Source organism: Paraburkholderia sp. LEh10, assembly GCF_017814945.1.
Classification (GTDB): domain Bacteria; phylum Pseudomonadota; class Gammaproteobacteria; order Burkholderiales; family Burkholderiaceae; genus Paraburkholderia.
Genome location: NZ_JAGIPX010000018.1, coordinates 1 through 113413, shown reverse-complemented (window position 1 = coordinate 113413; position 113413 = coordinate 1). Strand labels below are relative to the sequence as shown.

Sequence of the window (113413 nt, the reverse complement as noted above, 5' to 3'; positions counted from 1 at the left end):
GGTATCCGCATCACGGATCGCGCGTCGGGCAAGGAGCTGTATAACGTGACGGCGCGCAATACGGACGAGCAGTCCTCGCTGATCGCCGCGATGCCGTATCTGGCGCGCAGCGCAATGTCCGATTTCCCGTTGGGCAACGGCTCCGTGCGCACGGTGAAGCTTCCTATCGGCGCAACGGGCGGCGCGTCGAATGAAATCGCAGCTGGCGGCACCGCGCCGCCCGTACCCGCTTCGGACGCGAAAACGGTTCAGTAGGCGCGCGTGGTCAAAAGCGGCTGCATCGTGAGCGCTGTTGCTTCCATACGGATCCGCATCCGATCACTTGCCGTCTGCCGCCCGAATTCCGGCCCGGGTTCGGCCCATCTACAGCAGATAGCTGAAAAAAGCGGTAAAAACACGATTTTTAACGCAATCGTTGCGTACATCCGACGGGAGCGGGCACGACGCACGAGTCGTGATAAGTTGCGGCCCGCTCGTGGTTGAAAGCGCCGACGAACCAGGTCGCACGGATCGGAAACCTTTCGTCGCGTGCAAGAGTCGGATACAGATGGATACGTTTTTTCTCGCCGACTTCGGCCAAAATAGCCGCTTCGGGCGGCCGAGGTAATAACCAGACGAAAGCCCGGTATTGGCGTCCCGCCCCTAAATAATCATCGCTGCGCCTTGTCGTCCTGGTGCTCCCCGTAACCAGGGTGGCTCACCAACCGGCGTCGCGGCCCGCCCAGAAGTAGCGCGCTTCACGTGCTGACGATGGCAGCCGCGCGCATGGCGCCGCGGCCTACTTCACGCGCGAACACCGATATGCCCGATCTGCACTGGACAATTCCGGTTGCTCGCTGGTCATGCTGGCCTGCCATCGCAGCCGTCGCTCCCGACGTTGGCTTCATCGAGCCGATGGTGCGGCGTCGTCTGAGTACGCTGTCGCGGGTCGCGCTGAAGGTCGCGCACGATTGCGCCGCCGACCTGCCGAGCGTGCGGATTGTGTTCGCGTCGCGCCACGGCGAGTTGCGGCGCACGACGGATATCCTACGCAGCATCAGCGCCGGCGAGCCGGTCTCTCCGACCGCTTTCAGCCTGTCCGTGCTCAATGCGATGACAGGCGTATTCGGCATCGCGCGCGGCGACCGCACAGCCGCGAGCGCGGTGTCCGCGGGCGCGGAGACGCTCGGCTACGCGCTGCTCGAAGCGCATGCGCAATACGCAACCGACACGTCGATACCCGTGCTGCTCGTCTATGCCGACGAGCCGGCCGATCCCGCTTACGGCACGATCGAAGAAGAAGTGCAGGGCGGCGCCCTCGCGGTCCTGCTGGGCGAAGCGGCGGCGGGCAGGCTTGCGTGCTCGCGTACGGCGATCGGCGCAACGGGGGCGCGCCGCGAAGCGTCATGTGAAGAGCCGAACGCAGCCACGGGCGCTGTCTTTGCAACCCAGAGTCAGTCCGTGCATCACTGCCTCGACACCCGCACGGCCGCGCAGTGGCGTGGCGAGCACGCGGTCTGGGAATGGAGCTGGCATGAAGGCGCGGCTTGACTACCACTGGCGTCTCGTCGCGACGGCGCTGGCTTTCACGGCGTTCGGCATCTGCGGACTCGGCTTTTCGCTGATCCTGTTTCCGCTCGCGTGGCTGTGGCCGCATCGCGCGTCGAAGCAGCGCGCGATTGCTGGCATCATTCACGCATTTTTTCGCGCGCTCGTCGCGGTGCTGCAGCGGGCCGGCGTGATGGAACTCGATGTGCGCGGCGCCGATGCGCTGCGCCGCCGGCGCGGCGAGCCCGCCATCGTCGTCGCGAATCACCCGACCTGGCTCGACGTGATGGTGCTGCTGTCGCTGACGCCGCGCGCGTGCTGCGTCGTGAAGAGCGCGCACTGGAGCAACCCGTTTTTCTGGGGCGTCGTGCGCGCCGCGCAATACGTGAGCAACGCCGACCCTGTCGAACTCGTCGACGCGGGCTCGCGGCAACTGGCGTGCGGCGCCACGATGATCATCTTTCCGGAAGGCACGCGCAGCCCGGCGCGCAACCGGATGCACGCGTTTTCGCGCGGTTTCGCGCATATGGCGCTGAAGTCCGGCGCGCCGATCGTGCCTGTCCTGATGGACTGCGATCCGCCGGCGTTCACGAAAGGCATGCGCTGGTACAACGTGCCCGCGCGTGCGTTTCGCATGCGCGTCAACGTGCTGGCCCCCGTCGGCGCGCACGAGCTTGCCGCGCGCGACGCGCCGCCCGCGCTCGCCGCGCGCACCGTGACGAGCGCCATCGAAGCACACATTACACAGCATCTGTTCGACTATGGATTCTTTAAAGCTTGAAATCAAACAGCTTCTGATCGAAGCGCTCGATCTGGAAGACCTGACGCCCGCCGACATCGACGACGATGCGCCGCTCTTCGATACCGACGGCATCGGCCTCGATTCGATCGACGCGCTCGAAATCGGCATCGTGCTGCGCAAGCAGTATCAACTGACGATCGCGGCAAACGACGAGCGCACGCGAGAGCACTTTCGCTCGATCACCACGCTCGCCGCGCTGGTGGCGAGCCAGCGCGAACTCGCGCATGAGTCGGGCGACGCTGAAAAGAAGGGGGAATGACCGTGACCGACAACGAAATCCTCGAACGCATCCGCGCGATCTTCAAGGAAAACTTCGCAATCGAGCCCGAGCGCGTGACGCCTGATGCGCACCTGTTCGAAGAGCTCGACCTTGACAGCATCGACGCCGTCGATCTCGCGATCAAGCTGCAAGAGCTGACGGGCCGCCGCATCAAGCCGGAGGAGTTCAAGTCGGTGCGCACGGTCGGCGACGTGATCGCCGCGGTCGAATCGCTGCTTGCGGCGCAGGGCTGATGCAGCCGCAACGTTCGCACACGCACGGCGCTTCGAACGGCGTGCGTGCTTCTTCCGTCGATGCATCCGCCGCCGCGCGTACGGCACGCGAAGCAACCCAGGCCGCGAACGATCCGCGCAGCTGGCCGGGCTTTGCGCTCGGCGTCGTCGCGAAGCTTGCGTATCCCGCCGTGATCCTTTGCGCGTGGTTCTGGGACGCGCCGCGCCTGACGGGCTGCTTGCTGTTCGCGCTGTTATGGCTGCAACGCTGCGCGGGCACGGGGGCGTTCGGCGCGTCGCTGCGCAGACTCACGCGCGTCGATTGGGCAGTCGCGTGCATGCTGAGCGTCGCGTCGGGCGCCATCGTGTGGACCGACAGCGAACTGTTGCTGCGCATCTATCCGTCGCTGGTGAATCTCGGCCTGCTGATTGCGTTCGGCGCGACGCTCGTGAGCGGGCCGACGATGATCGAAAAATTCGCGCGCATCGGCACGCCCAATCTGAGCGAGCCCGCGATCCGCCACACGCGCCGCGTCACGCAGATCTGGTGCGCGTTCTTTCTGGCAAACGGCGTGTTCTCGCTGTACACCGCGCTGTACTGGCCGCGCGAAGCGTGGTCGCTGTACAACGGCGCGATCGCATATGCACTGGTCGGCCTGCTGCTGATCGGCGAAATCGCATGGCGCTATCTCGTGATCCTGCCGCGTGCGCGGCATTCGGAGGCGGCATGATCGCGCTGCACGATCTGCTGTCGTGTGGCCGCGATGAACACGTGTGCGTCTGCCGCGACGACGACGCGAATCACGCGATCGGCTTCGCGTCGTTCCGCTCGCGCGTGTTCGCCATCGCATTGCAGTTGCGCGAAGCGCACGCGCGTCGTTACGCGTTGTGCATCGACGATCCTTTCGACTTTGCGTGTGCGTTGTTCGCGCTACTGGCATCCGGCAAGACGCCCGTGATTCCGGCGAACGCGACGCCCGGCTATCTCGCCGACCTCGCCGACGCGTACGACGCCGTGCTGACGGATGCCGACGTCCGCGCGCATGCCGAGGCGCGAACGGGCGCCGCGACGCCGCTGAAGATCGATCCGGACGCACCGCTCACGCTCTATACATCGGGCAGCAGCGGCACGCCGAAGCGGATCCGCAAGACGCTCGCGCAATTCAACGCCGAAGTGCACACGCTGGAGCGCGAGTGGGGCGCGCTCGTCGGCGACGCGACGATGGTCGCGAGCGTTCCGCATCATCACATCTACGGATTGCTGTTTCGCGTGCTGTGGCCGCTGGCGGCGGGGCGCGCGTTCGACCGCGCCGTCTGCAGCGGGCCGCAGCATGTGCAATCGCGCATCGGGCAATGCGGCGCGACGGTGGTCGTGTCGTCACCCGCGCAACTGTCGCGCTGGCCCGCGTTGCCGGGCTTCGCGGCATTGACGCCCGCGCCGCGCGCGTTCTTTTCGTCGGGCGGGCCGCTTTCCGCTGAAGCCGCCGCCGAATACGCCGCCGCCTTCGGCAGCGCGCCCGTCGAAATCTACGGCAGCACCGAGACGGGCGGCATCGCGTGGCGCAAGCAGAACGAGACGACGGCGTGGCGGCCGATGAGCGGCGTCGGCGTGCAGCGCGGCGAAGACGGCGCGCTGAACGTGCGCTCGCCGCATCTCGGCCACGATGACTGGCATCGCACCGACGACGCGATCGCGTTCGACGACGACGGGCGGTTCCGTCTGCAGGGACGTCTGGATCGCGTGATCAAGCTCGACGGCAAGCGCGTGTCGCTACCCGAGGTCGAAGCGCGTCTCGCGTTGCATCCGTATGTCGCGCAAGCCGCCGTGGTGCCGCTTGCGGGCGCGTCGCGCGAACGCGTGGGCGCCGTGATCGCGCTCACCGATGCGGGCCGCGACGCGCTGAGCGGCGAAGGGCGCGTCGCGCTCGCGAAGACGCTGCGCCGCCATCTCGCCGCGTATTTCGATGTCGTCGTGCTGCCGCGTCACTGGCGCTTTCGCATCGCGCTGCCGTTCGATGCGCGCGGCAAGCTGGCCGCCGCAGCCGTTGCCGCCGCGTTCGGGGCGCGCGAAGAAGGCTTCGAGCTGCTGTCCGAAGCGCGCGGCGGCGACGACCTCTATTACGAACTGCGCGTGCCGCCGACGCTCGTTCACTTCGAAGGCCACTTCCCTGGCCTGCCGATTTTGCCTGGCGTCGTTCAACTCGACTGGGCAATCCGTCTCGCCGCCGAGCACGTGACGGGCGTGCGCGACATCGAAGCCGTCGAGCGCCTGAAGTTCACCGCGCCCGTGATGCCGGGCGCCGTGCTCCACCTGAAACTGTCGCACGAGGCCGGGCGGCGGCGCGTGCAGTTCGCCTATCGGCTGGGTGAGCGCGACTGCTCGTCGGGTGTGATCGTGTATCGGGAGCGCGCATGAGGGAAGCCGCTTTCGCCGCGTGCATCGTCATTCCGATCTACAACCACAAGGACGCGATCGGCGGCACGGTCGCGCGGCTCGCCGTGCATCGATTGCCCATGTTCGTCGTCGATGATGGCAGCGACGAGGCGACCCAGGCTGTGCTCGCGAAGCTCGCCTGCCAGTATCGCGATGCGATGACGCTGCTGCGTCTGCCCGTCAACGGCGGCAAGGGCGCGGCCGTGATGGCGGGGCTGCGCGCCGCGAAGCGCGCGGGCTATACGCACGCATTGCAGATCGATGCCGACGGCCAGCACGACGCGAACGACGTGCCGCTGTTCGTCGACGCCGCGCGCGCCGAGCGAGGCGCGGTGATTCTCGGGCGGCCCGTCTACGACGAGAGCGTGCCGAAGTCGCGTCTCTATGGCCGCTATCTGACCCATGTGTGGGTCTGGATCGAAACGCTGTCGTTGACGATCCGCGACTCGATGTGCGGCTTTCGCCTGTATCCGCTCGATGCCGCCTGCGCGCTGATCGACAGCGTCGATCTGCCGACGCGCATGGACTTCGACATCGAAATTCTCGTGCGGCTCTACTGGCGGCGTCTCGCGTTCCGCGCGATTCCGACGCGCGTCACCTATGCGACGGACGGCGTGTCGCACTTCGACGTGCTGTGGGACAACGTGCGCATCAGCGCGAGCCATACGCGGCTCGTGTGCGGGATGCTGCTGCGTTTGCCGCTGCTGCTCGCGCACAAGTTCGTGCCGCGCAAGTCCGGCGTCCGCGCGAGCAGCGCCAACGCGAAGTGGTGGCGCATCGCCGAGCGCGGCAGCCGCATCGGCATGACGCTGCTTGCGCTCAGTTGCAAGCTGTTCGGCATGCGCTTCACGGCGCTGTGGCTGCATCCCGTCGTCGCGTATTTTCTGTTGACGGGACACAATTCGCGCGCTGCGTCGCACACGTACTTCGCGCATCTCGAACAGGCCGCGCAGGGCGAGCCCTCGCCGCGTCCCGGCTGGGGCTCCGCGTACCGGCAGATGCTGGCGTTCGCGCAATCGGGCCTCGACAAGCTCGCCGCATGGTCGGGCCGCATTGATTCCAACGATGTCGCGTTCGACGATCCGTCCGCGTTCGAAGCGCTGATCGCGAGCGGCCGCGGCGCGCTCGTGATCGGCGCGCATCTGGGCAACCTCGAAATGACGCGCGCGCTCGCGTCGAGGGGCGGCCATGCGAAGGTCACGGCCATCGTCTACACCGAGCACGCGAAGCGCTTCAACAGCGTGCTGTCGTCGGCGAACAGCGAATTCGCGAAGCGTCTCGTGCAGGTGAGCGATTTCGGCCCCGGGACGTCGATGATGATGCAGGAGCGCATCGATGCGGGCGAGTTGCTCGTGATCGTCGGCGACCGCGTGCCCGCGAGCGAATCGGGCCGCACCACTGACGCGCAGTTCCTCGGCGCGACGGCGCCGTTCGCGCAAGGCCCGTATGTGCTCGCGCATGCGCTCGGCTGCCCCGTGTATCTGTTCTTCTGCCTGAAAGAGCGCGATGAGCGCGATGGCCGAGGCCGCGAATGCTATCGGATGTACTTCGAGCCGTTCGCCGAGCGCATCGCGCTGCCGCGCGGCGAACGCGCGCAGCACATCGCGGCGTGGGCGCAGCGCTACGCGTCGCGCCTCGAACACTACTGCCGCAAGGCGCCTTATCAATGGTTCAATTTTTTCGATTTCTGGGCGCGTCCCGGAAAAGCGCAAACGAGTGGCCTCACCCACGGAGACGCGAATGTCAGAACATGATCTGATCGACGCCACGCGCGCTCACGCAGCGCAAGCTGCGCCGCCGCGCGCGGTGGTGATCGGCGCACGCAAGCTGTCGATCGAAGAGGTCGTCGCGATTGCGAAGGGGCGCGCGCGCGTCGCACTGAGCGGCGATCCTGGATGGCGCTCGCGTATCCAGCGCGGCGCGGATTTTCTGCGCCGGCATCTCGCGGCGGGGGAAACGGTCTACGGCGTGAACACCGGCTATGGCGACGCGTGCGTCGTCGATGTGCCGATCGAACTCGTCGAAGCATTGCCGCTGCAACTGACGCGCTATCACGGCTGCGGCATGGGCGCGTATCTCGACGATGCGCAAACGCTCGCCGTGATCGCCGCGCGCCTGAACTCGCTCGCGTACGGCTTTTCCGGCGTGCGGCCCGTGCTGCTCGAACGGCTCGCCGATCTGATCAATCATCGCGTGCTGCCGCGCATTCCGTCGGAAGGGTCGGTCGGCGCGAGCGGCGATCTGACGCCGCTGTCGTATGTGGCGGCCGCGCTCGTCGGCGAACGGGACGTGATGTTCGACGGCGCGCTGCGCGATGCGGCGGGCGTCTGGGCGCAGCTCGGCCATGCGCCGCTTGCGCTTGCGCCGAAGGAAGGTCTCGCGCTGATGAACGGCACGGCCGTGATGACGGGCCTCGCGTGTCTCGCGTTCGCGCGCGCCGCGCATCTCGCGCGTCTTGCCGCGCGTCTCACGGCGCTATCGACGCTCGCGCTCGATGGCCGTGCCGCGCATTTCGATGCGCTGATTTTCGAAGCGAAGCCACACGCGGGCCAGGCTGAAGCCGCCGCATGGATACGCGCGGACCTCGCGGGGCGCGACGATGCACCGGGCCATCGCCTGCAGGACCGCTATTCGATCCGCTGCGCGCCACATGTGATCGGCGTCGCCGTCGATGCGTTGTCATGGGTGCGCCGCGATGTCGAGAACGAGTTGAACAGCGCGAACGACAATCCGCTGATCGACCCGGACGGCGAGCGCGTGCTGCACGGCGGCAACTTCTACGGCGGCCATATCGCGTTCGCGATGGATGCACTGAAAACCGCCGTCGCGAATCTCGCGGATCTGATGGACCGGCAGCTTGCGCTGCTCGTCGACGACAAGTTCAACAACGGCTTGCCGCGCAACCTGTCGGGTGCGACCTCGGCGCGCGCGCCGATCAATCACGGCTTCAAGGCGGTGCAGATTTCGTCGTCGGCATGGACGGCGGAAGCGCTGAAGCACACGATGCCCGCGAGCGTGTTCTCGCGCTCGACGGAAGCGCACAACCAGGACAAGGTCAGCATGGGCACGATCGCCGCGCGCGACTGCCTGCGCGTGCTCGAACTGACGGAGCAGGTCGCGGCCGCGCATACGCTCGCGACCGTGCAGGCGCTGCAACTGCGCATGCGGATCGATGACGCGACGTTCGTGCCCGCGCCGCTGCGCGCGTTCGCGCAAGAGGTCGCGGCGCTGTCGCCGTTCGTCGACGAAGACCGCGCGCTCGAACGCGATCTGCGCGCGCTGACGGCGCGCATCGCCGATTGCGGGCTGCTCGAAGCCGTGGGAGGTGCGGGTGATGAATGAGCGTCACGAGGGCAAGACGCTAAAGGCGAACGCGATCGTCGAAGTGCCGTTCCACGATGTCGACGCGATGAATGTCTGCTGGCACGGTCACTATCTGAAGTACTTCGAGATCGGCCGCGCCGCGCTGTTGCGCGCGTTCGACTACGACTACCGCGAGATGCAGGCGTCGGGCTATCTGTGGCCGATCGTCGAAGCGCATCTGAAGTACGTGCGGCCCGCGACCTACGGCCAGCGGATCGACGTGCGCACCGAACTGCTCGAATTCGAAAATCGCCTGAAAATAGGCTATGAAATCGTCGATTGCGCAACGGGTACGCGCCTGACAAAGGGCTACACGATCCAGGTCGCCGTCGATGCCGCGACGCAGGAATTGCAGTTCGTGTCGCCGCCCGTCGTGTTCGACAAGCTGGAGCGCGCATGGGCACGCTGACGTTTCGCGTCGCATCGATCGCGGCATGCGTGTCCTTGAGCGTGAGCCCGCTTACGGCCACACATGCCGCAACGCAGACCCAGGATCGACAGACGCACGATCAATCGCAGCGCGCCAACGCCGCGCTCGTCTCGCAGGTCGCGTCGCGACTTGCGCAGACCCAACGCGTGCGCGCGCAGTTCACGCAGACGCAGACGCTCTCCGCGATGAAACAGCCGCTCGTCAGCACGGGCACGCTGGTGTTCTTCCGCGAGCGCGGCGTGATCTGGCGCACCGACACGCCGTACAAGGCGACCTACGTGATCGGCGACGCGGGCGTGAGCGAAGTCGATCCGAACGGCAAGCGCATCGATACGAAGAGCGCCCACGGCGTGCGGGGCGTCGCGCAGGTCTCGAAGATGATGCGCGCGATGCTCGGCGGCGATCTGTCCGCGCTGTATTCGCAGTTCGATGTCGACGCACAGGGCGCCGCGTCGCAATGGAAGCTCGACCTGAAGCCGAACCAGCCGCAACTCGCGCAATCGATCAAGGGCTTGCAGATGACGGGCGGTGAATTCTTGCAGACGCTGCGCATTGCGCTCGCAAACGGCGACGTCACGCAGATCGAATTCACGAAGAGCGAAGCCATCAGCGATCTCGCGCCCGGCGAGCGCGCGCTGCTAGGAGCGCAATGATGCTGATGGCGCGACAGTGGACGACGGCGCAGTTGTGGGGCATGCGGGCCATGTGGCTCGCGGTGGCGCTCGTCGCTTCGCTGTACTGCGCGTATCGCTTCATCGGGCCGTCGCCGCTGGAGACGAACCTGCTCGCGCTGCTGCCCGCTACGGAAGCCGATCCTGTCGCCGAAAAGGCCGTCGATACGCTCGCCAATGCGCTCGGCGATCGCACGGTGTTTCTCGTGACGAGCAAAGACGCCGATCATGCGAAAGCGGCGGCGAGGCAGTTCGGCGCGACGCTCGCGAAAAGCGGCGCGTTCGAATCGGCGACGGCGGAGCTGCCGCCGTTCGACATGTCGCAGATCGGCGCGCTCTACATGCCGTACCGCTTCGGCCTGTTGACGCGCGACGATCGCGACGCCATCGCGAACACCACCACGCCGCTGCATGACACGCTGATGCAGCGCATCTACAACCCGTTGCGCGGGCCGCTCGCGACGCAGCTCGCGGACGATCCGTTCGGCTGGCTCGAACACTGGCTGAGCGGCTTGCCGCTCGCGACGTCGAGTCTCGATCTCGAAGACAACATGCTCGTCTCGCATCGCGGCGACACGACGAGCGTGCTCGTCGTCACGACGCTGCCAGGCTCCGCGTATGAAACGCGGATACAACGCGCGGTGTCGTCGGCGGCCGCGCAAGCCGAGGCGTCGCTGAAGGCGGCTTATCCCGATGCGAGCGTCGCGCGCACGGGCGCGGTGTTCTACGCGGAGTCGGCGCGCAGCGCATCGGAGCGCGAAGTGCATCTGATCGGCGTCGCGTCCGCTTGCGGCATTGCGCTGCTGATGCTGTGGGTGTTCCGCTCGCCGCGTCTGCTGCTGCTCGGCTTCCTGTCGACGGCGCTCGGCATCGTCTGCGCGCTGGCCGTCACGATGCTCGTGTTCGGCAAGCTCCATCTGCTGACGCTCGTGTTCGGCGCGAGCCTGATCGGCGAGGCCGTCGATTACTCGATTCAGTATTTCGTCGTTTATCTCGGCGCAGGGTCGGGAAGAGGCGGCTGGAACGCGCGGCTCGGCGCGCGCTCGGTGCGGCCCGCGCTCGGCGTCGCGCTCGCGACCAGCCTGCTCGGCTACGCGATCCTCGCATGGGTGCCGTTCCCGGCGCTCAAGCAGATCGCGTGCTTCGCGATCGCGGGCATCGGCACGGCGTTCGCCTCCGTGCTGTGGCTGCTGCCCGTGCTGCTCGTGAAGGGGCCCAGGCGCACGCAACGGCGCCTGTTCATGCGCGCTGCCGTGCTGCTCGCGCGCTGGCATGCCGTGATCGGCGGGCAGCGCGCGTGGATCGTCGCGGGCGTGCTCGTGCTCGCGTCGATTCCTGGCTGGCTGCGTCTGACGAGCGACGACGACATCCATCTGCTGATCCAGCGTGATCCCGCACTGGTCGCGCAGGAAGACCAGGTGCGCGATGCGATCGGCGTCGATAACACCGCGCAGTTCTTCGTCGTGCGCGGTTCGACGCAGGACATCGTCCTGCAACGCGCGGAGCTGCTCGGCACGAAGCTCGATGCGTTGAGCGGCGCGCAATCGGTGAACGGCTGGCAATCGGTGACGCAGTTCGTGCCGTCCGCGCAACGCCAGGCCGACGCTCGCGCCGTGCTCGCGCAGCATGTGTTCGACGACCCCGCCGCACTGCGTTCGATGTTGCTGCAAGCGGGCTTTCGCGATGAAGTCGCCGACGCGTGGCTCGCTTCGTACGCGAAGTCGAACGCCGCGCCTTTGACGGTCGAGCGCTGGCTCGCCGCATCGTGGTCGCAGCCTTATCGTCACCTTTGGCTCGGCGCGGTGGAGGCGCGCGGCGAACACGGTTACGCGGCCGTCGTGATCCCGCAGCGCGTGACGCCGGAAAACACCGCGACGCTGATCGCGACCGCGCGTTCCGTCGAAGGCGTCGTGTTCGTCGACAAGGCCGCGAGCGTGTCGAAGCTTTTCGGCGCATATCGCGTCGACAGCGGCATCTGGCTCGCGGGTGCGCTGCTGCTCGTGATGCTGCTGCTGATCGCGCGCTACCAGCCGCGCGGCGGCGTGGCCACGACGCTGCCCGTGCTGCTCGCGATTGGCGTGACGCTGGCCGCGTTCGGCTACGCACGCGTGCCGCTCAATCTGTTCAACTGCCTCGCGCTGATGCTGGTGCTCGGCGTCGGCGCAAACTATGCGGTGTTCCTGCGCGAAGGCTGCCTGCGCGAGCACGCCGATCTCGGCGCCGTCTGGACAGGCGTGCTGCAGTCGGCCGCGACGACGCTGCTGTCATTCGGCATGCTGGCGTTGAGCGCAATGCCCGCATTGAAGAGTTTCGGCGCCACGCTGGCGCTCGGCATCCTTGTTTCGGTGCTGCTAGCGCCGATCGGCATGCCGTCCATGAAAAGGAGAGTCGCATGACGCTGCCCCCTGTTTATCTGCACGCGCTCGGCATGGTCAATGCGCTCGGCGGCGACGTCGCCGCGATCGTGCCCGCGCTGGCGGCCGCGCAGTCGCCCGGCATGGGCCTGACGCACACGGGCATCGGCGATGCGTTCGTCGGGCGCGTCTCGACGCCGCTCGACATCGGGCCGCCCGATGGGCTCGAGCGCTTCGATTGCCGCAACAACCGCATGCTGCTCGCGGCGCTCGGCCAGATCCGCCCCGCGATCGAAGCGGCGCGCGAACGCTATGGCTCGCAGCGCATCGGCGTCGTGCTCGGCACGAGCACATCGGGCATCGATGCAGCCGAAGTCGCGTTCGTGCATCAGGCGCAAGCAGGCCAGTTGCCCGAGAGCTTCAATTACCGGCAGATGGAAATCGGCACGGCCGCGCCGTTCGCGGCCGCGGCGCTCGACGTGCAAGGTCCGGCGTTCACGATCTCGACGGCATGCACGTCGAGCGCCAAGGCGTTCGTATCGGCGCGCCGTCTGCTGCAACTGGGCCTGTGCGACGCGATGATCGTCGGCGGCGTCGATACGCTGTGCGAGCTGACGGTGCAGGGCTTCGCGTCGCTCGAATCGACGAGCGTCACGCGCACCAATCCGATGAGCCGTAACCGCAACGGCATCAATGTCGGCGAAGGCGCAGCCGTGTTCCTGATGACGCGCGACGAAGGCGAAGTGCGTCTTGCGGGCGCGGGTGAATCGAGCGACGCGCATCATGTGTCCGCGCCGGACCCGCGGGGCGTCGGCGGCGAGCTTGCGTTGCGCGCGGCGTTGAAGGACGCGGGCATCGAAGCGTCCGCAATCGCGTATGTGAATCTGCATGCGACGGCCACGCGCAAGAACGACGAGATGGAAGCGCATCTGATGTCGCGCGTGTTCGCGCACGGCGTGCCCGCGAGCGGCACGAAGCCGTTGACGGGCCATCAGCTCGGCGCGGCGGGCGCGACGGAACTGGGCTTCGCGTGGCTGACGCTCGCACGCGACGACATCGCGATGCCGCGCCACCGATGGGATGGCGAAGCGGACCCGGCCTTGCCGACGCTCGATCTCGTGCAGGAAGAGCGGCACGTTCCGCGCGGCGGCACGCAGCACGTAATGAGCAACTCGTTCGCATTCGGCGGCAGCAATGTCAGCCTGATCCTCGCGCGGTAAAGCGCATCGAATGCGATCAAGCAGCAAACGTAACGACATGATGGCCATACCCAGGACCAACGAGATATTTCCGCCCATCAGCAGCATCCTGCCGCATTGCGGCACGATGCTGTTGATCGACGGCGTGAGCGCGATCAGCGACGAAGCACTGACGGCCCATGCGGCCGTGCGCGGCGACGCATGGTATGCGGATGAAAGCGGCGCGATGCCCGCCTGGATCGGCGTCGAGCTGATGGCGCAGGGCGTGGCCGCGCATATCGCGCTGCTCGCGATGCGCGCGGGCGGCCGTGCGCGGCCCGGCGTGCTGCTCGGCACGCGCAGCTACGAGGCGCACGTCGCCGCGTTCGCGCGCGATGCGCAGTTGACGATCAACGTGCAGGAAGTGCTGCGCAGCGAAGCGGGCCACAGCGCGTACGAGTGCACGATCGACCATCGCGGCGCGCGCTGCGCGGATGCCGTCATCAAGGTCTATCAACCGGGCGATTTTCAGACGTTTATCGAGGGGAGTGTCAGTTCATGAGCCGGCGAGTTCTCGTAACGGGCGCGAGCCGTGGCATTGGCCGCGCGATTGCATATCAGCTGGCTGCGGACGGCTTTGCTGTTTCCGTGAATTGCCGCGCGAGCCGCGCGGAAGCCGAGGCCGTCACGGCGGGCATCGCCGCGCAAGGCGGCTCGGCGCGCGTGCTGCAGTTCGACGTGCGCGAGCGCGCCGCGTGCCGCGCAGTGCTCGAAGCGGATGTCGCCGCGCATGGCCCGTACTACGGCATCGTGTGCAGCGCGGGCGTGACGCGCGACGCCGCCTTTCCCGCGCTGACCGACGAAGACTGGGACGTCGTGATCGAAACAGGGCTCGATGCGTTTTACAACGTGGTCCATCCGCTGACGATGCCGATGGTCCGCGCGAAAAACGGCGGACGCATCGTGACGATCGCGTCGGTGTCGGGCGTGATCGGCAATCGCGGCCAGGTGAACTACAGCGCGGCGAAAGCGGGACTGATCGGCGCAACCAAGGCGCTTGCCGTCGAGCTCGCGTCGCGCAACATCACGGTCAACTGCGTGGCGCCCGGACTGATCGAAACGGGCATGCTCGACGAGATGCCGCTCGACCATGCATTGAAGACCGTGCCCATGAACCGTGTCGGTCAACCGGCCGAGGTGGCCGCGGTGGTCGGCTTCCTGATGTCGGACGCGGCCTCGTATGTGACGCGCCAGGTGATCGGCGTCAATGGCGGGATGATCTGATGAAGCGCGTCGTCATTACGGGCATGGGCGGCGTCACGGCGCTCGGCAGCCGCTGGGACGAGATCGAAGCGGCATTGAAGGCGGGCCGCAATGCCGTGCGCCGCATGCCGGAATGGGACTGCTTCGAGTCGCTGCATACGCGGCTCGCGTGTCCGCTGCCCGCGTTCACGCAGCCCGCTGGCTGGCCGCGCAAGAAGACGCGCTCGATGGGCGCGGTGTCGATGTACGCGGTGCGCGCGAGCGAGCTCGCGCTCGCGGACGCGGGTCTCGACAGCGCTGCATCGATCAGGGACGGCCGCATGGGTGTCGCATATGGATCGTCGTCGGGTTCCGTCGAGCCGATACGCGCGTTCGGCGCGATGCTCGAAACGGGCGTGATGACCAACGTCACGTCGAACAGCTACGTGCAGATGATGCCGCACACCACAGCCGTCAACGTGAGCCTGTTCTGGGATCTGAAAGGCCGCATCGTGCCGACGTCGTCGGCGTGCGCGTCGGGCAGCCAGGCCATCGGCTACGCGTATGAAGCGATCGCGACGGGCAAGCAGGCGCTGATGCTCGCGGGCGGCGCGGAGGAACTGTCGGGCCCCGCCGTCGCCGTGTTCGACACGCTCTATGCGACCAGCACGCGCAACGACGAGCCGCATCTGACGCCGCGTCCGTTCGACGCGAAGCGCGACGGCCTCGTGGTCGGCGAAGGCGCGGCGACGCTCGTGCTCGAAGAGTACGAGCATGCGAAGGCGCGCGGCGCGACGATCCATGCGGAGATCGTCGGCTTCGGCTGCAATTCGGACGGCGCGCACATGACGCAGCCGACAGCGGACACGATGGCGCGCGCGATGCAGCTCGCGCTCGAAGACGCGACGCTCGACGCAAACGCGATTGCGTATGTGAACGCGCACGGCACGTCGACGGATCGCGGCGACATCGCGGAGAGCCAGGCGACGGCGCTGACCTTCGGCGAGCGCATGCCGATTTCATCGCTGAAGAGCTATGTCGGCCATACGCTCGGCGCGTGCGGCGCGCTCGAAGCATGGTGGACGATCGAGATGATGAAGCGCAGCTGGTATGCGCCGACGTTGAACCTCACGGAAATCGATCCCGCGTGCGCGCCGCTCGACTACATCCGTGGCGAAGCGCGCAACATCGACGCCGAATACGTGATGAGCAACAACTTCGCGTTCGGCGGCATCAATACATCACTGATTTTCAGGCGCGTTCGATGAGCGGGCGGCAAGGCCTGCAGCGTGTCGTCGTCACGGGCATGGGCATCGTGTCCTGTCTGGGCAATACGCTCGACGCAGTGAGCGCCGCGCTGCGCGAAGGGCGCAGCGGCATCACGCGCATCGACGCGTGGCGCGAGCGCGGCTTCGGCTCGCAGGTCGCGGGCGTGGCGTCGGTGGCGGGCGAGATGCCGTTCGAGCGCAAGCGTGAACGCTTCATGGGCGATACCGCGCGTTTTGCCTGTCACGCGGCGCGCAAGGCGATCGCCGACGCCGGCCTCGACGCTCGCGCGCTGCGCTCGCCGGAAGTGGGCGCCGTGATCGGCTCGGGTGTCGGCACGATATCGGCATACGACGACGCGCTCGCCATCGCGAACGCGCGCGGCATCGAGAAGACGCCGCCGTACGCGGTGCCGCAGACGATGAGCAGCACGGCGTCGGCGAATGTCGCGCAGGTGTTCGGCATCGAGGGTGTCACGTATTCGCCGTCGTCGGCGTGCACGACGTCGGCGCTCGCGATCGGACAGGCGATGCAGCTGATCCAGACGGGCCGTCAGCGGATCGTGCTGGCGGGCGGCAGCGAAGGCCTGCACGACAACACGACGCTGATGTTCGACGCGATGCATGCGCTGTCGCGCCGTTTCAACGACACGCCCGCGCGCGCGTCGCGTCCTTACGATGCCGCGCGCGACGGCTTCGTGATCGCATCGGGCGGCGGCGTGCTGGTGCTCGAAGCACTCGATCATGCGCTCGCGCGCGGCGCGCGCATCTATGCGGAGATGACGGGCTTCGGCCACGCGACGGATGCTGCCGGCATGGTGACGCCGCATGCGGCCGGGATCGCGCGCGCCATGCAGGCGGCGCTCGACGAAGCGGGCGCGCGGCCCGGCTACGTGAATGCGCACGCGCCCTCGACGCCGCAGGGCGACGTCGAAGAATTGCGCGCGCTGCAAGCGGTATTCGGTGACGACGTGCCGCCGTTTTCGTCGACGAAGGGGCTCACCGGACATCCCCTCGGCGCATGCGGCGCGCACGAAGCGATCTACATGCTACTGATGATGCGCGACGGCTTTATTGCGGGGACGACGGGTATCGAAGAGATCGAGCCCATCGCGCGCCATATGCCGCTCGTGCAGACGACACGCGAAGCGCGCATCGATCACGCGATGTCGGTGTCGTTCGGCTTTGGCGGCAGTTGCGCGAGTCTGATGTTCGCGAGGACGTGACGGCTGCCAGCCGGAATGAATCGCGGGCGTGTGATCGCACGTGCTGCGTGGTGAGCGCGGGTGCGAACTGAAAACGTCGCGCGCGACAGGCAGTGAAGGGTTATTCGAAGGGAGATCAATAAATATGAATTCATCGATGAACGCCGACGTGGATGTGGCCATCATCGGAGCGGGGCCGTCGGGTGCCGTCGCCGCGGCGCTGTTGAAGAAGGCGGGGCGCTCGGTGCTCGTGCTCGAGCGCCAGCATTTTCCGCGCTTCTCGATTGGCGAGAGCCTGTTGCCGCAGAGCATGGCGTACCTCGAAGAGGCGGGCATGCTGCAGGCGGTTGTCGAAGCGGGCTTTCAGTATAAGAACGGCGCGCATTTCGTGTATCGGGACAAGGTGTCGGCGTACGACTTCCGCGACAAGCATTCGGTCGGTTGGGGCACGACGTATCAGGTCGAGCGCGCGGTGTTCGACGATCTGCTGATCCGCTGCGCGGCGCAGCAGGGCGCGGACGTGCGCTTCGGCCATACGGTGCTCGCGATGAAGACGGGCGACGCGCCCGTGCTCGACGTCGCCGACGAAGCGGGCGACGCGTACGAGGTGCGCGCGCGCTTCGTGCTCGATGCGAGCGGCTTTGGGCGGGTGCTGCCGCGCCTGTTGAATCTCGAAGCGCCGACGCGCATGCCGACGCGCGCCGCGATCTTCACGCATGTGCGCGACGGCATTCCCGTCGACGCGCACGATCGCAACAAGATCACGGTGGCTGTGCATCCGGAGCATCGCGACGTGTGGTACTGGATGATTCCGCTCGCCAACGGACGTTCGTCGGTCGGGTGTGTGGCTGAAATGGCATTTCTCGACGTGCCGGAAGCGGAGCGCGAAGCCAGGCTGCGTGCGTTGATCCAGAGCGAGCCGACGCTGAACCGGCTGATTGGCGAAGCGCCGTTCCTGATGCCTGTGCGGCATATCGGCGGATACTCGGCGAACGTCGAGCGGCTTCACGGGCCCGGCTTCGCGCTGCTTGGTAATGCGGGCGAGTTCCTGGACCCGGTGTTTTCATCGGGTGTGACGATTGCGTTGCGCTCCGCGCATCTGGCCGTGAAGACGCTGGAGCGTCAGTTGAACGGCGAGGCCGTCGACTGGCAGACGGCGTATGACGTTCCGTTGCGCAAGGGCATCGATACGTTTCGTGCGTTCGTCGAGCGCTGGTACACGGGACAGTTACAGGACATCATTTTTTTCCCGGCGCAAGCGCCGGGGGTTCGGCGCATGATCAGCGCCGTGCTTGCGGGCTATGCATGGGATGAGACGAATCCTTATGTTGAGGAGCCTGGGCGCAGGTTGAAGGCGCTTTCTGAGTTTTGTAGAGGGTAGTTTTTTGTCTGCGACACGGTTTGTTTTGCCGCTGTCGCTCGGTGTTTCGCCGCTGTCGCTCGGTGTTTCGCCGCTGTCGCTGGCATCCGCGATAGCGCCTCGCGGCGCGGGCGTTGCCCCTGTGCGGGGCGGCACTTACTTTCTTTGCCGCGGCAAAGAAAGTAAGCAAAGAAAGCCGCTCACACCGCCAACCCTTGACCATTACCCACGGGCTCTCGACGTCCCCGCACTTCGCTTGACAGCGTGCTGGCGATGCCCGTTGCCCACGCGGTGATTAAGCGCCTCACCCGCTTCGCGCGCCCGCGTTGCAAGCCACAACATCGATTATCCAGCGCCCTGTGCGGCAAACCTATGTAGGCCTTTGCGCCATCAACACCTTCGCGGCGCGACGCGCCTGCATAGTGCGAGCGCTGACTTGTGAGAAGCGACACCCGACATATGTTTGCCGGAAAAGGACAACGAAACATCAGGCACGTGTAGCCGCTGTGCGAGCGCATGAAGTGGATGAGGCGTTCAATCAGTGCATTGGCAACGGGCAAGGCCAGCGCGCTGCCAATCGAAGTGCGGGGACGTCGAGAGCCCGTGGGTAACGGTCAAGGGTTGGCGGTGTGAGCGGCTTTCTTTGCCTACTTTCTTTGCCGCGGCAAAGAAAGTAGGTGCCGCCCCGCACAGGGGCAACGCCCGCGCTGCGAGGCGCAATCGCGGATGCCGGCGATTCGGCAAAACAAACCGCATCGCGACAACGGCAAAAATCGCACGGCAGTCGCCCATTCAGGGCCTATCAGCCACCAACAACCCCTTCCTCTCGATAAACTCAATCACCCGATCCAGCCCCTCGCGGGCCTTCAAATTACACATCACGAAAGGCCGCGCGCCGCGCATCTTTTCCGTATCGGACGCCATCACGTCGAGATTCGCCCCAACCATCGGCGCAAGATCCGTCTTGTTGATCACAAGCAAGTCCGACTTCGTGATACCCGGCCCGCCTTTGCGCGGGATCTTCTCGCCGCCGGCCACGTCGATCACATAGATCGTCAGATCGGATAACTCGGGGCTGAACGTTGCGGCAAGATTGTCGCCGCCCGATTCGATGAACACGATGTCGGCATCGGGAAACCGCGTGAGCATCCGGTCGACGGCTTCGAGGTTGATCGACGCATCTTCGCGGATCGCCGTGTGCGGACAGCCGCCCGTTTCCACGCCCATGATGCGCTCGGCAGGCAGCGCGCCCGCCACCGTCAGCAGGCGTTGGTCTTCCTTCGTGTAGATGTCGTTGGTGATCGCGACGAGATCGTACTTGTCACGCATCGCCTTGCAGAGCATTTCGAGCAGCGTCGTCTTGCCCGAACCGACCGGGCCGCCGACGCCGACGCGCAGCGGCGGCAGTTTCTTCTTGCGTTGCAGCGGATGAGGAGCGTTCATGTCTGAAGTCACGAAAAGCAAAAGCTATGAGCGAAAGAGCCGCGAATACTGCGACTCGTGACGCGCCGACAAGATGCCAAGCTGCGGCGCGAAGGTATTGACGTCGTCGGGCGACGTGCCGAGCGCGTGCCTGACGGCGGCGTCGATCGGCTCGCGCAGCGCGACGATGATGCGCTGTCCCGCAAGCTGTCCCAGCGGCACGGCCTTCAGCGCGGCCATTGCCTGGTTCTCGACCCAGCTGAACGCGTAGGCGGCGAGGGCCGCGTCGCTGGCTGCGTCGTGTGCGAAGGCGGCAAACGCGAACGCGGTCGGCTGCGCAATCGGCGCAATCGATGCGAGCGTGGCGCGCCGTTCGGCATCGCCCCATTCGAGCGACGCGCACAACTGCCGCAACGACCAGCCCATCTGTTCCGTCTCGCGACGTAGCTCCGCCGATTCGCGGCTCGCGAGAAATTCGTGATTGGCGTCGATCAATGCTGCCGTGTCGTGCGCGCGCCAGCGCTCGATCTGATGCGCGATAAACGGCAGTTCGCCGCGCGCAAGCACGTTCGAGAGGCCGCTTTTGATCCACGCGCAGGCACTGTCGGCATCGGTGATCAGTTGTGCTTCGATCGCTGCTTCGAGCCCTTGCGAATAGCTGAACGCGCCAATCGGCAACGCCGGCGACGCGAGATGCAGCAGCGCGGTCAGCTCAGCGATGCGCATGATGATGACCGTGCCCGTGATCGTGCGCACATGAGGACGAGCCGCAATCGGCGTGATCGTGCGCATGGCCATGCTCGTGCGAGTGCGCGTGACCATGATGCTCGCCATACACCTGCTGCGCGAGCGCATAGTCCTCGGCGAATGTCTCGTCGTGACCATGCCGGTGACCGCCGCCATACGCACCCGTTTCCGGCTGGAACGGCATCTGCACCTGATCGACGGATGCGCCCAGCCGCTTCAGCATATCGGCGAGCACGGGATCGTATTCGAGCTTCAGGTAATCTGCGCCGATCTCGACGGGCGTATGCCGGTTGCCGAGATGATAGGCGGCGCGCGTCAACGTCAGCACATCGGGCGCGCGCACATGGAGCACGGATTCGGCGGCGGCCACGATGCGCACGAGACCGCCGTCGTCGGCGACGAGCACATCGCCGTCGCGCAATACCGTGCCGCGCGGCAGCACCAACGCGACTTCTTCGCCGTTGTCGAGCGTCGCGGCAAGACGGCTCTTGCAGCGGGCGTCGAATGCGAGCGTGAGCGTCGGCGCGCGTTTGACGAGAACGGGCGCAAGCTTGATGTGCGCGCCCAGCAGTTTGTCGATCGTTCGCATGTCAGAACAGAAAATAGCGTTGCGCCATCGGCAGGACCTTTGCCGGCTCGCAGGTCAGCAACTGTCCGTCGGCGATCACCTGATAGGTTTCAGGATCGACGCTGATCGACGGCTGCCACGCGTTGTGGATCATGTGCGCCTTCGTGACGCTGCGGCAGTTCTTCACTGCAACGATACGCTTGCTCAGCCCATAACGCCCGGTGATGCCGGCATCGAGCGCCATCTGCGACACGAACGTCAACGACGTGCGGCCCAACGCGCCGCCGCGCGTGCCGAACATCTCGCGATAGTGGACGGGCTGCGGCGTCGGGATCGACGCGTTCGGATCGCCCATCTGCGCCATCGCGATCATGCCGCCCTTGAGGATCAGCGCGGGCTTGATGCCGAAGAACGCAGGCTCCCAGAACACGATGTCGGCCCATTTGCCGGGCTCGACGGAACCGACTTCATGCGCGATGCCATGCGTGAGCGCGGGATTGATCGTGTACTTCGCGACATAGCGCTTCGCGCGGAAGTTGTCGTTGCGCGCGTTGTCCTCGGGCAGCGCGCCGCGCTGCACCTTCATCTTGTGCGCTGTCTGCCAGGTGCGGATGATCACTTCGCCCACACGCCCCATTGCCTGCGAATCGGATGAGATCATCGACAGCGCGCCGAGATCGTGAAGAATGTCCTCCGCTGCAATCGTCTCGCGGCGAATGCGCGATTCGGCAAAGGCGATATCTTCCGCAATCGACGGATCGAGGTGATGGCAGACCATCAGCATGTCGAGGTGTTCATCGAGCGTGTTGATGGTGTACGGGCGCGTCGGATTCGTCGACGACGGCAGCACGTTCGCCTCGCCGCAGACCTTGATGATGTCGGGCGCGTGGCCGCCGCCCGCGCCCTCGGTGTGATACGTATGGATCGTGCGGCCCTTGAACGCGGCCACCGTCGCTTCGACGAAGCCGGCTTCGTTCAACGTATCGGTGTGGATCGCGACCTGCGTGTCGGTGTCGTCGGCGACGGACAGGCAGTTGTCGATTGCTGCCGGCGTCGTGCCCCAGTCCTCGTGCAGCTTGAGTCCGATCGCGCCCGCCGCGATCTGTTCGAGCGCGGGCTGCGGCTGGCTCACGTTGCCCTTGCCGAGAAAGCCGAGATTCATCGGATAGCCGTCGGCGGCCTGCAACATGCGCTCCATGTGCCATGGCCCCGGCGTGCAGGTGGTCGCGTTGGTGCCCGTCGCGGGGCCCGTGCCGCCGCCGAGCATCGTCGTCACGCCGCTCGCGAGCGCTTCGTCGATCTGCTGCGGGCTGATGAAGTGAATGTGCGTGTCGATGCCGCCCGCCGTGACGATCATCCCTTCGCCCGCGATCACTTCCGTTGCCGCGCCAATCGCGATCGTCACGCCCGGTTGAATGTCGGGATTGCCCGCCTTGCCGATCGCCGCGATGCGGCCGTGCTTGATGCCGATGTCGGCCTTCACGATGCCCCAGTGATCGAGAATCAGCGCGTTCGTGACGACGGTATCGACGACGTCCGCCGCGACGCGCTGCGACTGGCCCATGCCGTCGCGTATCACCTTGCCGCCGCCGAACTTCACTTCTTCACCGTAGATCGTGTAGTCGCGCTCGACCTCGATCAGCAGGTCCGTGTCGGCGAGCCGCACGCGGTCGCCTGTCGTGGGGCCGAACATTTCCGCGTATGCGCGGCGGCCAATGCGTAATGTCATGTTATGAGGTTCCCGAATGTGTTCGCCGCTTGGCTTCGGATCGCGGGCGGCGAATCAGAGCTTGCCCATCACCTTGCCGTTGAAGCCATAGACGACGCGATCGCCCGCCAGCGCGACGAGCTCGACGGTGCGTTCCTGGCCCGGCTCGAAGCGCACGGCAGTGCCCGCCGCGATGTTCAGGCGAAAGCCGCGCGCCGTTTCGCGATCGAACGACAGGGCCGCGTTCACCTCGTAGAAGTGATAGTGCGAGCCGACCTGCACGGGACGGTCGCCCGTGTTCGACACCGTGACCGTGACGGTCGCGCGGCCCGCGTTGAGTTCGTGCTCGCCGTCGTCGGTAATCAGTTCACCTGGGATCATGCGCGCCTCTTCACGGAATCGGGTGATGGACGGTCACGAGCTTCGTGCCGTCGGGGAAGGTGGCTTCGACCTGCATGTCGGGAATCATCTCGGGCACGCCTTCCATCACATCGTCGCGCGTGAGGAGCGTGGTGCCGTAATGCATCACTTCGGCGACGGACTTGCCGTCGCGCGCCGCTTCCATTAGCGCGGCCGTGATGAACGCGACGGCTTCCGGGTAGTTCAGCTTGAGGCCGCGCGCGCGGCGCCGTTCCGCGAGCAGCGCGGCCGTGAAGATCAGGAGTTTGTCTCTTTCGCGTGGAGTCAGCTTCATCGCATTCGTTGTGTGGTGTCCGCGTGATCGCGGGTCGCGGATTGATTGTCCAGCGCCGACTTGCCGTGCGCGGTACTTTGCCGCCGGGTCGCACGTGTAACGGCCGCTGGCTGTTGCCGGTATCGCGCGGCCGTCTCACGATACCAGCTTCAACCGACTCCGCGCTTACAGATCGGCGGGCAGCGCGATGCCGAACCACTTCTTCGACATCGCATCGAGCGTGCCGTCGTGCTTCGCCTGCGCGATGGCGGCATCGACTTTCTGCTGCAGACGCGGCTCGTTCCTGTTCATGCCGACAAAGCAGGGCGAGTTCTTGATGACGAACTTCGGTTCCGGCCGGCGCGGCGGATTCTTCGCGAGTATCGCCGCGGCGACGATGTTGCCCGCCGCGATCAGCTGCACCTGGCCCGACAGGAACGCGGCAATCGTCGCGTTGTTGTCCTCGAAGCGCTTGATCGTCGCATTGGGCGCCATTTGCGTGAGCGCGATTTCTTCGAGCGCGCCGCGCGTCGCGCCGACCGTCTTGCCCGTGAGATCGGCGGGGCCGCCGACCCGGATGTCGGCGGGACCGAACACGCCCTGATAGTACGGCGCATAGGCCGTCGAGAAGTCGATCACCTTTTCGCGCTCGGGCGTCTTGCCGAGTGACGAGATCACGAGATCGACCTTGTTCGTTTGCAGATACGGAATGCGGTTCGCGCTGTTGACGGGCACGAGTTCGAGCTTCACGTTCATCGACTTCGCGAGCAGCGCGGCCGTGTCGATGTCGTAGCCTTGCGGCTTCAGATCAGGGCCGACTGAGCCGAACGGCGGATAGTCTTCGGGCACGGCGACTTTCAGGACGCCCGCTTTCGTGATGTTGTCGAGCGCGTCGGCATGGGCGGCGGGTGCGGCAAGCGAGAAGAGCGGCGCGAGCAGCAGCGCGGCGATCCACGCGCGGCGTGGACGATGAGCGGTCGTTTGAGTCATGGCGGCGATGTTCTTCGGGCGTGTGAGTTTGGAGAACTGGGTTGGTTTGCCGCTGACTGCGGCGTTGTGAGGCGCGTTTAGCAGCAAGGGCCATGCCATGCAGGCCGATCGGGGCCTGGCGGTGTTTCGCGCGCGCGTCTGCACCACGGCGGCGCGCAGCGATGCCCGAAGATGGGGCGTGACCGCGATCCGCTCAGGTCGTCCAGAGACGCAGCGGCGCGGCATTCACGCGATGCACGATGGGGCGCAGATGCAACCAGCAATCTGTGAGCGCATGCTGGAGCGTTTCCATCGATCGCGCGACGGCGCGCACGATCAGCACGCCCGGACAAACGCACGAAGCGGCGGCGCGCACGGCATCGTCGAAGGGCAGTTGGGCGCTGAGCGTTTCCGCGAGCGCGTCGTCGCATTGCGGGCTCACGGCCCAGAGTGTGCCGAACGCGGGGAAGCCTGCCAGACCTTGCGGCGCGTTGCGCAACGGGTCGTGAGCGGCGAGCGCCGCGCGTTCGAACCACAGCGGCCGGCCATCGGCGCCGACGATGCGCGACACCGCGCGCAGCTGGCCTTTCGACCAGCGTTCGCCCGCTGCCTGCCGGCCGAGTTGCGTCGCGTCCCAACCGAGCGCTGTCGCGCCTTCATCGAGCGTGAGCGAGAAGTCGAGGGAAGCGTTCGCGTGATCGAAGACGATGTTGTTTTGCGGCAGCCAGTCGAGTTTCGCATTCGCGCCGGCGCGTATCGCGATGCGCTGTTGCGCCGCGCGCCCGTTGGACTTGTACCACTTCGTCGCGCCGGGCGTGGTGAGCACGGCATGGGTATCCGCGCCGAGGCGCACATCGATATCGAGGCGGTCGCCACCCGCGATACCGCCGGGCGGATGCACGATGACGGCATGGCAGATGGACGGCCCTTCAGGGTAGAGCGGACGTTGCAGACGCAGCGGGCCTTCATGCAGACGATGTGCGAGGGTCGTGCGGCCGCCGTGTCGTGCGAAGCCGAGTTCGAGCCGCGCGCGCCACAGGGTGTGTGTGGCGTCGTCGATGGCGGCGAGCGTGGCGTGATCTTCGTGAAGCGACATGCGGGAAGGATAGCAGTTAAAGCGTCCGAGGATGGCTTGCCGTCATACGGCGATCAGGGTGCGCACGCCGTCGCGGTCCATGTTGGCGCCTTCGCCGCCCGCGATGATTTCACCGCGGCTCATGACCCAGTAGCCGTCGGCGATCGCTTTCGCGAAGTCGTAGTATTGCTCGACGAGCAGCACCGTCAGGCCCATTTCCTCGACGAGTTGACGCAACGTCCTGCCGATGTCCTGGATGATCGACGGTTGAATGCCTTCCGTGGGTTCATCGAGGATCAGCAGTTGCGGTTCGCTCATCAGCGCGCGGCCGATGGCCAGTTGTTGCTGCTGGCCGCCCGACAGGTCGCCGCCGCGGCGTGCTTTCATGTCCTTGAGGACGGGGAACAGACTGTAGATGCGGTCGGGGATTTTCTTTGGGGCTTTTTTGCTGGCCGCGCCGACCAGCAGGTTTTCTTCGACCGTCAGTCTTGGAAAGATGTCCCGGCCTTGCGGGACGTAGGCCAGTCCTTGCGCTACGCGCGCATGGGGGGCGAGTTTCGATATCTGCGTGCCGCGCCATTTGATCTCGCCGGTTCTGGATGGGACTACGCCCATCAGACACTTGAGAAGCGTCGTTTTGCCGACGCCGTTGCGGCCCAGGAGGACGGTTAGCTTGCCGTCCGGCACGGTTAGCTTCACATCTCGGAGGATGTGGCTGCCGCCGTAGTATTGGTTCAGGTTTTGGATTTCTAGCATTTTTCCAGTTCCAGATTTGGGTTTGGTTTGTTTTGGATTGGTTTGTCTGCGACGCTGTTGGGTTGCTTTGCCACTGTTGCTGTCGCTGGCATCCGCGATGCGGTTTGTTATGCCGCCGTCGCTGGCATCCGCGATGCGGGTTGTGTTTTGCCGCTGTCGCTGGCATCCGCGATGCGCCTCGCGGCGCGGGCGTTGCCCCTGTGCGGGGCGGCACCTACTTTCTTTGCCGCGGCAAAGAAAGTAGGCAAAGAAAGCCGCTCACACCGCCAAACCTTGACCGTTACCCACGGGCCCTTAACGTCCCCGCACTTCGCACGGCAACGCGCTGACCCATGTCCGTGCCAGCGCACTGATTGAACGCCTCAACCGCTTCATGCCCCTGCGTTGCAGAATACGACTTCGACTATCCACCGCCCCTGTGCGGCAAACGTATGTAGGCCATCGCGCCTTAGAACACCTTCGCTGCGCGACGTCTCTGCATGGTTCGAGCGCCGCCCTATGAGGCGCGACACCCTACATATGTTTGCCGCACAGGGCGCTAAACCATCAGCGATGGAAGGCCATTGTGCGAGCGCATGACGCGGGTGAGGCAATTGCCGGGCACGTTGGCAACGAACATCGGTCAGCACGCTACTATGCGAAGTGCGGGGACGTTAAGAGCCCGTGGACAAGCGTCAAGCATTGGCGGTGTGAGCGGCTTTCTTTGCCTACTTTCTTTGCCGCGGCAAAGAAAGTAGGTGCCGCCCCGCACAGGGGCGACGCCCACGCCGCGAGGCGCTATCGCGGATGCCAGCGACAGCGGCAAAACAATCCGCCAGCGACAGCGGCAAAACAGTTGCAAACAAAAAACCCCTACCGCCCAAGATAACTCTCAACAACCGCCGCATCCCGCTTGACCTCATCAAGCGTCCCCTGTGCCAGCACACGACCCTCGGCCATCACCGTCACCTTTCCGGACTCGCCCGCCAGCGCGGCCACAAACTCCATATCGTGCTCAACGACCATCATCGAGCACGTACCACGCAAGTGGTTAAGCAGCCCGGCGAGTTCCATGGTCTCATCGTCAGTCATCCCAGCCGCGGGTTCGTCGAGCAACAACAACGCAGGCTGCTGCATCAACAACATCCCGATCTCCAGCCGCTGCTTCTGACCATGCGAGAGCTCGCCCGCAGGCCGCAGCGCCTCGCCTTCGAGACGTATCAGCGACAAGGTTTCCTCGATGCGAGACTGCGCTTCCCGATCCAGACGAGCTCGCAGCGAAGCGAGCCAGCCCTTGTCGGTCTTCATCGCCAGTTCGAGGTTTTCCCACACGGGATGCTGCTCGAACACCGTCGGCTTCTGGAACTTCCGCCCGATGCCCGCGCGCGCGATCGACGGCTCGTTCATCCGCGTCAGGTCGATCGTCTGCCCCAGAAACACCTTGCCCGAATCGGGCGAAGTCTTGCCCGTGATGACGTCCATCATCGTCGTCTTGCCCGCGCCGTTCGGGCCGATGATGCAGCGCAGTTCGCCCGCGTCGATCGATAGCGACAGCGCATTCAACGCGCGAAAGCCATCGAATGAAACCGTCACGTCCTCGAGATAAAGAATCGCCCCATGCGACAGGTCGATTTCGCCAGGCTTGACGGCGTGGCCCATCGTCGCCACGCCGGACAGCGCGCGGCCATCGTGCCCTTCCGGCAATGACGGATCGGGGACCATCGGGTGCGCGTTCATCAGCGGTTCCTCCTGCGCGTCACGAGTTCGATCAGCCCCATGATCCCGTTCGGCAGCAGCAACGGCACCAGCACGAAAATCAGGCCCAGAAAGAACAGCCAGTACTCCGCGAAATAAGCGGTAAAGAAGCTCTTCGCGCCATTCACCGCAAACGCGCCGATGATCGGCCCGATCAACGTGCCGCGCCCGCCGACGGCCACCCAGATCGCCATCTCGATCGAGTTGCCCGGCGACATCTCGCCCGGATTGATGATGCCGACCTGCGGCACATACAGCGCGCCCGCGATGCCGCACAGCACGGCCGATACCGTCCATACGAACAGCTTGTACGCAAGCGGGCTGTAGCCGAGGAACATCAGGCGCGTCTCGCCATCGCGCACGGCCGTCACGACGCGACCGAGCTTCGATGTGACAATGGCCCGCGCGCCGATGAACGCGAGCACCAGCACGGCAAACGTCATCAGAAAAAGGGCCGTGCGCGTGCCAGGATGCGTGATCGGGAAACCCGCGATCCGCTTGAAATCGGTGAAGCCGTTGTTGCCGCCGAAGCCCGTCTCGTTACGGTAGAACAGCAGCATCGCGGCAAACGTCATCGCCTGCGTGATGATTGACAGATACACGCCCTTCACGCGCGAGCGGAACGTGAAAAAGCCGAACACCCATGCGAGCACGGCAGGCGCCAGCACGACGAGCAGCAGCGCATACGCGAGATGCTGCGTGCCCTCCCAGTACCACGGTAACTGATGCCAGTCGAGAAACACCATGAAGTCGGGCAGGTCACTGCCGTACTTGCCGTCGTGGCCGATCGCGCGCATCAGGTACATGCCGATCGCGTAGCCGCCGAGCGCGAAGAAGAGACCGTGCCCGAGGCTCAGAATGCCGCAGTAGCCCCAAACGAGATCGAGCGCGAGTGCGGCAATCGCGTAGCACATCAGCTTGCCGACGAGCGTCAGCGCATACGCGGACAAATGGAATGCGCTCGTCTGCGGCAGCACCAGCGCCGTGAACGGCACGCCGAGTCCGACCGCGATGATCAGCGCGACCAGCAATTGCCATGCCCGCCGCGACAGGAGGGCGGGGCGCGGCGGCAAGCCGAGCGCGAAGCCTTCGAGTTGTTCCCGTCCGCTCGCGTGAGGCGCGCCCCGCGTCTGGACGGAAGTGGAAGCGGAAGAAGTCGCGTATGTCATGTCATGCCTCCGCGCTGCGGCCCTTCAGGGCGAACATGCCCTGCGGACGCTTCTGGATGAACAGCACGATCAGCACGAGCACCGCGATCTTCGCGAGCACCGCGCCCCAGAACGGCTCGATGGCCTTGCTCACGAGCCCGAGCCCGAAGCCGCCGATCACCGTGCCCGCCAGCTGGCCGACGCCGCCGAGCACGACGGCCATGAACGAATCGATGATGTAGCTCTGTCCGAGGTCCGGCCCGACATTGCCGATCTGCGACAGCGCGCAGCCGCCGAGTCCCGCGATGCCCGCGCCGAACGCGAACGCGTACGAATCGACATACGCGGTCTTCACGCCGACGCACGCGGCCATGCGGCGGTTCTGCGTCACCGCGCGCACGAAAAGGCCGAGGCGCGTCTTCGTCAGCACCGCCCACGCGATCGCGACGACGAGCAGCGAGAACGCGAGAATCGCGAGCCGGTTGTACGGCAGAATCAGGTTCTGCATCACCGTGACGCCGCCGCTCATCCACGAAGGATTCACGACCTGCACGTTTTGCGCACCGAACAGCATGCGCGTCGCCTGGATCAGGATCAGGCTAATGCCGAACGTGGTCAGCAGCGTTTCGAGCGGACGTCCATACAGATGCTTCAGCACGAGCCGCTCGAGCGCGATGCCGACGAGCGCCGCGACCACGAACGAAGCGGGCACGGCGATGAGGGGATACCAGTCGAACGCGCCGGGCACGTAGCGCTGCACGAGGTTCTGCACGACATACGTCGCATAAGCGCCGATCATCAGAAACTCGCCATGCGCCATGTTGATCACGCCGATCAGCCCGTACGTGATCGCAAGGCCGAGCGCCGCGAGCAGCAGCACGCTGCCAAGCGACAACCCGGCGAACAGCGTCCCTGCGATCTCGCTGCGGCGCTGGATCGAATCGAGTGCGGCGATGCCTTGCTGCGCGGCCTCGCGCACGCGCGCGTCGGTTTCGCCGAAGCTGCCGTCCGGCTTCTTCTCGACGAGCGGGCGCAGCAGTTCGTACATCTCCAGGTCGCGCCGCGCGGCGACGAGCGTCACCGCTTCGAGCCGTTTCGCGGCGTCGCTGTCGTGCAGCGCCGTCATCGCCCAAAGCGTATCGAGGCGCTTTTTCAGCGCCGGATCCGTTTCCTTCGCGCGCGCCGCATCGATCTGCGGCTTCATCGACGGATCGGGCGTCTTCAGCAGCGCCGCGATCGCTTGCGCGCGCTTCGCGGGATCGGCGGAGTCGAGTTGCAGGCCCGACAGCGCGCCCGCTACCTTCGAGCGCAGCAGATTGTTCAGCGTGATCGGCTGCGCGTCGCCCGCGGCGACGGTCTTGCCCGTGACGGCATCGCGCGCGCTGTCGTTGTCCTGTATCAGCACTTCGCCGGAATCGGTGGCGAGCGCGCCGTCTTCGGACAACGCCTTGAGCAGCGCGACGGAAGGCGCGTCGTGATTCGCGATCAGCTTGTCGATGGCGGCGGACTTCGCATCGAAGTCGTCGCCCGTGAGCGGCGCGACATCGGCGGCTGTCAACGCATGAGCGCTGACGGGTGCAAGCGCGGCGAGCGCCGCGCCCAGCGCCCACGATGCGGCGGCGCGGCGTGCTCGCCCGCGCAGGCCGCGCAGCGTGTCAGCGCTGCGGGCCGCGAGCGAAGCGAGCGTGGAAAGTGAGTACGCCATGATGATCTTGAGGATGAAGCGAGCTAGCAGGCGCGATGCCATCAGAAAGCATGGCATCGCGCGATTGCGTCGTACCACGCGCTGCGGGAAGCGGGCGCGTTGCGCGAACGGGGGCGTGCCGGTGCGTGTATCGGGCGCAACGCACCGGCATCGCGCGTCAGGCCACGCGTGAGCGGCGGCGCAGGAACGCCGGGATCGAGCTGACGATATCCGGCTTGCCCTGGTTGCCCGCGATATACGGGCTCCACGGCTGCGCGCGAATCGCCGTCTTTGTCTTCCAGACGATGTTGAACTGGCCGTCCCCACGCACTTCGCCGATCATCACGGGCTTGTGCAGATGATGGTTGCCATCCATTTCGAGCGTGAAGCCCGACGGCGCCGAGAATTTCTGGCCGATCATCGCGACGCGCACCTTGTCGACATCGGTGCTCTTCGCTTTTTCGACGGCCTGCTTCCACATGTGGATGCCGACATACGTCGCTTCCATCGGGTCATTGGTCACGCGCTTCGTACCGCCCGGCAGGTTTTGCGATTTCACCCATTCGGCCCATTGCTCCTTGAACTTCGTGTTGGACGGGCCCTTCACCGACATGAAGTAATTCCACGCCGCGAGGTTGCCGACCAGCGGCTTCGTGTCGATGCCGCGCAGTTCCTCTTCGCCGACGGAGAACGCGACGACGGGCACATCGGTCGCCTTCAGCCCCTGGTTGCCGAGCTCCTTGTAGAACGGCACGTTCGAGTCGCCGTTGACGGTCGAGATCACGCAGGTCTTGCCGCCCTGCGCGAATGTCTTGATGTTCGCGACGATCGTCTGATAGTCGCTGTGGCCGAACGGCGTGTAGACCTCTTGGATGTCGGTCTCCTGCACGCCCTTCGACTTGAGGAACGCGCGCAGGATCTTGTTGGTCGTGCGGGGATACACATAGTCGGTGCCGAGCAGGAAGAAGCGCTTCGCGCCGCCGCCTTCCGCGCTCATCAGGTATTCGGTCGCGGGGATGGCTTGCTGGTTGGGCGCGGCGCCCGTATAGAAGACGTTGCGCGACATCTCTTCGCCTTCATACTGCACCGGGTAGAAGAGCAGGCCGTTCAGTTCCTCGAACACGGGCAGCACCGACTTGCGCGACACCGACGTCCAGCAGCCGAACACGCAGGCGACCTTATCCTGCGTCAATAGCTGGCGGGCCTTCTCGGCGAAGAGCGGCCAGTTCGAAGCGGGATCGACGACGACGGGCTCGATCTTGCGGCCCATCACGCCGCCGCTTGCGTTGATTTCGGCGATCGTCATCAACGCGGTGTCTTTCAGCGAGGTCTCGGAGATCGCCATCGTGCCCGACAGCGAGTGCAGGATGCCGACCTTGATCGGGCCGTTGCCCGACTGGGCATGCGCGAAAGGAACCTTGCCCGCCAGCGCGAGCGCGCCCGACATGGAGCCGAGCTTCAGCAGACTGCGACGTTTCATGTGCTTCCCCTTGCCATAGGAGGGTGGTGAGTGGCGAACGCGTGCCGCGTTCGTAGCTTGTTTGGTTATGGGTGCAGGCTCTAGCCGGGCGGGATTACTGCAAGGCACATGCCAGGCTTGCGCCACTGTGTTCAATGGACGCTGCGCGTGCTGCAATGCGGCTCGCTGGCGTCGAGGCATCGTGTGACGTTATGCGCGTTGGGCGCGAAAGCGGTGCAGCGCAACGCGCTGCGCCTCGTAAAGGTGCGCGCCGCGCTGCAACGAAGGGCGGCGCGCGATGCCCCGGTTTCGCGCGCGCGCCGCCGGTGCATGGCGGCTGCCCCGTTGTGCATGCACGCCCGCCTGCCTACACTGGAACTCCAACCGACCTCAATAGAGAGGAGACAGAACATGAACGAACGCGCTGCATCCCCGGCGACGGCTGCCTCGACCCCCGACATGGCGGCGTTCTGGATGCCGTTCACCGCGAACCGGCAGTTCAAGAGCGCGCCGCGCCTGCTGTCGAGTGCGAAGGGGATGTACTACATGTCGCACGACGGACGGCGCATCCTCGATGGCACGGCCGGGCTGTGGTGCGTGAACGCCGGGCATTGCCGCGACGAGATCGTCGCCGCCGTGCAGGCGCAGGCCGCGGAGATGGACTTCGCGCCGACGTTCCAGATGGGCCACCCGAAGGCATTCGAGGCCGCGACGAAGATCGCGAAGCACACGCCCGGCGATCTCAAGCACATCTTCTTCACGAATTCGGGCTCGGAGGCCGTCGACACGGCGCTCAAGATCGCGCTTGCGTATCATCGCGCGCGCGGCGAAGGACAGCGTACGCGGTTGATCGGACGCGAGCGCGGCTATCACGGCGTCGGCTTCGGCGGGGTTTCCGTCGGCGGGATTGCGCCGAACCGCAAGGCATATTCAGGCGCGATGCTTCCCGCGGTCGACCATCTGCCGCATACGCTCAATATCAGCGAGGCGGCGTTCTCGAAAGGGCAGCCCGCGTGGGGCGCGCATCTCGCCGATGAGCTGGAGCGGCTCGTCACGCTGCACGATGCGTCGACGATCGCGGCTGTGATCGTCGAGCCGGTGGCGGGCTCGACGGGCGTGCTGATTCCGCCGCAAGGCTATTTGCAGCGCTTGCGCGAGATCTGCGACAAGTACGGCATCCTGCTGATCTTCGACGAAGTGATTACGGGCTGGGGGCGCCTTGGTGCGCCGTTCGCCGCGCAGTACTTCAACGTGATGCCCGATCTGCTGACGATGGCCAAAGGCACGAACAATGCCGCTGCGCCGATGGGCGCCGTCGCGGCGAGCGCGCGCATACACGATGCGATCGTCAACGGCGCGCCGGCCGGAATCGAGCTGTTTCACGGCTACACGTATTCGGGGCATCCGATCGCGGCGGCCGCTGCGTGCGCAACGATCGACCTGTACGAGCGCGAGGGGCTGTTCGAGCGCGCCGCGCAGATGGCGCCCGTGTTCGAAACGGCGATTCACAAGCTCAAGGGCGAGCGGCATGTGATCGACGTGCGCAATCTGGGGCTCGTCGGCGGTGTGGAGCTTCAGCCGCGCGACGGCGCGCCGGGCGCGCGCGCTTATGACGTGTTCGTGCGCTGCTTCGAGAAAGGCGTGCTGACGCGCTATACGGGCGATATCCTGGCGTTCTCGCCGCCTCTCATCATCGATGAGGCGCAAATCGACGAGTTGTTCCGCACCGTGGCCCAGGTGTTGAAGGAAGCGGATTGAAGTGGTCGGCCCGGAAGAAAAACGGCGGACGGGCATGCAGCCGTCCGCCGTTTTTTTGCCGTCCGCCGGATCATGCCGGCAATGGACGGGCGATCAGAATGCCACGTAAGGTCCTTTCTGCGTGGCGGCCTGCACGCCGCTCAACGCGGTATAGACGCTGCGGCCGTAGAAAAACGGCAAGCCCCATATGAAATACGACGAACTGGCGCCGCCGAGATTGCCATACGCGGCATAACCCAGAGCGAACAGGCTCGACGCGTCGGCGATCGAGAATGGCACGCTCGACTGTGCGTTGCCCGTTTTGGAGATCATGATTGCGCTCAGGCTCTGCGTGGTGGCGGGCGCAAACCAGGTGTTACCCGTCATGAGGGGCAGCGTCGAATCCTGGAAGAACAGACCGTTCGAGCCGCTATCGACGAAGCTGGACACTGTCCGGCCGCGATAGTTCGTCGTGAACCCGCCGCGATCGTCCGTGACGACGACGAGAGTCGGCGTGGCCGGCAACGCGTTGTTCTCGCGCGTGCCGATGCCGAACACCAGTTCTCCTGTCACGCTCGCGAGGCCCGTCGGCGGCACCGCGGGCAGACGGATGATCGTGCCGTTGTTGTCGGTGGCGAAGGCGGCAACAGGGTTGGCCGTCTGCTTGTTGAGCGGCACGCTCGCGGCGGTGCAGGACCAGGGTGTCGGGCAGTAGTAGTAGTTGGCCGCAAGCGGGGCATTCGCTGCTCCAGGATAGTCGCGCGCCAGATTCCCGATGCCGACGATCCCGTTCGCGCCAAGGTGAGCGACGTCGTTCATGCCCGGACCGCCGCGCGAGCTGCAATCGGAAGGCGTCCACGTGAACCCGCTGTCGCCGATCAACTGGATCGGGATGCCGCTCGCGGTTTTTTCGCCGATCGTGACGTCGGCGCGCCGTGTCGAACCCCACGTGTAGCCGGATGCGAAGAGCGCACATTGGGCGATCGCCGCCGTGCCCGTCGGGTCGTTGCTGGCGCCCGTCTGCGCGGGCAATTTCGCGCCGAGCGCCGCGCCGAGCGCAGCCGATATCACGCGCACGCCCACCGAGCCCGTGTCGAGCAGCATGTGATCGACGCTCGCGCATTGCGACGCGCCCTGCTTGCCCGGCACGCAAAACGTCACGCTGACGTAGGGCATGTTCACGAGCTGGTTGACGTTGGAAAGCGTGCCGTCGATGACGATGGGCGCGGTGTTGCTGGCGACGGTCGGGGTCGATGGCGTGTCGGTGGAATTCGCGCTGCCGGCGTTGCCGCTGCCGGATGTGCCTGTTTCACTCGCGGGCGTGGAGGCCGAGGGCGAACTCGCGGCCGACGGTGCACTCGCCGCCGCAGGCGCGCTTGCCGCAGAAGGCGTGTTCACCGACGAAGGCGCGCCGTTCGACGCAGGCGTGCTCGCCGGTGAAGGGGCGCTCGCCGCAGCAGGTGCGCTCGCCGCCGACGGCGTGCTGGCGGGCGTGCCCGACGCAGCCGTGGGCTTGTCGGGCGCAACGTTGCTGACGGGCTGGTTCGAGCCGTTGTCGTCGCCGCCTCCGCCGCCGCATGCAGCGAGCGTTACGCTCGCCGCCAGCAGCGCCACGAAAAGCGGATTATTGGAAGCTCGACGGGAAAAAAGATCGGCAAGAAGGCGCTTCATTGCAGGTCATCCACATTGACGTTGGCGGGCACGAGCCGCGGCACGTAGGCCTTGCCCGCGAATGCACCCTGATGTCCGACGGACTCGATTCGCAGCTCGCCTTCGCGAACGATCAGCGGGCCCGTTCCGCGCGCGGCGCGCTGTCCCGCCGCGACCAGGTTCGGAAAGTAGCTGCCGAGCAGCGCCTGCATATCCGGCCGCGTGGGCCCTTGCCACGTCACCGCAAACACGACGTTCGCTGCCGACACGTACTCGCGGATCGTGACGCCGTCAGCCGTTTGAGATTCGTGGACGGAGTAGGGCGTAGCGGGCGCGGAAGGTATCGCCGCCGTCAGTGCGGCGCGCGAAGCAGGTGACGCCCCCCGGGCGCCCGTCGATGGCGACGGCGCAGCACCGAGGGTCGCATGGCAGACGACGGGCGACAGCAACGCCAGCGCCGCGACAATTCGGATCGATTTCATACCCTCATGCTCTTGAAAGGAAACACGGTATGTTGATCGATCGAATGATCAGGACGACATAGTAGATTTCGGAATCTTCGTATGAAACCTCCGAAATTCCCGGCAGGTATCGCCGATGCGGCCAGGATGGACGCACAAACAAAAACGCGCCGGTGAAAACACCGGCGCGCTCAATGGTTCAAGCAAGGCAATACGTTGGGAGAATCAGTAAGTCGGCACGGAAGGATCGACCTGCTTCGACCACGCGTCGATGCCGCCATACAGATTGAACACGTCCTTATGTCCGCGCGATTCGAGAAACATCGCGACCTGCGCGCTGCGCGCGCCATGATGGCAGATGCAGACGATCTGCACATCGTCGTCGAGTTCTTCGCTGCGCGCGGGAATCTCGCGCATCGGAATCGACACGCAACCTGCGATCTTCGCCGTTTCGATTTCCCACGGCTCGCGCACGTCGAGCAGCACGGGCGCCGGGCGCGACTTGTCAGCGAGCCATTCGGCGAGTGCGGGAGCGGTCAGGTTTTGCATGGTCAGTCTCGTCGTGTTGCCTGAACGTCAGAACTTGAAGCGTGACGGATGCACGGCGTTCTGCAGCGGTTCGACAAAGGTTTCGAACACGTCGGCGATGCGGAATTGCTTTTCGTCGACACGCGTGATGATCTGCGCCTTCATGACAGGCGCGGTGCCGACGAACGCAGCGAGTCGCCCGCCGACCTTCAGATGCTCGAGCATTTCCTGCGGCAGCACGGGCAGGCCGCCCGACACGCAGATCACGTCGTACGGGGCCGCGGCGCCCCAGCCGCGCGCGGCGTCGCCCGTCACGACTTCGGCGTTCAGCACGCCGTTCGCGGCGAGATTCGCCTTCGCCAGCTCGGCCAGCTCCGGCTCGATATCGACCGTCAGCACATGCTGCGAACGGTGCGCGAGCAGCGCCGCCATGTAGCCCGAACCCGCGCCGATCTCCAGCACGGTTTCATGCTTCTTCACCGCCAATTCCTGCAGCACGCGTGCCTCGATGCGCGGCGCGAGCATATGCTGGCCGGCGGGCAGCGGAATTTCGAAATCGACGAACGCCAGCTCGCGATACACGGCGGGGACGAAATTCTCACGCTTGACGATCGACAGCAGATTCAGCACGTCCTGGTCGAGCACTTCCCACGGACGGATTTGCTGTTCAATCATGTTGAAACGCGCTTGTTCGATGTTCATGATGATTCGGCGGTGTGGTTGGGGTGCGGACAGCGGGATGTGTATTGAGGGACCACGGCTCCCACTGTCTCGGGTCTTGCTTCGGGTCTTCGGGTCTTGCTTCGTTAACTGCGAAATTGTACCAAACCGCGCGCCGATGCCGCCCGGCAACGGGCACCTCCCACGCCGGCGCGGGCTTGCCGTTGCGCCGCCTGCCTCGGTGTAAATCCCTACGCGATTGGACTTGCGGTTCGCGCGTATCTCGACCAAGAATGTAATCGATTACATTTTCGGAGCATCGTCCGGTGGATCAACCGTCCCAGCACGACCCGCACGCGCCGCCGCCTGGCGTGGCCGAGCCCGAGTCGCGCGCCGGTTTGCGCGGCGCGCCGGAAGGGCTGTCGATTGCGGGCGTGGCCGAGCAGGCGGGCGTCTCGGTGGCGACGGTGTCGCGCGTGCTGAACGGGCATCCGAACGTGCGTCCCGCGACGCGCGACAGGGTGCTTGCCGCCGTCGCGGCGAGCGGCTACCGCGTGAACGAGCTCGCGCGCAACCTGCGCACGGCCGAAAGCCGCCTGCTGCTGACGATGGTGCCCGACGTCGGCAACCCGTTCTACGCGGAGGTGATCCGCGGCATCGATTCCGTCGCGCGCCAGCACGGCTATTTCATGCTGCTGTGTGACACGGGTGCCGATCCGGGCCGGGAGCGCAGCTATTTCGATCTGCTGCGCCGCCGTCGCGCGGACGGCGCGATCTGCCTCGACCCGGCGACCGTGCAGCAGGCGCTGGCGGAAGAATCGAACGCGCTGCCGTGGGTCGCGTGCTGCGAGTTCGATTCGTCCGTGGGCGTGCCATATGTCGGCATCGACAATTACCGCGCGGCGGGCGACGCCGTGCGCCATCTGCTCGCGCGCGGCCACCGGCGCATCGCGCTGATCAACTCCGACGATCACTACCTGTACGCGCAACAGCGGCAGCGCGGCTATCTCGACGCCTTGCTCGACGCGGGCATCACACCCGACGAAAGGTGGCGGCTAAACGTGAACAGCCTCGACTACGAAGCAGGCGCATCGGCGGCGGCGTCGCTGATGACGCACGCGAAGCCGCCGAGCGCCGTCTTCGCCGTGTCCGACACGCTCGCGATCGGCGTGATCGCGGGCTTGCGCAGCGTCGGCAAACGCGTGCCCGACGACGTGGCCGTCGCGGGCTTCGACGACATCTCGCTTGCCGCGCAAATCGATCCGCCGCTCACGACGATCGCACAGCCGATGCGCGAACTCGGCGAGACGGCCGCGCGCCTGTTGCTGCAGCGGCTCGCGAACCCCACCGGCGACGTGCCGGGCGTGCTGCTTCCGCATCGGCTCGTCGTCAGAAAGAGTGCTTGAGAGGGCCGCCGCGATGAGCCTCGCCGTGCGTTTCGACGATATCCGCAAAGACTTCGGCGCCGTGCGCGTGCTGCATGGCGTGAGCTTCGACATGGCGCCGGGACGCATCTACGGTTTGCTCGGCGAGAACGGCGCGGGCAAGTCCACGCTGATGAAAATACTCGCGGGCTATGAGGCGGCCACGGATGGCACGGTGCTGATCGACGGCCACGCGCAGCGCTTCGCCGGCTCGCGCGACGCGGAAGCCGCGGGGATCGTGCTGATTCACCAGGAGTTCAACCTCGCCGAGCATCTGACGATCGCGCAGAACATGTATCTCGGCCACGAGAAGCGCAAGGGCTTGTTCGTCGACGACACGGCGATGCGCAACGAGGCGAAGCGTTATCTGGAGCAGGTGGGCCTGCACAAGCATCCCGATACGAAGGTGCGCGATCTGATCGTCGCCGAGAAGCAGATGGTGGAGATCGCGAAGGCACTGTCGCGGCGCGCACGTCTGCTCATCATGGACGAGCCGACTGCGACGCTCACGCCTTCCGAAACCGAGCGGCTGTTCGCGCTGATGACGAAGCTCAAGGCCGACGGCGTGACCATCGTCTACATCTCGCACAAGCTCGATGAAGTCGAGCACATCACCGACGAAGTCATCGTGATGCGCGACGGCCGCTTCGTCGCGCGCAGCGAGACGGCATTGCTCGCGCGTCAGCAGATGGCGAACCTGATGGTCGGACGCGAGCTCTCCGACATGTTCCCCGACAAGTCACCGCCCGCCGCCGACGCGCCCATCGCGCTGAAAGTGCAGAACCTGAGCGTGCCCGGCTGGGTCGACGATCTGAGCTTTGAAGTGCGCGCGGGCGAAGTGTTCGGCTTCGCGGGACTGGTCGGCGCGGGACGCACGGAAGCGTTCGAGGCGGTCATCGGCTTGCGCAAGCGCACGTCGGGCGCGATCGAAATCGCGGGCCGCAAGGCCGAGCTGCACAGCCCGCGCGATGCGATGCGGCGCGGCCTCACGTATCTGAGCGAAGACCGCAAGGGCAAGGGGCTGCATGTGAGCCTGAGCTTGCAGGACAACCTCACGCTGATGACGCTCGAACGCTACGCGCATCCGCTGCTCGACCTGAAAGCGGGCCGCGATGCATTGACGCGCGCCGTGCGCGAGTTCGGCATCCGCACGGGCGATCTGGGCAGCCGCGCGCGCATGCTGTCGGGCGGCAACCAGCAGAAGCTCGCGCTCGCCAAATTCCTGCAGCCGAACCCGGACGTGATCGTGCTCGACGAGCCGACGCGCGGCGTCGATATCGGCGCGAAGCGCGACATCTATTTTCTGATTCACCGGCTCGCCGCCGAGGGGCGCGCGGTGATCGTCATCTCATCCGAACTGATCGAGCTGATCGGGCTGTGCCACCGCGTTGCCGTGATGCGCGCGGGCCGCCTGCAAGCGACGCTCGGCCTCGACCATCTGACCGAAGAGGAGTTGATCGCTCATGCGACCGGCACACACTGACACCGCGCCGGCTGGGCGCGCGATGCGCATCGCGCATCGTCTGCATGGTCTCGGGCCGCTCGCCGGCCTGATCGTGCTGTGCATCGCGGGCACGCTGCTCAATCGCGATTTCGCCACCGTCGACAACATGATGAACGTGCTCACGCGCACGTCGTTCATCGGCATCATCGCGGTCGGCATGACGTTCGTGATCATCTCGGGCGGCATCGATCTTTCCGTCGGCTCGATGGCGGCGCTGATCGCGGGCATCATGATCTGGCTGATGAACGCGCTCGCTGCCACATCCGTCAATCACGCTGGCGGCCATGCGTTCGCGCCGTTGACCATCGTGATCATTGGCATCGCGAGCGCGTTCGTGCTGGGCGGCGCATTCGGCTGTGCGCATGGGCTGCTGATTACGAAAGGGCGGATCGAGCCGTTCATCGTCACGCTGGGCACGCTCGGCATTTTCCGCGCGGTGCTCACGTGGCTCGCCGATGGCGGGGCGCTCACGCTCGACAACAATCTGTCCGACCTCTACGGCCCGGTCTATTACGCGAGCCTGTTCGGCGTGCCCGTGCCGATCTGGGTGTTTCTCGTCGTCGCGGCGGGCGGTGCGTTGATCCTGAACCGCACGGCGTTCGGGCGGCACGTGCAGGCGATCGGCTCGAATGAGCAGGTTGCGCGTTATGCGGCGATTCGCGTCGATACCGTGAAGATCGTGACCTATGTGCTGCTCGGCATTTGCGTCGGCGTCGCGACGGTGCTTTACGTGCCGCGGCTTGGTTCGGCGACGCCGACTACGGGTCTTTTGTGGGAACTCGAAGCGATTGCCGCCGTGGTGGTGGGTGGCACCGCGCTCAAGGGCGGTGAAGGACGTGTGGCGGGTACCGTGATTGGGGCGATTTTGCTTTCGGTGATCGCCAATATTCTCAATCTCACCAGCATCATTAGCGTGTATTTGAATGCGGCCGTGCAGGGTGTCGTGATTATTGTGGTTGCGTTTTTGCAGCGCGGGCGGAGGTAATGGAAGTGTTTTTTTGCCTGCGCGGCGGCAGGGCGGTTTGCGTTGCCCTTGCGCGGGCATCTGCAATGCGGGTTTGCCTTTGCCCTGCGCGGGCATCCGCGATGCGCCTCGCGGCGCGAAGGTTGCCCCTGTGCGGGGCGGCACCTACTTTCTTTGCCGCGGCAAAGAAAGTAGGCAAAGAAAGCCGCTCACACCGCCAGTGCTTGACCTTTACCCACGGGCCCTGAACGTCCCCGTGTTTCACTCGGCAGCGTGCTGGCTTACCGCTATTGCCAACGCGCTGTGAGATGCATCACCCGCTTCACGCGCCCGTACGACGGCGAACGATGTAGAAGGTTTAAGGCTCATTGGCGGCAAACATCTGCAGTTTGCCGCGACGTACATGGCAACGCACGCACAACAGACCTCGCTGCGCGATGGTTTCCTGTGCGGCGCGATCGCCTGCATATGTTTGCCGCAAAGCGGCACAGGAGATTCAATGTCACGGACCGCGTCGCAGATGCATGAAGCGGGTGAGGCCGTTGATCGAGGCACTGGCAACGGTCATGGAGGAGAGCGTTGTCGCGCGAAGCATGGGGGCGTCGAGCGCCCGTGGGCAACAACTGGCACTGGCGGTGTGAGCCCGCTTTCTTTGCCTACTTTCTTTGCGGCGGCAAAGAAAGTAGGTGCCGCCCCGCACAGGGGCAACCTTCGCGCCGGTAGGCGCATCGCGGATGCCCGCGCAGGGCAAAGGCAAACCCGCGTCGCGGATGCCCGCGCAGGGCAAAGGCAAACCCAAAGCAAACAAACCAGGAGACACAGCCATGAAGCACATCATTCGCGCAGTCGGAGCCGGGATACTGGCGTTTAGCATGTTGAGCCCCACCGCGCGCGCCGACGACAAGGTCACGCTAGGCGTCGCAATCCCCACCGCCGATCACGGCTTCACAGGCGGCATCGTCTGGTGGGCGAACAAGGCAAAAGCCGATCTCGAGAAAGCGCATCCCGATCTGAAGGTGATCGTGAAGACGGCCGCCAACGCGCCCGAGCAGGCAAACCAGTTGCAGGACCTCGTGACGGTGAACAAGATCAACGCGCTCGTGATCTTCCCGTATGAATCGGCGTCGCTCACGCAGCCCGTCGCGCAGGTGAAGAAAAAAGGCGTGTACGTGACCGTCGTCGATCGCGGCCTCACCGACACGAGCGCACAGGACGCATACGTGGCAGGCGACAACACCGCGTTCGGCAAGATCCCCGCCGAGTATCTGGCGAAGGCGCTCGACGGCAAGGGCGACGTCGTCGCGCTGCGCGGCATTCCGACCACGCTCGACAACGAACGCTGGACGGCCTTCACGGGCGTGCTGAAGAACTATCCGAACATCAAGATCCTCGATGCGAAATACGCGAACTGGAACCGCGACGATGCGTTCAAGGTGATGCAGGACTACCTGACGCGCTTCAAGCACATCGACGCCGTCTGGGCCGCCGACGACGACATGGCCGTCGGCGTGCTGAAGGCGATCGACCAGGCCAAGCGCAGCGACATCAAGATCGTGTTCGGCGGCGCGGGCTCGAAAGGCATGGTGAAGAACGTGATGGACGGCGCGCCGCTCATCAAGGCCGACGTGTCGTATTCGCCGAAGTTCATCTACGACGCGATCAAGCTGACGGCGGAAGCGCGCCTCAAGGGCGACAAGCTGCCGCCGACGACGATCATTCCTTCCGTGCTCATCACGAAGGAAAACGCGAAGGACTTTTACTTCCCCGATTCGCCGTTCTGATCGTAGGTTTCCTAAGCAGCGCGCAGCCTTTGTCGTTCGACACGAAGGCCGCGCCCGCGTCCCGCGTATCACGGCTTCAATCTTTCACCGCTTCAATCCATCGACGGGAGATGCTCGATGAAAACGATCAAAGGGCCGGCAATCTTTCTCGCGCAGTTCATGGGTGACAAGGCGCCATTCGACAATCTCGCGCATCTCGCCAACTGGGCCGCGAATCTCGGCTACAAGGGCATCCAGGTGCCCGCCGATCCGCGCCTCGTGGATCTCGAACAGGCGGCGTCGAGCCAGACGTATTGCGACGATCTGCTCGGCGTCGTCACCGACGCAGGCGTGACGATCACGGAACTGTCGACGCATCTGCAGGGGCAACTGGTCGCCGTGCATCCCGCGTATGACGTGCTGTTCGACGGCTTCGCCGCGCCTCAGGTGCGTGGCGATCCGGCAGCGCGCACGCAATGGGCGATCCAGCAGATGAAGTGGGCCGCGAAGGCATCGCAACGGCTCGGGCTCGCGGCGCATGTGTCGTTTTCGGGCGCGCTCGCGTGGCCATACTTCTATCCGTGGCCGCAGCGTCCCGCAGGCCTCGTCGAAGCCGCGTTCGACGAACTCGCGCGCCGCTGGACGCCGATTCTCGATGCATTCGACGAAGCGGGCGTCGACGTCTGCTACGAGCTGCATCCGGGCGAAGACCTGCACGATGGCGTGACGTTCGAACGCTTTCTATCGGTGGTGAAGGGTCACAAGCGCGCGAACATCCTGTTCGATCCGAGCCATTTCGTGTTGCAGCAGCTCGACTATCTCGCGTTCATCGATATCTATCACGAGCGCATCAAGGCTTTTCACGTGAAGGACGCCGAGTTCAGGCCGAACGGACGGCAGGGCGTGTACGGCGGCTACAGCGGCTGGGTCGAGCGCGCGGGGCGCTTCCGCTCGCTCGGCGACGGGCAGATCGATTTCGGCGCGATCTTCTCGAAGATGGCGCAGTACGATTTTCCCGGCTGGGCCGTGCTCGAGTGGGAGTGCGCGTTGAAGCACCCCGAAGACGGCGCGCGCGAAGGCGCGGAGTTCATCAGGCGGCACATCATCCGCGTGGCCGAGCGCGCATTCGACGACTTCGCGGGCAGCGGCGCCGATACCGCGCAACTCAAGCGCGTGCTCGGCCTGTGAGACTCACATACAGGAGCAGACGACGATGACACGAAGACTCAGGCTGGGAATGGTCGGCGGCGGACAGGGCGCATTCATCGGCGCGGTGCATCGGATCGCGGCGCGCATCGACGATCGCTTCGAACTGGTGGCGGGCGCGTTGTCGTCGGATCGGGACCGTGCGCAGGCGAGCGCCGACGAGGCGGGCATCGCGCGCAGCTACGCGAGCTGGGACGAGATGGCGCGCGCCGAGGCCGCGCGCGACGATGGCATCGACGCAGTCGCGATCGTCACGCCGAACCATCTGCACGCGCCCGTTGCGACCGCGTTTCTGGATGCGGGCATTCATGTGATCTGCGACAAGCCGCTCGCGATGACGCTCGAAGAAGGCGAAGCGCTGGCGAAACTGGCTCGCGAGAAAAAGCGTCTGTTCGCGTTGACGCACACCTATTCCGGCTATCCGATGTTGCGGCATGCGCGCGAGCTCGTCGAACAAGGCGAGATCGGCGAGGTGCGCGTCGTGCAGGTCGAATATGCACAGGACTGGCTCGCGAATCCGATCGAGCGCACGGGCGAGAACCGTCAGGCCGCCTGGCGCACCGATCCGAAGCAGGCGGGCCGCGCCGGATGCCTCGGCGATATCGGCACGCATGCGTATCACCTCGCCGCGTTCGCGACGGGCATGCTGCCGGAGGCGATCGCCGCGGAACTGCACACATTCGTCGCGGGCCGCCAGGTCGACGATCACATCCAGGCCATGTTGCGCTACAGGAACGGCGCGCGCGGCATGCTATGGGCGAGCCAGGTGGCGAGCGGCGCCGAGAACGCGCTGCGCCTGCGCGTGTATGGCACGACGGCCAGTGTTGCATTCGATCAGGAGAACCCCAACGAGCTGCTCTTCACGCCCTTGGGCGGCGCGGCGCAAAGGCTGACGCGCGGGCGTGTCGACAGCGCGATTGCGCGGCATGCGACACGCGTGCCGCCCGGGCATCCCGAAGGTTATCTGGAAGCGTTCGCGCAGTTGTACAAGGATGCCGCGCTGCAGATCGAGGCCATCGATGCGGGTCTGCCGCTACCTGAGGAAAGCCGCCTGCTCACGACCGTCGACGATGGCGTCGCGGGCTTGCGCTTTATCAACGCGGTGTTCGACAGTCACGCCAACCTGTCGTGGACGGATGTGCAGCACGGCTGACGGTAGACACTCAACTCTTGCTGCGCTTGATCTGCTCCTCGAACGCGAGATCGAGCTTGCTGACCTTGCGCGGCTTCTTCGGACCATATGCGTCGACGAACTTCACGAACTCGTCGAGCGGCAGCGGATCGGAAATTTTCCGGTCCGTGCCGCTGGACTTGTCGACGAGATAGAACAGTCCGCCTGACAGGCTGATCGCCGCAAAACGCGGATTGCCGCTGCGGGTCTTCAGCCGTTCTACGGCGTGGATGGCTCGGGTCGTGCGCATGATCGTGAGCTGCGTCGCAGCTTGAAGTTTTGAGATTGCTGCACGATTCTACGACGTATACTCGCGCGCCAGTTGCCGTCGCCGTGATCTCATCGCGGCTCAGCCCTTCCGAAGAACAACATCACGATCCACGTTATGTCATCACTCCAGGACGCCCTCGATGCACTTGCGCACGCGCCCGCCGACATCGACAGATTGCGCGCCGTCTGCGTCGCGCTAATCGAAAACAGGCGCGACGACGAACTGCTGCCGTACACCGAGCGCGCGCTCGCGATCGAGCCGCGAGACCTGGAGTTCGTGAACTGGCGCGCGCATGCGTTGACGCTGCTGGGCCGGCATTTCGATGCCGTTGCAACGTTGCGCAACCATGCGGCGCTGCCGTGGAAGCGCGCTTATCACGAGATGAGTCTCGGCCACAGCCTCGTGATGTCGGGCGATACCGAGCGCGGAATTCCCATGTTGCGCGACGCGTGGCGCAAGGCCGCCGCCGACGGCGAATGGTTCGCGCGCAAGGCCGAGCATCTGTATGGCGAGGCACTGCTGCGCGTCGCGCGCCCGATGGGCTTCGAGCCTTGGCTCGCACGCAATGACAGCGATAGCGGCAACTATCAGCCCGTCGGCGTTCCGACGTGGTCGGGCGAAAGGGACCTGAGCGGCAAGCGCGTGCTGATCACGCATCAGATGGGCTACGGCGACCAGTTCCTGTTCTTCGCCGGCGTGCGGCAATGGCAGGCGGCGGGCGCACAGTTGATGATCACCTGCGACGTGCAAGTGCATGCGCTGATGCAGGCGTCGTTGCCGGGCTGTCGGGTGGTAAGCGCGCAGCGTCCGTTACATCATCGCGAAGCGTTGCCCGAAGCGCTGGCCTCTCAGATCCGCGAATTCGCGCCCGATCTGCATGCGACGCTGCTGCATCTGCCGTTGATGGCTGCACAGCAATCGCCGCTGCCGTCACCGTTCTTCCCGGCGTATCTGCGCGCGCCGGACGCGGAGCGCGAGGCGGCCGCCGCATGGGCGCGCGAATTGCGCGCGGCGCAGCCGGGCAAATCGCTAGTGGGCATTTTCTGGGACTGCAACCAGCGGCACGCGCATGAAGTCGGCGCGGTGATGCGTTGTTCCGCGATCCGGCGCAGCCTGCCGCTCAGCGAAGTGGACCGTCTGGTCACGCATCCCGCCGTTGCGGCGAAGCGGCATTTCGTGAGCCTGCATCATCCCGATGCACAGGGTTTTGCCGGGATGCCGTCGGGAAATATCAGCGTCTATGGGCCGGGCATCAGGACGTTCGCGCAGACGGCGGCGTGCATCGAACAGATGGATGCCGTCATGGCCGTCGATTCAGGCGTCGCGAATTTGAGCGCCATGCTCGGCAAGTTCACGATTGTGCCGCTGAATGTGGCGAGCGAATGGCGCTGGGGCATCGACGGCGACTCGTCGCCGTGGATGGGGGACACGAAGCCGCTGCGTCAGACGGTGACGGGCGACTGGCGCAGCGTGATCGATGAGGCGGTAGGATTTTTGTCGTAGCAGTGCTGATGGCTGCGGCCAGTTCGCTTACCGGCCGCAGCCGCCGCGCAGAATCGGCGCTTCGGCGCGAAACGCTGATTGGCTCAAGCACTGGCTCACTCACTGGCTCAAGTAAGTAAACTTCCCGTCCTTGATGATCCCCATCACGCTCGCCCGCTGATCCAGCCCGACGTGATCCTTCGCGCTCGTATTCACGACGCCGTTCGGCACCACCAGTTCATGCGCGTGTTCGAGTTCCGTGCGCAGCGCCGCACGAAACTCCGGCGTGCCCGGCTGGGCCGTCTTCAACGCACGCGCGACGGCATCCTGCAAGCGCGGATACACACCCGCCGCGTCGCCTGCGAATTGCGTGACCGTGTTCGGCCCATATTGCGCTTCATATGCGTTGACGAACGCAAGCGCGGCCTTCTTCGCCGGATGATCGGCGGGCAGCGTGCGTGCGACGACGACAGGCTGCGTGGGGAACAGCGTGCCGTCGACATCCTTGCCGCCGAGCTTGATGAACTCCGGCGTCGCAATGCCGTGCGTCTGATAGATCGCGCCTTTGTAGCCGCGCTCGACGAGCGTGCGCTGCGGCAGCACCGTTGGCGTGCCCGCGCCCGCGATCAGGATCGCGTCGGGTTTCGCGGCCATCAGCTTCAGCACCTGGCCCGTCACGCTCGCGTCGGTGCGGTTGAAGCGCTCCGTCGCGACGATCTGGATATGGCGCAGCGCCGCGAACTTCGTGAACTCGTTGAGCCAGCTGTCGCCGTAGCTGTCTGCGAAACCGATGAAGCCCACCGTCCTGACGTTATGGTTCGACATGTAGCGCGTCATCACGTCGGCCATCGCACTGTCGGTCTGCGCCATCTTGAACGCCCAGACCTTCTTGCCTTCCTGCGGTTCGACCACGCTTGCCGAGCCGATCAGCGTGATCATCGGCGTCTGGCTCTCGGCAACGGGATCGAGCGCGGCGAGCGCGGCGGGCGTCACGTTCGGCCCGACGATCACGTCGACATGATCCTCGTTGATGAGCTTGCGGATATTGCGCACGGCGGCGCCCGGATCGGAGCCGTCGTCGAGCACGATGTACTGCGCCGGCAGGCCGGCGATCGTCTTCGGCCACATCAGCATCGCGTTCTTGCTCGTGATGCCGATCGCGGCGGCCGGGCCCGTGCTCGACAGATCGATGCCGACCTTGATGTCCGCGTGCGCGGCGGCGGCGAAGAGCAGTGCGCCGAGTGCGGCGGCGCGTGACAGTGCGTGCGTGAGTTTGTTCTTGTGCGACGACATGCGAAAAAGTCTCCGTAGCGGTTGAATCCGGCGGTTGCGGCGGTTGTTATAGCTGGACAAAAACCTCAAAGCTCGTACGTTTCGTGATCGCCCTTGAGCGCCTGCTCGATCAGCTTGCGGTTCAGGTTCGGCGACAGCAGTTCGACGAGCGTATACACATAGCTGCGCAGATACGCGCCCTGTTTGAGCGCGACGCGCGTCACGTTGCTGCCGAACAGGTGGCCGACGGGCATCGCGCGCAGATGGCGGTCGCGCTCGCCGTTGAATGCGATATCGGCCATGATGCCGACGCCGAGCCCCAGTTCGACGTACGTCTTGATCACGTCGGCGTCGATCGCTTCGAGCACGATGTCGGGATGCAGGCCACGCAGGCGGAACGCTTCATTGATCTTCGTGCGGCCCGCGAACGCGTTGTCGTACGTGATCAGCGGATATTGGGTCAGATCGTCGATCGACAGTTGCTTGCGCTCGAGCAGCGGATGATCGGCGGGCATCACGGCGATGTGGTGCCACGTGAAGCACGGCAGCGACACCAGTTCCTTGTAGCTCGACAGCGCCTCCGTCGCGATCGCGACGTCGGCCTGGTCGTGCAGCACCATTTCGGCGACCTGAGTGGGACTGCCTTGCAGGATCGACAGGTGCACCTTGGGGAAGCGCTTCTTGAACTCCGCGATTGCGGCGGGCAGCGAGTAGCGCGCCTGCGTGTGCGTCGCGGCGATCACCAGATTGCCCTGATCCTGCGCCGCGTAATCTTTACCGACGCGCTTCAGGCTCTCGACTTCCTGCAAGATCCGTTCGACCGAGGCAAGGATGATCCGCCCCGGCTCCGTCAGCGAACGCACGCGCTTGCCGTGCCGCGTGAAGATCTCGACGCCCAGTTCGTCCTCCAGCTCGATGATCGCCTTCGAGACGCCCGGCTGGCTTGTATACAGCGCCTTGGCGGCTTCCGTCAGGTTGAAGTTCTGGCGGACGGCCTCGCGCACGAAGCGGAACTGATGCAGGTTCATATATAACCTCGCCGCATATCAAAAGAATTTTTTAGTCGTTTGAAATATAAGGCGAGTTTATTACGATTTGTCCAGTTTTTTCAATATGGATATCTGTTTTTGTCATTAGCAAATGAGCGATGCGTCTAAACGGCCGGCGGCCGTCGCGCTCAAAGATGACTGGAATGACGAATCCGAGGCGCGGCGTAACCGGAACGCCGTGTTGGTGTGAGACGAACAACCTGGGGTCCCCGAATGTACCAATACGATCAGTACGACCAGACCATCGTCGATGAACGCGTCGCGCAATACGCCGACCAGGTTCGTCGCCGTCTGTCCGGCGAATTGAGCGAAGAAGAATTCCGCCCGCTGCGCCTGCAAAACGGCCTATACATGCAGCGCCACGCGTACATGCACCGCATCGCGATTCCGTACGGCAACCTGCGCAGCGACCAGCTTCGCATGCTCGGGACGATCGCGCGCGAGCACGACCGCGGCTACGGCCACTTCTCGACGCGCTCGAACATCCAGTACAACTGGATCAAGCTCGAAGAAACGCCGGAAATCCTGCGCAAGCTCGCGTCCGTACAGATGCACGGGATCCAGACCTCGGGCAACTGCATCCGCAACATCACCGCCGACCAGTTCGCGGGCGTCGCGCCCGATGAGATCGTCGATCCGCGTCCGTGGGCCGAGATCATGCGCCAGTGGTCGACGTTCCACCCGGAATTCGCGTGGCTGCCGCGCAAGTTCAAGATCGCCGTGTCGGGCTCGAAGCAAGACCGCGCCGCCGTGCAGATCCACGACCTGGGCGTCTATCTGAAGAAGAATGCCGCGGGCGAAGTGGTCGTCAGCATCATGGCGGGCGGCGGTCTCGGCCGCACGCCCATCATCGGTTCGATCATCAAGGAAGACCTGCCGTGGCAGCATCTGCTGACGTACTGCGAAGCCGTGCTGCGCGTGTACAACCGCTACGGCCGCCGCGACAACCTGTATAAGGCGCGCATCAAGATTCTCGTGAAGGCGCTGTCGCCCGAGAAGTTCTCGCAGCAGGTCGAGCAGGAGTGGCAACACCTGAAGGACGGCCCGTCGACGCTGACGCAAGCCGAAGTGCAGCGCGTGTCGCAATACTTCCAGCCGCCTGTCTACGAGAAGCTGCCGGGCACGGATACGTCGTTCGAAAAGCATCTGCTCGAAAGCAAGCCGTTCGCGCGCTGGGTCGAGCGCAATGTGCGCCCGCACCGCGTGTCAGGCTATGCATCGGTGACGATTTCGCTGAAGCCACGCGACATCGCGCCCGGCGATGCGACCGACAAGCAGATGGAAGCCGTTGCCGACTGGGCCGACGAATACTCGTTCGGCGAGATTCGCGTGTCGCACGAGCAGAATCTGATTCTCGCGAACGTGAAGAAGCGCGACCTGTACGCGCTGTGGGAAAAGGCGAAGGCGCAGGGTTTTGCGACGCCGAACATCGGTCTGCTGACGGACATCATCGCGTGCCCGGGCGGCGATTTCTGCTCGCTCGCGAATGCAAAGTCGATTCCGATTGCGCAGGCGATCCAGCAGCGCTTCGACGACATGGACTTCGTGTACGACCTCGGCGACCTGTCGCTGAACATCTCGGGCTGCATGAATTCGTGCGGTCACCATCACGTCGGCAACATCGGCGTGCTGGGCGTCGACAAGGATGGCTCCGAGTGGTACCAGGTGTCGCTCGGCGGCGAGCAGGGCACGGGCGCCGACGGCGCGAAGCTCGGCCGTGTGATCGGCCCGTCGTTCTCGGCGGAAGAAATGCCCGACGTGGTGTCGAAGGTGATCGATACGTTCGTCGAGAACCGCATCGACGGCGAACGCTTCATCGACACGTACAACCGCATCGGCATCGCGCCGTTCAAGGAACGCGTGTACGCATCGCGTCAACCGGCTCACGCGTAACGAGGACAAGGACACTAGCAGATGGCATCGATTATCAAGGACCGCGCAATCGTCGACGACGGCTTCACGGTAGTGCGCGCAGCCGAAGACGGCACGCTGCCGGCAGTCGGCGCACTGCCCGCAGGCAAAGTGATCGTCCCGCTCGCGTTGTGGCAGGCATCGCGTGACGAGCTCGCGGCATCGCGCGGCGCGCAGGACATCGGTGTGTGGCTCGCGCCGGACAGCGAGCCCGCTGACATCGTCGAAGACCTCGACAAGATCGCGCTCGTCGCCGTCGATTTTCCGGTGTTCCGCGATGGCCGCGGCTACAGCACCGCGCGCCTCTTGCGCGAGCGCTATGGCTACAAGGGCGAGATCCGCGCGATCGGCGACGTGCTGCGCGACCAGTTGCGCTTCTACGAGCGTTGCGGCTTCAACGCGTATGCGCTGCGCGCCGACAAGGACATTCACGACGCGCTGAAGGCGTTCACCGAATTCACCGTGCAGTATCAAGGCGCATTCGACGATCCGTCGCCGCTTTTTCGTCGCCGTGAAGCGGCCGCTGCGCAAAAGGCGTCGGTATGACGACACGAGCCGAAGTCACGCCTGAATTGAAGGCGAAGATCGAACGTCTCGACGCGCTGCTCGACTCGATCGCGCAGCGTCACGAGAAAGTCAAGCTCGCCAGCAGCCTCGCCGCGGAAGACATGCTGCTCACGCACGCGATCCTGTCGCGCGGCGTGAAGATCGGCGTCTTCTCGCTGAACACGGGCCGCCTGCACGCTGAAACGCTCGGCATGATCGACCGTGTGCGCGAGCGCTACGGCTACGAGATCGAGCAGTTTCATCCGCAAGCCGATGCCGTCGACGAATACGTCGCGCAGCACGGGCTGAACGCGTTCTACGAGAGCATCGATCTGCGCAAGCGCTGCTGCGAAATCCGCAAGGTCGAGCCGCTGAACCGCGCGCTCGCCGAGGTCGGCGCGTGGGTCACGGGCCAGCGCCGCGAGCAGTCGGTGACGCGCGCGGAGCTGCACGAGGAAGAGCAGGATCACGCACGCAACATCGCGAAGTACAACCCGCTTGCGGACTGGACGGAAAGCGACGTGTGGGCATACCTGAACGCGTTCGATGTGCCCGTCAATCCGCTGCATGCGCGCGGCTATCCGAGCATCGGCTGCGAGCCGTGCACGCGCGCCGTGCGCCCCGGCGAAGACAGCCGGGCAGGGCGCTGGTGGTGGGAGTCGCGCGACACGAAAGAATGCGGGCTGCACATCACGACGATCCCTGTCACGGTCATCCCGGAGAACGCATCCGCTCATTGAGCGGAACACTGAACGCAGATTTCGATTGAATCGATTGAATCTTTACGGTGCCGCACGCATCTGGTGAGAACCTGAACATGCGGCCCGAACCAACGAAGGACCTGAACATGAGCACGACGCTCGATTCCACTGTCAACGCACCGCTGTCCGTCACGGCGAACCGGATGGATCACCTCGACTGGCTCGAGGCCGAATCGATCCACATCCTGCGCGAACTGGTTGCCGAGTGCAGCAAGCCCGCGCTGCTGTTCTCGGGCGGCAAGGATTCCGTCGTCGTGCTGGCGCTCGCGTTGAAGGCGTTCGGCCTCGGCGCGAACCGCAAGACGCAGTTGCCGTTCCCGCTGGTTCACATCGATACGGGCCACAACTACGACGAAGTGATCGACTTCCGCGATCGTCGTGCGCAAGAGATCGGCGCTGAACTCGTGGTCGGTCACGTCGAAGATTCGATCAGGAAGGGCACCGTGCGCCTGCGCCGCGAAACCGATTCGCGCAACGCCGCGCAAGCCGTCACGTTGCTCGAAACCATCGAGCAATATGGCTACACGGCGATGATCGGCGGCGCGCGCCGCGACGAAGAAAAGGCGCGTGCGAAAGAGCGCATCTTCTCGTTCCGCGACGAGTTCGGCCAGTGGGACCCGAAGGCGCAGCGCCCGGAACTGTGGAGCCTGTATAACGCGCGCCTGCATCAGGGCGAGCACCTGCGCGTGTTCCCGATCTCGAACTGGACGGAACTCGACGTGTGGCAATACATCGCTCGCGAGAACCTCGAACTGCCGTCGATCTACTACGCGCACAAGCGTGAGATCGTGCGCCGCAACGGCCTGCTCGTGCCCGTGACGCCGCTCACGCCGATCCGCGAAGGCGAGTCCAGCGAAGAAGCGCTGGTGCGCTTTCGCACGGTCGGCGACATCAGCTGCACATGCCCCGTCGAAAGCGATGCGGACGATGTCGAAAAGATCATCGCCGAAACGGCCGTGACGGAAATCACGGAACGCGGTGCGACGCGCATGGACGACCAGACGTCGGAAGCGGCGATGGAACAGCGCAAGAAGCAAGGTTATTTCTAACGCACACGAGAGTAAGACGACTATGAGCATTCATCAACCTGAAGACCTCGGCGTGCTTCGTTTCATCACGGCTGGCAGCGTCGACGACGGCAAGAGCACGCTGATCGGCCGCCTGCTGTACGACAGCAAGGCGGTGCTGTCGGATCAACTATCGGCGCTGTCGCGCGCGAAGAACAAGCGCACGGTCGGCGACGAAATCGATCTGTCGCTGCTGACGGACGGCCTCGAAGCCGAACGCGAGCAGGGCATCACGATCGACGTCGCGTACCGCTACTTCGCCACGGCCAAGCGCAAATTCATCATCGCCGACACGCCGGGCCACGAGCAGTACACGCGCAACATGGTGACGGGCGCATCGACGGCGCATGCGGCGATCATTCTCGTCGACGCGACGCGCGTCACGTTCGAAGACGGCGTCGCGCAGCTGCTGCCGCAAACCAAGCGCCACAGCGCGATCGTCAAGCTGCTTGGCTTGCAGCATGTGATCGTCGCGATCAACAAGATGGACCTCGCCGACTACAGCGAAACCCGCTTCAACGAGATCCGCGACGCGTACGTCGCGCTCGCCCGTCAACTCGGTTTGCATGACGTGCGGTTCGTACCCGTATCGGCATTGAAGGGCGACAATATTGTGACGGCAAGCGAGCGCATGCCGTGGTACGCGGGCGAGCCGCTGCTCGACGTGCTCGAAGCACTGCCCGTCGATACGGCGACGCATGAAGCGCTGCGTTTCCCGGTGCAATGGGTCGCGCGCCAGGACGGCAGCCAGGCGGACGATTTCCGCGGCTACATGGGCCGCGTCGAATCGGGCGAAGTGAAGCTCGGCGACTCCATCGTCGTGCTGCCCGCGAACCGCCAGGCGACCGTTGCCGAAATCATCGCGCCCGTGCCGGGCGGCACCGCGCAAGTGGACCGCGCATTCGCGGGCCAGACGGTGACGATCCGCCTCGCGGAAGACGTCGACGTGTCGCGCGGCGATACGTTCGTGCTGGCGGGCTCGTCCGTGCAGCCGGCGAAGAAGCTCGAAGCGGACCTGTGCTGGTTCGACGACACGCCGCTGTCCACAGCCCGCAAGTATCTGCTGAAGCAAACGACGAACACGGTGTTCGCGCGTGTCGGCGGCATCAAGCAGGTGCTCGACGTGCACACGCTGTCGCACGCGACGGACCGTCATGAATTGATGATGAACGATATCGGCCGCGTGTCGCTGACGCTGCAAAAGCCGATCGTCGCCGACGAGTACGACGCGCATCCGGGCACGGGCGCGTTCGTGCTGATCGACGAAGCGACGCATCACACGGTCGCGGCCGGCATGATTCGTTCGGTTTCCGCCTGATGCCATCAGGCGGACGGAGCGCAAAGCATATGGGCAAGGTGTATCTGATCGGCGCAGGACCGGGCGCGGCGGACCTGATCACGGTTCGCGGCGCGCGGCTGCTCGCCATCGCCGACGTCGTGCTGCACGATGCGCTCGTCGAGCCGGCGATGCTCGATTACGCGCCGAACGCACGCAAGATCGCGGTGGGCAAGCGCTGCGGCAAGCGCTCGACGGCGCAGCACTTCATCAACAAGCAGATCGTCGATGCGGCGCGCGAGCATGGCGTCGTCGTGCGGCTGAAGGGCGGCGATCCGATGCTGTTCGGCCGTGCCGACGAGGAGATGCGCGCGCTCGAAGCAGCGGGCATCGAGTACGAAATCGTGCCGGGGATCACGGCGGCGCTGGCGAGCGCTGCATCGCTGCGCCGTTCGCTGACGCTGCGTGGCGTGTCGCGCAGCGTCGCCCTCGCGACGCACAGCCGCGCGCCGGATTCGGCTGAGATCCGCGAGCAGGTGAACGCCGATTCGCTCGTGTTCTACATGGGCCGCGACAGCGCGCCCGAGATCGCGCAGCAGTTGATCGACGCAGGCCGCGCGGGCTCGACGCCCGTCGCGATCGTCGAAGCGTGCTCGACGCCGCGCGAGCGGATGCTGACGCTGACACTCGACAGTCTCGCGGCAGGCGATGCACAGTTGTGGCTCGACCCGGCGCAGCCTTCGCTGCTGATGATCGGTGACGCGTTTGCCGAGCGGGTGGTGGACAGCCATGCTGGCAGCGAAGCTTCCGCCGCCTCTGGCGAGCCTGTATTGCGGGTCGCCTGACGCGTTTTATCGCTGTCCTTTTTCCTGTCGGCCGCATTCGCGCGAGTGAATGCGGCCGATTCGCTTGGTCGTTCTTCGCTGGCGGCTCGCATAGAGGTCAGGCACGTGCGTTGCGATAAGATTTCGTTTCGCCTCGCATTCAGCGCTACCTCATGTCTCATTCTTCTTTGCGCCGTGCCTTGCTGATCGCGCTGGCGGCTGCTCCTGTGATCGGCGCGCGTTCACAACCGGCCTCTTCCGTATCGGTCGATCTCGCCGCGCATGAGCGCTTCGAAAAGCTCGAAGCGTCGAGCGGCGGCCGCCTCGGCGTGGCCGCGCTCAATACGGCCGATGGCTCGACTCTGAGCTATCGCGAGTCCGAGCGCTTTCCGATGTGCAGCACGTTCAAGTTGCCGGCTGTCGCGTTGATCCTCAAGCGCAGCATGGCTGAACACGGCTTGCTGGACGAGCGCGTTCACTACGGCGCGGCGGATCTCGTCGCGAACTCACCCGTGACGACGCAGCGCGTCGGCGCGGGCATGACGATAGGCGAGCTATGCACGGCAGCGCTGCAGCACAGCGACAACACGGCGGCCAATCTGCTGCTGACGGCGTTGGGCGGGCCGGAAGTGTTGAACGAATTTGCACGCTCGATCGGCGATACGTGGTTCGACCTCGTGCACGGCGAAACGGAAGTCAATGCGTCCGTGCCCGGCGACATGCGCGACACCACGTCGCCGCGCGCGATGATGCACGACGCGCAGAGGTTCCTGCTTGCCGATGATGTGCTCGGCGTCCCGCAACGCGAGCAGTTGAAGGCGTGGATGCTCGGCAACGCGACGGGTGCCGGGCGTATTCGCGCTGCCGTGCCGGGTGCGGACTGGCTGGTGGCCGACAAGACGGGCAGCGGCGATTACGGCACGGCCAATGATGTCGCAGTGGTGTATCCGCCCGCCGGCAAGCCCCGCGTCGTCGCCATCTATTTCACGGGCGTGATGGCCAAAGAGACTCCGCCGCGCAGTGAGGTCGTGGCCGAGGCCGCGCGGATCGTGTTCGATGTGATGCGGTGACGCGAGCGTCGGGCGTCAGCGTCACGAAGTCTGACGCAGGCAATAAGCCGCGATGGCCTCGATCACGTCATCATCCTCGCCGACGGCCGTCGAGCAGCGGATTTCGATGCCGGGGTTCGCCGCGCGGCACTGATCGAGAATTACCGGCAAGTCACGGCGGATATGCCCGCCTTGCCCGAAGAACACGGGCACCACGGTGACGATGGAAGCGCCGGCGGCCGCTTGAGCAGCGACAGCCGTGGGCAAGTCGGGCGTCATCAGTTCGAGAAACGCCAACGAAACGGGCCCCACGTCAGAGCCGCGCAACGCGAGCAAGCGCGCACAGAGGCGCTCGAAGGGCTCGGCCCAGCGGGCATCTCTCGCGCCATGCGCGAACAGCACGATTCCGTGAGATCCCATGATCCGGACGCTCCTCTAAAAACCTAATGTCGGTCGACCCACTTGAGCCCGACCAGCCCGAGCACGAGATAAACCAGCGCCGGCGTCGCGGCCGTCAAAGGCGCGGGCCACGTATTCAGATTGCCGATGTGCGAGAAGAGCGTGTTGAACAGCTGAAAGCTCATCCCCAGCATGATCCCGCCGAACACCTTCACGCCCACCACGCCCGCGCGCGTGTGCAGATACGCGAACGGCAGCGACAGCACCAGCATCACGAACACCGCGAACGGATACAGCAGCTTGCGCCATAGCGCGATCTCGTAGCGCTGCGTGTCCTGATGGTTCTCGGTCAAGTGCTGGATATAGCGGAACAGATTGAACATCGACATCCGCTCCGGCGCCACCAGCAGCACCGACAGGATCTGCGGCGTCAGTTCCGAGCGCAACGAGTACTCGGGCAGCGTCACCTGCTTTGCGCGGTACACCGGGTTCAACGCATCGGCGGGCTTGCCGGCGTCGGGCGCGACGTCGATCAGTTGCGTATCGGTGACGTCCGTCAAGGCCCAGTGACCCGGCGGCTGATACTTGCCGGACTTCGCGATGCGGATGTTCGACAGACGGAACTTCGAATCGAATTCATAGATGCGCACGTTCGAGATCGTCGCGTCCGGCTGCAACTGGCCGACGTTGACGAAGCGCGTCACCTGCTCGCCGTCGGCCCGCGCCGTCAGTGTGTCCTTCACCCACACGCCCGACTCGAAGTTGCTCGACACGGAAGAGCCCAGCGCCTCCAGGCGCACGCGCTCCGACAACTGGTCCGTGTACGGACCGACCACTTCGCCGATGATGTACGTGAGGATCACGAGCGGAATGCCGATCTTCAGCAGCGAACGCAGCGCCCGGTTCGTCGCGAGACCGGACACGCGGAAGATCGTGTACTCGGAGTTCGCCGCCATCTGCGCAAACACATAGATCGCGCTGATCAGCGCGGCGACGGGAATGATTTCGTAGAAGCGCGAAGGCGTCTGCAATGCGACGCGCAGCACCGCGTACTGGAACTTGTAGTTGCCGTGGCCGACCGAGTTCAGCTCGTTGATCAGGTCGAAGAAGAAGAACAGACCCGAAAACGCGAACAGGATGAAGATGAACGTCAGATAGACCTGGCGCGCGAAATACTTTTCATAGATGCGCATCCGTCACGCTCCCTGCGTCGAGCGGTTCGATGTCCGGCCGAACGTCGCGCGCGTGAACAGCGGCCGGTTGCGCACCCGCAGCCAGAAAATGCACGCGACAACCAGCGCGACGACGATGTGCAGCCCGACGAGGCCCACGCCGAACGACATCTTCCCTTGCTCGATCCATGACTGCACGACGTTCAGCAGGTTCGAATACGTCAGATAGATCAGCACGGCCATCACGAGGTTGATCGTGCGGCTGCGGCGGGGATTCTGGTGCGCGAGCGGGATCGCGAGCAGCATCAGGTTGATCGCGATCAGCGGCAGGCCCGCGCGCCACGCGAATTCGGCGAGATTCTGGCGGGTCGGGTCGCGGAACAGGTCGAGCGTCGGCGTGCCCGTCGTGGTCGGCGTGCTGACCACGGGCTGGCTCTGGATCTTCACGCCGTAGCGCTCGAACTCCATGATGCGAAAGTCGGGATGCGCCGGCTCGCCGTCATAGCGCCGGCCGTTTTCGAGCACGACGAAACGGTCGCCGTTCTTGTGTGTTTCCGTGTGGCCGTTCTTCGACACGACCACGTTCACCTTGCCGTTTTCCGTGCTCGTCACGAACACGTTCTCGACATGGCCCTGATCGGGCGACATCTTCTCGATGAAGAACACGCGATGGCTCGTCGCCGACTCGCGGAACTGGCCGGGCGCGAGCAGCGACACCTCGTCGCGCTGCTGGAAACGCGCGCGGATCAGCTTGCTCTGCTGGTTCGACCACGGCCAGCCGACGAACACGAAGAACGCGATCAGAATGATGATGGGCGTCGCGAACAGGCCGATCGGCTTGATGAAGCGCGTGAGGCTCACGCCCGACGCGAGCCACACGACCATTTCGGAATCCTTGTACCAGCGCGTGAGCACGAACAGGATCGACACGAACAATGTCGCGACCAGCATGATCGCGAGATAGCCGATCACCGTCAGGCCGATCAGCACGAGCACGTCGCGCGGGTCGATTTCACCGGACGCCGCGAAGCCGACGATGCGGATCATCATCGTCGTCAGGACCAGCGTGAGCAGAACCATGAACACGGCACCAGCCGTGTACGCCAGTTCGCGCTGGAGGGAGCGTTCAAAAATCATGGTTGATGAAGAGAAGGGGCGCTTCGGCGGATGGCGGGGTTGTGCCCCATCGCGCCTTCCGTGCAGCCGCCGCGGGAAAAATAGCGGATAATTGCGGCTTTCATCCTAAGCCCAGATTTTATCCGAGGACAAGCGCGATGGACTTTAGCATAAAAGCCTGTGATTGGAGCAAAGGCTCGACCAACGGGTTCCTTACCGGGAAATCGGATTGCATCGTGATCGGCGTGTTCGAGTCGCAAACGCTGTCGGGGGCGGCGCTGGAAATCGACGCGGCCACCAAGGGGCTGCTCACGCGCATCGTCAAGGCGGGCGACATGGACGGCAAGATCGGCAGCACGGTGTTCCTGCATGAAGTGCAGGGCATCGGCGCGTCGCGCGTGCTGCTGGTCGGCCTCGGCAAGCAGGATGTGTTCACGCAGAAAGCCTACGGCGACGCCGTGCGCGCGGCATGGCGCGCGATCCTCGGCACGAAGGTCGTGCAGGTCACGTTCACGCTCGCGCAGGCGCCCATCAAGGAGCGCTCGTCGGACTGGGCGGTGCGCGCCGCAATCCTCGCGCTGCGCGAGCTGACGTACAGGTTTGCGCAGATGAAGAGCAAGCCCGACAACACCACGCGCGCGCTGAAGCGCGTCGTGTTCAGCGTCGACGCCGCCGACGAGAAGCTCGCGAAGGTCGCCGCGAAGCAGGGCGCCGCGCTCGCGAACGGCATGGATCTCACGAAAGATCTGGGCAACCTGCCGGGCAACGTCTGCACGCCGACTTATCTGGCGAATACTGCAAAGAAGCTCGCGAAGGACTGGAAGTTGAAGGTCGAAGTGCTCGGCCAGAAACAGCTCGAAGCGCTGAAGATGGGCTCGTTCCTCGCGGTCACGAAGGGCTCCGTCGAGCCGCCTCAGTTCATCGTGCTCCAGTATCAGGGCGGCGGCGCGAAGGGCGCGCCCGTCGTGCTGGTCGGCAAGGGCATCACGTTCGACACGGGCGGCATTTCGTTGAAGCCCGGCGACAGCATGGACGAGATGAAGTACGACATGTGCGGCGCGGGCTCGGTGCTCGGCACGCTGCGCGCGGTCGCCGAAATGGGGCTGAAGCTGAATGTCGTCGGCATTATTCCGACCTGCGAGAACATGCCTGCCGGCAACGCGACCAAGCCGGGCGACATCGTCACCAGCATGAAGGGCCTGACGATCGAAGTGCTGAACACGGACGCGGAAGGCCGCCTCATCCTGTGCGACGCGCTCACCTATGCGGAGCGCTTCAAGCCCGCCGCCGTGATCGACATCGCGACGCTGACGGGCGCGTGCATCATCGCGCTCGGCCATCACAACAGCGGCCTGTTCTCGAAGGACGACGCGCTCGCGGGTGAACTGCTCGACGCGTCGAAGGAAGCGGTCGACCCCGCGTGGCGCTTGCCGCTCGACGACGAGTATCAGGACCAGCTGAAGTCGAATTTCGCGGATCTCGCGAACATCGGCGGGCGTCCGGCGGGCAGCGTGACGGCGGCGTGCTTCCTGTCGCGCTTCACGCAAGCGTATCCGTGGGCTCACCTCGACATCGCGGGCACCGCCTGGAAGAGCGGCGCGGCGAAGGGCGCAACGGGCCGTCCCGTGCCGCTGCTGTCGCAGTTCCTGATCGACCGCGCCGCACAATGACGCGTAGCAGTCCCCGCGTACGCGCAGCAACGCAGCAGGCTCGCCGATGACACGCATCGACTTTCATTCGAACGTCGGCGATTCGCTGCTCTATGCATGCCGTCTCGTGCGCAAGGCGTACCAGGCCGGCCAGCCGCTCGTCGTGCTGGCCGAGCCGCCGCGGCTGCGCGCCTTCGACGAGCAGTTGTGGACCTTCTCGGCACTCGACTTCATTCCGCATTGCATCGCGGCGAGTCCGCTGGCGGCGCAAACGCCCGTCGTGCTCGCGTCGTCGCTCGACGACGCGCCCCATCATCAGATACTGTTGAATCTGAGTGCGACCGTGCCGCCGCAGTTCGCGCGCTTCGAGCGTCTGCTGGAAATCGTCGGCAATGCGCCCGACGAGCTGGCGGCCGGGCGCGAGCGCTATCGCTTCTATCGCGATCGCGGCTATGCTCTGAACAACTATAAGCAGGGCGCTTGACGGTTCCTGTCCGTTCGATGCGCGGCCGTGTCCGATGTGCGCGGAACCGGCCCGTCCTATCTTTGAAGGGAGTGCTTTCGTGTCCCAATCTTCCGATTCTTCCGACCAGGATATTCCCCTCCTGACCGATGTGATGGTCGAGGGCCATGACCCTCATGCGAAGACGAAGCGGCCGACGCGAAGCGGCGCGCATAGTCATGGGCACGGGCATGAGGCTTCGCAGGCACGCAAGCATCCGGCGCCGCACGGGGCCGCACATGACGTCGCTGCTGACGCAGCGCATGACGAGGGGCGACAGCCGCAGGCGACGCCGGCCACGCTGTCCGCTCACGATGAAGATGTGCCCGTGCTCGACTCCGTGTACCAGCCCGCGCATGGTCTGGTTGGCGAGCCGGGCACGATCGGCGAGCCTGCCTCGCCGCCCGCGCGCGAGCCCGCGCAGTTCGTTCCTGGTGAAGCGGAGTTCACATCGGGCTCGACGGCGGAGCGCTACGTCGCGCCACCTGACGCTACTGCAACGCCGGCGCAGCCGGAGCGCCCGCATGCAAGCGTGGCGCTGTCCGACTACGATGCCGACCTGCTTGCCGAGCGCTTGCGCGGCCGCTTCGCGACCTATCTGAATGGCGATGGGCGCAACCTGATCGAAGCGCGCTGCCGTGATGCGTTCCAGGACCACACGACATGGCTCGTGCACCAGATCACGCGCGAAGTCGCGCTCGCGCTGCAGACGGAAATGCTCAGCTGGGTGCGCGAAGCGATCCGGGAGGAACTCGGTCAGGCCGCGGCGGGCAAGCAAGTGCCATGAGCGGCGCCGGGCGGAAACGCTGCCCCGTTCGAGTCGTGCGGAGCCTTATTTGAGCGTCAGTATCCAGGTTGCCAGCGAGGTCGCTTCGTCCGGCGTGAGCTGGGTGTTCGCGGGCATCGGCACGGGGCCCCAGACGCCCGCGCTGCCTTCCAGAATCTTGCGCGCGAGGTAATGAACAGCATCGCTGCGTGACGCGTACCTGGCCGCGACATCACGCAGCGACGGTCCCATGAATTGCCGTGTCACCGAATGGCAGCTCATGCAATTCTGCTTCTGCGCAAGCGCGAGGCCCTGGGCCGACTCCGCGCGCGCTGCGCCGGCGAGTGCCAAAGTGCCTGCCAGCAGGAATGCCGCATACGACTTCGATTTCATTATGGTCTCCGCCGTGACTTCGCCCGGCTCGTGGTGGACGCATTATAAAAGCAAAGGGGCACACGTCGACCGTGTGCCCCTTCGTTCATCGAAGCGCGGTTCGCCCGGCATGAACGCGGCGCGATGTTGCTGCGCCGCGCAGTCGGATGATGCGCGAAGCGCCGGTGTGTCAACCCGTGACGGCGCCCTTGTCGGCCGGCTTCACGAGCGCCGCGAACTTGGCCAGCACGCCGCGCGTGTAGCGCGGCGCGGGCTGCTTCCATGCTGCGCGGCGGCGCTGCAGTTCGGCGTCGTCGACGTTCAGTTGCAACAGCAGCTTGTGCGCGTCGATGGTGATCGAGTCGCCTTCCTGCACCAGCGCGATCGTGCCGCCGACAAACGCTTCGGGCGCGACGTGACCCACGACCATGCCCCACGTGCCACCCGAGAAGCGGCCATCCGTGATGAGGCCGACGGACTCGCCGAGGCCCTTGCCGATGATCGCCGACGTCGGCGCAAGCATCTCCGGCATGCCCGGGCCGCCTTGCGGGCCGAGATAGCGCAGCACGACGACGTCACCCGCCTTGATCTTGTCGGCGAGGATCGCTTCCATTGCGCTTTGCTCGTCGTCGAACACGCGCGCCGGGCCCGTGATGACGGGGTTCTTCAGGCCCGTGATCTTCGCGACCGCGCCGTCTTCCGCGAGATTGCCCTTCAGGATCGCCAGGTGGCCTTCGCTATAGAGCGCCTTGTCGATCGGATAGATCACGTTCTGGTCCGCGCGCGGCTTGCCTGGCACGTCCTTCAGTTCTTCGGCGATCGTCTTGCCCGTGATCGTCATGCAGTCGCCGTGCAGCAGGCCCGCGTCGAGCAGGATCTTCAGCACTTGCGGGATGCCGCCTGCCTTGTGCAGGTCGGTCGCGACGTACTTGCCCGACGGCTTCAGATCGCAGATGACGGGCACTTTCTTGCGCATGCGCTCGAAGTCCTCGATCGTCCACTCGACTTCCGCCGCATGCGCGATCGCGAGATAGTGCAGCACGGCGTTGGTCGAGCCGCCCGTCGCCATGATCAGCGCGACGGCGTTTTCGATCGACTTCTTCGTGATGATGTCGCGCGGCTTGAGGTCCTTCTTGACCGCTTCGACCAGCACGCGCGCCGATTCCGCCGCCGAATCCACTTTCTCCTGATCCGGGTTCGCCATCGTCGACGAGTACATCAGCGACATACCGAGCGCTTCGAACGACGAGCTCATCGTGTTCGCGGTGTACATGCCGCCGCACGAGCCCGTGGTCGGGCACGCGTTCTTTTCGACCCCTTCGAAATCTTCCTGCGACATGCGGCCTGCCGTGAATTCGCCGACGGCTTCGAACGACGACACGATGGTCAGGTCGGTGCCCTTCCAGTTGCCTGGCTTGATCGTGCCGCCGTACACGTAGATGCCGGGCACGTTCATCCGCGCGAGTCCGATCATGCCGCCCGGCATGTTCTTGTCGCAGCCGCCGATCACGACGACGCCGTCCATCCACTGGCCTTGCACACAGGTCTCGATACAGTCGGCGATCACTTCGCGCGACACGAGCGAGTACTTCATGCCCTCCGTGCCCATCGACATGCCGTCCGAAATGGTCGGCGTGCCGAAGGTCTGCGGATTTGCGTCGGAACGCCTGACGGACTCGACGGCGGCGTCCGCGAGACGCTGCAGGCCGGCGTTGCAGGGCGTGATCGTCGAATGGCCGTTGGCGATGCCGATCATCGGCTTGTCGAAGTCGTCCTTCTGATAGCCGAGTGCGTAATACATCGAACGGTTCGGCGAACGCGCGACGCCTTGCGTGATGTTTTTCGAACGACGGTTGTACGGCATGGGGAGCTCCATCCAGTTGTTTTGATCTGTGCGCCCGTTGGCTGCTTTGCGCTTGCAGCGTCGCGGCACGGGCGGCTTCAGCGCGGGTTTTTAAGTCTAGTTCGGGCGCGTCGCGCAAGAATGCAGTTTCTGCAAAAGAATGTCCAATATATTATTCAGCAACGATTAGGTCGTAAAATGTATCAATGAGTCTGCCCGCGATTCCTGATCTCCGTCAGTTGCGCTATTTCGTGACCGTCGCCGAAGAAAAGCACTTCGGGCGCGCGGCGGCGCGGCTGTCGATGACGCAACCGCCGCTGTCGCAGGCCATTCGCGCGCTCGAAGGCACGCTGGGCGTCGAGCTGTTCGCGCGCACGAAACGCTCCGTCGAGCTGACGTCCGTCGGCGCGGACCTCTTGCCCGAGGTGCGACGGCTGCTCGCGGGCGCGGAAGGGCTGCGGCCGCTCGCGCAGAGCCTCGCGCGCGGCGAGGCGGGCGTGCTGTCGCTGGCGTTCGTGTCGACGGCGGATTACGGGCTTTTGCCGCCGCTGCTGCGCGAGTTCGGAACGCGGCATCCGCGCGTGCGGCTCGAACTGCTCGAAGCAACCAGCGACGTGCAGATCGACGAGCTGGTGGCGGGGCGCATCGACGCGGGCCTTGTGATCGGGCCGCTGCCGCCGCGCTATGCGGAGCAGCTGTCGTGGCTGCCGCTCGCGCGCGAACCGCTCGTGATCGCGATGTCGACGGAGATGGCGGCGCGCATCGAAGGCGGCGCGCAGAGCGCGGCCGAATGGCGCGATGCGCCGCTGAGTCTCGCGCAAGCGGGCGACGCGCCGCTCGTCGTTTTTCCAAGGCGTCTCGCGCCAGGCTTTTATGACATCATTATGGATTGCTACGGCGCGGCCGGACTCGCGCCGCGCATCGGCCAGGAGGCGATCCAGATGCAGACGATCGTGAGCCTCGTGTCTGCCGGCATGGGCGTCGCACTGGTGCCGCAATCGTTGCGTAACCTGCGGCGCACGGGCGTCGTGTATCGTCCGCTGTGCGAAGCGGTGCCCGCCATTGTCACCGGGCTTGCATGGCGCACGGCCGAGGTGAGCCCCGTGCTGTCCGGCTTCATCGACATCGTGCGCGCGCATGCGGACGTGCTCGCCGGCTAGCGCGGGCGAACCCTTTGCGGCGATTCGCGTCCAACGCGCTTGAGTTTTCAGATTACCGAACCCCTATAACGATACGATGCACATCCATCCGAATTTCGACCCCGTTGCGATCCATATGGGGCCGCTCGCCGTCCGCTGGTACGGCCTGATGTACCTCGTCGCCTTCGTGATGGCGATCGTCGTGGGCCGGCTGCGCCTGCGGCTGCCGCATGTCGCCGCGCAAGGCTGGACCCCGAAGGATATCGACGACATGCTGTTCTACGGCGTGCTGGGCACGATCCTGGGCGGCCGTCTCGGCTATGTGCTGTTCTACAAGGCGAGCTGGTACTTCGCGCATCCCCTCGACATCTTCAAGGTGTGGGAAGGCGGCATGTCGTTCCACGGCGGGTTTCTCGGCGTGACGCTCGCGATGGTGCTGTTCGCATGGCAGCGCAAGCGCACATGGCTTCAGGTGACGGACTTCGTCGCGCCGATGGTGCCGACGGGGCTTGCCGCGGGGCGCCTCGGCAACTTCATCAACGGCGAGTTGTGGGGCCGCGTGACCTCGCCTGATGCGCCGTGGGCGATGCTGTTTCCAGGCGCCGCGAACGAAGACGCGGGCTGGCTAGCCGCGCATCCGGCGCAGGCCGCGCAATGGCATCTCGCCGATGTGTTCGCGCAGTATCACATGCTGCCGCGCCATCCGTCGCAGTTGTATGAGATCGCGCTCGAAGGCGTCGTGTTGTTCTTCGTGCTGTGGTTCTTCTCGCGCAAGCCGCGTCCCGTGGGCGCCATTTCGGCCGTGTTCTTGATCGGCTATGGCCTCGCGCGCTTCACGGTGGAGTTCGCGCGCGAGCCGGACGACTTCCTTGGCCTGCTTGCGTTCGGTCTGTCAATGGGCCAATGGCTGTCGCTGCCGATGGTCGTCGCCGGCGTGCTGATGCTGCTGTGGGCATACCGGCGCAATGGCCGCGAGGCGGCGCAGGCCGTCAATGCAAGCTGAGCTGCGCGGGTAGTGCGTCATTCATCGAAAACGCCACGGCATGCCGTGGCGTTTTTGTTTGAGTGTTCACGCGATCGCTTGTAGTCGGCTCGCGTCACTTCATCTGCACCGACCCCGACACGTTGACCGTCACGGTCGATGTACCGCCCTCGACGGGCACGGGCGCGGCCGCCTTCGCGCTGCCGTCGGAGCGCATGCCCATCATCATCACGGGGCGAGGCGACACGATGCCGCCGTGGCCGACGTTCACTTCGCGAATCGAGTAGCCGCTGTAGCCGAATGACTGGGCAGCGGACGAAGCTTGCTGCTTGAACGACGCGATCGCCTGGCCCGTCAGCTTTTGCTCGGCGGCGCGCTGCGTTTCCGGCGACAGCGAGAACTGCACGTTGCCCACCTGCATGATCGATGACAATTGCCCCGCGAGCTTCGATGCCGCCGCGAAGTCATGCGACTCCAGCACGATCTCCGTGCGGCCCCGCCATGCGGAGATGCGCCCATCGCGATCCGTCGACGGATAGATCGAGAACGACCCCGTGCGCGCCGTCACGCCGGCGACGCCCTTCGTCTTTTGCAGCGCCTGGTCGGCGTGCTGGTTCAGCGTGCCCGTCAACGACGACGGATCGCTTGCTTCCTGCTCGTAGAACAGCGTGATATCGACGACATCCTGCGGCACTTCGGCGCTCGCTTGCGCGTTCAGCGACAGGACGCCCGCAGGCTGATACTGCTGCACGACGGTTTGCGCGTTGGCCGCGGCGGGCGCAAACGCAAGGGCGAGAGGCGCCGCGCATGCGGCGGCGAGCGCCCATGCGAGCGCGGATTTTTTCGTCATTGTTCGACTCCTTCGTTGAGGCAGATTGTGCGTGCATGCATCGAGGGCACGGCGCTTATCGATTGCAAACGGTCGCGATCGGTCGCAATCGGCCGCAATCGGCCGCAACCAGTTGCATCGATGCGCGCTCATGGCATGACGCTTGCGACGCAGTTAGGCGTCTGAAAGGCCGTCTGGTTCCCCGAGTGTGTTCGAAAGTCGCGTCGAACTGCGCGTGCCACGCGATCTTCCACGCTGCCACGCAGTTTGCCGCGCTCAGCCGGCGCGCTTTGCGAGTTGCTTCGTGATGAACGTCCATTCGGCGTCCGTGACGGGCGTGATCGACAGGCGATTGCCCTTGGCGAGCACGCGCATGTGGGCGAGTTCGGGATGCTCGCGCAACGCGGCCAGCGGAATCAGTTGGATCTTCTTCTTGAACGCGACATCGACGAGCATCCAGCGCGGCGTTTCCTGCGATGACTTCGCGTCGTAGTACGGGCTCTTCGGATCGAACTGGGTCGGGTCAGGATAGGGCGTCGAGCACACTTCGGCGATGCCCGCGATGCCGGGCTCCGGGCAGCTCGAGTGATAGAACAGTACGCCGTCGCCCGTCTTCATGATGTCGCGCATGAAGTTGCGCGCCTGATAGTTGCGCACACCCGTCCACGGCAGCGTGCGCTGCGGGGCGTTGGCGAGATCGTCGATGCTTGCTTCGTCCGGTTCGGACTTCATCAGCCAGTAGCGCATGAGTCGGATTGAACGTGAAGAAGAGAGAAGCGTTGTCAAACAGTTCGGGCGACGCGACGCCGGTTCACGCGACGGCACGCGCAAAGAAAAACGGCATCGGACAAAGTCCGATGCCGTTCGTATGGGTCCCCGCCATAGCCGCTAGGCCGGCATCCTGAACCTGAGGTTCAGAATTGGTCGCAGTTAGCAGCACTTCGGGTACATCAGACTGAGTGACGCGCACGCCCGTGCTACAAATTTCCGCAACCGTGCACATTGCATTGGTTCAAGGAATATATGACCTTGGCGAACCAGGCAGGGAAGCTGAAAAACGTTTGCTCTACAACATGGGCCCGACCGCAAAAACAATCAAGCCCTTATGAATTCGATTTACTGCACGCTGTACTGCTGGATCACAGTGCCGAGTTGCTCGTTCATCTGGTGCATTGTACGCCGGATTTCTTCCGCAGGAAACGATTCGCCGTGTCGCACGCTCGCTTGCAGCCTAAGCAGTTCCGATGCCAGCGACAATGCCGCCATCACCGCGATACGGTCCTGGCCGCGCACATTACTGTTGGTACGGATCTTCGTCATCTCGGCATCGACGCGCGCCACGGCTTCGAGCAGCGCCGCTTCCGTTTCCGGCGAGCAGGCGAGACGATAGGGCTGGCCGAGGATCGACACTTCGATCTGCTTCGTGTTCATGCATTTTCTCCGTGGCGGGTCGCGTCGTTGTTCGCGTCGTGATTGGCCTGCGCCTGCTCGGGCGCGAGGAGATCGAGCTGATTGTCGGGCTCATGATGGCCGCGCGCACGCGGCAGCTTCTCGAGGATCGCGTTCAGACGCACCTGGGCGTCGTCGATCTTCGCGGACAGCGCATCGCGCTCCGCTTGCAGTGCGTTGCGTTCTTCGCGGGCCTGTTCGAGTTCTGCGCGGGTGGCTTCGCATTCGGCGCGCGCTTGCGCGAGCTGTTCTTCGAGCGCGATGCGCGCCTCGTTGTAGCGCTGGCTGATCTCGATCAGCCGGCCGATGTTCTGTGACAGAGTTTCGAGTTCGGTGAGCATGTGCTGCGTCCTCTAAAGACATGGCATTCTAGCGCGGAATGTCGCACGCTCGGACATTTGTCTCGTTTCGAGACGTAACAGTAACGCTTTAAGGCCGCATTATCCAGGTGTACACGCGTGCTGCACGCATTTTTACCCTTTAAACAGGGGCTTTTTTAGTATGGCGCCGTCGGGATTCGTATGACGCCTCGCGTTTCTTGACGCCCTCGTTCGCCACTTCTACACTTGCGGCACTCTGGTGCCCGCGCGCGGTATCGCACCGCGCGCAGTTAAACGGGAAGCAGGGAGCGAAGTCCGCCCGGACGAGCCAACCTGCGCTGTCCTCGCAACGGTACAACGACCGCAGTTCCTGCAGGTCGACCCATGCACGCGTCGAGCGAAACGTCTCGAACGCCGTGCGGCAAGCCACTGCGCGTCACGCGTGGGAAGGCGGGTCGGCAAGTCGTCAGCCCGGATACCGGCCGGAGGCAAGGGGCGTGTCTCCTTGACAGGCAACGGCCCACGAGGAGCGGGCCGCGCATAGGCCCACAGGACTTTCTCGATGCTGACCCCGCTGTATCTTCGCGTCGCACGCGCGCCATTCGCCGCGCTCGCCGCCGTATTTGCCTGCGTTGTTCCCGTCGTCCCGCTCGCCGCTCATGCGCAGCCGGCTGATACGCCGAGCGCATCCGCCATGCCTGAGGACCGCTGGGACGGCGGCACGACGGCGCCCGCCGCCGCGTCCCCATTAGCGGATGCGCCCATGCTCTCGCCCATCGTCATCACGGCCGATCGCCGCGCGCAACGTCTCGCCGACGCGATTGCGCAGACCACGCTATTCGACGCACAGGACATCGCCGATACGACGGCTCGCGATCTGCCCGGACTGCTGCAGTTCGCGCCTGGCGCGCAGATCGTGCGCAATGGCGGGCCGGGCTCGACATCGAGTCTGTTCCTGCGCGGCGCGTCGTCGACGCAATCGCTCGTGCTGATCGACGGCGTGCGTGTCGATTCCGTGAGCCAGGGCAGCATGCAGCTCGAACAGATTCCGCTCGACCAGATCGATCACGTCGAAGTGGTCAACGGCAATGTGTCGGCGCTTTATGGATCGGGTGCGATCGGCGGCGTCGTGCAGGTGTTCATGAGGGACGGCGGCAATCATCCGCCGCGTTTTCACTTCGACGTCGAATACGGCAGCTATCACACGCAGCGGCAGGCGGCGGGCGTCGACGGCGCGCTCGACAAGGACGGCCGCACGACGTTCAGCGTCACGCTCGCGCGCGCGAAGACGGACGGCTTTTCGTCGATCGACCCCGCGCTCGCGCCCGTCAACCCGAACGCGAACGGCTACTTCAACGAGAGCGTCAGCGCGTCGCTGCGTCACAAGCTGAACGACGAGTGGGACATCGGCGTGCGCTATTTCCAGTCGAACGGCAACGACAGCTTCGACAACCCGTTCGGCCTGCCCACCGATCTCAACAATCTGCACAGCAAGGTGCAGACGGCATCGGCGTTCGCGAACGGCAAGCTGACGGACGGGTGGACGACGCGCTTCGTCGCCGCGACGGGCAACGATCGCAGCAACACGTCGCTCAATGGCGACTATCTGTACCGCTACGACTCCGACAACCGCCAGTACACATGGCAGAACGATTTTACGTTTGCGCGGGACCACAAGCTGCAACTCGGCTATGAACATCTGGACCAGACGCTCGACTCGAACCAGTACACGGCGCCCGAGCGCCACGTGAACTCGGTGTTCGGCGGCTACACGGGGCGCTTCGGCAACAGCCAGATCCAGGCGAACCTGCGGCGCGACCAGTACTCGGATTTTGGCGGAGCCAACAGTTACTATCTGGGCTATGGCTACGACTTCAACGAGCACTGGAAGGTGACGGCAAGCTGGTCCGATGCGTTTCGCGCGCCGAGCTTCAATGACCTGTATTTCCCGTTCAGCGGCAATCCGCTGATCCAGCCGGAGCGCAGTCACTCCGTCGAAGCGGGGCTGCAGTACGCATCGGATGCGCTGGGACTGATGAAGCTGACCGCCTTCGAGACGCGCTACACCAACCTGATCGATTACGTGCAGACGGAGCCCGGCATCTACGTTGCGGAGAACGTCGGCCATGCGAAGGTGCAGGGCATCGAAGGTTCGTGGGCGGGGCATGTCGGCAAGACCGACGTGCGCGCGGCCGTCACGTTCCAGAATCCCGTCGACGAAGACACGCATACCGATCTGAACCGCCGCGCGCGTCATTTCGCGTCGTTCGCGGCGAACCGCAGCATCGGCGGATGGCGCGTGGGCGGCGAATGGCTCGTGAGCGGCGAGCGCGACGATAGCGGCACGCCGCTCGGCGGTTACGGCATCGTGAATCTGTCCGCGCGCTACAACATCACGAAGGCCTGGTATGTGGTCGCGCAAATCCAGAATCTGTTCGACAAGGACTATGAACTCGCCTACACGTACAACACCCCGCGCCGCGGCGCGTACCTCACGCTCGGCTGGCAGCAGCAGTAACGCGCAATGAGCGGCCTCGTCCGACATCAGCGGGTGCATCTCGTGCGCGGCATGAGCGCGAAGCGCGCCGTCGCGATCTGGGCGGCGCTTTGCATCGCGGCGCTCGTCGTGTTCGTCGCGGCGCTTGCATTGGGCAGCGTGAGCGTCGCGCCGCTGCGCGTGTTCGACGCGCTGTTGCCGTCGCATGATGGATCGGGCGATCTCGCTGTGCAGATCGTTCGCACGCTGCGTCTGCCGCGCGCGCTCGCGGGCTTCGGTTGCGGTGCGCTGCTCGCGCTGGCGGGCGCGTTGCTGCAGGTGCTGTTGCGCAATCCGCTTGCCGAGCCGTATGTGCTCGGCGTGTCGGGCGGTGCGGCGAGCTTTGCGCTCGTCGCGATGATCGCGGGCTGTGCATGGTGGATCGTCGATGTGAGCGCATTCGCGGGTGCGTTCGTCTCGATCCTGCTCGTGCTCGGCCTCGCACGCGGCGCATTGTGGCGCGGCGAGCCGCAGGATGCGTCGCCGCGCCTCCTGCTGACGGGCGCCGTGATCGCAGCCGGGTGGGGCGCCATCATCACGCTGCTGCTGACGGTTGCGCCCGACAGCCGCTTGCGCGGCATGCTGTTCTGGCTGACGGGCGACCTGAACGGCGGCGGCATGCCGTGGCTCGCGCTGTCCGCGTTGGGCGTCGCGTTGCTCGCAGTCGTGCCCGCCGCGCCGCAACTCAACGTGCTGCTGCGCGGCGATGCCGCGGCCCAGGCGCTCGGCGTGCCCGTGATGCGCGCAAGGCTGCGCGTCTATCTTGTCGCGTCGCTGGCGGCCGCCGCCGCCGTCACGACGGGTGGCACGATCGGCTTCGTCGGGCTGGTGGTCCCGCATATGCTGCGTCTCGCGTTCGGCAACGACCAGCGCATGCTGCTGCCCGCCGCGGCGCTCGGCGGCGGCGTCGCCGTGATGGGCGCCGACCTGATCGCGCGCACGGTGATCGCGCCCGCGCAATTGCCGGTCGGTGTCGTCACGGCTTTGATCGGCGTGCCCGTCTTCCTCTGGATGCTGCTGAGACGGAGGCGCGCATGAATGCACGCATGGCTGCCGGAACGTCGATGCATGCCCATCGATTGACGCTGCGCGCCGGCTCGCGCACGTTGCTCGAAGACTTCACGCATACGTTCTATCCAGGCGAAGTGTGGTGCATCGCGGGCCCGAACGGCGCGGGCAAGACCACGCTCATCGCGACGCTCGCCGGGCTGTTGCGTCCCGCGCATGGGCATGTCGAACTCGACGGCATGCGCGTGAACGACTGGCCGCTTGCGTGCCTCGCGCGCCGGCGCTCGCTGATGCCGCAAACGTCGCACGATGCGTTCAGCGCGAGCGTGCTCGACATCGTGCTGCTGAACCGTTTTCCGCATCTGGCTGGCTGGGGCTGGGAACGCGACGAAGACCGCGCGGCCGCGCATGCGGCGCTCGACACGCTCGGCCTGGCGGGCTTCGCTTCGCGCGACGTGCTGTCGTTATCAGGCGGCGAACGGCAGCGCGTCGCGCTCGCGGCCGCTCTGTGCCAGGACGCGCCGCTGCTGTTGCTCGACGAGCCGCTTGCGCATCTGGACCTGCATCACCAGATCGAATGTCTCGATGCACTGAGCGCGTGGACGCGTGGCGCCGGGCGTACAGTGATGTTCTCGTGCCACGATCTTAATCTCGCGCGGCGTTTCGCGACGCATGCACTGCTGCTCGAAGGCAATGGCCTCGCGCATGCGGGCCCCGTGCGCGATGTGCTGACGCCCGCGCTCGCGAGCCGCGCATTTGGCTACCCGCTCGTGCTGATCCGCGCTGGCGACGACGAAGCGCTGATTCCATCGTCGCGCCCTTCGCCGCGCGCCTGATGGAGCATGAACCGAACTTTTTACGCAGACACCGACCATGACCACTCCGAATTCACTGCCCGTCGTCACGCCGCTGGAACAGACGCTGCGCGCCGAACTGCAACGCATCATCGATATGAAGACCAAGCCGCCCGGCAGCCTCGGCCAGCTGGAATCGCTCGCGCGCCAGATCGGCATGATCCAGCAGACGACGCGGCCCACCGTCACGCGACCCGCATTGATCGTCTTCGCCGCCGATCACGGCATCGCGCATGCGGGCGTGAGCCCGTATCCGCAAGCGGTGACGGCGCAGATGGTGCTCAACTTTCTCGCGGGCGGCGCGGCGATCAACGCGTTCAGCCGTGTCGCCGGTCTCGAACTCGAAGTAGTGAACGCGGGTGTCGCGTACGACTTTGCTGCGCACGACAAGCTCGTCGATATTCCCATCGGCCGTGGCACGCGCAACTTCGCGCAAGAGCCTGCGATGACGCGCGACGAGGCGCTCGCCGCCATGCGCGCGGGCGCTGAGCGCGTGCGCCAGCATGCGGCGCTCGGCACCAATGTGATCGGCTTCGGCGAGATGGGCATCGCGAACACGTCGTCGGCTGCGTGCCTGATGAGCAGGCTGTGCGGCGTGCCCATCGATGATTGCGTCGGTCGCGGCACAGGGCTCGATAACGCGGGCCTCGCGAACAAGCGCAACGTGCTCGCGGCCGCGCTCGCGTATCACGCTGTTTCGACCGATCCGCTCGACGTGCTCGCAACCTTCGGCGGCTTCGAGATCGCAATGATGGCGGGCGCGTATCTCGCGGCGGCGCAAGCGCGGATGACGATCGTCGTCGACGGCTTCATCGCGACTTCCGCGTTGCTGGTCGCCGATGCGCTCGCGCCCGCCGTGCGCGACTATTGCGTGTTCGCACATGCGTCGAATGAAGCGGGGCACCGGCGCATGCTCGATCATTTTGGCGCGGTGCCGCTGCTTGCGCTCGATCTGCGTCTCGGCGAAGGCACGGGCGCGGCGCTTGCGATGCCGCTCCTGCGCGCGGCCGTTGCGTTCGTCAACGAGATGGCGAGCTTCGAATCGGCAGGCGTCTCTCAACGCGACACCTGATGCCGCCCGTATGCATCAATACGGGCTGTGAGTGCGAAAGAACTGCGTGACAGAACAACGATGAACGAACTGCGCTACTTCTTCACGGCGCTCGGCTACTTCACGCGCGTGCCCGTGCCGCGCTGGGTCGGCTACGAGCCGCACTATCTGAGCGCGGCGGCGCGCTACTTTCCGCTGATCGGCGCACTGGTCGGCGCAGCGGGCGCGATCGTATACATGGCCGCGTTGCGCATCTTTCCAGTGGGCGTCGCCGTGCTGTTGTCGATGGCGACGACACTGCTCATCACGGGCGCGTTCCATGAAGACGGGCTTGCCGATTGCGTCGATGCGTTCGGTGGCGCCTATACGCGCGAAGACACGTTGCGCATCATGCACGACTCGCGCATCGGCGCATTCGGCGCGATTGCACTGATCATCGCGCTCGCGCTGAAGTGGCAAACGCTCGCGGCATTGCCGCCGCTGCGGGCGGCATGGCTGATGATCGCGGCGCACGCGGCAAGCCGCGTTTGCGCAATCAGCTATCTCGTCACGCTCGACTACGTGCGTGCGCAAGGCAAAGCCAAATCCGTTGCGCAGCGCATGTCCCGCAGCGCGTTTTGCTGCGCTATCGTACTGGGCGTGCCATGGCTCTTCTGGCCACAATGGCGTGCCGGATGCATCACGCTGCTCGTGCTGTTCGTGTTGCGCATCGTGCTGGGCCGCTATTTCGTCAGACGCATCGGCGGCTATACGGGTGACTGTCTCGGCTTTGCGCAACAGGTGTTTGAACTGGCCATCTATCTGGTGGGGCTCGCATGGATATCGTTCTGATCCGTCACCCGGCGGTCGCTGTTGAGGAAGGCGTGTGCTATGGCCAGAGCGACGTGGCGCTCGCCGATGCGCCGGAAGCCTCGGCGGCGGCGCTCGCCGTGCGCCTTGCGACCTTGCAGGTGCCGGCGCCGCGCGTGCTGCTGTCGAGTCCGCTTACGCGCTGTGCGGCCGTCGCTTCCGCGCTGGCCGCGAACTTCGGTTGTGCGTCCAGCACCGACGACAGTCTGAAGGAGATGGACTTCGGCACGTGGGAACTCAAGCGCTGGGATGATATCGATCGCGCTTTGCTCGATGCGTGGGCGCAGGACTTTGCCGGCGCACGTTCGCACGGCGGCGAAAGCGTTGAGCAGTTCGTGGGCCGCGTGCGCGCCTGGTTCGACGTGTTCCAGCAGACGCGCGAACTGACGCCCGCCTATGTCGTCGCGCATGCGGGCGTGATGCGCGTGATTGCATCGGTGGCATTGGGGCTGCCTGTCGAGCGTTGTCTGAAATGGTCGCTCGATATGTCGGGTTGCGTCTGGTTGCGACGCGACGACCTCAATCAGGAATGGTCGATCGTGCGCTGGAACGCGTGACGCTTGCCGTCAGCGAACCGGGCGACCGGGGCGGCGCGAGCGCGCAGTGTCGAGGTCCGCGCACAATTGAGCCGCGCCTTGTGCGAGACGCGGCGCCGGGCGATTGATCAGATCGCCGTCGATCGCAAACAGGTTGTTGCGCGCCACGGCCATCAAGCCTGGCCATGCTTTCCATCTGTCGAGCGACGGCAGCGGGCGATCGGGTTGCGTCGCGCCGGGCGCGGCGGTGACGATGGCTTCGGGGTTCGCGGCCAAGACTGCTTCCGTCGATACCGTCGGCACCAGCGGTTCGAGCTTCGCGAACACATTGCGGCCGCCGCACAGCGCGATCACATCGCTGATCATGTGTTCGCCGTTGAGCGTCATCAGCGGCTCGTCCCATACCTGATAGAACACGCCGACGGCCGGCTGCGTCGCGTAGCGTGCGCGCAGATTCGCGATGTCCCGACGATACGCGCGCGCTGCCGCATCAGCGGCTTGCGATGTGCCGAGCAGTGCGCCGAGTTTCGTCAACGTGACGGCCACATCGTCGAGATGATGCGGCTCGCTGAAATAGATCGGGATGTTCAGTTCGCGCAGACGGTCGGTCTGCCGCTGCGCATTGCCATGCCGCCACACGACGATCAGATCCGGCTTCAACGCGACGATCCGTTCGAGATCCACCGACTTGTTATCGCCGACGCGCGGCACCTGTTTCGCTTCGGGCGGATAGTCGCTGTAGCTCACCGCGCCGACCAGCTTCACACCGCCGCCTGCTGCGTAGATCATCTCCGTCACGTGCGGCGCGAGGCTGATCACGCGTTGCGCGGGCTGCGCGAGCGTGACGGGCGCGCCCGTGTCGTCGTCGACGGCGATGGTTGCGTTTGCGCTCGATGCTAACACGAGCGCGCATGCTGCGCTCGTTGCGCGGAATCGTTGGGTTAGCCGCATTGTTTTATAGCGTGCTCATCGCCTGGCGCAGGCAGGCTTCGAAGCGGGCCCACGCAGCGTGCGTTGCGGGCAAGCCGAAGCGCACGCTCGCGGGATCGGAAAAGAAGCGCGTCCAGATGCCTTGCTGAGCGAGCGCATCGTGCAGTTGCGCGGCGCGCGGATCGGCGATCCATGCGAAGAGCGGTGTCGAGTGGACGTCGAAGCCGTGCGCGCGCAGAAGCGCGGCGAGCCGCGCGCTTTCATGTTCGAGTCGCACGCGCATCTCATGCTGCCACGCCGTATCCGCGAAAGCGGCGCTGACGGCGTGACGCGCAGGACCGCTGACGGTCCATGCGCCGAGCGCTTCGTCGAGCGCTTCGAGCAGGCGCGGACGTGCAAGCACGAAGCCCGCGCGCACACCGGCAAGACCGAAGAACTTGCCGGGCGAACGCAGCACGACAATTCCTTCGTGATCCGTATGAGCGGCGAGCGAGTGTGAAGGCATCGCATCGGCGAAGGCTTCATCGACGATCAGCGTGCCACCGCGCGCGTTCAACGCCTGATGCCATTGCAGCAGCGTCGACGTGCTTACCCGTTCGGCCGTCGGATTGTTCGGATTGACGACGACGACATGCGTGAGGTCATCGGGCAACGTCGAACGTGCGACGTCGAGCGTCGTCACACGATGCCCCGCACGCGCGAAGGCAGGCGCGTACTCGCCATATGTCAGCGGCGCAATCGCAACCGTGCCGCGTTCGAGCGCAAAGGGCAGCGCGCGGATCGCCGCCTGGCTGCCCGCGACGGGCAGCACATGCGACGCGTCGGGGGCGCCATAGTAGCGCGCCGCGCATTCGGCGAAACCGTCGCCCGTCTCGGGAAGACGCCGCCACGCATCGGCGGGAACGGGCGGCACCGGGTAGCCATGCGGATTGATGCCCGTCGACAGATCGAGCCACGCGTCCCAGGCAATCGCGTAGCGGCGCGCTGCTTCGTGCAGATTGCCGCCGTGAGGAATCGTTCGCGTCATTGCGTCAGCCCTGAAACGGCACGCTCAGCAACGCGAGCGCGATCAATACGGCGAGCCACAATATGACGCTGCGCTCGATGAGCATCAGCGCCGCGTCGACATGCGTTGCGCTGGCCGTGTGGCCCGCGCCGAGCGTCGGTCGCTGTTCTATCATGCCGTGATAGACAGCCGCACCGCCCAGCACGACATTGAGACTGCCCGCGCCGGATGCCATCACGGGCCCCGCGTTCGGACTGTCCCAGCGCGGCGCCTGCTCGCGCCAGCATTGCAACGCGGTGCGCGTGTCGCCGAGCAGCGCGTAGCTGATGGCCGTCAGACGCGCGGGCAGATAGTTCAGCGCGTCGTCGAAGCGCGCGGCTGCCCAGCCGAAGCGCAGATAGCGCGGCGTGCGATAGCCCCACATCGCGTCGAGCGTGTTCGCGAGACGAAACGCGAGTGCGCCCGGGCCGCCGAAGATCGCGAACCAGAAGAGCGCGCCGAAGATCGCATCGTTGCCGTTCTCCAATGCCGATTCGACGGCTGCGCGCGACAGCGCGGCTTCGTCGGCGTGCGACGTTTCGCGCGACACGATGCGCGCCGTCAACACGCGCGCCTGCGCGAGATCGCGCTTCGCAAGCGCGCGGCCGATGGGGGCGATGTGATCGTGCAGGCTGCGGGCGCCAAGCGCGAAATAGAGCAGCGCGACATGCAGCGCGCACGCCCAGGCGAACGGCAGCGTGAGCGCCAGCCATGCCGCGATGGCAACGGGCGCAACGACGGCGAGCAGCCACGCGACGATGCCGAAGAGCCGCCCGCGCTGGCCCGTGTTGAGCGCGGCTTCGAGCCTTGTCGCGAGCTTGCCGAAGCCGACGAGGGGATGCGCGCGTCGCGGTTCGCCGAACCATCCGTCGAGCGCGACGGATGCCGTGGCCAACGTCGCGACGAGGGGCAGAGACAACATCATCATGCGTTGGCCTGTTTGAGATGCAACGGCAGGCCCGCGACCATCATCGTGACCTGCGTGCTGATCGCCGCGATGCGCTGGTTGAGCCGCCCGAGCTCGTCGACGTACAGACGCGTCGCCGCGCCGAGCGGCACGACGCCAAGACCGATCTCGTTGCTGACGACGATGATCTTCGAGCGTGCTTGCATCAGCGTCTGCTCGAGCAACGCGAAACGGTCGAGATAATCGGCGACGGGCGGCGAGCCATCGGCGGGACAAAGAAGGTTGGCGAGCCACAGCGTCAGGCAGTCGATCAGCACGCAATGCCCGGCTGCATCGATACGGGCGAGCGCTTGCGGCAGATCGAGCGGTGCTTCGAGCAACGCCCAATGCGCGGGCCGCCGCTCGCGATGACGCGCGACGCGCGCGGCGAACTCCTCGTCGCCGATCCGCGCGGTTGCGACATAGGTGACGGGCAGTGCGCTCGCGCTCGCGAGCTGTTCGGCGTGCAGGCTTTTGCCCGAGCGCGCGCCGCCGAGGACGAAGGTGAGGTCGCGGGAAATCATCGCGTGATTGTACCGACAAGGCCGTGACGAAAGCGCGTGCCGGCAGGTGCGATGGGATAATGCGGACTTCCCCTTTCAACTGTTCGCGAACGTGCCCACCGTGTCCGCTTTTGATGACGCTTCTCCCGAATCGCCCGACCTGCCCCTTTACCTGCCCACGGGCACGCTGATGATTCAAGGCACGACGTCCGATGCGGGCAAGAGCACGCTCGTCGCCGGCTTGTGCCGTCTCGCGCGGCGCGCGGGCGCGCGGGTCGCGCCGTTCAAGCCGCAGAACATGGCGCTGAACAGCGCGGTGACCGTCGACGGCGGCGAGATCGGCCGCGCGCAGGCGTTGCAGGCAGTGGCCGCGGGCATCGACGCGCACACCGATCTCAACCCCGTGCTGCTCAAGCCGACCAGCGACCGCGGCGCGCAGGTGATCATTCACGGCAAGGCCCGGATGAATCTGGACGCGCGCGCATATCACGACTACAAGCCCGTTGCGTTCGAAGCGGTGCTGGAATCGTATGCGAGGCTGAAGGCATCGTTCGATACGATTTTCGTCGAAGGCGCGGGCAGTCCTGCCGAAATCAACCTGCGCGAGCGCGACATCGCGAACATGGGGTTCGCGCAAGCCGTCGATTGCCCCGTCGTGCTCGTCGCCGATATCGATCGCGGCGGCGTGTTCGCGCATTTGACGGGCACGCTCGCGTGTTTGTCAGAAAGCGAACAGGCGCGCGTGCGTGGCTTCGTCATCAACCGGTTTCGCGGCGACGTGAGTCTGCTGAAGCCGGGGCTCGACTGGCTCGAAGCGAAGACGGGCAAGCCCGTGCTCGGCGTCGTGCCGTATCTGCACGGTCTCACGCTCGACGCCGAAGACATGCTGCCGCGCGATCTGCGCGCGGCTCACGCAAGCGGTGCGGCGATGCTGCGTGTCGTGGTGCCCGTGTTGCCGCACATCAGCAACCATACGGACTTCGATGCGCTGCGCGCCCATCCGCAGGTCGACTTTCACTACGTCCGCGCCGGCAGTGCGCCGCCGCCTGCCGATCTGATCATTCTGCCCGGCTCGAAGAACGTGCAGGGCGATCTGGCGTTTCTGCGCGCGCAGGGCTGGGACGCCGTGCTGCAGCGGCATTTGCGGTACGGCGGGCGCGTAATCGGCATTTGCGGCGGCATGCAGATGCTCGGGCGCGAAGTGGCGGACCCGTATGGCGTCGAAGGGCCGCCTGCGACGGTCGCCGGGCTCGGCTGGCTCGATTTCTCGACGACGCTCACGCGCGAAAAGACGCTGAAGAACGTGACGGGGCGCCTTGCTGCGAATGCCGCCGAAATCGCGGGCTACGAGATTCACATGGGCGAGACGCAAGGCCGCGCGCTCGATACGCCGGCGCTGCTGCTTGCCGGCGAAGCGGGCGCCTTGCGCCCGGATGGCGCGCGTTCCGCCGACGGCCAGATCCTCGCGACCTATGTGCACGGTCTCTTCGATACGCCGGCCGCGTGCGCGTCGCTGCTCGCGTGGGCGGGGCTGGCGGATGCCGAGGCGATCGACTACCCGGCGCTACGCGAGGCGTCGCTGGAACGGCTCGCCGACACCCTCGCCACGCATCTCGACCTGACACGGTTGTGGGCGGCTGTCGGCTGATTCGTTCTCATCAGGAATTAATCTAAACCTCAAGAGCGGTTTTTCCCGCGCAATGGTTCGAATAAAGTCCGTTCCATCGACGGCGCATCCCGCGGCGTCACACCCGTCATGAGGAACCGACATGAACCCGACCTCCAGCAACAAAGCGGAGCTTGCCGCCACGATCTTGCGCGTCGCGCTCGGCGTGCTGTATCTCGCGCACAGCCTGCAAAAAATTCTTGTCTTCACGCTGCCTGGCGCGGCGCAATTCTTCGAGTCGATCGGCTTTCCCGGCTGGCTCGCGTATGTGACGACGTTCGTCGAGCTGTTCGGCGGGATCGCGCTGCTTGCGGGTGTGCAGGTTCGCTGGGTCGCGCTGGTGCTGCTGCCGTTCATGCTGGGCGCGATGTCGGTGCATCTGCCGAACGGCTGGGGCTTCGCGTCGCCGCATGGCGGCTGGGAGTATCCGGCGTTCTGGGCCGTGACCCTCGTCGTGCAGTCGCTGCTGGGCAATGGACTTTACGCTGTCGGCGGCGCAAAGGCGGCGGCGTTGGGGCAGACGCGCAAGGCGGCTTGAGCGGGTAACGAAAGGACGGGGCGCGCGTGGTGTCAGTCGCGCGTGCGCCCGTCGCGGTGTGGATCGGGGAGGCAATCGCCGTCCACGCGGGCGTCTGCAGCGCGGTTAAAAATGCCCGTCAAAGTGCGGCCTACCCGCTGTACAAACACAGTCCAAACACAGTCCAAACGCAGGCCAAACGCTGGCCAAACGCAGGCCTAACGCAGGCCTAACGCAGGCAAAACGCAGGCAAACGCAGGTCAAATGCAGGCCAAACGCAGGCAAACGCAGGCAAACGCAGGTCAAATGCAGGTCAAACGCACGTCAAACGCAGGTCAAACGCAGGCCAAACACGGGCAAAACCCGCGTCAAACCCGCGTCAAACCCGCGTCGGACCCTGCATCAAACGCGGCGCCGAAACGCCATGCGCGTCGCGGTGTCATCGACGGCTACGCGATCATGCGCGCCACGCCCGCAGCGCCTTCGCCATCCGTTCTGCCACCTCGGTCCAGTCCCGCGAAGCCGATTGCCTGAAGAGCCGCATCACGCGCGGATACCACGGCGAATCTTCGCGCCCGCGCAGCCACCGCCAGTCCGTCCAGTCGTACGGCAGCATCAGCCAGCATGGTTTGCCGAGGGCGCCCGCGACGTGCGCCGCGGCGGTGTCCACCGAGATCACCAGGTCTAGTTGCGCGATGATGGCCGCCGTATCGCCGAAATCCTCGATCGCCGACCCGAGATGCACGACGGATTGACCAGCGGGAGGCGCCATCGCTTCGGCTTCGCCCTGGCCTTTTTGCAAGCTGAAGAACGTCGCGCCGGCCACCGACCACAACGGCGCGAGCGGCGTGAGGCCGGGCAGTGAGCGCGTCGCGTCGTGCTGATTGTCGGCAAAGCCCTTCCAGACGAGGCCGACCTTCAGCCCCGGCCGCGCCCCGAGGCGCGCGCGCCAGCGCTCGATGCGATCCGGCGGCGCGTGAAGATAGGGCAGCGCGGCGGGAATGGTGTCGAGTGTCGTGCCGAAGTGCAGCGGCAGGCTCAGCGGGTACGCCCAGTAATCGTGCGGCTCGACGGTGCCGCTATGCGTCTTGACGGCATCTACGCCATCGAGTGTTTCGATCAGTGGTCTTAACGGCTGCGGGCACATCAGCGTCAGGTGGCGCACGCCGCACGCCTTGAGAAGCGGTGCATAGCGCGCGAACTGCACGCAGTCGCCGTAACCTTGCTCATGCCACAACACGAGCGACTTTCCGTCGAGCGATTCTCCGTGCCATTGCGGAGTGCCGGACGGCGCAGGGGTATCTTTCCGCGGCCGCTGTGGCGCGTATCGGGCCTCGGCATGCAGCCAGCCTTCGTCGAAGCGCCCTTGCGTAAGCAGCAGGATACCGAGGTTGAAGCGGGCGTCGGCGAAGTCCGGCGCGAGCGCCAGCGTCTGACGATAGAGCGCTTCTGCCTCGTCATACCGGCCGGCGAGCTTCAGTGTCGTCGCGAGATTGTGCAGGGCGTCGCGGTGATCCGGCTGTATGCCGAGCGCCCGGCGAAATGCCGCTTCCGCCTGCGCCAGACGCACGCTGCGCAACTGCGCCATCCCCAGGTTGTACAACGCGTGAATGTAAGCGCCGTCGATTTCGAGCGTCTCGTGGTAGATCGCGATTGCGTCGTCCTGCCGGTTCTCTTGCATCAGCAGCGTGCCGAGATTGTTCCGCGCGGCAAGGAGCCGGGGCTCGAGTTCGATGGCGCGGCGATACTCGGATTCGGCTTCCCGCACTTGCTGCCGCCCCGCCAGCGCTTCGGCGAGGTGGAAATGCGCGAGTCCGCAGCCCGCGTCAATTTCAATGGCCCGGCGGCAGGCTGCTTCAGCCTCCTGCCTTCGCTGACGCCGCATTAGCAGATCGGCGAGATTGGCGAGGAAATGCGCGCTTTCTCTCAGCGCGATCGCGTGGCGAATGAGCGCTTCGGCTTCGATCCATACGCCGCGTACCGACAGAACGACGCCGAGCAGATGGAGCGCATCCACATGATGCGGGTCGTGTTCGAGCACCTCGCGATACCCGCGTTCGGCTTCGTCGAGGCGGCCGGCGATGTGCGCATCGAACGCGGCCTGGAAATTCGGCGGTTGAGGGGACATGTTGCTGGAATGATGGACGCGCTGCTGGGACGCCAATGGCGCGTCCGATCATACCTCGCCGGGTGGCGGAAACTGCGGCCGGACTTGTTGTAAATCGTCATAGGCGGCCGGCTTCGAGCGGCTTCGCCACGCCCGCGGACAAGGAGGCGCTGCGCGGGTACGTCAGTACAACACCATCTGCGTACAGCGAAATAGCGCCATTGTCTTGCCGTCCGGCGCGATGACGGTCGCGTCCCATACCTGCGTGCTGCGTCCCAGATGCATGGCCTTTGCGACGGCGCGGATGGTCCCTTGCGTCGATGTCCCGAGAAAATTGCTCTTGAGTTCCGCCGTCGTGAAATTGCGCGCATTGTCGGGCAGATGCGCGAGGCATGCGTAGCCGCAAGCGGTATCGGCGAGCCCGATCACGGTGGCCGCGTGCAGAAAGCCGTTCGGCGCGAGCAACTCGCTGCGCACCGTCAGTTCGGCCGTCAGCGTGCCTTCTTCGAGGCCGATCACGCGCACGCCCAGCAGCGCAGGCAGTGAGCCTTTCTGGCGTGCATGGAGACGGTCGATCGTGTATTCGCTGCGCAGTTTGCTCATGATCCTGTTTGCTCTCAAAAAAGGGGCTGGAAGCGTCCCCCGGATGCGTAGGGGCTTCGGCCTGACGAATTTTGCCGATATTATCAACGGCTGGAACAATCGGGCCACGTCACGCGCAGTGCAGCACGCGCCGCATCAGCGGGCCGCGCAGCGCGGACGGGCCGCAAGTCGAGCGGCAAACCGGCTGGCAGCGCCAGCCATCTTCCCGGGAGAATGCAATACATGACGGTGATCGTGGTGGCGAATCCAAAGGGCGGCGTGGGCAAGAGCACGCTGTCGACCAATCTGGCTGGCTATTTCGCGGCTGAAGGGCAGTGGGTCGCGCTCGCCGACCTCGACCGGCAGCAATCCGCGCATGCATGGCTCGATCTGCGTCCGGGGACGTTGCCGGCCATCGAAACCTGGCACGTCGATCCGGATGCTCCCGCCAAGCCGCCCAAGGGCCTCGAACAGGCCATCGTCGACACGCCCGCCGGTCTGCACGGCAATCGGCTGAATGTGGCGTTGTCGCTGGCCGACAAGGTGATCGTGCCGCTGCAGCCGTCCATCTTCGATATCCTCGCGACCAAGGAATTTCTTGAACGGCTCGCGAAGGAAAAGGCCGTCCGCAAGGGCGCGATCGAAATCGGCGTGGTCGGCATGCGCGTGGATGCGCGCACGAAGTCGGCGGACCAGCTGCATCGGTTCGTCGACGGGCTGAACCTGCCCGTGCTCGGCTATCTGCGCGATACGCAGAACTATGTGCAACTGGCGGCGCACGGCCTGACGCTGTGGGACGTCGCAAAGAGCCGCGTCGAGAAGGATCTGGAGCAGTGGGAGTCGATCACGGCATGGATCGACGGTAGGGGCACAGGCGGGAAAGGCTCAGGCGCGAAAGGCGGCGCGAAGCAGAACTGACGCACGCTCACAGCGGAGCATGCGCCGAACCGCTGCGCCGCGCGCCCTCAGCCTGTGACGGCGCGGCGAGCGCTCAGGTCCAGCTTTGTGTCGGCACGTGATCGCGGTTGCCCTTGATCACATTGTTCTCGTCGACGAACACGAGATTCGGCTTCCATCCCGCCTTCAACTCTTCCTCGTCGACGTTCGCGAACGCCGCGATGATCACCAGGTCGCCCAGTTGCGCGCGCCGCGCCGCCGAGCCGTTCAGCGAGATCATGCCGCTGCCGCGCTCGCCCTTGATCGCGTACGTCGAAAAGCGCTCGCCGTTGTTGATGTTCCAGATGTCGATGCGCTCGTTCTCGACGATGTTCGCGGCTTCCAGCAGGTTTTCGTCGATTGCGCACGAGCCTTCGTAGTGCAGCTCGCAGTGCGTGACGGCCGCGCGGTGAATCTTCGACTTCAGCATGTTGCGTTGCATGGCTAATCCTTGGGCTTCGCTGCGCGCGGGCCGTGTCCGGCCGCGCGGGCGCCGCGGTTGAGGTTCAGATCTCGAGGTTGTCGATCAGGCGCGTCGCGCCGAGCTTCGCGGCGGCCAGCACGACAAGCGCCGCGTCGTGCTCGTGCGCGGCGGGCGCGACCAGATTCGCGCGCTTGCGAATCGCGATGTAGTCCGGTTTCCAGCCGCGCGCGGCCAGCGACGCCATCGCCTCCTGTTCCAGCTTCGCGAAATCGCGATTGCCCGACAGCACGCCCTCGCGCACGCGCGCGAGCGTGGCCGCGAGCATCGGCGCTTCGGCGCGCTCGGATTCAGTCAGATAACGGTTGCGCGAGCTGAGCGCGAGGCCGTCGGTGTCGCGCACGGTTTCGGCGGCGATGATGTCGGTGGGCAGCGCGAACTGCTCCGTCATCGCGCGCACGATCATCAATTGCTGGTAGTCCTTCTTGCCGAACACGGCGACGCGCGGCTGCACACACGACATCAGCTTCATCACGACCGTGCATACGCCCGTGAAAAAGCCGGGCCGGAACTCGCCTTCCAGGATGTCGCCCAGGTCGTGCGGCGGGTGCACGCGGTATTCCTGCGGCTGCGGATACATGTCGCGCTCCGTCGGCGCGAACAGTACGTAGACGTTTTCCTTCTGCAGCTTCTCGATATCGGCTTCGAGCGTGCGCGGGTATTTGTCGAAGTCTTCGTTCGGGCCAAACTGCAGACGGTTCACGAAGATGCTTGCCACGACCGGGTCACCGTGCTGGCGCGCAAGGCGCATCAGCGACAGATGGCCTTCGTGCAGGTTGCCCATCGTCGGCACAAAGGCGGTGCGGTTCTGGCCGCGCAACTGGTCGCGCAATTCCTGGATCGAGCTGATGACTTTCATGATCGGGCGGTGTTGTGAGCCGTGCAGGCCGCTGATGAGGCGGCAGCGTGACTCGCGGTTGTCTCGTTCGCGCGACGCCGCGCGCGGTTTCTGGTGTCCACGCAGACAAAACCGGTTGGACCGGCTTCGAGCGCGGGATTGTAGTGGATTTATTGTCGTGCTGCACCGATTCGGGGCGGCAGGGTAAACGCCGGAAATTCCAGGTGATGAAACAGATCGCGCGTCTGTTTCGGGTTCCGGATCTCCCCGATACGGGTTCGTGGACGGCCGCGGCGCGAGCGTGCTGCAATGGCTTTCACTCCGCGGCGCGCCGGCAGCCCGTCAGGCGGGCAGATAGGCCAGCCGCACGTAAATCGGCGCGAACGGCTCGGCTTGCGTGATCTCGATCAACGATTCACGCGACAGCTCCAGCATCGCGATGAAGTTCACGACGACGACGGGTACGCCGCGCGTCGTGTCGAACAGCTCGGAAAACTCCATGAAGCGCGCATTCTGCAGCCTGCGCAGGATCACGCTCATGTGCTCGCGCACGGACAGTTCCTCGCGCGAAATCTTGTGATGCTGGACGAGCTTGGCCCGCTTGATCACGTCGGCCCATGCGGCGCGCAGGTCGTCCGTGTTCACATCGGGGAAGCGCGGCGTGATGCTCTGCTCGATGTACACCTCGGCGCGCAGGAAGTCGCGCCCGAGCTGTGGCAACTGGTCGAGCCGCTGGGCCGCGAGCTTCATCTGCTCGTACTCCAGCAGCCGGCGCACGAGTTCGGCGCGCGGATCTTCCGCCTCTTCGCCCGTGTCGGCCTTCTTGACAGGCAGCAGCATGCGCGACTTGATCTCGATCAGCATCGCCGCCATCAGCAGGTATTCGGACGCGAGTTCGAGATTGGTCTTGCGCAGTTGTTCGACATAGCCGAGATACTGGGCCGTCACTTCGGCCATCGGAATGTCGAGCACATTGAAGTTCTGCTTGCGGATCAGGTACAGCAGCAGGTCGAGCGGGCCTTCGAAGGTCTCGAGAAAGACTTCGAGCGCGTCGGGCGGGATGTACAGATCCTGCGGCAGCTTGAAAAGCGGCTCGCCGTACAGGCGAGCGAAAGCGATGCCGTCGACGGTGTCGGGCGTCGAGTCGGTAGCGGGCGCGGCGAGCGCCGCGTCGGGCTGTTCCGTTGCGGCGCGGGCCTCGTCGGCGGTGGTCACTTAGAAGTTCTGGTAGTAGACGTACGGCGTCTGCCTCACGCGTGCCTCCTGATTGGACGCGCGTTCGTCGAGGTCGATCGGCTGCTTGTCCCACAGGAGCGCGCGGCCGCGGCGCTGCTCTTCTTCCAGAGTGGGCTTTTGCTGCTTCAGTTGATTCAGGAACTGCGTGATATCCGATTGATACATGGCTCGACGTCCGTGAATGAAGATGACGGCGCCCGGTTGCGGGCCTTGACAGATTGCCTCGACGGCGGGGCCGCTCGTGCAGAAATGGATTTTACCGCAAGCCCGCGCGACGCAAGCGAAAAGTCGGCGGAACCGCGAGCGGCGGGCGGCGGGCGGCGTCAAAGGCGGACGCCTTGGGCATGCGCTCGTGCGGGAGCGCGTCTGCCGGGGCATAGGCGGGCGAATCTGACCGGCTGCCGCTGTCGGGCTGCGCCTGCCTGCTTCATATGCCGGCTTCATGCACGGACGGCTTTCGCGCGGTCCATCAATGGCGCGTGAGCGCCGATGTGGTCAAATAGCGCACGTTCCCCTGCGCCATGACAGGCCGGGTGTCGGCATTCTTCAACAAATGGTCAATAAGAGCCGGAGGTCGTGTTTGGCGGGGTGGGCCAGCGAGCGGACGTGCGAGTGCAGCAACGAAAGCACGGTGAGAGGCCGTCGCGCGATGCAACGCGCATCGCTTGCGGCGGTACTGCTGCGCGCATGTCTGCCGTGCGGTCTCTGCGTGCTGCTGCTCATGACGCCGCACGCCCATGCCGCGCGCGCGAAGCCGTCGTACAAGGTCGATGTCGAGGCGTCGCCGCGCTCGTTGCGCAAGCTGCTCGAAGAGCATCTCGACATTTCGCGCTTCGCGAAGCGCGACGACATCAGCCCGGAGCAGTTCGACTTTCTGGTGACGGCGACGCCGCAGCAGGTGCGCGATCTCGCGTCGACGGAAGGCTATTTCACGCCCGTCGTGCGGACGGACGTGCGCACCCTCGACGACAAGAAAGTGGTGCGCGTTTCCGTCGATCCCGGTCCGCGCACGACCATTTCGTCGATTTCGCTGTCGTTTCGCGGCCCCGTGCTGACGGAAGACCCGGAACAGGAAAACAAGACGCGCTTCGCGTTCTCGCTGCACGAGGGCGATCCTTTCACGCAGACGAACTGGGACGACGCGAAGGGCGCGTCGCTGAAAGCGCTGCAGTCGCGCCGCTATCTGGGCGCGAAGATCGCGCGCTCGGAAGCGCGCATCGACCCGCGCACGCACGACGCCCAGTTGTCCGTCACCTATGACAGCGGCCCGACCTTCACGATGGGCAAGCTCGACGTGTCGGGCACGCGGCGCTACCCCGAGCGTATCGTCGAAAACGTGAACCCGATCTCGCCGGGCGAAGTCTACGACGTGCAGCGCGTGACGGAGTTGCAGCGTCAGTTGCAGAACACGCCTTACTACGCGAGCGTCGCGATCGACGTGGGCAACGACACGGCAAGGCCGCTCGACACGCCGCTGCACGTGAAGGTCAGCGAATTTCCTTACAACAGCGTGCGCGGCGGCGTCGGCTACTCGACGGACACGGGGGCGCACATTCAGGGCTCGTATTCGTATCTCGACACGTTCGGCGCGGCCTGGCCGTTCACCGTCGCTGGCCGGCTCGACCAGATCCAGCAGTATGGCCAGGTGACGCTCGCGATGCCGCCGGGCCGCCGCGGCTGGACCAACAGCGGGATCGTGTCTTACACCAGCACGAACGTGTCCGACACGCGGATCTACAGCTTCAGGGCGGGCTTGCAGCGCACGCGCACGTCGCAGTACATCGACTACGGGTACTCGATCCTGTACTACCAGGACCGACTGGACCAGAACACCCAGGCGCCGACCACGAGCCGCGCGCTTCTGCCCGCGTGGTCGTGGACGCGCCGCAATACCGACGACCCGCTGTTTCCGCGCTCGGGCAACCTGATCCACGTCGAAGCGGGCTTTGCGGTAAAGGGCGCGCTGACCGACCAGACGTTCATTCGCGGCTATGCGCGCGGGCAGCAATACCTGCCCGTCGGCGCGCGCGACCTGGTCCTGTTTCGCGCGGAACTGGGCGGCGTGTTCACGAGCGGGCCGTCGAGCGGCGTGCCGGCGTCGCTGCTGTTCCGCGCGGGCGGCTCGAATTCGGTGCGCGGCTACGCGTATCAGAGCATCGGTAACAATGTGGGAGGCTCGATTCTGCCGACCAAGTACCTCGTGACGGGCACTTCCGAATATCAGCACTGGTTCAACCGCGACTGGGGCGCGGCGGCGTTCTTCGACATCGGCACGGCCACCGACGCCTGGGGCGAAAAGATCTTCTATCCGGGCGTCGGCGTGGGCGCGCGCTGGCGTAGTCCCGTCGGTCCCGTGAATGTCGATATCGCGTATGGCACCCGTAACCGCAGCGTGCGTCCGTACCTGACGCTCGGCATCGCCTTCTGACTTCACACTGAATCCGACAGCATTTCTCGAGCATGACGACGGACCCATCCGCGAATCCATCTGAGAACCCGCCGGGCGGCGCACCGCCGGGCGGGGAGCCGCCGCGCGGCCCGGATGGTTCCGACGCGCCGCCACCGTCCGGCGGCGAGCCGCCCGCGAAAAAGCCGCGGCGCGTCCGGCGGCTGTGGAAAGCGATCGCGTGGGGCATCGCGGTGCCCACTGTGCTCGTCGCGCTGGTGGGCGGCTTGCTGTATGGCGTGGTGGTGACGGAGCGCGGCACCGCGTACGCATGGCAGGCGGCCGTCAAATTGTTGCACGGACAACTCGAAGGCAAGCTTGACGGCGGCGCGATCGCGACGGGCGTGCACCTGCGCGACGTGCGCTGGCGCAGTCTCGACGGCAGCGGCACCGATATCCGCGTCGACCGCATCGACGGGCGATGGAGGCTGTCCGACAAGCCGTGGCGCTTCGTTGTCGACTATCTGCATGTGGGCAGCGTCGATGCGCGCATCGCGCCGTCGACCTCGAAGTCCGAGCCGATGAGCTTGCCGAAGGAGCTGCGGCTGCCGCTGCAACTGGACGTGCGCGATCTGAGCGTCGACAGGCTGGTGTTGCACGAAGGCGCGTCGACGTCCGAGTACGCGCGGCTGCTGTTTCATGGACGCAGTGACGGCCGTCGTCACGAGGCCTCCGTCGATCGGCTCGATACGCCGTTCGGCGCGGTGACGGCGGCGGCGAAGCTCGACGGCGTGCGCCCGTTTCCGCTGACGGGTGACGCCGGCTATTCAGGCAAGGTCAACGAAGAGGCGGTGCAGGTGCAAGCACATCTGTCGGGCTCGCTCGAAACGCTGATCGCCGAGCTCGACGCGACGGGGATGAAGCTGACGGGTCACGCGCGCGTCGAGGCGACGCCGTTCGCCGATGTGCTGCTGCAGCGCGCGACGCTGAGCTTCGATCACGTGAATCCGCAGGCCTTCGCGCCCGGCGCGCCGTTCGCCGATCTCGCCGTGCGCGCCCAATTGCAGCCGGTGCAGCGCGACGCGGCGGGCGTCGCGAGTCCGGCGCTTGCTGCGAGCGCTGGCGCGCCGGCGAGCGTGGCCAGTGCGGCGAGCGTGGCCAGTGCGGCGAGCGCCGGCGGGGCAGCGAGTGCGGGACGCGCGAAGAGCGCCGCGCGTGCACAAGCCTTCGCACGTTCGCCTGCCGCCACGGCTACGACAACGACGCCAGCTTCGCAAACGCCGGCGCAAGCGCCCGTCGCGGCATCCCAGCCGGATGCCGCCCACGGCGCACAGGGGTTCGCGGTGCAGGGCCAGGTGTCGATTGTGAACGGGAAGCCCGGCTCGATCGACGCGCATCTGTTGCCGCTGATCGACGCGCATGCCGACGTGCAGCTCGACGCCCGCGCGCAGCGCGTCTCGAACCTCGACGTACGTCTCATGAAAGACGCGGCCATCACGGGCGGCGGCGCGCTGATGGGCAAGCGCGGGCAATTCGACCTGAAAGTCGCGAAGCTGGATCTGAATGCGTTGCAGTCGAGCGTGCGGCCGACGCAGTTCGCCGGCCCGGTCTCGATCCGGCTGAACGACGACGTGCAAAGCGTCACGCTCGATCTGAACGATCCGAAGGCGGCGCTGCGTGTGCAGGGCAAGATCACGCTCGATCGGGCGCGCACGGGCTTCAACGACGTGCGCGTGAGTTCGGGCAAAGGGCGCATCGATCTGAACGGCGCAATCAAGCACGACGCCAGTTCCACCTACAACCTGAAGGCGACGCTGACCGACTTCGATCCGCTGTCGCTGACATCGCAAATGCCGTCGCGCGCCCCGCCACCTGCCGGGCACAGCGGGCGCAAAGGCGAAGGCAAGGGCAAGGCCAAAGACAAGGCCAACGACAAGGGGGACAAGCAGGACCAAGGCGGGCGCGCGCAGCCGGACGTGCCGAAAGCCTCCGCCGAGGCGCCCATGAACGCGCCGCCGAAGACGTCCGCGAAAATGCCGGCGAAAGCTTCGGCGAAAGCCCCCGTCGCGCGCAAGATCGAAGCGCGCGTGAACGGCACGCTGACGGCCGCGGGCGTGCTCGCGCCGACGTTCACGACGAAGGCTGAATTCCGCCTCGGCGAGAGCGTCTACGACGGCCTGCCGATGACGGGCAGCGGCACCATTCAACTGGCCGGCTCGCGCATCCTGCCGAGCCGCGCGAACCTGTCGGTGGCGGGCAATCAGGTCGATCTGCAAGGCAGCTTCGGCGCGCGCGGCGACCGTCTGCGCTTTCATATCGACGCGCCGGCGCTCGAGCGGCTCGGCTTCGGCCTTGCGGGCCTCGTCGTGGCGCAGGGCGACGTGACGGGCACCTTCGACCACCCGAATGTCACACTCGACTACAAGGCACAGAGCGTCGTGTTCGGCGAAAACAAGGTCGGTCATGCCGAAGGGCATGCCGAACTGCGCGACGGCGCGAACGGCGCGATGGTCTTCACGGCGGACGCGCGCGACGTCAGCACGGCGGGCGTCGAGCTGAACACGCTCACCGCGCGCCTGAACGGCACGCGCGCGAAGCACACGCTTGACGCAGCCGCGACGGGCACGCTGAAAGGCCGGCCGCTCGATCTGGCCGTCGCCGCGAACGGCAGGCTCACCGACGCACGCGACGGCGCGCATTGGGACGGCACGCTCACGCGACTGTCGAACAAAGGGACGCCCGCGCTGAACATGGAGACGCCCCTCGCCGTCAGCGCGGGCGGCGCTCGCGTGACGCTCGGCGCGACGCGCCTCACGCTGGAAGGCGCGGCGCTCGATCTGAAGTCGTTTGCGCTCGATCATGGCCGCGTCCGCTCGGCGGGCACGCTGACGGGCGTATCGGTCGCGCGGATGCTCGAACTGCGGCAGGAATTCACGGGCGTGCCGTCGACGCTGAAAACCGACCTTGTCTTCGACGGCAACTGGGATTTCGCGCTCGGCGAAACGGCGACGGGTCATGTCGAGCTGAAGCGCCGCGGCGGCGACATCACGCTCGAAGTAGGGCGCGGCTTCGCGCCCGTCGGCATCATCGACATCGCCGCGCGCGCCGACTTCAGCGGCGGCAATCGGCTGAACGCGACCGTGCATGCGCAGGCGAGCCGCATCGGTGTGATCGACGCAGCCGCGCACACGACGCTCGTGCCTCGCGACGGCGTGCTCACCGTCGACGAAGAAGGGCCGCTGACGGGCAGCATCGACGCCAGCGTGCCGTCGCTGAAGACCACGGGCGGCCTGTTCGGGCCGAGCTATCTGCTCGACGGGCATCTCGCGCTGAAGCTCGCGCTCGGCGGCACCGTGGCGAAGCCGAATCTGTCGGGCTCGCTGGTCGGCGACGGAGTGTCGGCGACGCTCGTCGATCAGGGCGTGCAACTGAAGGATGGCGTGGTGCGCATTGCGCTGTCCGAGAATCTCGTCGATTTCCAGCAGGTCGAATTTCACGGCGCGACGGGCACGCTGCGCGCGAAGGGCCGGGTGCGGCTCGACAATGCCGAGCCCGATCTGACGGCGAGCATCGTCGCCGACAAGCTCGAACTGTTCGCGTCGCCGGACCGGCAACTGACGATGTCGGGCAGCGCGAGCATCGCGAACGCCGGCACGCAGGGCGGGCTGTCGATCAACGGCAAGTTCGCCATCGATCACGCCCTCTTCGATATGCCCGACAAGTCAGAGCCGCGACTGGGCGACGACGTCGTGGTGGTGCGTCCGGACGGAACGGTGGCGGGCGGCAAGCCACAGGAAACCGGCAATTCGAACAAGCCCGTGGGCGCGCTTGCGCCGCGCGCGAATATCGATATCGATCTCGGCCAGAAATTCCGCTTCCGCGGCCAAGGCGCGGACGTCGGGCTGCGCGGCACGATCACCGCGCTTTCCGCGCCGAACATGCCGCTGCGCGCGGTCGGCAACGTGCGCGTAACGGAAGACTCGACCTATATCGCCTTCGGCCGCAAGCTCGCGATTGAAAACGGCTTCTTCACGTTCAACGGGCCCGTCGCGAATCCCGGCATCAATATCCTCGCGATGCGCCGCAACCAGCAGGTCGAGGCGGGCGTGCAGGTGACGGGCACGATCCAGTCGCCTGTCGCGAAACTGGTGTCGGAGCCGAACGTCCCCGACAACGAAAAGCTGTCGTGGCTGCTGTTCGGGCACGGCACGGACCAGGGCAACAGCATCGGCCAGCAAAGCACGATGACGACGGCGCTGGCGCTGCTGGGCAGCGCCAGCGGCAAGCGGATCGCGCAGGAGTTCGGCCTCGACGAGTTCTCGATCGGGCGCAGCGAAGTGGGGCTGACCGATCCGCAGGTGGTGATGGTATCGAAGGCGATCAGCGAATGGCTCGTGATCGGCTACGAACAGGGTTTGCAGTCGTCGAGCAACGCGATCAAGGCGACGGTGAACCTGACGCGTTACTGGTCGGTGGCCGCTTACGGCGGCACGTTCCAGGGGATGGACCTGCAGTACACGCGGCGCTTCGACCGGCTGCGGTGGTGACGAAAAGGCCGGCGCGCCGCGGATGACGTGTCGCGAACGGCCGGCCTGTGTGAGGGGAGAAAGGGCGGGGCGGATGCGTTACCTCGCGGTGCGCGGTTTTGCCTTCGCTTTCGCTTTCGCCTTTGCGTCTGTTTTTGTGTTTGCGCTGGCCACCGACGCCGGCCGCGCCTGCGCGTTCACCAGCGCCAGAACGTTCCGACCGAACTCTTCGGGCCGCCCCTCGAAAATCCGCTCGACGGCCTTGTCGTCGATCAACCGGCGACGCAGCGTTTCACGCTCTTCATGCTGCGTCGCGAGCCGCACGGCGGCGCGCACGTATTCATCAACCGAGTGCGTGGTCAGCCACGCGGGCACGCCCGCGCGGGCGAATAGCCCGCTGTCGATATGCTCGAAGACCTCGGCGCCGCACAGATTGACGCCGGGCAAGCCGAGCGTGAGCGCATCGACGATGCCGTTCGTATTGCCGAACGGGAGCGGGCTCACGAACATGTCCATCACGTTGATGACCTTCAGGTATGTGGCGTAGCTCAACCCGCCGTACACGAGCACGTTCTCGCGCGGCAGCGCGGCGTGTATCAGGCGGCGAACGTACGCGATATCGAGACCCTCGGACCACGAGGTCATGAAGTGAAAGCACACGGGAATGCCTGCCGATTCGATGATCCGCCGGCACGCGTCGAGAAAGCGCGGATTGAGCTTCATCGCGCTCGCCGTCACGGCGATATTGACGTACGCGCCGCGCTCGGGAATGTTCGGCGTGATGTCGGTGAGCAGCTTCGACGGCACGTACGGCTGGCCGTCTTTCGGCAGGCGCATCAGCTTCTCGCTGAAGCATGCGGGATCGCCGACGAAGTCTTCCTCGACGCTCACATAGTCGATGCACTCTGCGTGCATCGTCGCGGGATGGCCGAGGGCGGCGATCTGCAGCGGGGCGATGCGCACGCTGGTCATGAAGATCGTGTGCGGGAACATGCCGACGCTCGGCATGTACAGCACGGCGGGCGGATTGTCGCGCGCGAAGTCCTGCACCTGCCGGACGATCTCGCCGACGTACTCCGGATGCTCGAACGGAATGAAGCGGTCGAACACGGCGCGGCCCGCCTCGTCCACATGCTGCGCCTCGCCGAATGCGACGACTTCGAAACGCTCGCGCGCGGCGAGCATCGTGCGCGAATGCGTGCGATAGATCGAATGGCCGCCGTTGAACCACTCGAGCACGACGATCATCAGCGGCTTGCGCTCGGCGTGCGTGCCGGATTGCTGCGCCATCGTCGCGGCGCGGCCGACCTTGGCTTCGTCGGCGAGCAGGCCGAGTTCGCCCAGCTTCTTGCGCACGAGCCGGCTGATGCCGCGCTTCATCGCGTGCCGGTTCGGCAGGTCGGAATAGCTGCAATGCATGTACGCACCGCAGACGGCGCCGCCCGGCAGCTCGTCGAGATCGCCGATCGCGTCGAGCGCGGCGGGCAGCCATTCGATCAGGCGCTCCCGCTTGGCATGCGCCGCCGGCGAGATCACGACGGCCGAGCCCACGACCGACATGCCGAGGCTCGTCGCCAGCGCCGGCTCGTGGATCGCGAGATCGGCGAGGTCGATCTCGTATTCGGATTCGACGGTGTACAGCACGATCTGCTTTCTGATCAGCGCCTTCGTGTTGCCAGGATCGTTCGTTTGGGCGTCGTGTTCGAGCAGCGCGCGCAGGATATGGTCCGTGCTGCCATACGACGACGCGACGAACAGCATGTTGAGCCAGTGGCGGGCGTTGAACAGCTGGTTGAACTGCCCATCGTTGAGCTTGAACTGCGGATCGGCGAGCAGGGCGGTGATCGCGTCGGCGATGCGTTGCAGTGTCGCCGCGGCCTCTTCGCTCGGGGGTTTGGTCGGATCGGCGAAGGCCAGATCGACGCCCGGCAGCCGGCTGCGGTTCGAAATGAAGGTATTGATCAGGTCTATCAGCGATTCATGGGCGGCATCGTGGTCGCGCGCAGCGACGAGGGTTTCGAACCGGTCGAGGGAGAAATCAGTGCTCATGTCAGTGGTCGGGTGAAAGCGGATCGCGGGTTGCGCGAGCGCGGCGTGTTCAACATGGGAGGCGGATGTCCAGACTCGCGTGACAGGCCGTGCGTGCTGGCTCGATACGGCCGCTCTGAAGCAGGTGTCGGCAGCGGGGCGGTCGTCTCGCGCGTCTGACAAACTGTTCTCAATTTTCGAAGAATTCGATCCGAAGGAATTTAGGAAGAGTCCTATTTTGAGAAAGGGCTCGGCTGCAAGGCTGCATCGTGTGGACGAAAAAAAAGCACGTCCGAAGACGTGCTTTTGGTGCGGCGCGACGGTCGCGCCGGCAAAGCGATGGGTCAAGCGCTACTTGACGCGCATGCCGGGCTTCGCGCCGCTATCCGGTTCGAGCACGTAGATGCCCGGTTCGGCCTTTTCATCGGCGGCCGATGCCGCGAGCACCATGCCTTCTGACAAGCCGAACTTCATCTTGCGCGGCGCGAGATTCGCGACCATCACCGTCAGCTTGCCGACCAGCTGCTCCGGCTGATACGCCGACTTGATGCCAGAGAACACGTTGCGCGTCTTTTCTTCGCCGACGTCGAGCGTCAGTTGCAGCAGCTTGTCCGAGCCTTCGACCGCGCGGCAATCGACGATCTTCGCAATGCGCAGATCGATCTTCGCGAAATCGTCGATCGTGATGATGCCGCTGTCTTCCGGCTTCGCTTGCGCATCGCCGTGCGCGGCCGCCGTCGCTTTCGCGTGCGCTTTGGCCTTCGCTTTCGCGTCGGCTGCCTGGGCTTCCGTCGCCGCGACCGGCTGCAGCGAGCCGCGGTTCGCGGCCAGAAGCGCCTCGATCTGCTTCGGATCCACGCGGGTCATCAGATGCTTGTACGCGTTGATCGCGTGTGCCGAATCCAGCGGCCTGTTTGCGTCCGTCCACGTGAGCGGCTCGATGCCGAGGAACGTCTCGGCCGCTTCCACGACCTTCGGCAGCACGGGTTTGAGCGCCAGCGACAGCAGACGGAACGCTTCGAGCGACACGCTGCACGTTTCGTGCAGCGCGACGGCGTTGGCGGGGTCCTTCGCCTGATCCCACGGCTTGGCCGCATCGACGTAAGCGTTGACGGAATCCGCGAGTTCCATCGTCAGGCGCAGCGCGCGGCTGTAGTCGCGCGCTTCGTAGTGCGCGGCGATCTGCGCAATCGCGCCGCGCAGCGACGCGAGCAGCGGATGCTGCATCGCGCTGTCCTGCACGCGCCCGTCGAAGCGCTTGATCAGGAAACCCGCGGCGCGGCTCGCGATGTTCACGTACTTGCCGACGAGGTCGCTGTTCACGCGCGCCTGGAAGTCTTCGAGGTTCAGATCGATGTCTTCCATCGTGCTGTTGAGCTTGGCCGCGAAGTAGTAGCGCAGCCACTCGGGGTTCATACCCGTTTCGATCACGCTGTTGGCCGTGATGAACGTGCCGCGCGACTTCGACATCTTCGCGCCGTCGACGGTCAGGAAGCCGTGTGCGAACACGTTGGTCGGCGTGCGATGGCCCGAGAATTCGAGCATCGCCGGCCAGAACAGCGTATGGAAGTACAGGATGTCCTTGCCGATGAAGTGATACTGCTCGGTTGTCGAGTCTTTCTTCACCCACGCGTCGAAATCGACGCCGCGCTTTTGCGCGAGGTTTTTGAAGCTCGCGTAGTAGCCGACGGGCGCGTCGAGCCACACGTAGAAGTACTTGCCCGGCGCGCCCGGAATCTCGAAGCCGAAGTAAGGCGCGTCGCGCGAGATGTCCCAGTCGGCGAGCTTCGCTTCGCCTGCGTCGCCCAGCCACTCGCGCATCTTGTTGGTCGCTTCCTGCTGCGCGAGGCCGCCGACCCAGCCGCGCAGGAACGTCTCGCAGCGCGGATCGGACAGCTTGAAGAAGTAGTGCGTCGAGGTCTTCTTCACGGGCGTCGCGCCCGACACCACGGAATACGGGTTGATCAACTCCGTCGGCTGATAGGTCGAGCCGCACACTTCGCAGTTGTCGCCGTACTGGTCCTTCGCGTGGCACTTCGGGCATTCGCCCTTGATGAAGCGGTCCGGCAGGAACATTTCCTTGACGGGGTCATACGCCTGTTCGATCTCGCGGGCCTCGATAAGGCCGGCCGCCTGGAGCGCCGTGTAGATCGATTCGGAAAGCACGCGGTTCTCTTCGGAATCCGTCGAGTAGTAGTTGTCGAACGAAATGCCGAAATTGTCGAAGTCGCGCTTGTGCTCCTGCCACACACGGTCGATCAGCTGCTTCGGCGTGATGCCTTCCTGCTCCGCCTTCAGCATGATCGGGGTGCCGTGGGTGTCGTCGGCGCCGACGTAATAGACCTCGTGCCCATGCATTCGCAGCGCGCGGACCCAGATGTCCGTCTGGATATATTCGACCAGATGGCCGATATGGATTTGCCCGTTCGCGTACGGCAGGGCAGACGTGACGAGGATCTGGCGGCGGCCCTTGGGCGCGCTGGCGGCGGTGAGGTCCGCGGATTGAACCGCGGTGGCGTCGGTTGCTGACATGTGGGTTCTATGGACTGGCGGAAGGTACGGGCGGCCGTCGCAGTACTGGCGGACGGCGCTGCGCCCAGGACTGCACGGACGGATGACGCTCATGCAGCTCGGGTTGTCGAACGCGGCCTCGCGGACTGTCGTCGCGCGCGGAACCGGCCCGAATCGCCGATTTTACCAGCGTGAACCCCCGGCGGCAGCGCGCGGGTGATGAGCGCCGGTGCGCGGTCCGCGTTTCGCATGACGCAAGCGAGCGGCGGCGCGGCCCTGGAAGAATTGCAGAGGGGTGGAAAATACAGACAAAAAAAACCGGGGCTGGGCCCCGGAGCAACAACGACAAGAGGAGAATGGTGACGCGGCGGCCTCGCCGCACACGTACCGTAATGAGAGACAGCGGATTTTCACAAGAGTTCGAAAATTTTTTCGATCTGCTTTTGCGGCCCGCTGTCACGTCTTGCCCGGGTATCCCGGCAAGACTTCTGCACGAAGCGCTCCGATTGCCGCTCGCGCGAGCCGCCGCAGGCGCTCGCAGACATGAGCCGCGAATCGCGCGGCCCATGCCGTCCCCACGCGCTTACTGCGCGTGCTGCGCCGTTGCGCGCAGGTAGATTTCCACGCGGCGGTTTTGTGCCCGGCCTGCTTCCGTGCTGTTGTCGGCGATCGGCTGGTTCGCGCCCATGCCCGACGCGGCCAGGCGCTGTGGCGCGACGCCGTCTTGCGCGAGCGCGTTCGTCACGCTTTGCGCGCGGTTGACGGAGAGCGTCTGGTTGTACGCCGGCTGGCCAGTGCTATCCGTGTGGCCCACGACTTGCGCAACCACTTCCGGATTCTGGTTCAGTGTCTGCGCCACCTGCGTGAGGACAGGGGCGAACGATGGCTTGATCGCGTAGCTGTTCGTGTCGAACGTGACCGAGCTCGGGATGTTGAGCTTGAGCGAGCCGTCCGGCTGCTCCGTGATCTGCGTGCCCGTGCCCTTCGTCGCGCCCGACAGCTTGTTCTTGATGTTCTGCCAGTTGTATCCGGTGACGCCGCCGACGGCCGCACCGACGCCCGCGCCGATCGCCGCGCCCTTGCCGCCGCCGAAGATCGCGCCGAGCGCGGCGCCCGTGCCGGCTCCGACGCCGGTGCCGACGGCCGTATCCGTGCCTTGCTGGGTCGCGCAGCCGCCGAGCAGCGCACCGACGACAGCCAATGCCGACAGGCGGGTCATGATTTTTGCGTTCATTGAGAGTCCTCTCTTGAGTGAAACGGTCTACACATGCAGGGGGCCGTGAATCGTGCCTATAGCCGGAAAGGGTCTTCCGGCAGGCCCCGGCGCCAGCCTCTACAATGACGATTGAGCAGGCGTCGATTCGGCCCTATTGCAAACTAGCGCGGCAAGCGTGCCAATGAGAAAGGTTTTAGGCAATGCCGGCTAACAAATTTTTTCAATATTTCAGGCGTGCGGCGCAGGCTTCGATCGTGCACCGCGCCAAGCGTTCCCACGGAGACTCAATGAGCATCGATCGGGCTTTGGTCGACGCGGCCCTCGCGGCCATCACCGACCCCAACACCCAGCGGCCCTTCGCGGCAGCGAAAAACTTCAGGAACGTCAACATCGATGGTGGCACGGTCAGCGTCGACGTGGTACTCGGCTATCCGGCCAGGCGTCAGTTCGACACGCTCCGCGCGCTGGTCGAAAGCGCGCTGCGCGCCGTGCCCGGCGTCGCTGATGTGCGCGTGCAGGTCTCGCAGGACATCGCCGCTCATACCGTGCAGCGCGGCGTCAAACTGTTGCCGAACGTGAAGAACATCGTCGCCGTCGCGTCGGGCAAGGGCGGCGTCGGCAAGAGCACGACGGCCGTCAATCTGGCGCTTGCACTCGCGAGCGAGGGCGCGTCGGTGGGCATTCTGGATGCCGACATCTACGGCCCGTCGCTGCCGATGATGCTCGGCATCGAGGGCCGCCCCGAGTCGCCCGACGGCCAGTCGATGAACCCGATGGCAGGCCATGGCGTGCAGGCGAACTCGATCGGCTTTCTGGTCGAGCAGGACAATCCGATGGTGTGGCGCGGCCCGATGGCCACGTCCGCGCTCGAACAGCTGCTGCGGCAGACGAACTGGAAAGAGCTCGATTATCTGATCGTCGATATGCCGCCGGGCACGGGCGACATCCAGTTGACGCTGTCGCAGCGCGTGCCCGTGACGGGCGCCGTGATCGTCACGACGCCGCAGGACATCGCGCTGCTCGACGCGAAGAAGGGCTTGAAGATGTTCGAGAAGGTCGGCATTCCGATTCTCGGCATCGTCGAGAACATGGGCCTGCATATCTGCTCGAACTGCGGCCACGAAGAGCACATCTTCGGCGCGGGCGGGGCGCAGCGGATGTCGAAGGAGTACGCCGTCGAGGTGCTCGGCAGTTTGCCGCTCGACATCGCGATCCGCGAACAGGCCGACTCCGGCCATCCGACCGTCGTGGCGGACCCGGACGGCCGCATCGCGGAGATCTACCGGACGATTGCGCGCAAGGTCGCGATCCATATCGCCGAACGCGCGCGCGACATGAGCTCGAAGTTCCCGACCATCGTCGTGCAGAACACCTGAAGCCCGCTGCACGGCGAGCCGCCGCGCGCTCAGGCGGCGGCGCGGCGCGCAGCACGGCCGGGTCATTCGGGGCAACTCCTCGGCGAGCGGGTAGAAAGGGGTCGAATGCGTGCCCGCTCGCGGTATCATGTCGGCTTCATCAGGTCCGGCAACGCGGTCACGGGGGCGGCCGGCGCTCGACAAGAGGATCGCATGAAAAAACGAATCGGCGGCGGGGCGATCAAGACGATCATCGTCCTGGCTGCGACCAGCACTCTGCTCTCAGGGTGCATGGGTTTCCTGAGGCCACAGGAGAAACGCGCAGACGCGCAACTGAGTCCGACGCTGGGTAACCAGGCGCGCGGGATGGTCACGTTTATCGAGCGTTCGGACGGCGTGCAGGTCACCTACAACCTCACCGGCCTGCCGCCGAACAGCGATCACGCGCTGCAGGTTCACGAACGCGGCGACTGCAATTCCGCCGACGGCTCGGGCGCGGGCGCTGTGTTTGCGCCCGCTGCGGAGCGCCTGAAGATCGGCGCGCGCGTCGAGGGCGATCTCGGCAATATTCACGCGGACGCGGCGGGCGTGGCGGCGGGCTTCATCGTCGCGCCGGACGTTTCGCTCGACGGCGTGCGCTCCGTTCTGCAGCGCGCCGTGCTGCTGCACCGGGATGCATCCGATCCCTACGCGTACCCGCAACATAGCGCCGGTCCGGCGCTCGCGTGCGGGCTGATTCGCCAGTAAGCCCTTTCCGGGCCGCTCGCCCGCGTTACACCTCGTCAGCCAATCGTTTGCGCCGGGTGCACATTCCTTCCGCCGCTGTTCATTGCCGTTTCCCGTTGATTCCCCGCTCTCCGATTTGCCGGTTCGATTTCCGCTGTGAATTGCGCTCTGAACCACGCCGTGATTCGCGCCGTCACGCCTTGGCCACGGTCCGGGCGGAACCTGCGGACATCGCGCGTCGGTCAGCGCAATTCGCGCTGCTTCGGGCGCGGGCGCCGCGTTCGCGTAAAATAAGCGCCTTTCTTCCGGCGGCTAGCGTTTCGAAAGCCAACGCCAAGCGACAGCCGGCCCGATTTCACCCGTCAGCAGCGTTCACCTATGAGCATCAAATCCGACAAGTGGATCCGGCGCATGGCCGAAGAACACAAGATGATCGAGCCGTTCGCGCCGAGCCAGGTGCGCACGACGGAAGACGGCCGCAAGATCGTCAGCTACGGCACGTCGAGCTACGGCTACGACATCCGCTGTGCCGACGAATTCAAGATCTTCACCAACATCAACTCGACCATCGTCGATCCGAAGAACTTCGACGAGAAATCGTTTGTCGATTTCAAGGGCGATGTCTGCATCATCCCGCCGAATTCGTTCGCGCTCGCCCGGACGGTCGAGTATTTCCGCATTCCGCGCAGCGTGCTGACGGTGTGCCTCGGCAAGTCGACGTACGCGCGCTGCGGCATCATCGTCAACGTGACGCCGTTCGAGCCGGAATGGGAAGGGCACGTCACGCTCGAATTCTCAAATACGACACCTTTGCCTGCCAAGATCTACGCGAATGAAGGCGTCGCGCAGGTGCTGTTCTTCGAAAGCGACGAGATCTGCGACGTGTCGTACGCGGATCGCGGCGGCAAGTACCAAGGCCAGCATGGCGTGACGTTGCCGAAGACGTAACGCCAAAGCGCACTGAATCACCAGCTACCCGGGTGACCGCTGCGTATTGTTGAGCAGCGGTCGTTCTTTTTGGAGAATCGCCCATGAAGTTTCGTTTCCCCGTCGTCATCATCGACGAAGATTTCCGCTCCGAGAACATCTCGGGTTCCGGCATACGGGCGCTTGCCGAGGCCATCGAAAAAGAAGGCGCGGAAGTGCTGGGTCTCACGAGCTATGGCGACCTCACGTCGTTCGCGCAGCAATCGAGCCGCGCGTCGTGCTTCATCCTGTCGATCGACGACGACGAACTGCTGCCGTACGTCGAGAATGGCGACGGCGAAGTGCCCGACCTCGCGCCCGCGATCATCGACCTGCGCTCGTTCGTCGCCGCCGTGCGCAAGCGCAACGCGGACATCCCGATCTTCCTGTACGGCGAGACGCGGACCTCGCGTCATTTGCCGAACGATATCCTGCGCGAACTGCACGGCTTCATCCACATGTTCGAGGACACGCCGGAATTCGTCGCGCGCCACATCATCCGCGAGGCGAAGGTCTATCTGGACTCGCTCGCGCCGCCGTTCTTCAAGGAGCTGGTGCAGTACGCGGATGAAGGCTCGTACTCATGGCACTGTCCGGGCCACTCGGGCGGCGTCGCGTTCCTGAAGAACCCGCTTGGCCAGATGTTCCATCAGTTCTTCGGCGAGAACATGCTGCGCGCGGACGTCTGCAATGCCGTCGACGAACTCGGCCAGCTGCTCGATCACACGGGACCCGTTGCCGCGTCGGAGCGCAACGCGGCGCGCATCTTCAGCGCGGACCATCTGTTCTTCGTGACGAACGGCACGTCCACGTCGAACAAGATCGTCTGGCACGCCACCGTCGCGCCGGGCGACATCGTGCTGGTCGACCGTAACTGCCACAAGTCGATCCTGCACGCGATCACGATGACGCACGCGATCCCCGTGTTCCTCACGCCGACGCGCAATCATTTCGGCATCATCGGGCCGATTCCGCGCGAAGAATTCAAGCCGGAAAACATCCGCAAGAAGATCGAGGCGAATCCGTTCGCACGCGAGGCGCTTGCGAAGAACCCGAACCTCAAGCCGCGCATCCTGACGATCACGCAGAGCACGTATGACGGCGTGATCTACAACGTCGAGATGATCAAGGATCTGCTCGGCGATCTGCTCGACACGCTGCACTTCGACGAAGCGTGGCTGCCGCACGCCGAGTTCCACGACTTCTATCAGGACATGCACGCGATCGGCGCGGGCCGTCCGCGCACGGGCGCGCTCGTGTTCGCGACGCACTCCACGCACAAGCTGCTCGCGGGCATCTCGCAGGCTTCGCAGATTCTCGTGCAGGATTCGGAGAACAGCACGTTCGACCGCCACCGCTTCAACGAGGCGTATCTGATGCACACGTCGACGAGCCCGCAGTACGCGATCATCGCGTCGTGCGACGTGGCTGCCGCGATGATGGAGCCGCCGGGCGGCACGGCGCTGGTGGAAGAATCGATTGCCGAGGCGCTCGACTTCCGCCGCGCGATGCGCAAGGTCGATGCCGAATACGGCGACGACTGGTTCTTCAAGGTCTGGGGCCCGGAAGAGCTCGCGGAAGAGGGCATCGGCTCGCGCGACGACTGGATGCTGCGACCGAACGACCGCTGGCACGGCTTCGGCACGCTCGCGGACGGCTTCAACATGCTCGACCCGATCAAGGCGACGATCATCACGCCGGGGCTGGATGTGGACGGCGAATTCGGCGAGACGGGCATTCCGGCCGCGATCGTCACGAAGTATCTGGCCGAGCACGGCATCATCGTCGAGAAGACGGGCCTGTACTCGTTCTTCATCATGTTCACGATCGGCATCACGAAAGGCCGCTGGAACTCGATGGTGACCGAGCTTCAGCAGTTCAAGGACGATTACGACAACAACCAGCCGCTGTGGCGCGTGCTGCCCGAGTTCGTCGCGCAACATCCGGCGTACGAGCGCATCGGCCTGCGCGACCTGTGCGAGCAGATCCATAGCGTCTACCGCGCGAACGACATCGCACGCCTGACGACGGAGATGTACCTGTCGAGCATGGAGCCGGCGATGAAGCCGTCCGATGCGTTCGCGAAGCTCGCGCACCGCGAGATCGACCGCGTGCCCATCGACGAGCTCGAAGGCCGTGTCACGTCGATTCTGCTGACGCCGTACCCGCCGGGCATTCCGCTGCTGATTCCGGGCGAGCGCTTCAATCGGACCATCGTCAACTATCTGCGGTTCGCGCGCGAATTCAACGAGCGCTTCCCGGGTTTCCATACGGATATCCACGGGCTGGTAGGCGAAACCATCAACGGGCGCATCGAGTACTTCGTCGATTGCGTGCGCGATTCGTGATGACGAAGCCCGCATTGCGCAGCGGGTCGCAGCGCCGCGCGCGCGAGGGTGCGCGAGCGATGTTGTGTGCGCTCGTTTCGGCGTGCGCGCTGACGTGCGCGCCCGGCGCGGCGCATGCGGAAGTCGCTGCCGCCGACCCGATCGACGCGTCGATGCGCACGTGTCTCGCGCGCGCGGACATGTCGTCGACGCTGGGGCAGGTGCAGTGCATGGACACCGCGCGGCTCGCGTGGCAGACGTCAATGGACCAGTCGCTCCAGAAGCTGCTCACGAGCCTGCCCGACGCGCAGCGAAACAAGTGGGAAGAAAGCCAGAAACGCTGGAAGGCGTGGCGTGAGGCCGACGGCAAGCTGCTTGCCGCAGTGCTCGCGACTACGAGCGGCACGTCGTATCAGCTCGCAGGCGCCGACATGCAGTTGCAGCCCGTGCGCGACCGCGCGCTCGTGCTGCGCGCCACCGCCGCGAACGCGGGCAAGCAGGACCCGAAGACGCGCCCGCGCGCCTGTTCGTTCGATGCGCAGTGCGAGCACGCGATGTTCGACCTGAACCGCTATTACCGGCGTCTGCATGCCAAGCTGCCTGCACATTCACGCGCGATGCTCGCGCGGGCGCAGCGCGCATGGACCGCCTACCGCGACGCGACCGTGCCGCTCATGGACGCGCGCTCGCAGGTCGATATCATCGGCGCGCGGGTCGCGATGCTCAAACGCATGGGCGATACGGCCGGTAACGACTGAGTCGTCCCGCCTTCAGATTGCTTCGAATCACCAAGGTCTTCTTCTGGCAGGCGTTGTCACGCGCCATGCGTCACTGCGCGCAACCGCGCGGGTGCCCGCCGCCATGTGACAGTTTTTCAAAGTTGCATCTGCAAGTGCCGCTATCTTACGCCGCGTTACCAGAGCGTCGGATAGAAGCACGGCACGCAGCACGCCCGTTTCGGAAGGCGCTGGAAACACTCGCCATTCTTTAAAACGGGATCAATATCGTGAAGCCATCCTCACCTTTCGCATTGCTCGTCGCCGCGCTGGTTGCAGCGGCGCTGAGCGGATGCGCGACGGAGTCGTCGCGCACGCTGCCGACGCCTCAGGTCAGCAGCGCGGCCGTACCGTATGCCGGCAAACGGGTGCCCATCGCCGTCGGCAAGTTCGATAACCGCTCGAGCTATATGCGCGGCATCTTCTCCGACGGCATCGACCGTGTCGGCAGCCAGGCAAAGACCATTCTGGTTACGACGCTGCAGCAGAGCCAGCGCTTCTCCGTGCTCGAACGTGACAACCTGGGCGAGATCAGACAGGAAGCCGCCATCGCGAACAAGACGCAGAAGCTCAAGGGTGCGAACTACGTGATAACCGGCGACGTCACCGAGTTCGGCCGCAAGGAAGTCGGCGATCAGCAGTTGTTCGGCATTCTGGGCCGCGGCAAGAGCCAGGTCGCGTATGCAAAGGTCAGCCTGAACATCGTCGATACGGCGACCTCCGAAGTGATCGCATCGAGCCAGGGCGCGGGCGAGTACAGCCTGTCGAATCGCGAGATCATCGGCTTCGGCGGCACCGCATCGTACGACTCCACGCTCAACGGCAAGGTGCTCGATCTCGCGATCAAGGACGCCGTCGATCATCTCGTCCAGCAGGTCGATGCCGGCGCGCTGCAATCCGCGAACTGATACTCCCACGCTTCACATCAAAGAACATGTCAACGAGAACGAATCTGACGACGGGCATCGCGCTGTCCGTCGCGGCCGCGTGCGCGCTGCTGTCGGGGTGCGCGAACACGACGAAGAGCGTGGCGCTCTATCAATGGGACGGCTATCAGCCGCAGGTCTACGAATACTTCAAGGGGCAAACCAGCCCGCTCCAGCAGATCGATGCGCTCGAAAAGGCGCGCGAGCAGATCCTCGCGAAGAACGCGTCGGCGCCGCCCGGTTTCCATGCGCATCTCGGGATGCTGTACGCGAGCGTCGGCAAGGATCAGCAAGCGAAGCAGGAACTGCTCGCCGAGAAGCAGTCGTTTCCTGAGTCGGCCATCTACATGGACTTCCTGTTGAGCAAATTCCAATGACCATGACCCGCTTTCTCTCATTCAGGCTGATCGCCGCGCTGTCCGTTCTGTTCATGCTGACGGCGTGTGTCGCGCATGCGCCCCGTCAGGCGGATTACACTGCGTTTCGCAACAGCAAGCCGCGCACGATTGTCGTGCTGCCGCCCATCAACGATACGGCGGACGTGAACGCGCCGTACGGCATGCTGTCGCAGATGACGATGCCGCTCGCGGAAGGCGGCTACTACGTGGTGCCCGTCGTCGAAATGGAAGAGACGTTCAGGCACAACGGCTTGACCACGCCGAACGACATCCAGAGCGTCGCGCCCGACAAACTGCGCCAGATCTTCGGCGCCGACGCGGCGGTGTACACGAAGATAACGCAGTACGGTTCGAAGTACATGGTCGTCGACAGCACGACGGTCGTGTCGGCAAGCGCGAAGCTGGTCGATCTGCGTTCGGGCGACACGCTTTGGCAAGGCTCGGCAAGCGCGACGGGCAAGGAGCTGGGCGCAAATTTCGGCGCCAATACCGGATTGATCGGGGCGTTGGTTCAGGCGGCCGTCAAGCAGGTCGCGCATACGTTGACGGACGAGGCGCACGACGTTGCCGGGCTGACGAGCAACAAGCTGCTGTCGAGTGGCGGCCCGAACGGCCTGCTGTACGGGCCGCGTTCGCCGAAGTACGGCACGGACTGATGTCGTTGTCGTGACGGATGCGCGCGCCGGATGTCTCTGGCGCGCGCTTTTTTTGCGCTCGGCTCGCGCCGGTCCTTTAGGTAAGCAGATAGCCGTCCTTCGCGGCTGTCTTTTGCAGCGAAGGCTGAGCGAGCAGGTCGCGCGACGCATCTTCGATGAAAGCGCACAGCGCGTCGAGCGCGAGGTCGTTATCGTCGGTGCCGAACGGCTCCTCGATCTGCGACGCGATTGCATCGAGCGCCATGAATGTGTACGCGACGAACACCGAAAACAGCGGCGTGAATACGCCGACGCCTTCCACCAGCCCGAACGGCAACAGCGCGCAGAAGAAATACACGGTGCGGTGAATCATCACCGAATACGCGAACGGCAGCGGCGTCGACACGATCCGTTCACAGCCGCCGATCACATCCGACAGCCCGTTCAGATTGCGGTCGATTGCGTGCACGGTCCATGCGTCGAGCTTGCCTTCGCGCGCCTGCCGCTGCACCCATTCGCCGAGCCAGAGCATGATCGTCGCGGCGCGGTAGCGCGACATCATCACGCGTTCGAAAAGCGGCTTGTCGAGCCTTGCGGACAGATCCTCCGACGGATCGCTGCCTCTCAGCTGATGGCGCAGCGCGTGCGAAAAGGCACCCAATGCGCGCACGAATGCTTGCGTTTCGTTTGCGTCGATCGGCACGGAAGGCAGCGTGAGCACCTGACGCGTGAGCGAGCGCGTTTCGTTGAGCAGACGGCCCCACAGCTTGCGCGCTTCCCAATAGCGGTCATAGCTCGCGCTGTTGCGAAAGCCGAGAAAGATCGCGAGCGCGATGCCGATCAGCGAGAACGGCGTGGTGCTGAGATTGGCGGTGATCCTGACCACCTGATCGTGCACGCCGAGCGCGATCAGCGAGATGAGCAGAATGAGGCCGAGGCGCGGCAGCAGCTCGGGCAGCACGGAGCCGCGCCACGCGAGCAGCATGCGGAACCAGTGGAGTTGTGGGCGGATGATCATGACTGTGGATATTTGGAGACCTGAACTGGTGCGTTGATGGTAGCTGAGCGGGCCGCTGGACGGGAAAGATGGCAGCGGGCGATCGTCTGCGCGTGCCATCGAGAGGAGCCAGCAGCGAGGCTGCCCGTGACAATGGCGAAGCCCGGAAGCAAAAAAGGCGAACTCTCGCAAAAGAGCCCGCCTTCGGCACGAACGGAAACGACAAAAAAGATCAGCTAAGCGCAGCGCGTGCAGCGGCGATCGCGGCGCGCACCTGATCCGGCGCGGTGCCGCCCGGATGATTGCGGCTCGCAACCGACCCCTCGAGCGTCAGATATCCGAACACGTCGTCGCCGAGCAGCGAAGCCACGTTCGGCAACTCGGCCTTCATCTCGTCGAGCGAGAGATCGGCGAGATCGCAGCCACGCTGATCGCAGATACGCACTGCATGCGCCACCGCCTCGTGCGCGTCACGGAACGGCAGGCCGCGCTTGACGAGATAGTCGGCGAGATCGGTCGCCGTCGAGAAGCCTTGCAGCGCGGCCGAGCGCATCGCGTCGGGTTTCACGGCGATGCCAGCGACCATCTCGGCGAAGATGCGCAGCGTATCGGCAACGGTATCGACGGTGTCGAACAGCGGTTCCTTGTCTTCCTGGTTGTCCTTGTTGTACGCGAGCGGCTGGCCCTTCATCAGGGTCAGCAGCGCCATCAGATGGCCGTTCACGCGGCCCGTCTTGCCACGCGCAAGCTCGGGCACATCCGGGTTCTTCTTCTGCGGCATGATCGACGAGCCGGTGCAGAAGCGGTCGGCGATATCGATGAAACCGACGCGCGGGCTCATCCACAGCACGAGCTCTTCGGAGAAGCGCGACACGTGCGTCATCACCAGCGCGGACGCCGCCGTGAATTCGATCGCGAAGTCGCGGTCGGACACGGCGTCGAGCGAGTTCGCGCAGATGCCGTCGAAGCCGAGCGTCTTCGCCACGGCATGACGGTCGATCGAATAGCTCGTGCCCGCGAGCGCGGCCGCGCCGAGGGGCAGACGGTTCACGCGCTTGCGGCAATCGACCATGCGCTCGGCGTCGCGCGAGAACATCTCGACGTAGGCGAGCAGGTGATGGCCGAACGTCACGGGCTGCGCGACCTGCAGATGCGTGAAGCCGGGCATGATCGTAGCGGCGTTCTTCTCTGCGAGGTCGAGGAGCGCGACGCGCAAATCCTTCAGCAGATCGCCGATGCGGTCGATCTCGCCGCGCAGCCACAGACGGATGTCGGTCGCGACCTGGTCGTTGCGCGAGCGGCCCGTGTGCAGGCGCTTGCCAGCATCGCCGATCAAGGCGGTGAGGCGCGCTTCGATGTTCAGGTGCACGTCTTCGAGATCGAGTTGCCATTCGAACTCGCCGCGCTCGATTTCACCCTTGATCTGCGCCATGCCGCGCTGGATCGCCGCGAGATCGTCGGCGCTGATGATCTTTTGCGCGGCCAGCATCGACGCGTGCGCGAGCGAGCCTTCGATGTCGACGAACGCGAGACGCTTGTCGAAAAAGACCGACGACGTGTAGCGCTTGACGAGTTCCGACATCGGCTCGGAGAAGCGAGCCGACCAGGCTTCGCCTTTTTTATGCAGTTGGGACGTCATGGTGATGGGCAGTGTGCGAGGTGAAGACGCGGACGGCGCGCTGACACCGCGCCGCCTCGAAGGAGACAACGATTTTAACACCCGCCGCGCGCGCGGCTTTCCCGCCACCGGGCGGCATCATTCGCGCACGAGCACGACGAGTTTCAGGTCTTCGCGGTGCGCGGGCTTGAACGTGATCTGGTGGTAGACGACAAGGCCGTCGCGCGGATGATTGAACTGCCGCTGGCCGCCTTCGCGCTCGTTGACGTCCTGCGACGCCCAGAAGCGCGCGAACGCGTCGCTTGCGGCCGACAGCGAATCGATCAGCGAGCGGGTGGGCGCGTCGTTCTGGTGACGGATCGAGTCGGCGCGATATTCGGCGGCGAGGCGCCGCGCGCGGATTTCCCAGTCGACGATCAGGCGGCGCGCGTCCGGCGACAGGAACGTATAGCGCAACAGATTGCGGTCGTGCTCGCCGTCGAGCCAGCCGACGAACAGATCCGCCGCGGGATCGTTCCACGCGAGCGCGGTGAACTGGCGGTCGAGCACGTAGGCGGGAGCGTTCACGAGCTGCACGGTCTTGAGCAGCATGGTGGGCGCGTCGGCCGCGGCGGGGTCGGGCTCGGCGGGGTCGCGCTGCGCGGCGAGCTCGAACAGATACGCGCGTTCGGCGCGCGACAGTTGCAGCGCGACGGCGATGCGCGCGAGCGCATCGGCCGACGCGGACACGGGCCGTCCCTGTTCGATCCATGTGTACCAGGTCGGGCTCACGCCGCACAGCTGGGCGACTTCCTCCCGGCGCAGGCCGGGCGTGCGGCGGCGCGGGCCGGGCGGCAAGCCGACCGCTTGCGGCGACAGGCGCTCGCGATGCGCGCGGATGAACTCGCCGAGCGCTCGGGCGGGCGTTGCATCGAGTGGCGGGGCGGAATCGACGGAAGACGGCGTGATCATATGGCGGACTGCGGTGGGTGGAGTTGTCGATACCAGAATAATTGGTTGACTTGTACCGGTACAGGTCGGGTTCTATTGTAGCGACTGGAACGGCGCGTGCGAACAGCGGGCCGGTTCGAGTCCTCAGACAATGATCCTCACAGGCGGCCCGGAAAGGGCAGGAGCGCACGATGAAGCATCACGACCAGGTAGCCGACGCATTCGGCTCGACAGCAGCCGCGTATCTGACGAGCCAGGTTCACGCGACGGGGGCGGATTTGCAGACGCTGGCGGCCTCGGTGGCCGCGACGCCTGGCGCGGCCGTGCTCGACATGGGTTGCGGCGCGGGGCATGCGAGCTTCGCGGTCGCGCCGCACGCGGCGTCGGTCGTCGCGTACGACATCGCGCCGCAGATGCTGGCTACGGTCGCGGCGGCGGCGCAGGAGCGCGGCTTGGCCAACGTTCGTACGCAGCAGGGCGCGGCGGAACAATTGCCGTTCGACGATGCATCGTTCGACTGGGTGATCAGCCGGATGAGCGCGCATCACTGGCATGACGTACGGTTGGCGCTGGCTGAGGTGCGGCGGGTCTTGAAGCCGGGCGGGCGTGTGCTGTTCATCGATATCGCCGGCAGCGATCATCCGCTGCTCGACACGCATTTGCAGGCAGTCGAAGTTTTGCGCGACGCCTCGCATATTCGCGATTATCGCGGTGATGAGTGGGTGTCGTTTTTTGCTGCTGCTGGCTTTTCTGCTGCCGTGCGCGAGCGGTGGAGGCTGGATATCGAGTTTGCTTCATGGGTTGCGCGGATGCGGACACCGGAGCCGCGCGTCGCGGCGATCCGGTCGATGTGGGCATCCGCGCCGGATGAAGTGCGGGAGTATTTCGATGTGCAGGAGGATGGATCGTTTAAGCTCGATGCCGTCCTGATCGAGGGGTGGTGATTTTTTTATCTGCGAATGCGGTTTGTTTTTGCCGCTGTCGCTGGCATCCGCGATGCGGTTTGCTTTGCCGCTATCGCTGGCATCCGCGATGCGCCTCGCGGCGCAGGCGTTGCCCCTGTGCGGGGCGGCACCTACTTTTCTTTGCCGGCT

104 protein-coding genes, 1 other RNA gene and 1 riboswitch (1 of these 106 cut by a window edge) are annotated in these 113413 nt (G+C 65.2%); of the genes, 59 read left to right on the top strand and 46 right to left on the bottom strand.

Annotated features, from left to right (window positions below; translation table 11 throughout):
* The 18 genes from J8I87_RS17310 to J8I87_RS17225 all read left to right on the top strand — a co-directional run.
* A protein-coding gene (locus J8I87_RS17310) for a DUF4136 domain-containing protein (protein ID WP_209932818.1) crosses the window boundary here: on the top strand, positions 1-255 show its final stretch. Its footprint begins 456 nt before the window's first position; only the last 255 of its 711 coding nucleotides appear in the window; the start codon falls outside the window, past its left edge; it ends in the stop codon at positions 253-255.
* Between the two features lie 546 nt (positions 256-801).
* Positions 802-1530, top strand: a complete 729-nt coding sequence (locus tag J8I87_RS17305; RefSeq protein WP_209932870.1) for a beta-ketoacyl synthase chain length factor — start codon at positions 802-804, stop codon at positions 1528-1530.
* Positions 1514-2308 carry a 1-acyl-sn-glycerol-3-phosphate acyltransferase gene (locus J8I87_RS17300; protein ID WP_209932816.1) on the top strand — a complete coding sequence of 265 codons (795 nt, stop codon included), beginning with the start codon at positions 1514-1516 and terminating at the stop codon, positions 2306-2308. Before J8I87_RS17305 ends, J8I87_RS17300 begins: the two co-directional genes overlap by 17 nt.
* Entirely contained in the window at positions 2289-2588 is a 300-nt protein-coding gene (locus J8I87_RS17295) for a phosphopantetheine-binding protein (RefSeq protein ID WP_209932815.1), read from the top strand. The genes J8I87_RS17300 and J8I87_RS17295 overlap by 20 nt, the downstream gene beginning before the upstream one ends.
* A gap of 2 nt (positions 2589-2590) precedes the next feature.
* Entirely contained in the window at positions 2591-2842 is a 252-nt protein-coding gene (locus tag J8I87_RS17290; RefSeq protein WP_209932868.1) for an acyl carrier protein, read from the top strand.
* Entirely contained in the window at positions 2842-3552 is a 711-nt protein-coding gene (locus tag J8I87_RS17285; RefSeq protein WP_209932813.1) for a hypothetical protein, read from the top strand. Before J8I87_RS17290 ends, J8I87_RS17285 begins: the two co-directional genes overlap by 1 nt.
* On the top strand, positions 3549-5237 hold the full coding sequence (locus J8I87_RS17280) for an AMP-binding protein (RefSeq protein WP_209932810.1): 1689 nt from the start codon (positions 3549-3551) through the stop codon (positions 5235-5237). Before J8I87_RS17285 ends, J8I87_RS17280 begins: the two co-directional genes overlap by 4 nt.
* A complete protein-coding gene (locus J8I87_RS17275) occupies positions 5234-7009 on the top strand; it encodes a glycosyltransferase (RefSeq protein WP_209932809.1) in 1776 nt (591 codons plus the stop codon). Before J8I87_RS17280 ends, J8I87_RS17275 begins: the two co-directional genes overlap by 4 nt.
* The gene (gene hutH / locus J8I87_RS17270; RefSeq protein ID WP_209932808.1) at positions 6996-8597 is read left to right on the top strand and encodes a histidine ammonia-lyase; all 1602 of its coding nucleotides are present in this window, start codon (positions 6996-6998) and stop codon (positions 8595-8597) included. Before J8I87_RS17275 ends, hutH begins: the two co-directional genes overlap by 14 nt.
* Positions 8590-9027, top strand: coding sequence for an acyl-CoA thioesterase (locus J8I87_RS17265; protein WP_209932807.1), 438 nt, complete (start codon positions 8590-8592; stop codon positions 9025-9027). Before hutH ends, J8I87_RS17265 begins: the two co-directional genes overlap by 8 nt.
* Positions 9015-9701 (top strand): outer membrane lipoprotein carrier protein LolA, encoded by a 687-nt coding sequence (locus J8I87_RS17260; protein WP_209932805.1) that lies wholly within the window; start codon positions 9015-9017, stop codon positions 9699-9701. Before J8I87_RS17265 ends, J8I87_RS17260 begins: the two co-directional genes overlap by 13 nt.
* Positions 9701-12115 (top strand): MMPL family transporter, encoded by a 2415-nt coding sequence (locus tag J8I87_RS17255; RefSeq protein WP_209932867.1) that lies wholly within the window; start codon positions 9701-9703, stop codon positions 12113-12115. The genes J8I87_RS17260 and J8I87_RS17255 overlap by 1 nt, the downstream gene beginning before the upstream one ends.
* On the top strand, positions 12112-13293 hold the full coding sequence (locus J8I87_RS17250; RefSeq protein ID WP_209932803.1) for a beta-ketoacyl-[acyl-carrier-protein] synthase family protein: 1182 nt from the start codon (positions 12112-12114) through the stop codon (positions 13291-13293). Before J8I87_RS17255 ends, J8I87_RS17250 begins: the two co-directional genes overlap by 4 nt.
* Before the next feature lie 37 nt (positions 13294-13330).
* Positions 13331-13813, top strand: coding sequence for a hotdog family protein (locus tag J8I87_RS17245; protein WP_209932801.1), 483 nt, complete (start codon positions 13331-13333; stop codon positions 13811-13813).
* On the top strand, positions 13810-14535 hold the full coding sequence (locus J8I87_RS17240; protein WP_209932799.1) for a 3-ketoacyl-ACP reductase FabG2: 726 nt from the start codon (positions 13810-13812) through the stop codon (positions 14533-14535). Before J8I87_RS17245 ends, J8I87_RS17240 begins: the two co-directional genes overlap by 4 nt.
* Positions 14535-15761, top strand: a complete 1227-nt coding sequence (locus J8I87_RS17235; RefSeq protein ID WP_209932797.1) for a beta-ketoacyl-ACP synthase — start codon at positions 14535-14537, stop codon at positions 15759-15761. Before J8I87_RS17240 ends, J8I87_RS17235 begins: the two co-directional genes overlap by 1 nt.
* Complete coding sequence (locus J8I87_RS17230; RefSeq protein WP_209932795.1) at positions 15758-16984, top strand: beta-ketoacyl-[acyl-carrier-protein] synthase family protein; 1227 nt, start codon at positions 15758-15760, stop codon at positions 16982-16984. Before J8I87_RS17235 ends, J8I87_RS17230 begins: the two co-directional genes overlap by 4 nt.
* A 124-nt stretch (positions 16985-17108) precedes the next feature.
* Positions 17109-18344 carry an NAD(P)/FAD-dependent oxidoreductase gene (locus tag J8I87_RS17225; protein WP_245253983.1) on the top strand — a complete coding sequence of 412 codons (1236 nt, stop codon included), beginning with the start codon at positions 17109-17111 and terminating at the stop codon, positions 18342-18344.
* Positions 18345-19115: 771 nt separating this feature from the next.
* Here the strand turns inward: J8I87_RS17225 and ureG are convergent.
* The 13 genes from ureG to urtA form a co-directional block, all read right to left on the bottom strand.
* On the bottom strand, positions 19116-19766 hold the full coding sequence (ureG, locus tag J8I87_RS17220; RefSeq protein ID WP_209932793.1) for an urease accessory protein UreG: 651 nt from the start codon (positions 19764-19766) through the stop codon (positions 19116-19118).
* Positions 19767-19790: 24 nt separating this feature from the next.
* On the bottom strand, positions 19791-20471 hold the full coding sequence (locus tag J8I87_RS17215) for an urease accessory protein UreF (protein ID WP_209932864.1): 681 nt from the start codon (positions 20469-20471) through the stop codon (positions 19791-19793).
* Positions 20458-21081 carry an urease accessory protein UreE gene (ureE, locus tag J8I87_RS17210; RefSeq protein WP_209932791.1) on the bottom strand — a complete coding sequence of 208 codons (624 nt, stop codon included), beginning with the start codon at positions 21079-21081 and terminating at the stop codon, positions 20458-20460. The genes J8I87_RS17215 and ureE overlap by 14 nt, the downstream gene beginning before the upstream one ends.
* Before the next feature lies 1 nt (position 21082).
* Positions 21083-22789 (bottom strand): urease subunit alpha, encoded by a 1707-nt coding sequence (gene ureC / locus J8I87_RS17205; protein WP_209932789.1) that lies wholly within the window; start codon positions 22787-22789, stop codon positions 21083-21085.
* 54 nt (positions 22790-22843) lie between these two features.
* On the bottom strand, positions 22844-23149 hold the full coding sequence (locus J8I87_RS17200; RefSeq protein WP_209932787.1) for an urease subunit beta: 306 nt from the start codon (positions 23147-23149) through the stop codon (positions 22844-22846).
* A gap of 10 nt (positions 23150-23159) precedes the next feature.
* The gene (ureA, locus tag J8I87_RS17195) at positions 23160-23462 is read right to left on the bottom strand and encodes an urease subunit gamma (RefSeq protein WP_209932785.1); all 303 of its coding nucleotides are present in this window, start codon (positions 23460-23462) and stop codon (positions 23160-23162) included.
* Positions 23463-23627: 165 nt separating this feature from the next.
* Positions 23628-24431 carry a transporter substrate-binding domain-containing protein gene (locus tag J8I87_RS17190; RefSeq protein WP_209932784.1) on the bottom strand — a complete coding sequence of 268 codons (804 nt, stop codon included), beginning with the start codon at positions 24429-24431 and terminating at the stop codon, positions 23628-23630.
* Positions 24432-24624: 193 nt separating this feature from the next.
* Positions 24625-25506, bottom strand: a complete 882-nt coding sequence (locus J8I87_RS17185; protein ID WP_209932782.1) for an urease accessory protein UreD — start codon at positions 25504-25506, stop codon at positions 24625-24627.
* A 42-nt stretch (positions 25507-25548) separates the two neighbouring features.
* The gene (gene urtE / locus J8I87_RS17180) at positions 25549-26241 is read right to left on the bottom strand and encodes an urea ABC transporter ATP-binding subunit UrtE (RefSeq protein ID WP_209932781.1); all 693 of its coding nucleotides are present in this window, start codon (positions 26239-26241) and stop codon (positions 25549-25551) included.
* A gap of 852 nt (positions 26242-27093) precedes the next feature.
* Positions 27094-27957 carry an urea ABC transporter ATP-binding protein UrtD gene (gene urtD / locus J8I87_RS17175; protein WP_209932779.1) on the bottom strand — a complete coding sequence of 288 codons (864 nt, stop codon included), beginning with the start codon at positions 27955-27957 and terminating at the stop codon, positions 27094-27096.
* Positions 27957-29144, bottom strand: a complete 1188-nt coding sequence (gene urtC, locus J8I87_RS17170; RefSeq protein ID WP_209932777.1) for an urea ABC transporter permease subunit UrtC — start codon at positions 29142-29144, stop codon at positions 27957-27959. The genes urtD and urtC overlap by 1 nt, the downstream gene beginning before the upstream one ends.
* A gap of 1 nt (position 29145) precedes the next feature.
* Positions 29146-30828, bottom strand: coding sequence for an urea ABC transporter permease subunit UrtB (gene urtB / locus J8I87_RS17165; protein ID WP_209932775.1), 1683 nt, complete (start codon positions 30826-30828; stop codon positions 29146-29148).
* Between the two features lie 157 nt (positions 30829-30985).
* Positions 30986-32287, bottom strand: coding sequence for an urea ABC transporter substrate-binding protein (urtA, locus tag J8I87_RS17160; RefSeq protein ID WP_209932773.1), 1302 nt, complete (start codon positions 32285-32287; stop codon positions 30986-30988).
* Positions 32288-32677: 390 nt separating this feature from the next.
* Between urtA and J8I87_RS17155 the strand changes: the two genes are divergently transcribed.
* A complete protein-coding gene (locus tag J8I87_RS17155) occupies positions 32678-34024 on the top strand; it encodes an aspartate aminotransferase family protein (RefSeq protein WP_209932771.1) in 1347 nt (448 codons plus the stop codon).
* A 93-nt stretch (positions 34025-34117) separates the two neighbouring features.
* Here J8I87_RS17155 and J8I87_RS17150 read toward each other — a convergent pair whose 3' ends face one another.
* Positions 34118-35185: a DUF3443 domain-containing protein gene (locus J8I87_RS17150; protein WP_313064800.1), complete on the bottom strand. Its 1068-nt coding sequence runs from the start codon at positions 35183-35185 to the stop codon at positions 34118-34120.
* On the opposite strand from J8I87_RS17150, the gene J8I87_RS46005 reads away from it, so the two are divergent.
* Complete coding sequence (locus tag J8I87_RS46005) at positions 35178-35693, top strand: hypothetical protein (protein ID WP_313064799.1); 516 nt, start codon at positions 35178-35180, stop codon at positions 35691-35693. The genes J8I87_RS17150 and J8I87_RS46005 overlap by 8 nt on opposite strands.
* Here the strand turns inward: J8I87_RS46005 and J8I87_RS17145 are convergent.
* From J8I87_RS17145 to J8I87_RS17135, 3 genes are all read right to left on the bottom strand, one after another.
* Positions 35671-36135: a DUF2844 domain-containing protein gene (locus J8I87_RS17145; protein ID WP_209932767.1), complete on the bottom strand. Its 465-nt coding sequence runs from the start codon at positions 36133-36135 to the stop codon at positions 35671-35673. The genes J8I87_RS46005 and J8I87_RS17145 overlap by 23 nt on opposite strands.
* Positions 36136-36339: 204 nt before the next feature.
* Entirely contained in the window at positions 36340-36663 is a 324-nt protein-coding gene (locus J8I87_RS17140) for a rhodanese-like domain-containing protein (RefSeq protein ID WP_209932766.1), read from the bottom strand.
* A gap of 27 nt (positions 36664-36690) precedes the next feature.
* On the bottom strand, positions 36691-37344 hold the full coding sequence (locus J8I87_RS17135) for a protein-L-isoaspartate O-methyltransferase (RefSeq protein ID WP_209932765.1): 654 nt from the start codon (positions 37342-37344) through the stop codon (positions 36691-36693).
* Positions 37345-37673: 329 nt separating this feature from the next.
* Here J8I87_RS17135 and J8I87_RS17130 point away from each other — a divergent pair, with 329 nt between their 5' ends.
* The 6 genes from J8I87_RS17130 (at position 37674) to J8I87_RS17105 (ending at position 45313) form a co-directional block, all read left to right on the top strand.
* A complete protein-coding gene (locus J8I87_RS17130; RefSeq protein WP_313064814.1) occupies positions 37674-38708 on the top strand; it encodes a LacI family DNA-binding transcriptional regulator in 1035 nt (344 codons plus the stop codon).
* 13 nt (positions 38709-38721) lie between these two features.
* Positions 38722-40209 carry a sugar ABC transporter ATP-binding protein gene (locus tag J8I87_RS17125; protein ID WP_209932762.1) on the top strand — a complete coding sequence of 496 codons (1488 nt, stop codon included), beginning with the start codon at positions 38722-38724 and terminating at the stop codon, positions 40207-40209.
* Positions 40190-41215 (top strand): ABC transporter permease, encoded by a 1026-nt coding sequence (locus J8I87_RS17120; protein ID WP_209932759.1) that lies wholly within the window; start codon positions 40190-40192, stop codon positions 41213-41215. The genes J8I87_RS17125 and J8I87_RS17120 overlap by 20 nt, the downstream gene beginning before the upstream one ends.
* Before the next feature lie 803 nt (positions 41216-42018).
* Positions 42019-42975 (top strand): substrate-binding domain-containing protein, encoded by a 957-nt coding sequence (locus J8I87_RS17115; RefSeq protein WP_209932757.1) that lies wholly within the window; start codon positions 42019-42021, stop codon positions 42973-42975.
* 117 nt (positions 42976-43092) lie between these two features.
* Positions 43093-44142 carry a sugar phosphate isomerase/epimerase gene (locus J8I87_RS17110; RefSeq protein ID WP_209932756.1) on the top strand — a complete coding sequence of 350 codons (1050 nt, stop codon included), beginning with the start codon at positions 43093-43095 and terminating at the stop codon, positions 44140-44142.
* A 25-nt stretch (positions 44143-44167) separates the two neighbouring features.
* On the top strand, positions 44168-45313 hold the full coding sequence (locus J8I87_RS17105) for a Gfo/Idh/MocA family protein (RefSeq protein WP_209932755.1): 1146 nt from the start codon (positions 44168-44170) through the stop codon (positions 45311-45313).
* Positions 45314-45323: 10 nt separating this feature from the next.
* On the opposite strand, the gene J8I87_RS17100 is transcribed toward J8I87_RS17105, so the two are convergent.
* Entirely contained in the window at positions 45324-45581 is a 258-nt protein-coding gene (locus J8I87_RS17100; protein ID WP_209932753.1) for a hypothetical protein, read from the bottom strand.
* A 135-nt stretch (positions 45582-45716) separates the two neighbouring features.
* Here J8I87_RS17100 and J8I87_RS17095 point away from each other — a divergent pair, with 135 nt between their 5' ends.
* Entirely contained in the window at positions 45717-47105 is a 1389-nt protein-coding gene (locus J8I87_RS17095) for a hypothetical protein (RefSeq protein WP_209932752.1), read from the top strand.
* Positions 47106-47204: 99 nt separating this feature from the next.
* On the opposite strand, the gene J8I87_RS17090 is transcribed toward J8I87_RS17095, so the two are convergent.
* Complete coding sequence (locus tag J8I87_RS17090) at positions 47205-48377, bottom strand: ABC transporter substrate-binding protein (RefSeq protein WP_209932751.1); 1173 nt, start codon at positions 48375-48377, stop codon at positions 47205-47207.
* A gap of 65 nt (positions 48378-48442) precedes the next feature.
* Positions 48443-49384 carry a CysB family HTH-type transcriptional regulator gene (locus J8I87_RS17085; RefSeq protein ID WP_209932750.1) on the bottom strand — a complete coding sequence of 314 codons (942 nt, stop codon included), beginning with the start codon at positions 49382-49384 and terminating at the stop codon, positions 48443-48445.
* Between the two features lie 234 nt (positions 49385-49618).
* Between J8I87_RS17085 and J8I87_RS17080 the strand changes: the two genes are divergently transcribed.
* The 7 genes from J8I87_RS17080 (at position 49619) to bla (ending at position 56860) form a co-directional block, all read left to right on the top strand.
* Positions 49619-51298, top strand: a complete 1680-nt coding sequence (locus J8I87_RS17080; protein WP_209932748.1) for a nitrite/sulfite reductase — start codon at positions 49619-49621, stop codon at positions 51296-51298.
* Between the two features lie 21 nt (positions 51299-51319).
* Positions 51320-51862: a DUF934 domain-containing protein gene (locus J8I87_RS17075; protein WP_209932747.1), complete on the top strand. Its 543-nt coding sequence runs from the start codon at positions 51320-51322 to the stop codon at positions 51860-51862.
* Positions 51859-52602 carry a phosphoadenylyl-sulfate reductase gene (locus J8I87_RS17070; RefSeq protein ID WP_209932746.1) on the top strand — a complete coding sequence of 248 codons (744 nt, stop codon included), beginning with the start codon at positions 51859-51861 and terminating at the stop codon, positions 52600-52602. The genes J8I87_RS17075 and J8I87_RS17070 overlap by 4 nt, the downstream gene beginning before the upstream one ends.
* Positions 52603-52709: 107 nt before the next feature.
* The gene (gene cysD / locus J8I87_RS17065) at positions 52710-53672 is read left to right on the top strand and encodes a sulfate adenylyltransferase subunit CysD (protein WP_209932745.1); all 963 of its coding nucleotides are present in this window, start codon (positions 52710-52712) and stop codon (positions 53670-53672) included.
* A gap of 22 nt (positions 53673-53694) precedes the next feature.
* Complete coding sequence (locus J8I87_RS17060; protein WP_209932743.1) at positions 53695-55008, top strand: sulfate adenylyltransferase subunit 1; 1314 nt, start codon at positions 53695-53697, stop codon at positions 55006-55008.
* Between the two features lie 29 nt (positions 55009-55037).
* The gene (cobA, locus tag J8I87_RS17055) at positions 55038-55811 is read left to right on the top strand and encodes a uroporphyrinogen-III C-methyltransferase (RefSeq protein ID WP_245253982.1); all 774 of its coding nucleotides are present in this window, start codon (positions 55038-55040) and stop codon (positions 55809-55811) included.
* 152 nt (positions 55812-55963) lie between these two features.
* The gene (gene bla, locus J8I87_RS17050) at positions 55964-56860 is read left to right on the top strand and encodes a class A beta-lactamase (protein WP_209932741.1); all 897 of its coding nucleotides are present in this window, start codon (positions 55964-55966) and stop codon (positions 56858-56860) included.
* Between the two features lie 21 nt (positions 56861-56881).
* Here bla and J8I87_RS17045 read toward each other — a convergent pair whose 3' ends face one another.
* Genes J8I87_RS17045 through lptF form a run of 3 tightly spaced genes read right to left on the bottom strand, consistent with a single transcriptional unit; the run spans position 56882 to position 59547 of the window.
* Complete coding sequence (locus J8I87_RS17045; RefSeq protein WP_209932739.1) at positions 56882-57259, bottom strand: sirohydrochlorin chelatase; 378 nt, start codon at positions 57257-57259, stop codon at positions 56882-56884.
* Between the two features lie 23 nt (positions 57260-57282).
* Positions 57283-58431 carry an LPS export ABC transporter permease LptG gene (gene lptG, locus J8I87_RS17040; protein ID WP_209932737.1) on the bottom strand — a complete coding sequence of 383 codons (1149 nt, stop codon included), beginning with the start codon at positions 58429-58431 and terminating at the stop codon, positions 57283-57285.
* Between the two features lie 3 nt (positions 58432-58434).
* Complete coding sequence (gene lptF / locus J8I87_RS17035; protein WP_209932735.1) at positions 58435-59547, bottom strand: LPS export ABC transporter permease LptF; 1113 nt, start codon at positions 59545-59547, stop codon at positions 58435-58437.
* A gap of 137 nt (positions 59548-59684) precedes the next feature.
* Between lptF and J8I87_RS17030 the strand changes: the two genes are divergently transcribed.
* From J8I87_RS17030 to J8I87_RS17020, 3 genes are all read left to right on the top strand, one after another.
* The gene (locus J8I87_RS17030) at positions 59685-61196 is read left to right on the top strand and encodes a leucyl aminopeptidase (protein WP_209932734.1); all 1512 of its coding nucleotides are present in this window, start codon (positions 59685-59687) and stop codon (positions 61194-61196) included.
* A gap of 46 nt (positions 61197-61242) precedes the next feature.
* Complete coding sequence (locus J8I87_RS17025; RefSeq protein ID WP_209932733.1) at positions 61243-61659, top strand: DNA polymerase III subunit chi; 417 nt, start codon at positions 61243-61245, stop codon at positions 61657-61659.
* A 79-nt stretch (positions 61660-61738) separates the two neighbouring features.
* The gene (locus J8I87_RS17020; RefSeq protein WP_209932731.1) at positions 61739-62464 is read left to right on the top strand and encodes a DUF2486 family protein; all 726 of its coding nucleotides are present in this window, start codon (positions 61739-61741) and stop codon (positions 62462-62464) included.
* A 45-nt stretch (positions 62465-62509) separates the two neighbouring features.
* On the opposite strand, the gene J8I87_RS17015 is transcribed toward J8I87_RS17020, so the two are convergent.
* Together J8I87_RS17015 and ilvD are read right to left on the bottom strand one after the other, a co-directional pair.
* Entirely contained in the window at positions 62510-62836 is a 327-nt protein-coding gene (locus J8I87_RS17015; protein ID WP_209932729.1) for a c-type cytochrome, read from the bottom strand.
* Between the two features lie 169 nt (positions 62837-63005).
* A complete protein-coding gene (gene ilvD, locus J8I87_RS17010) occupies positions 63006-64679 on the bottom strand; it encodes a dihydroxy-acid dehydratase (protein ID WP_209932727.1) in 1674 nt (557 codons plus the stop codon).
* A 185-nt stretch (positions 64680-64864) separates the two neighbouring features.
* On the opposite strand from ilvD, the gene J8I87_RS17005 reads away from it, so the two are divergent.
* Positions 64865-65818 (top strand): LysR family transcriptional regulator, encoded by a 954-nt coding sequence (locus J8I87_RS17005; RefSeq protein WP_209932725.1) that lies wholly within the window; start codon positions 64865-64867, stop codon positions 65816-65818.
* 76 nt (positions 65819-65894) lie between these two features.
* Positions 65895-66800 (top strand): prolipoprotein diacylglyceryl transferase, encoded by a 906-nt coding sequence (lgt, locus tag J8I87_RS17000; RefSeq protein ID WP_209932723.1) that lies wholly within the window; start codon positions 65895-65897, stop codon positions 66798-66800.
* Between the two features lie 94 nt (positions 66801-66894).
* Here the strand turns inward: lgt and J8I87_RS16995 are convergent, their stop codons facing one another.
* The 5 genes from J8I87_RS16995 to J8I87_RS16975 all read right to left on the bottom strand — a co-directional run bounded on the left by J8I87_RS16995 (position 66895) and on the right by J8I87_RS16975 (position 69398).
* Positions 66895-67629: an SIMPL domain-containing protein gene (locus J8I87_RS16995; RefSeq protein ID WP_209932720.1), complete on the bottom strand. Its 735-nt coding sequence runs from the start codon at positions 67627-67629 to the stop codon at positions 66895-66897.
* A gap of 255 nt (positions 67630-67884) precedes the next feature.
* Positions 67885-68355, bottom strand: coding sequence for an EVE domain-containing protein (locus tag J8I87_RS16990; protein ID WP_209932718.1), 471 nt, complete (start codon positions 68353-68355; stop codon positions 67885-67887).
* Between the two features lie 122 nt (positions 68356-68477).
* Positions 68478-68659: non-coding RNA, 6S RNA (gene ssrS / locus J8I87_RS16985), on the bottom strand.
* 65 nt (positions 68660-68724) lie between these two features.
* Positions 68725-69039 (bottom strand): cell division protein ZapA, encoded by a 315-nt coding sequence (locus tag J8I87_RS16980; protein WP_209932717.1) that lies wholly within the window; start codon positions 69037-69039, stop codon positions 68725-68727.
* Positions 69036-69398 (bottom strand): ATPase, encoded by a 363-nt coding sequence (locus J8I87_RS16975; RefSeq protein WP_209932716.1) that lies wholly within the window; start codon positions 69396-69398, stop codon positions 69036-69038. The genes J8I87_RS16980 and J8I87_RS16975 overlap by 4 nt, the downstream gene beginning before the upstream one ends.
* Before the next feature lie 219 nt (positions 69399-69617).
* Positions 69618-69879: riboswitch (cobalamin riboswitch) on the top strand.
* Positions 69880-69939: 60 nt separating this feature from the next.
* On the opposite strand from J8I87_RS16975, the gene J8I87_RS16970 reads away from it, so the two are divergent.
* Genes J8I87_RS16970 through cobC form a run of 6 tightly spaced genes read left to right on the top strand, consistent with a single transcriptional unit; the run spans position 69940 to position 76232 of the window.
* A complete protein-coding gene (locus J8I87_RS16970; protein WP_209932715.1) occupies positions 69940-71895 on the top strand; it encodes a TonB-dependent receptor plug domain-containing protein in 1956 nt (651 codons plus the stop codon).
* A gap of 6 nt (positions 71896-71901) precedes the next feature.
* On the top strand, positions 71902-72951 hold the full coding sequence (locus J8I87_RS16965) for an iron ABC transporter permease (protein WP_209932714.1): 1050 nt from the start codon (positions 71902-71904) through the stop codon (positions 72949-72951).
* Positions 72948-73757, top strand: coding sequence for an ABC transporter ATP-binding protein (locus J8I87_RS16960; protein ID WP_209932712.1), 810 nt, complete (start codon positions 72948-72950; stop codon positions 73755-73757). Before J8I87_RS16965 ends, J8I87_RS16960 begins: the two co-directional genes overlap by 4 nt.
* 37 nt (positions 73758-73794) lie before the next feature.
* On the top strand, positions 73795-74847 hold the full coding sequence (cobT, locus tag J8I87_RS16955) for a nicotinate-nucleotide--dimethylbenzimidazole phosphoribosyltransferase (RefSeq protein ID WP_209932710.1): 1053 nt from the start codon (positions 73795-73797) through the stop codon (positions 74845-74847).
* Positions 74848-74907: 60 nt separating this feature from the next.
* Positions 74908-75657: an adenosylcobinamide-GDP ribazoletransferase gene (locus J8I87_RS16950; RefSeq protein ID WP_209932708.1), complete on the top strand. Its 750-nt coding sequence runs from the start codon at positions 74908-74910 to the stop codon at positions 75655-75657.
* Positions 75642-76232, top strand: coding sequence for an alpha-ribazole phosphatase (gene cobC, locus J8I87_RS16945; protein ID WP_209932706.1), 591 nt, complete (start codon positions 75642-75644; stop codon positions 76230-76232). The genes J8I87_RS16950 and cobC overlap by 16 nt, the downstream gene beginning before the upstream one ends.
* Positions 76233-76241: 9 nt before the next feature.
* On the opposite strand, the gene J8I87_RS16940 is transcribed toward cobC, so the two are convergent.
* From J8I87_RS16940 to cobU, 4 genes are read right to left on the bottom strand one after another with little or no spacing between them, the layout of a single operon-like run.
* Positions 76242-77162, bottom strand: coding sequence for a cobalamin-binding protein (locus tag J8I87_RS16940; RefSeq protein ID WP_209932704.1), 921 nt, complete (start codon positions 77160-77162; stop codon positions 76242-76244).
* Positions 77163-77166: 4 nt separating this feature from the next.
* Positions 77167-78168 carry a threonine-phosphate decarboxylase CobD gene (gene cobD / locus J8I87_RS16935; protein WP_209932702.1) on the bottom strand — a complete coding sequence of 334 codons (1002 nt, stop codon included), beginning with the start codon at positions 78166-78168 and terminating at the stop codon, positions 77167-77169.
* A 4-nt stretch (positions 78169-78172) separates the two neighbouring features.
* Entirely contained in the window at positions 78173-79114 is a 942-nt protein-coding gene (gene cbiB, locus J8I87_RS16930; protein WP_209932699.1) for an adenosylcobinamide-phosphate synthase CbiB, read from the bottom strand.
* Positions 79111-79656, bottom strand: a complete 546-nt coding sequence (gene cobU, locus J8I87_RS16925) for a bifunctional adenosylcobinamide kinase/adenosylcobinamide-phosphate guanylyltransferase (protein ID WP_209932697.1) — start codon at positions 79654-79656, stop codon at positions 79111-79113. Before cobU ends, cbiB begins: the two co-directional genes overlap by 4 nt.
* Before the next feature lie 169 nt (positions 79657-79825).
* Between cobU and J8I87_RS16920 the strand changes: the two genes are divergently transcribed.
* Both J8I87_RS16920 and J8I87_RS16915 read left to right on the top strand, forming a co-directional pair.
* Positions 79826-81283, top strand: coding sequence for a cobyric acid synthase (locus J8I87_RS16920; RefSeq protein WP_209932862.1), 1458 nt, complete (start codon positions 79826-79828; stop codon positions 81281-81283).
* Positions 81284-81404: 121 nt separating this feature from the next.
* Positions 81405-81839, top strand: a complete 435-nt coding sequence (locus tag J8I87_RS16915; RefSeq protein ID WP_209932695.1) for a DoxX family protein — start codon at positions 81405-81407, stop codon at positions 81837-81839.
* Between the two features lie 436 nt (positions 81840-82275).
* Here J8I87_RS16915 and J8I87_RS16910 read toward each other — a convergent pair whose 3' ends face one another.
* Entirely contained in the window at positions 82276-83946 is a 1671-nt protein-coding gene (locus J8I87_RS16910; protein ID WP_209932694.1) for a tetratricopeptide repeat protein, read from the bottom strand.
* A 162-nt stretch (positions 83947-84108) separates the two neighbouring features.
* Complete coding sequence (locus J8I87_RS16905) at positions 84109-84528, bottom strand: PaaI family thioesterase (protein ID WP_209932693.1); 420 nt, start codon at positions 84526-84528, stop codon at positions 84109-84111.
* 222 nt (positions 84529-84750) lie between these two features.
* On the opposite strand from J8I87_RS16905, the gene J8I87_RS16900 reads away from it, so the two are divergent.
* The gene (locus tag J8I87_RS16900; RefSeq protein WP_209932691.1) at positions 84751-85425 is read left to right on the top strand and encodes a ParA family protein; all 675 of its coding nucleotides are present in this window, start codon (positions 84751-84753) and stop codon (positions 85423-85425) included.
* Positions 85426-85498: 73 nt separating this feature from the next.
* On the opposite strand, the gene panD is transcribed toward J8I87_RS16900, so the two are convergent.
* The 4 genes from panD to J8I87_RS16880 form a co-directional block, all read right to left on the bottom strand.
* Positions 85499-85885: an aspartate 1-decarboxylase gene (panD, locus tag J8I87_RS16895; protein ID WP_209932689.1), complete on the bottom strand. Its 387-nt coding sequence runs from the start codon at positions 85883-85885 to the stop codon at positions 85499-85501.
* Positions 85886-85949: 64 nt separating this feature from the next.
* Positions 85950-86783 carry a pantoate--beta-alanine ligase gene (gene panC, locus J8I87_RS16890; protein ID WP_209932687.1) on the bottom strand — a complete coding sequence of 278 codons (834 nt, stop codon included), beginning with the start codon at positions 86781-86783 and terminating at the stop codon, positions 85950-85952.
* A 321-nt stretch (positions 86784-87104) separates the two neighbouring features.
* The gene (locus J8I87_RS16885; protein WP_209932685.1) at positions 87105-87977 is read right to left on the bottom strand and encodes a ScpA family protein; all 873 of its coding nucleotides are present in this window, start codon (positions 87975-87977) and stop codon (positions 87105-87107) included.
* Positions 87978-88163, bottom strand: a complete 186-nt coding sequence (locus J8I87_RS16880) for a DUF3460 family protein (protein ID WP_209932683.1) — start codon at positions 88161-88163, stop codon at positions 87978-87980.
* Positions 88164-88647: 484 nt separating this feature from the next.
* Here J8I87_RS16880 and J8I87_RS16875 point away from each other — a divergent pair, with 484 nt between their 5' ends.
* Together J8I87_RS16875 and J8I87_RS16870 are read left to right on the top strand one after the other, a co-directional pair.
* Complete coding sequence (locus J8I87_RS16875) at positions 88648-90426, top strand: autotransporter assembly complex protein TamA (RefSeq protein ID WP_245253986.1); 1779 nt, start codon at positions 88648-88650, stop codon at positions 90424-90426.
* Positions 90427-90458: 32 nt separating this feature from the next.
* Positions 90459-94931 carry a translocation/assembly module TamB domain-containing protein gene (locus J8I87_RS16870; protein WP_209932679.1) on the top strand — a complete coding sequence of 1491 codons (4473 nt, stop codon included), beginning with the start codon at positions 90459-90461 and terminating at the stop codon, positions 94929-94931.
* 78 nt (positions 94932-95009) lie between these two features.
* Here J8I87_RS16870 and J8I87_RS16865 read toward each other — a convergent pair whose 3' ends face one another.
* The 3 genes from J8I87_RS16865 to J8I87_RS16855 form a co-directional block, all read right to left on the bottom strand.
* Entirely contained in the window at positions 95010-96959 is a 1950-nt protein-coding gene (locus tag J8I87_RS16865) for an adhesin (protein WP_209932678.1), read from the bottom strand.
* A gap of 330 nt (positions 96960-97289) precedes the next feature.
* Positions 97290-99470 (bottom strand): methionine--tRNA ligase, encoded by a 2181-nt coding sequence (gene metG / locus J8I87_RS16860; protein ID WP_209932677.1) that lies wholly within the window; start codon positions 99468-99470, stop codon positions 97290-97292.
* Positions 99471-100032: 562 nt separating this feature from the next.
* On the bottom strand, positions 100033-100683 hold the full coding sequence (locus J8I87_RS16855; protein ID WP_209932676.1) for an OmpA family protein: 651 nt from the start codon (positions 100681-100683) through the stop codon (positions 100033-100035).
* Positions 100684-100952: 269 nt separating this feature from the next.
* Here J8I87_RS16855 and apbC point away from each other — a divergent pair, with 269 nt between their 5' ends.
* The 8 genes from apbC (at position 100953) to J8I87_RS16815 (ending at position 108795) form a co-directional block, all read left to right on the top strand.
* Complete coding sequence (gene apbC, locus J8I87_RS16850) at positions 100953-102041, top strand: iron-sulfur cluster carrier protein ApbC (protein ID WP_209932674.1); 1089 nt, start codon at positions 100953-100955, stop codon at positions 102039-102041.
* A 192-nt stretch (positions 102042-102233) separates the two neighbouring features.
* On the top strand, positions 102234-102767 hold the full coding sequence (locus J8I87_RS16845; RefSeq protein WP_209932672.1) for a superoxide dismutase family protein: 534 nt from the start codon (positions 102234-102236) through the stop codon (positions 102765-102767).
* A gap of 357 nt (positions 102768-103124) precedes the next feature.
* Complete coding sequence (gene dcd, locus J8I87_RS16840) at positions 103125-103694, top strand: dCTP deaminase (protein WP_209932671.1); 570 nt, start codon at positions 103125-103127, stop codon at positions 103692-103694.
* 83 nt (positions 103695-103777) lie between these two features.
* Entirely contained in the window at positions 103778-106060 is a 2283-nt protein-coding gene (locus J8I87_RS16835) for an arginine/lysine/ornithine decarboxylase (protein ID WP_209932669.1), read from the top strand.
* Entirely contained in the window at positions 106060-106797 is a 738-nt protein-coding gene (locus tag J8I87_RS16830; protein WP_209932667.1) for a lysozyme inhibitor LprI family protein, read from the top strand. The genes J8I87_RS16835 and J8I87_RS16830 overlap by 1 nt, the downstream gene beginning before the upstream one ends.
* Positions 106798-107045: 248 nt before the next feature.
* Positions 107046-107723 (top strand): CsgG/HfaB family protein, encoded by a 678-nt coding sequence (locus J8I87_RS16825; RefSeq protein WP_209932665.1) that lies wholly within the window; start codon positions 107046-107048, stop codon positions 107721-107723.
* A 26-nt stretch (positions 107724-107749) separates the two neighbouring features.
* Positions 107750-108118, top strand: a complete 369-nt coding sequence (locus tag J8I87_RS16820; protein WP_209932663.1) for a DUF4810 domain-containing protein — start codon at positions 107750-107752, stop codon at positions 108116-108118.
* Between the two features lie 2 nt (positions 108119-108120).
* On the top strand, positions 108121-108795 hold the full coding sequence (locus J8I87_RS16815) for a DUF799 domain-containing protein (protein ID WP_209932860.1): 675 nt from the start codon (positions 108121-108123) through the stop codon (positions 108793-108795).
* A 76-nt stretch (positions 108796-108871) separates the two neighbouring features.
* Here J8I87_RS16815 and J8I87_RS16810 read toward each other — a convergent pair whose 3' ends face one another.
* The 3 genes from J8I87_RS16810 to J8I87_RS16800 all read right to left on the bottom strand — a co-directional run bounded on the left by J8I87_RS16810 (position 108872) and on the right by J8I87_RS16800 (position 112340).
* The gene (locus J8I87_RS16810; protein ID WP_209932662.1) at positions 108872-109792 is read right to left on the bottom strand and encodes a bestrophin family protein; all 921 of its coding nucleotides are present in this window, start codon (positions 109790-109792) and stop codon (positions 108872-108874) included.
* Between the two features lie 211 nt (positions 109793-110003).
* Entirely contained in the window at positions 110004-111410 is a 1407-nt protein-coding gene (gene argH / locus J8I87_RS16805) for an argininosuccinate lyase (protein ID WP_209932660.1), read from the bottom strand.
* Positions 111411-111527: 117 nt separating this feature from the next.
* A complete protein-coding gene (locus J8I87_RS16800; protein WP_209932658.1) occupies positions 111528-112340 on the bottom strand; it encodes a helix-turn-helix transcriptional regulator in 813 nt (270 codons plus the stop codon).
* A 170-nt stretch (positions 112341-112510) separates the two neighbouring features.
* On the opposite strand from J8I87_RS16800, the gene J8I87_RS16795 reads away from it, so the two are divergent.
* Entirely contained in the window at positions 112511-113263 is a 753-nt protein-coding gene (locus tag J8I87_RS16795; protein ID WP_209932656.1) for a class I SAM-dependent methyltransferase, read from the top strand.
* Positions 113264-113413 lie beyond the last annotated feature (150 nt).

Excerpts from the sequence above, each read along its gene's own strand:
- J8I87_RS17245 (WP_209932801.1), top strand. The coding sequence starts at position 13,331 with ATGATGGCCATACCCAGGACCAACGAGATATTTCCGCCCATCAGCAGC.
- J8I87_RS16810 (WP_209932662.1), bottom strand. The coding sequence starts at position 109,792 with ATGATCATCCGCCCACAACTCCACTGGTTCCGCATGCTGCTCGCGTGG.
- urtE (WP_209932781.1), bottom strand. The coding sequence starts at position 26,241 with ATGCTAGAAATCCAAAACCTGAACCAATACTACGGCGGCAGCCACATC.
- J8I87_RS16865 (WP_209932678.1), bottom strand. The coding sequence starts at position 96,959 with ATGAGCACTGATTTCTCCCTCGACCGGTTCGAAACCCTCGTCGCTGCG.
- J8I87_RS17280 (WP_209932810.1), top strand. The coding sequence starts at position 3,549 with ATGATCGCGCTGCACGATCTGCTGTCGTGTGGCCGCGATGAACACGTG.
- lgt (WP_209932723.1), top strand. The coding sequence starts at position 65,895 with ATGCACATCCATCCGAATTTCGACCCCGTTGCGATCCATATGGGGCCG.
- argH (WP_209932660.1), bottom strand. The coding sequence starts at position 111,410 with ATGACGTCCCAACTGCATAAAAAAGGCGAAGCCTGGTCGGCTCGCTTC.
- J8I87_RS16920 (WP_209932862.1), top strand. The coding sequence starts at position 79,826 with ATGATTCAAGGCACGACGTCCGATGCGGGCAAGAGCACGCTCGTCGCC.
- lptF (WP_209932735.1), bottom strand. The coding sequence starts at position 59,547 with ATGATTTTTGAACGCTCCCTCCAGCGCGAACTGGCGTACACGGCTGGT.
- J8I87_RS17060 (WP_209932743.1), top strand. The coding sequence starts at position 53,695 with ATGAGCATTCATCAACCTGAAGACCTCGGCGTGCTTCGTTTCATCACG.
- J8I87_RS17070 (WP_209932746.1), top strand. The coding sequence starts at position 51,859 with ATGACGACACGAGCCGAAGTCACGCCTGAATTGAAGGCGAAGATCGAA.
- J8I87_RS17005 (WP_209932725.1), top strand. The coding sequence starts at position 64,865 with ATGAGTCTGCCCGCGATTCCTGATCTCCGTCAGTTGCGCTATTTCGTG.
- urtB (WP_209932775.1), bottom strand. The coding sequence starts at position 30,828 with ATGGCGTACTCACTTTCCACGCTCGCTTCGCTCGCGGCCCGCAGCGCT.
- J8I87_RS16800 (WP_209932658.1), bottom strand. The coding sequence starts at position 112,340 with ATGATCACGCCGTCTTCCGTCGATTCCGCCCCGCCACTCGATGCAACG.
- panC (WP_209932687.1), bottom strand. The coding sequence starts at position 86,783 with ATGAAAGTCATCAGCTCGATCCAGGAATTGCGCGACCAGTTGCGCGGC.
- J8I87_RS17135 (WP_209932765.1), bottom strand. The coding sequence starts at position 37,344 with ATGAACATCGAACAAGCGCGTTTCAACATGATTGAACAGCAAATCCGT.
- lptG (WP_209932737.1), bottom strand. The coding sequence starts at position 58,431 with ATGCGCATCTATGAAAAGTATTTCGCGCGCCAGGTCTATCTGACGTTC.
- J8I87_RS17295 (WP_209932815.1), top strand. The coding sequence starts at position 2,289 with ATGGATTCTTTAAAGCTTGAAATCAAACAGCTTCTGATCGAAGCGCTC.
- J8I87_RS17255 (WP_209932867.1), top strand. The coding sequence starts at position 9,701 with ATGCTGATGGCGCGACAGTGGACGACGGCGCAGTTGTGGGGCATGCGG.
- urtC (WP_209932777.1), bottom strand. The coding sequence starts at position 29,144 with ATGACATACGCGACTTCTTCCGCTTCCACTTCCGTCCAGACGCGGGGC.
- metG (WP_209932677.1), bottom strand. The coding sequence starts at position 99,470 with ATGTCAGCAACCGACGCCACCGCGGTTCAATCCGCGGACCTCACCGCC.
- J8I87_RS17030 (WP_209932734.1), top strand. The coding sequence starts at position 59,685 with ATGGACTTTAGCATAAAAGCCTGTGATTGGAGCAAAGGCTCGACCAAC.
- cobU (WP_209932697.1), bottom strand. The coding sequence starts at position 79,656 with ATGATTTCCCGCGACCTCACCTTCGTCCTCGGCGGCGCGCGCTCGGGC.
- apbC (WP_209932674.1), top strand. The coding sequence starts at position 100,953 with ATGAGCATCGATCGGGCTTTGGTCGACGCGGCCCTCGCGGCCATCACC.
- ureE (WP_209932791.1), bottom strand. The coding sequence starts at position 21,081 with ATGCGAACGATCGACAAACTGCTGGGCGCGCACATCAAGCTTGCGCCC.
- J8I87_RS16830 (WP_209932667.1), top strand. The coding sequence starts at position 106,060 with ATGACGAAGCCCGCATTGCGCAGCGGGTCGCAGCGCCGCGCGCGCGAG.
- cysD (WP_209932745.1), top strand. The coding sequence starts at position 52,710 with ATGAGCACGACGCTCGATTCCACTGTCAACGCACCGCTGTCCGTCACG.
- bla (WP_209932741.1), top strand. The coding sequence starts at position 55,964 with ATGTCTCATTCTTCTTTGCGCCGTGCCTTGCTGATCGCGCTGGCGGCT.
- J8I87_RS17115 (WP_209932757.1), top strand. The coding sequence starts at position 42,019 with ATGAAGCACATCATTCGCGCAGTCGGAGCCGGGATACTGGCGTTTAGC.
- J8I87_RS17025 (WP_209932733.1), top strand. The coding sequence starts at position 61,243 with ATGACACGCATCGACTTTCATTCGAACGTCGGCGATTCGCTGCTCTAT.
- panD (WP_209932689.1), bottom strand. The coding sequence starts at position 85,885 with ATGCAACGCAACATGCTGAAGTCGAAGATTCACCGCGCGGCCGTCACG.
- urtA (WP_209932773.1), bottom strand. The coding sequence starts at position 32,287 with ATGAAACGTCGCAGTCTGCTGAAGCTCGGCTCCATGTCGGGCGCGCTC.
- J8I87_RS17285 (WP_209932813.1), top strand. The coding sequence starts at position 2,842 with ATGCAGCCGCAACGTTCGCACACGCACGGCGCTTCGAACGGCGTGCGT.
- J8I87_RS16960 (WP_209932712.1), top strand. The coding sequence starts at position 72,948 with ATGAATGCACGCATGGCTGCCGGAACGTCGATGCATGCCCATCGATTG.
- cbiB (WP_209932699.1), bottom strand. The coding sequence starts at position 79,114 with ATGATGATGTTGTCTCTGCCCCTCGTCGCGACGTTGGCCACGGCATCC.
- J8I87_RS16820 (WP_209932663.1), top strand. The coding sequence starts at position 107,750 with ATGTCAACGAGAACGAATCTGACGACGGGCATCGCGCTGTCCGTCGCG.
- J8I87_RS16795 (WP_209932656.1), top strand. The coding sequence starts at position 112,511 with ATGAAGCATCACGACCAGGTAGCCGACGCATTCGGCTCGACAGCAGCC.
- J8I87_RS16815 (WP_209932860.1), top strand. The coding sequence starts at position 108,121 with ATGACCCGCTTTCTCTCATTCAGGCTGATCGCCGCGCTGTCCGTTCTG.
- ureA (WP_209932785.1), bottom strand. The coding sequence starts at position 23,462 with ATGAAGCTGACTCCACGCGAAAGAGACAAACTCCTGATCTTCACGGCC.
- J8I87_RS17105 (WP_209932755.1), top strand. The coding sequence starts at position 44,168 with ATGACACGAAGACTCAGGCTGGGAATGGTCGGCGGCGGACAGGGCGCA.
- J8I87_RS17260 (WP_209932805.1), top strand. The coding sequence starts at position 9,015 with ATGGGCACGCTGACGTTTCGCGTCGCATCGATCGCGGCATGCGTGTCC.
- J8I87_RS16845 (WP_209932672.1), top strand. The coding sequence starts at position 102,234 with ATGAAAAAACGAATCGGCGGCGGGGCGATCAAGACGATCATCGTCCTG.
- J8I87_RS17185 (WP_209932782.1), bottom strand. The coding sequence starts at position 25,506 with ATGTCGCTTCACGAAGATCACGCCACGCTCGCCGCCATCGACGACGCC.
- J8I87_RS16915 (WP_209932695.1), top strand. The coding sequence starts at position 81,405 with ATGAACCCGACCTCCAGCAACAAAGCGGAGCTTGCCGCCACGATCTTG.
- J8I87_RS17075 (WP_209932747.1), top strand. The coding sequence starts at position 51,320 with ATGGCATCGATTATCAAGGACCGCGCAATCGTCGACGACGGCTTCACG.
- cobD (WP_209932702.1), bottom strand. The coding sequence starts at position 78,168 with ATGACGCGAACGATTCCTCACGGCGGCAATCTGCACGAAGCAGCGCGC.
- ureC (WP_209932789.1), bottom strand. The coding sequence starts at position 22,789 with ATGACATTACGCATTGGCCGCCGCGCATACGCGGAAATGTTCGGCCCC.
- hutH (WP_209932808.1), top strand. The coding sequence starts at position 6,996 with ATGTCAGAACATGATCTGATCGACGCCACGCGCGCTCACGCAGCGCAA.
- J8I87_RS17155 (WP_209932771.1), top strand. The coding sequence starts at position 32,678 with ATGAACGAACGCGCTGCATCCCCGGCGACGGCTGCCTCGACCCCCGAC.
- J8I87_RS16950 (WP_209932708.1), top strand. The coding sequence starts at position 74,908 with ATGAACGAACTGCGCTACTTCTTCACGGCGCTCGGCTACTTCACGCGC.
- dcd (WP_209932671.1), top strand. The coding sequence starts at position 103,125 with ATGAGCATCAAATCCGACAAGTGGATCCGGCGCATGGCCGAAGAACAC.
- J8I87_RS17095 (WP_209932752.1), top strand. The coding sequence starts at position 45,717 with ATGTCATCACTCCAGGACGCCCTCGATGCACTTGCGCACGCGCCCGCC.
- J8I87_RS17140 (WP_209932766.1), bottom strand. The coding sequence starts at position 36,663 with ATGCAAAACCTGACCGCTCCCGCACTCGCCGAATGGCTCGCTGACAAG.
- J8I87_RS16835 (WP_209932669.1), top strand. The coding sequence starts at position 103,778 with ATGAAGTTTCGTTTCCCCGTCGTCATCATCGACGAAGATTTCCGCTCC.
- J8I87_RS17250 (WP_209932803.1), top strand. The coding sequence starts at position 12,112 with ATGACGCTGCCCCCTGTTTATCTGCACGCGCTCGGCATGGTCAATGCG.
- J8I87_RS17090 (WP_209932751.1), bottom strand. The coding sequence starts at position 48,377 with ATGTCGTCGCACAAGAACAAACTCACGCACGCACTGTCACGCGCCGCC.
- J8I87_RS17085 (WP_209932750.1), bottom strand. The coding sequence starts at position 49,384 with ATGAACCTGCATCAGTTCCGCTTCGTGCGCGAGGCCGTCCGCCAGAAC.
- J8I87_RS16870 (WP_209932679.1), top strand. The coding sequence starts at position 90,459 with ATGACGACGGACCCATCCGCGAATCCATCTGAGAACCCGCCGGGCGGC.
- J8I87_RS17265 (WP_209932807.1), top strand. The coding sequence starts at position 8,590 with ATGAATGAGCGTCACGAGGGCAAGACGCTAAAGGCGAACGCGATCGTC.
- J8I87_RS17230 (WP_209932795.1), top strand. The coding sequence starts at position 15,758 with ATGAGCGGGCGGCAAGGCCTGCAGCGTGTCGTCGTCACGGGCATGGGC.
- J8I87_RS16990 (WP_209932718.1), bottom strand. The coding sequence starts at position 68,355 with ATGCGCTACTGGCTGATGAAGTCCGAACCGGACGAAGCAAGCATCGAC.
- J8I87_RS17240 (WP_209932799.1), top strand. The coding sequence starts at position 13,810 with ATGAGCCGGCGAGTTCTCGTAACGGGCGCGAGCCGTGGCATTGGCCGC.
- urtD (WP_209932779.1), bottom strand. The coding sequence starts at position 27,957 with ATGAACGCGCACCCGATGGTCCCCGATCCGTCATTGCCGGAAGGGCAC.
- J8I87_RS17045 (WP_209932739.1), bottom strand. The coding sequence starts at position 57,259 with ATGGGATCTCACGGAATCGTGCTGTTCGCGCATGGCGCGAGAGATGCC.
- J8I87_RS16980 (WP_209932717.1), bottom strand. The coding sequence starts at position 69,039 with ATGAACACGAAGCAGATCGAAGTGTCGATCCTCGGCCAGCCCTATCGT.
- J8I87_RS16880 (WP_209932683.1), bottom strand. The coding sequence starts at position 88,163 with ATGTATCAATCGGATATCACGCAGTTCCTGAATCAACTGAAGCAGCAA.
- J8I87_RS16940 (WP_209932704.1), bottom strand. The coding sequence starts at position 77,162 with ATGCGGCTAACCCAACGATTCCGCGCAACGAGCGCAGCATGCGCGCTC.
- cobA (WP_245253982.1), top strand. The coding sequence starts at position 55,038 with ATGGGCAAGGTGTATCTGATCGGCGCAGGACCGGGCGCGGCGGACCTG.
- ilvD (WP_209932727.1), bottom strand. The coding sequence starts at position 64,679 with ATGCCGTACAACCGTCGTTCGAAAAACATCACGCAAGGCGTCGCGCGT.
- J8I87_RS16905 (WP_209932693.1), bottom strand. The coding sequence starts at position 84,528 with ATGAGCAAACTGCGCAGCGAATACACGATCGACCGTCTCCATGCACGC.
- J8I87_RS17275 (WP_209932809.1), top strand. The coding sequence starts at position 5,234 with ATGAGGGAAGCCGCTTTCGCCGCGTGCATCGTCATTCCGATCTACAAC.
- J8I87_RS17305 (WP_209932870.1), top strand. The coding sequence starts at position 802 with ATGCCCGATCTGCACTGGACAATTCCGGTTGCTCGCTGGTCATGCTGG.
- J8I87_RS17100 (WP_209932753.1), bottom strand. The coding sequence starts at position 45,581 with ATGCGCACGACCCGAGCCATCCACGCCGTAGAACGGCTGAAGACCCGC.
- J8I87_RS17120 (WP_209932759.1), top strand. The coding sequence starts at position 40,190 with ATGCGACCGGCACACACTGACACCGCGCCGGCTGGGCGCGCGATGCGC.
- ureG (WP_209932793.1), bottom strand. The coding sequence starts at position 19,766 with ATGAACGCTCCTCATCCGCTGCAACGCAAGAAGAAACTGCCGCCGCTG.
- cobT (WP_209932710.1), top strand. The coding sequence starts at position 73,795 with ATGACCACTCCGAATTCACTGCCCGTCGTCACGCCGCTGGAACAGACG.
- J8I87_RS17125 (WP_209932762.1), top strand. The coding sequence starts at position 38,722 with ATGAGCCTCGCCGTGCGTTTCGACGATATCCGCAAAGACTTCGGCGCC.
- J8I87_RS17110 (WP_209932756.1), top strand. The coding sequence starts at position 43,093 with ATGAAAACGATCAAAGGGCCGGCAATCTTTCTCGCGCAGTTCATGGGT.
- cobC (WP_209932706.1), top strand. The coding sequence starts at position 75,642 with ATGGATATCGTTCTGATCCGTCACCCGGCGGTCGCTGTTGAGGAAGGC.
- J8I87_RS16875 (WP_245253986.1), top strand. The coding sequence starts at position 88,648 with ATGCAACGCGCATCGCTTGCGGCGGTACTGCTGCGCGCATGTCTGCCG.
- J8I87_RS17200 (WP_209932787.1), bottom strand. The coding sequence starts at position 23,149 with ATGATCCCAGGTGAACTGATTACCGACGACGGCGAGCACGAACTCAAC.
- J8I87_RS16910 (WP_209932694.1), bottom strand. The coding sequence starts at position 83,946 with ATGTCCCCTCAACCGCCGAATTTCCAGGCCGCGTTCGATGCGCACATC.
- J8I87_RS16965 (WP_209932714.1), top strand. The coding sequence starts at position 71,902 with ATGAGCGGCCTCGTCCGACATCAGCGGGTGCATCTCGTGCGCGGCATG.
- J8I87_RS17215 (WP_209932864.1), bottom strand. The coding sequence starts at position 20,471 with ATGCGCATCGCTGAGCTGACCGCGCTGCTGCATCTCGCGTCGCCGGCG.
- J8I87_RS17080 (WP_209932748.1), top strand. The coding sequence starts at position 49,619 with ATGTACCAATACGATCAGTACGACCAGACCATCGTCGATGAACGCGTC.
- J8I87_RS17190 (WP_209932784.1), bottom strand. The coding sequence starts at position 24,431 with ATGACTCAAACGACCGCTCATCGTCCACGCCGCGCGTGGATCGCCGCG.
- J8I87_RS16975 (WP_209932716.1), bottom strand. The coding sequence starts at position 69,398 with ATGCTCACCGAACTCGAAACTCTGTCACAGAACATCGGCCGGCTGATC.
- J8I87_RS16970 (WP_209932715.1), top strand. The coding sequence starts at position 69,940 with ATGCTGACCCCGCTGTATCTTCGCGTCGCACGCGCGCCATTCGCCGCG.
- J8I87_RS17015 (WP_209932729.1), bottom strand. The coding sequence starts at position 62,836 with ATGAAATCGAAGTCGTATGCGGCATTCCTGCTGGCAGGCACTTTGGCA.
- J8I87_RS17145 (WP_209932767.1), bottom strand. The coding sequence starts at position 36,135 with ATGAAATCGATCCGAATTGTCGCGGCGCTGGCGTTGCTGTCGCCCGTC.
- J8I87_RS17225 (WP_245253983.1), top strand. The coding sequence starts at position 17,109 with ATGAATTCATCGATGAACGCCGACGTGGATGTGGCCATCATCGGAGCG.
- J8I87_RS17300 (WP_209932816.1), top strand. The coding sequence starts at position 1,514 with ATGAAGGCGCGGCTTGACTACCACTGGCGTCTCGTCGCGACGGCGCTG.
- J8I87_RS46005 (WP_313064799.1), top strand. The coding sequence starts at position 35,178 with ATGTTCACGAGCTGGTTGACGTTGGAAAGCGTGCCGTCGATGACGATG.
- J8I87_RS16900 (WP_209932691.1), top strand. The coding sequence starts at position 84,751 with ATGACGGTGATCGTGGTGGCGAATCCAAAGGGCGGCGTGGGCAAGAGC.
- J8I87_RS16855 (WP_209932676.1), bottom strand. The coding sequence starts at position 100,683 with ATGAACGCAAAAATCATGACCCGCCTGTCGGCATTGGCTGTCGTCGGT.
- J8I87_RS16995 (WP_209932720.1), bottom strand. The coding sequence starts at position 67,629 with ATGACGAAAAAATCCGCGCTCGCATGGGCGCTCGCCGCCGCATGCGCG.
- J8I87_RS17235 (WP_209932797.1), top strand. The coding sequence starts at position 14,535 with ATGAAGCGCGTCGTCATTACGGGCATGGGCGGCGTCACGGCGCTCGGC.